We start from the raw sequence: 110,169 nt of genomic DNA on the forward strand, positions 1-110,169 counted from the left end.
GTTCATCGAGCGTATCGGCAGCTACAACCCGCTGCTCGCCAAGGGTGACGAGAAGCGCATCATTCTGGACGTCGAGCGCGCGAAGCATTGGATCGCCGTTGGCGCGCAGCCGACCGATCGCGTCGCCCGCTTCCTGGACGCCGCCGGAATCAAGGAGCGCGCCGCCCGCAACAACCCGAATAAGGCTGAGCCGGGTCAGAAGGCCAAGGATCGCGCCGAAGATCGCGCGACGAAGCTGGCCGAGGCGGAGGAGGCTGCAAAGGCCGCTGCCGCAGCTGAGGCGGAAGCTGCCGCTGCTCCGGCCGTTGAAGAAGCCGAGCCTGTAGCTGAGGAAGCTGCGCCTGAGGCCGCTGCCGAAGCGCCCGCCGAAGAAGCCGCGGCTGAAGAAGCGCCGGCTGACGAGAAGGCCGAGGGCTAAGCCTTGCGCGACGCTCCTGTCACGCTTGCCGCTATTATCGGCGCGCATGGCGTGGCGGGGGATGTCCGGCTCAAACTGTTCGGCGACGGCCCGGAAAGTCTGAAGCTCTACAAGAGTTTTGACATTCCGGGCGGTACGTTGACGCTGAAATCGATCCGTCCCGGTCCGAACGGCGCTGTGGCGCGTTTTGCCGAGGTCAAGGATCGCACGGCTGCCGAGGGGCTGCGCGGCGCGACGCTTACTGTCCCCCGCAGCGCCCTGCCGCCCCTGGCCGAGGGCGAATATTATCATGTCGACCTGATCGGTTTGCTCTGCGTTTCCAGCGAAGGCGAAGCGCTTGGCTCCATCGTCGCGGTCGAGAATTTCGGCGCGGGCGACATCATCGAGATCGAACGATCCGACAAGAAGCGGTTCATGGTTCCTATCAAGGCCGTGCAGCTTGGCGAGGGCCAAGCCGTCATTGACTCGCTATTTGTGGTTTAGTATATACATTGCGTATATACGGAGACGCGTATGAGCGAGGAATATAGGGCCAAGATTTTCAAGTCAGGCAACAGCCTGGCGTTGCGTTTGCCAAAGGCGCTCGGTCTTAACGAGGGGACCGAGATGATGGTGCGCGAGGATCATGGCAAATTCATCTTCGAGCCAGTCGACGCGCCCAGGCGCAAGATCGACGTCAGCAAATTCGCGGGGAAGGCTCCCTGGCTTAAGCCGCTGACGCGCGAGGAGCGCGAGCTGGACGATGACTCTCCGCGCATCTGGGATGATCCGGATTGGCGAGGATGGGCGGATAAGGCCTAAGTGCGCTATCTGCTCGACGCCAATGCTGTCATCTTTGCGTTGACGGGTCATCCGCGCGTGCTAGCGCGTTTCGCGGATTGCGATGAGGGCGATCTTGCCCTGTCGGCAATCGCTTTCGCGGAGGTTTCCTTGGGCATCGCGCGTGGCAAGCCACCTTCTCCGGATGTCATGGCCGGTTTTCTGGAGGAGGTGGCCGTCGTCCCATTCGATGAACAAGCTGCGCGCCGCTATGCTATGCTTCCCTTCCGGCGAGGCAATTTCGACCGGCTGATCGCCGCTCACGCCCTGTCGCTCGACCTGACCCTGGTCACGAACAACGAAGCCGATTTCGCCGATATCCCCGGCCTCCGAATAGAAAACTGGACCCGATGATGAGCCTTTCCGGCGTTATCCCTTGGCTCTATATGGCGGCCTTCATCATCATTGGCTGGCGGCTTTACGTCATCAGATGGCATGGCGGACTCAAGATCGTGTCCGGCGTCGCCATGGTCCTCGCGCCACCATTGCTGTTGGTGCTTCCAGCGCTACGCAACCCGGCTGGCAATTTCGCCGATCTGCTGATGGCCACGGGCATAGGCATGCTCGTCATGGGCGCGCTGTGCTTGCTGGGCGGAGCCGTTGCGGCGCATCTGCGTAACCGATCACGCCGAGCATGACCTTCGCCGCGCAAGTCCTGACGCTTTATCCGGAGATGTTTCCGGGGCCTCTGGGCGTATCGCTCGCCGGGCGCGCCTTGGCCGAGGGGAAATGGTCCTGCAACCCGATCCAGATCCGCGATTTCGCCACGGACAAGCATAAATCCGTCGATGACACGCCGGCGGGGGGCGGTGCGGGCATGGTGATGCGGGCGGACATCCTCGCCGCCGCCGTGGATCATGCGATGGCGGCCCAGCCGGGCGCACCGGTGTTCGCCATGACGCCAAGAGGGCGGCCGCTCACCCAGGCCCTTGTCCGCGACATTGTTGCTGGGCCGGGCGTCACGATCCTGTGCGGCCGCTTTGAAGGCATGGACGAGCGCCTGTTCGATGCGCGGCCTGTCGTTTCGGTGTCGATCGGCGACTATATTCTGTCGGGCGGAGAGACCGCGGCGATCGTACTGCTGGACGCTTGCATAAGGCTGCTTCCCGGTGTAATGGGCGCGCCTTCAAGTGGGGATGTGGAGAGCTTCGAAAGCGGCCTTCTCGAATATCCGCACTATACCCGGCCCAATCTTTGGGAAGGGCGCACGATCCCTGAAGTGTTGCGATCGGGGGATCATGCGAAAATCGCGGCATGGCGGCAACGTCAGGCGGAAGACGATACTCGGCTAAGGCGGCCGGACCTTTGGGAGCGTCACGGGGACGTTCGGGGACAGTCGCCCTCTGGTGCGCAACGGCAGAAGAAGGAAAAGAGGGAATGAACCTCATCCAGCAGATCGAGGCCGAGAACATCGCGGCTCTCGCCAAGGAAATCCCGGATTTTCGTCCCGGTGACACGCTTCGCGTCGGCGTGAAGGTCGTCGAAGGCGAGCGCAGCCGTGTCCAGAATTATGAGGGCGTATGCATCGCGCGCTCCAACAAGGGCATGGGCAGCAACTTCACCGTGCGCAAGATCAGCTTCGGCGAGGGCGTGGAGCGCGTGTTCCCCCTCTATTCGCCGAACATCGACAGCATCACTGTCGTCCGCAAGGGCGTCGTGCGTCGCGCCAAGCTCTATTATCTGCGCGGCCGCACCGGCAAGCGCGCACGTATCGCCGAGCGCCGCGACACCCGCAGCGAGGACTAAGTTTCAGCCTCAAAGGCTAGAAGCACGAAAAAGGGCGCCGGGAGCTGTTTCCGGCGCCCTTCTCGTTCGCTCTGGAGGGGGTCAGAGCGAAAGGTCGTATCCGCGGGGGGATAGGGCGGGGTGCGCCACGACATTGCTGGCTGCGCTGGCCGATCCGGCAGGCCGCCGCAGATCGTCGGCCGTGCTGAGCAGCCAGTTAAGTGCATGCTGGCCATGATCCCATTCGCCAAGATCAGCGTCCGCTCCGGCCGAGCCAATTTCGCCGCCGTCGATGCAATGGCTGCCCCAGAAGCTCGCCAGGCTCTTTGCGCCGGCATCGGTCATCAGCGGGTCGTTGCGGCTTGCGACGACTACGGACGGGAAGGGCAGCAGCAGTTTGGGCGCGGGACCGAACCCGACCATGCGCAAATCGGAACTGGCCGTATCCACGCTGGGCGGAGCAACCAGCAAAGCGCCGGCGACGGGATCGCCATAGAGCGGGCGCTCCAGCGCCGCCCACCAGGCAACAGCAAGGCATGACAGGCCCCGCGCCACCAGAATGACCGGCCCATCGGCCTGACGGATCGCTGCGCCCAGCGATGTCGCCCAAGCGTTGCGGTTTGGCGGATCGGTGCGGCCGAGATCGGCGGGAACGCAATGATCGCGTTCCGCGCTCCAGCGCGCAAGCCAGTCGCCGGGCTTGCCATGATCGGCATCAGCCAGCGTCAGGATGGTGGGATGGGAAGGTCGGGTGTCGAAACGGCGAGTCGTCATGGCGGCACTCCTTCTTCAAAAGATGGAATGCAATAATATGTCTAGTTTTGAAATAGACAATAGGGCGCGTCGATAAATGTGCGATTCTGCGTCCTGTCGAATGCGCCGGACGGTGAACGGTTTGAACTGGCTGGCCGAAGGGCCGCCGCTACAGGATAGGCGGCGTCTTGCCGGGGTCGTCGGATACGAAATAATCCACATATTTGTGGAAAAACTGGTTTCCGCGTTCATTCCGGCCAAAGGTGACGGAATTACGCGCGCCGGATTCCATGCCTTTCTGCACCTGCAGCCCGACGCCATAATCCTCGACATCCACGACATCGCGCAGCCAGTCCATCATGCCCTCGATCGCTTGGGCATCCTCCGCATCCTTGGGGCCATTGCGGCGAATGAAGATCAGATTGGTCATATTCTTGTCCGGCGTTGGCCCCGGGATCAGTTGGGCGACCTGCGTAATTTCAGGCGCGAAGAAGATGCTGACATTGGGAAATATGGTGCGGACGAAATCATAACCTTCATTCTCATGCTCGCCCCAGGTTTCGCGTGGCAAGGCGCCGAGTGCTTCCTTGATCCGCACCTGCGGATAGCCGACGCGCAAGTGCGGGCCATAGGCGGTGAAGCTCATGATGTTGCTGAAGGTGCGTGGGTGGATCGTCTCGGGATGCGCAGCGGCGAAGTGATAGCCTTCCAGATAGCCGTCATAGGCGATCTTCCAGTTCGCGCCGTAGATGCGCCGCGACCCGCAATAATGCCACTTGTCCAGCTCATAGGCCTCAAGATCATCGAGCATCCCGCCCAGATGCTTCTTGATGTCCATGTCTGCATCGGGGTCCAGGCTCACCCAGATGATGCCGCCGGCCTCCACGCAGGGAAGCGGAGTGAGATTGTAATTCTCCTTACATATCTCGCCGAACTTGCGCGGCTCGGCAACGCCGATCAGCTTGCCGTCATTGGCGAAGGTCCAGGCATGATAGGGGCAGGAGAAGCGCTTGGCGTTGCCATGACCTTCGGGCTTCAGGATCATGCCGCGATGGGAGCAGACATTATACATCGCCGTGACGCTGCCGTCGGTCCGGCGTGTGATCAGGATGGGTTTGCCCATCAGGTCCATCGCCTTGTAGTCGCCCGGATTGGGCATTTCGGCGGTGAGGGCGGCGAGCAGGGGCAACTTCAGGAATATCTCCGACATCTCCCGCGCGAAATAGGCGGCGTCGGTATAGGCGCTGGCCGGGACGTCCATCGTGCCATCGGCGCAATCGGTCGTGCCATTCTCGACGAATTCCAGCATCTTGGCGGCTTCGTCGCCGATCGTGTCGTGATAGCCCATCTCTCGCTCGCTCTCTTTTTTAGAGGCAGACCACTGTCTTGCCTGTCGTCCTGCCGCTCATCAGCCTGATCAGCGCATCCGGCGCGGCGTGCAGGCCCTGGCTGATATTCTCCAGCGGGCGCAATTCTCCCGCCGCTACCCATGCACCAATACGCTGCTGCGCCTCGCCCAGAAACTCCGGATGGTCATAGGTCAGGAAACCGCGCATCGTCGCTCGCTTGACCAGCAACTGCCACAGGTTGCGGATCGGATATTGCTCGTCGGCATTATTGTAATTGGCGATCATGCCGCACACCACGACCCGGCCATGCTGAGCCAGATGGGGCAGCACCGCGTCCAGTATCTCGCCGCCAACATTGTCGAAATAGACATCAATGCCCTCCGGCGCGGCGGCCGCCAGCTTCTCGTCCAGACCGCCCGGAGCCTTGTAGTCGACCACCGCATCGAAGCCGAGGTCGCGGCACAGCGCCGCTTTCTCCTCTGATCCGGTGATCGCGATCGTGCGGCAGCCGGTCAGGCGTGCGATCTGCCCGGCGACATTGCCGACCGCACCCGCCGCCGCGCTGATCGCCACCGTCTCGCCCGGCTTGATCGCGCCGATCGCGAATAATCCGACATAAGCGGTCAGGCCCGACGGCCCCAGCGTCCCCATATGCAGCGACAATTGCGACCGATCGCTGATGTCGCACTTCTCCAGACCCAGCGCGTCCGCGCCGAGCAGGCTATATTCCTCCCATCCGGCAAGCGCCCGCACCACGTCGCCCGGCGCATAGCCCTTTATCCGGCTTTCCACGACCTCGCCCAGCGCCATGCCGCGCACAACCTCGCCCAGCGCTACAGGCGGCAGATAGCTTGGCCTGTCGTCCAGGAAGCCGCGGATTGCCGCATCGATGGCGAACACCCGGTTGCGCACGAGCATCTCCCCTTCGCCAACCGCCGGCATGGGCGCGCGATCCTCCGCGAAATCGGCCTGCGTGGGCAACCCCGATGGCCTTCTCGCCAATATGATCCTGCGGTTGATGCTCTCCATGACGCTTCCGATAGTATATATGCCGCCGGACAGCGCCAACTTGGCCGCCCTTGTCGTCGCGGATGATAGGGATGGAGCCTATCCGCCCGCCCTGTCATTACCGCTAGGTGAGGTTCGCGGGCCATTGGAATGCCTGACGCAATCCATAGGTCATGGCGGCATCATCTTTCCGCTAGGATGGCGAAAAGGCATAGGAGACTCGATAGATGGCCGAGAGCGATCCCAAGATCAAAGCACCCCCGCAGATCACTGGCGAACCGCTGCCGCGCTGCCCCGGCACTTCCTATCGCGACCTGGCGCTCGCGGACACCAATGAGGTGCCGGAGTTTCTCTACCAGGACGTCTATGAAAATCTGGGGTCTGCCCCCATTCCCGCCACGCGCTATACCGATCCCGCTTTCTTCGAGCTTGAGAAGGCGAAGATGTGGCCGAAAGTGTGGCAGTTTGCCGCGCGTGAGGAGGAACTGCCGGAACCGGGCGACTATGTCGTTTATGAGAATGTCGGCAAGTCCTTCATCCTGATGCGGCAGGAGGATGGCTCCATCAAGGCCTTCTACAATGTCTGCCTGCACCGCGGCCGTAAGCTCAAGCTGGAGGATGGCTGGACGGCGGAGCTGCAATGTCCCTTCCACGGCTTCACCTGGAACAATGATGGGTCGCTCAAGAATATTCCGTGCCGCTGGGACTTCTCTCACCTGTCGGATCAGAAAATGCAGTTGCCGGAGGTCTCGGTCGGCCGCTGGGGCGGCTATATCTTCATCCGCGAGGCGAAGGAGGGGCCGACGATCGAGGAATTCCTCGCGCCCATGCCGGAACATTTCAAGCGGTGGAAGCATGAGGAATGCGCCACTGCCCTCTGGGTGGGCAAGGTGATCCCGGCCAACTGGAAGGTGGTGATGGAGGCTTTCATGGAAAGCTGGCACACCGTTGTCACCCATCCGCAATTGCTGCCGTTCACCGGCGACGCCAACTCGACGTATAATATCTATGGCGACCATGTGAACCTGACGGTCACACCCTTCGGCACCATGTCCCCGCATATCGATCCGGAGGGTAAGGAGCAGCAGTGGATCGTCGACGAGTTCGTCAAATATAACGGCCGCTCGTCCGACAATTATGAGGATAAGGAAGCGGCGGCAGGCGGCTTTGCCGTCAAGGTGCCCGATGGCGTCACCGCCCGCGCGGCCCTGGGCGAAAGCCTGCGCGAAACCACAACCCGCATGTTCGGCCATGACGTCAGCTTCGCGTCGGATAGCGAGATGATGGATGCGCTGCTGTATAACGCCTTCCCCAACTGGAGTCCCTGGGCGGGGTTCCAGCCGAATATCGTCTATCGCTGGCGGCCATGGCATGATGTCGACCATTGCCTGATGGAGGTCCGCATCCTCACCCGCGTCCCGCCGGGGCAGGAAGCGCCGAAAGCGCCCGCCATGCATTTCCTGACCGATGACGAGAAATGGACGGCGGCGGCCGAGATCGGCATCCTGGGCGACGTGTTCGAGCAGGATATGGAAAATCTGCCCTTCGTGCAGCAGGGGCTGAAAAGCTCTGCGAATGGCGAGGTGCAACTGGCCAATTATCAGGAAATCCAGATCCGCCAGTTCCAGAATACGCTCATGAAATATATCGAAGCCTGAGCAGTCACATGCGGCAGATGACATTGGCGGACCGCCCCGTGGGGCGGCCCGTCGCGCATAGCGACTTTGCGATGGTCGATGGACCTACGCCAGAGGTAGGGCCGGGCGACATGCTGCTGGCCGTGCGCTGGCTTGGGTTCGAACCGGCGCAGAAGGGCTGGATGGAGAATTTCGGCGGTTATGTCGCGCCAATGGAGATTGGCGACGTCATGCGCGGCATGGGCGTGGCGGAGGTCGTCGAAAGCCGTGACGGCAAATGGCCCGTGGGTACGATGGTCACGGGCATGACGGGCTGGACCGAATATCTGGTCAGCGACGGGACGGGATTCGACGTCTGCCATCCGGGCTTGCCGCCAGAGGCGATGCTGGGCGTGCTCGGCATTCCTGGCCTCACCGCCTGGGTCGGCATGCACAGGATCGGCAAGCCGGTCGCCGGAGATGTTGTGGTTGTTTCAGGCGCGGCGGGCGCGACCGGTTCCGTGGCTGGCCAGCTTGCCAGGATCGCGGGCGCTTATGTGATCGGCATTGCTGGCGGTCCGGAAAAATGCCGCTGGCTTGTCGAGGAGGCGGGCTTCGACGCCGCCGTCGACTATAAGGCGGGCGATGTCTCCAAACAGCTCAAGGCACTCGCGTCCAAAGGCATCGACGTCATCTATGACAATGTCGGCGGGGATATTCTCGACGCCATGCTGGCCCGCATTGCGATTGGTGCGCGGGGGGTGCTCTGCGGCGGCATCAGCCGCTATGAGCAGGGCGGCAAGATCGCCGGACCTGCCAATTATTTCAACCTTGTCCTCCGCCGCGCAAGCATGGAGGGCTTCATCGTCCTAGACCATGAAAGCGAGTGGCCCGCTATCCGCGAACGGTTGGCCGCCCTTGTGCTCGACGGAAAACTGAAATGGCAGGCCGATGTGCTGGAGGGTCTGGAAAACGCTCCCGCCGGTCTCGCCCGCCTGTTCGACGGATCGAACCGGGGGAAGCAGGTGCTGCGGCTTTAGTTCTGTTTGAAGTGTAGCGTGCTCCTGCGAAAGCAGGAGCCCAGTTCCGAGCGTGGGTCTGGGCTCCTGCTTTCGCAGGAGCACGTTGTGTTTGTTGGCCTGGTAGCGCACGCTTTGGCCATTCGGCCGAACTCCCTACTTCCGTTCGCGTCGAGCGTAGTCGAGAAGTCTGCGCACTCACTTCTCGACTACGCCCGAAGCGAACGGGGGCGGTAAAGAAGAACGGAGGATCAAACCAGCTTCAGGATCATCTTCCCCTGATTGCTGCCTTCGAACAATCGGAGGAAGGCGGGATAGGCATTGTCTATTCCCTCATCGATATGCTCGTCGAAGCGCAGCTTGCCCTCGGCCACCAGCTTCGCCATCGCCATGCCGCCCTCGGCGAAACGGTCGAGAAACTCGCTGATCAGGAAGCCCCGGATGGTCGCCATGCGCGCGATGAGTTGCCACAGATTGCGTGTGCCATAAGCTTCGCCATTATATTCGGAGATCAGCCCACACAGCCCGATCCGGGCATAAGGATTGATATGCGTCAGCGTCGCGTCCAGCCCGATCCCGCCGACATTTTCGAACACCAGATCGATGCCGTCGGGGCAGGCTTCGCCGATCGCCTGGGTCAGCGCCTCAACATCCTTGCCGCGATAATCGATCGCCGCGTCGAAGCCATAATCGTCGATCAGCCGCTTGCACTTGGCGGGTCCTCCGGCAATGCCCACGACCCGCGCGCCCGCCAGCTTGCCCAACTGCCCGGCCATTGATCCGACGGCGCCGGCGGCGCCGCTGATCAGGAAGGTTTCGCCCGCCTTGGGCTTCAATATCTCCGTGACGCCAAACCAGGCCGTCAGCCCGACCGCGCCCATGACTGACAGATAATTTGTCACCGACGGCACGATGGTTGCGTCGATCCGGCTGGTGAATCCGCCCTTCTTCGCGACCGAATAATGCTCGATCTTGTTGAGGCCCATCACCCAGTCGCCCGGCGCAAAGCCATCGACATTGCTTGCCTCGACCACGCCGACCGTCGTCGCGCGCACGGCGTCGCCCAGTTCCACCGGCGGCAGATAGCTCGGCACATCATCGAGCCAGCCGCGAATGGCGGGGTCGAGCGAGGCATAATGGTTGCGGATCAATATCTCGTCCGGGCCGATGGCGGGCACCGGCTCGTCGACCAGCGTGAAATCGCTGGCCTGCGGCGTGCCATCCGGCCGGGCGGAGAGGAGGAAGCGGCGGTTGATGGTCATTTTATCGTCCCGATGTCCCTGACGCCCAATCGAGCGTCTGGCTGAAATCCGCGCCGTTGCGGCCGGGCAGGTGGACCAGTGGCATGTCGGCCATGAAGCCGTCGCTCGCCTTGTCCTTGCGCGCCCAGTCGATCAGTTCCCGGCGGCGCTGGATCGCCCATTTGCCGTTCTTGTTGGTATATTCGTCGATGTAGCGCCCGGCCATGAACAGGTCGACATCCTCGCCTTCTTCGGTCAGGCGGTGCCAGGCGAAGAAATAGACTTCACCGCTGCCCGTGCCCGCCTCGGCATCTACCGTCAGGTCCATCTGCCCGATCAGATGCTGGCTACCGCTCATCCCGGCGAGAAAGCCCTGCGCAAAGTCGGTATAGGCCTTGGGGCCGCCGCGCAGCAGCCCGCAATCGACATCGGAATCGTCATGGAACGCCGTCATCTGCAGCGCATGGTCCAGCCGGTCCTGCCCGCGCATATAATTGAATATCGCCTGCTGAATGTCCCGCCGCGCGGCGAGATCGCGTATTTCCGCTTCCAGGTTCACCGGTCAGTCCTTCTTTCTGGCCGTTTCAGTTCCACAGGGCATAAACGGGGTCTTCCGGTCCCCGCCGGCCCAGCAGGTCGAGCGGCGCATACATGCCGTCATTGCTGTGCGTGGTGGCGTCCACCCGGTTCCAGTCGCACACGAAGCTGCGCTCGGAGATCTTCCATATTCCCGCGCGCCGTTCGAACCGGTCCAGATAGCGGCCGCCGGTGAGCATTTCCGACTGGCTGCCATCCTCATTGGTCATGGTGGACACGGCGATCACATAGGTTTCGCCGACGGCGGCGTTCCCGGTCACCTCGATCCACTGGTTGGCGATCGAATGGAATGTCTGGTTGAACACGGCCTTCACGATCCGGCAGATTTCCGTCGCGAACTGTTGGCCGCCGCCATTGAACGCACCACTGATGACGATGCTGTCGTCATGGAAGATGGTTTTGAGCAGATCCTCGTCCGCCCGGTCCACGCCGCGGCAATAGGCCATGGTCAGGTCGGCGATCTTTTGCCGCGAAATGACGGCATCAATGGCCGCTTCGTCCGGGGGCGGGTTGCTCATGCCCTGGTCTCCTTCTTGTATCAGTCTGTTTTTTGCGGCGGCCGACGCCAGCAGCGCGATGCCCGGATCGGCCGCGCCTTGCGCGCCCGCGGGAACATGGTTGGCAAGCGAGCCGAGGGCGGGCGGCGCATAGGCCCCAGGCCAGTTGGCGTTGACGTCCATGACATATTGGCGGTGGGACAGGCGCCAGACCCCGGCGCGCTTCTCATGGCGATCCAGATACCGGCCGCACACCAGCCGCTGCATCATTGCGCCATCGGGGTCGGGAGATTGCGCATAGGCGATGATATAGCTTTCTGATTTCGCCCTTTCCCCGTCCAGCAGGACCCACATCTGGCTGGTCCGGTGCAGCATCACGGGCTGCCCCTTATTGGCCGCTGTCAGCATCGCCGCGAGTTCCTTCGCCGGGCCGGCGAAGAAGCGGTAGTCGACTGTTGCGTCCTCATGATAGCAGTCGGCCAGCAGCGCTTCGTCCGCCCGGTCCACGCCGCGGCTGTGCTGCGCGATCCGTTGCCTGATCGCCTGCAGGTCGGCGACGCCGGAAAGATCGCCTGCGCCGCTCACGCCATCGTTTCTCCATTGTCGATGATGATGTGCGTGCCGGTGATCTGGCGGGATTCCTCCGACGCCAGGAACAGGACCAGGTTGGCCACATCCTCCGGCTGGCCCTGGCCATGCGCATTGGCCTGATCCAGTCCGGCGGTGTCGGCCGGAAGCTGCGCTATCGCCTGCTGCGTCATCGGGGTATCATGCGCGCCCGGCGCGATCGCGTTCACCCGGATCTTGTAGCCCTGCTCCTGGCAATGGACGGCGATGCTGCGCGACATGGCGATGATGCCCGCCTTGGCCGCGGAATAGGCCGGAATGCTGCTGAGGCCCTTCAACGCCGCGACGGACGCCACGTTGATGATCGATCCGCCGCCGCCCTTGGTCATGAAAGGGATCGCCGCCTTGCAGCCAAGGAAGCAGCCGTCGACCATCACCTCCACCTGCAGGCGGAAATCGGCGAGCGAGGCGTCCTCCACCGTGCCGAAACGGACAAGCCCGGCGTTGTTTACCAGCACATCCAGCTTGCCGAAATGCGCGATCGTCTTCGCGATCACGTTCCGCCATTGCGCCTCGTCGCGCACGTCATGCTTCAGGAACAATGCGCCGGGAATGGAGGCGGCGGTTTCTTCGCCCAGCGCCTCCTGTACGTCGGTAATGACCACCTTCGCGCCCTCGGCCGCCAGCAGCCTCGCGTCGGCCGCGCCCAATCCGGATGCGCCGCCCGTGATCAATGCGACCTTTCCGGCTACCCTGTTCATGGCGTCATGCTCTCCAAACGACTATAGTGTCTTGATAAACCGCTAGAGCATCGTGCCGCCGATCCCGACTAGCACTTAGGGGAGGGTGAAGCAGCGGACCCTAGCAGAAAGCCGAGTTGGCCCTGCATGGCAGGGGCATAAAGTCGGCTGGGAGCGCACCCGGCGACAGCCGGGGCAGGACGCAGCGAGCGAGGATGGACCATTGACGAAAGAGCATTTTCTCGGCCGGACGCTTGAGGCTTTCGATCCGCCCGTGCGCGGTGACGCGATCACCGGCGAACGCTATTATTCCAAGAGCTGGGCGCGCGCCGAATGGCGCAACGTCTTTTCGAAGGTCTGGCATATCGGCGGCATGCTGGCCGACCTGGAGGAGCCGGGCGACTGGATCACCCATAATCTGATGCGCGACAGCGTGATGATGATCCGGCAGGAGGATGGCTCGGTCCGCGCCTTCTTCAACGCCTGCATCCATCGCGGCAACCGCCTGCTCTGGTCCGACATGGGCAGCAATGAGCGCATCACCTGCTCCTATCATAGCTGGCAGTTCGGCAAGGATGGCACGCTGCTGTTCGCGCAGGATGCGGAGGATTTCCCCGGGGGGAACCCATGTGGCAAGGCGCATCTGACCGAGATCGCCTGCGCCAAATGGGGACCGTTCGTCTGGTTCAACATGGACAAGGACGCGACGCCGCTCCACGAATGGCTGGCGCCCCTGACCGAGCAGCTTGCCGGATATCAGATGGAGACGATGACGCGCGTGCTCGACGTGCGCTGCGAAATCCCTTGTAACTGGAAGATCATCCGCGACAATTTCAACGAGAGCTATCATCTGCCGACGCTCCATCCGGAGCTGGCGAGCTTCATCGACGACGAATATACCGACACCAGCTTCGAAATGTATCCCAGCGGCCATAACCGCATGGTGCAGAAGGGGTGTCACCCCTCCAAACGGCTCGACTATCCCGATGCGATGCAGCCGCTGATCGAGGATAATCTGCGCGAATGGGGTCTCGACCCCGCCGATTTTGTCGACAAGGCGACGGAGGCCCGCCGCGCGATCCAGCTCGCCAAGCGCAGGCTGGGGCCGGAGCGCGGCTTCCGCCATTTCGATACGATGACGGATAGCCAGCTTACCGACTATTATCACTATACGCTCTGGCCGAACACGACGATCACCATGAGTCCGGACGGCTTCCAGATCCTGCGGTCGGAGCCGCATCCGACTGATCCGGAAAAATGCATTTTCGATCACTGGTATCTTATGCCGCCGGTCGATGGCCGTAACGAGGTGGTGACGCCGGTCGGCGTCGTGCCTTTCGAACATGCGGAGCGCGAAGTCGTGATCTATGGCGAGGCGACGCTGGGTTATGTGGCGGATCAGGACATGTCGGTCGCGGTCGGCCAGCAGCAGGGCCTGCATTCCATGGGCTATAGGGGCGGGATCATCTCCGGCCAGGAAAAGCGCATCCAGCGGTTCCACGAACTGCTGAACGACGCATGCGGCATTCATGGAGCCTTGCCGGCGGACGCTGACTGATGAGCATGTTCGAGGATCGCGTCGCGATCAATGATGTGCTCGCGCGCTATGCCGATGCGGTGAACCAGCGCGATGCCGCCACCTGGGGGGCGACCTGGGACGAGGAGGGCGATTGGTTCCTCTTTGGACCTGATCCGGTCAAGGGGCGCGAGGCGATCGTAGCCGCCTGGAGCGAAGCGATGGCCGGTTTCCCCTTCGTTGTGATGTATGTGTCGCAGGGCGCGGTCGCGATTGAGGGGGATACGGCGTCGGGCCGCTCCTACAGCAGCGAGGTCGCCCGCACCGCCGATGGCAAGAAGCTGCGCGTCTATGGCTGCTACGAGGATCGCTATCGCAAGCGGGATGGCGCGTGGGGCTTTTCCTACCGCCGTTTTTCCATCCTCCACAGCGAAGAATATTAAGACAAGTCAGGAGAAGATGATGGGACGTCTGGACGGCAAGGTCGCGATCATATTGGGCGCGTCCGATCCCCGCAGCATGGGCGCGGCAACCGCCCGGCGGTTCGTGGCGGAGGGGGCTGATCTGGTGCTGGCCGCCCGCCGCAAGGACGCCGTGGCCGATGTCGCTGGTCCACTGGGGGCGACTGCCGTCGCCTGCGACATCACTGACGAGAATGACCTGGCCGCCCTCGCGAAGATGGCGGTCGATACCTATGGCAAGCTGGATATTGCGATCAACTATGCCGGAATCGAGGGCGGAGCGCCCATTATCGAGACGACAGCGGATATGTTCCGGCAACAGGCGGATGTCCACTTCGTCGGGACCGGCCTGTTCATCAAGCAGATGGCGCTGGCCATGAAGGATGGCGGTTCGATCATCACGGCCTCCTCGCTCACCGTTCTGGTGCAGGCGCCGGGGCAGGGGGCCTATGCCGGGTCGAAGGGTGGCGCGGACGTGCTGGTCAAGGTTGCCGCCAATGAGCTGGGCGCAAGGGGCATCCGCGTCAACAGCATCGCGCCGGGCTTTACTAAGAGCGCCATGACCGACGCCTATTTCGCTATGGAGGCGGTGACCCGCGCTTTCCTGAAGGAAATGCCGCTTGGCCGCTTCCCGACCGTGGACGACATTGCCGACTGCGCGCTCTGGCTGGCGAGCGACGAGGCGTTCGTCACCGGCCAGCGGATCGATGTGACCGCGGGGCAGGCGCTGCGCCGCACGCCGCGCATGGACGAGTTCGCCTGATGGCCGGGCGGCTGGAGGGGCGCAAGGCGCTGGTCGTTGGCGCTGCGGGCGCGGGCAATATGGGGCAGGTCATCGCCCGCCGGTTCGCGGCAGAGGGCGCGAGGGTGGCCGTGGCTGGCCGCAATCGCGCTATTCTCGATGCGCTGGCGGATGAGATTGGCGGTGTCGCCATCGAATGCGACTTTTCGAAGCGGGCCAGCATCTTCGCGATGGTGGATGCCGCCAGGGCGTCGCTGGATGGCCTGGACATTGCCGTCAATGCGACGGGATGGGGCCTGCTCAAGCCTTTCCTCGAAACGACCGAGGAGGAGATCGACAAGATCTATGCCCTTCAGTTGCGCGGCCCGTTCCAGTTTCTTCAGGCGCTGATCCCGGCGATGGAGGAAAAGGGCGGATCGATCATCCAGATCAGCTCCGCCACCGCGACGATCCTGTTCCACGATCATGACGCCTATATGGCCACCAAGGCGGGCACGGATCATTTGGTGCGCAGCGTCGCCAATCAGTTCGGCGAAAAGGGCATCCGCGTGAACAGCATCTCGCCCGGCGTCACCGAAACGCCGATGACCGCGGACGCGGCGGCCGTGCCCGGCGTCATGGCGGCGTTCGTGAAGGGATACCCCCTCGGCCGCTACGGCACCTCGGAAGATATAGCGGCGGGTTGCGTCTGGCTGGCGAGCGACGAATGTTTCATGACCGGCCAGAACCTTCAGGTGAATGGCGGCCTCACTCTGCGCGCCAACCCGTCAAAGGCCGATATAGAGGCGTCGGTAGTCGCCGCCATGGCGGCCGCCTGACATGGCGCGCGCCAATCCCCTGTCGATGTGCGCCGGCATCATGCCGGAGGCGACGCCGGTCCAGCTCGTCGAGTCCGCTGCTTATGGGGGCTTCGATTATAGCGGCATGTGGTTCGAACCGGACCAGTGGACTGCCGCCACCACCCGCGAGGTAAAGGCGGCCATCGCCGCGACCGGCGTGCCATTGCTCGATATCGAGGTTGTCTGGATACAGCCGGGACCGCCCAATCCCGACCATCTACGCCTGATCGATATCGGCATGGAGCTGGGCGCGCTCAATGTGCTCTGCGTCAGCAGCGACCCGGACATGGGGGCAACGCGCGACAAGCTCGCCCTGCTCATGGAGCATGGCGCGGCTGGCGGCATTCGCGTCAATCTGGAGTTCGGCCTGTTCAGCGAGATCAGGACGATTGGCGAGGCCTGCCGGATGCTGCGAGAGATCAATTCGCCCTCTGCGGGCCTGTTGATCGATGCCCTCCACTGGACCCGCCATGGCGGCACGCTGGAAGAGATCGCCGCCGTTCCGCGCAAATGGCTGAGCTATATCCAGCTTTGCGACGCGCCCGCTGTTGGCGCTGACCCCGCTGATCCCGATGCGATATTGGTTGAGGCGCTCGATGGCCGCATGCCGATGGGTCATGGCGGCCTTGATCTGCATGGGATCATGAGCCTGATGCCGGAGGGCATTCCCGTGGCTGTCGAGGAACGATCCCTCCGTCTCCGGGAGGATTTCCCCGACCTGAAAGCCCGCGCTGCCGAACTGGCGCGAACATCCCGCGCCTGGCTGGAAGTGCACGGGGCTCAGATTTCGGCATAAGCCCAGAAGATCGACCGCGCATGGTCGATGAAATTGCGCTCGTCGGCCAGTGCTTCCTCGGCGACCTCCGGTCGGCTGAGCTGCGCAACGAGCGCCGGAACATCGGGAAAATATACTTCCACGATGCCGTCCAGCGTAGATGGCTGGACGCTTGCGGCTTCGGCAATTTGTGCGGAGAGACCAGGATCGGCATGAAGCTGGTGATAGCTATGGGGCGGGATCAGCCTCCGTCCAATCGCCGCGTGCCGGTGCAGCCAGTAATCGTGGAAGGCAGGCAAGCTCAACCGTTCCAGTCGCCGCAATCCGAAAAACAAGCGGATGGCGTCGCGGCCGGGTAGCACTGCATGGCGCCGCACCACGACCAGCGATGTCTCGGCGGAGAGTGGCCGCATCCGCTTGGCCAGATTCGCCATTGTCCTCGCCAGATCAGAGTCATGCTCCGCACATGACGAAACGATGCAATCAGGAAGGTCCGGCGCAGCGAAGGCGGCATGAGCCAGCGAAGGCAGCGCCTCGTCGGGCAGGCGACGGGCCACCGCAACATCGTCGGATTTTCCGGCACGCGCCATTTCGGCGAACAGGTTGGCGGCGAGGCCCGGCTTGGCCTTGAGCAGAAGCTGGGCCTCGATCATCCTGGGTCACCCCACCAGCAGCTTGGGTTCCTCGATCAACCCTTTCAGCGTCCGCATGAATTCCGCGCCGACCGCGCCGTCGATCGCTCGGTGATCGCAGGACAGGGACAGCTCCACGATCGTCGCGAAGGCCAGCGCATTGCCGATCTCGATAGGCTGCCGCACGCCCGCACCCACGGCGAGGATGGCGCCCTGCGGCGGGTTGATGATCGCGTCGAACTGATCGATGCCGAACATGCCGAGGTTGCTGATCGAGAAGCTGCCGCCCTGAAACTCCTCAGGCTGCAGCTTGCCCGTTCGCGCCTTCTCCACCAGCGCCTTCACCTCGCGGGATATGGCGGCGACTGACAGCGTATCCGCGCCCTTCACAATCGGCGTGATCAGCCCCTTGTCGGTCGCGACCGCCACCGAGATGTCGGCGCTGCCGAAGCGATGTATCTCATTGCCATGCACCTGCACATTGACGTCGGGATGCCTTGCCAGCGCCAGGCCGCAGGCCCGCACGATATAATCGTTGATGCTGGGCGCTTCGCCGGTTGCCGCCTTCGCCTGCGCCCGCAGGCCAAGGATTGCGTCGATCCGTACCTTCGACCGCAGGTAGAAATGCGGGATGGTCGACTTGCTGTGACTTAGCGCGCGCGCAATGGCCTTGCGCATCGACGACATCTTGACGATCTCGGCCGTACCGGGAGCGGGCCGGGCGAAAGCCATTGGCGCAGCGGCGGATGCAGGAGCAGGCGTTGCCGCCTGCGCAACCGGCTCCGGCTTGACCTTGGCCAGCACGTCCGCCTTGCAGATGCGCCCCTTCGGCCCCGTTCCCGTCAGCGAGGAAAGGGCAACGCCATGCTGCACCGCCAGCCGCTTGGCGAGCGGACTGGCGAACACTTCGCCCAATGTCTCGCCAACCGGTGCAATGTCGACGGGCGATCCGCCAATGCTCACCGGCGGCAGGCTGGCCTGTAACACGTCCTGGAACGTGATGCGCCCGCCTTCGCCGGACCCCGTGATGCCGGAAATATCGACGCCCTTTTCCTCGGCCAACGCACGCGCGGCCGGGCTGATGTTCGCGTCGGCGGCAATGCTGACTTTCTTCACCGGCTCGGGCGCAGGTTCGGCCTTTGGCGCGGCCGGGGGCGGAGGCGTCGATCCCCCTGCCTTGGACGCAACAGCCGTATCGGCGGGCTTGAACCCACTGACAAAGGCCGAAACCTCGTCAGCCGAGGGCGTCTCGTCCGCGCCCGCCAGCACGGCGATCAGCTCGCCGACCTGATAGGTGCCGCCGGTCTCTGCGACCAGCTTCGGGAACATACCGTCGGCTTCCGCCTCGACCTCATTGGTGATCTTGTCGGTCTCGATCAGGGCGATGATATCGCCCTTCTTGAAGGGGACGCCTTCCTTGACCATCCATTCGGCGACGACGCCCTCGGTCATCTCTATGCCCCATTTGGGCATGGCGAATGCGCGCAGATTAGCCATTTCGCTTAACCCCGCCTGTAGGACATGGCCTTGACCGCAGCCGCCACGATCTTGTCGGGGGAGGGGACATAGGCGGATTCAAGTTCGCGGGCGAACGGCACCGGGCTGTGCGGCCCCGTGACCATCTCGATCGGCGCTTTCAAGGATGCAAACGCCTTGTTGGCGACCAGCGCCGACAGGTCGGTGGCAAAGCTGCAGCGGGGCGGCGCTTCGTCCACGATCAGCAGGCGGCCGGTGCGCTCCACGCTGTCCATGATCGCTTCCTCGTCCAGCGGGCTGGTCGTGCGCAGGTCGAGCAGATCACAGCCGATGCCGTCCTGCGCCAGTTGCGCCGCCGCCTTCTCGGCAAAGCCGACCATCATGCCGGTGGCCAGGATGGTGACATCATCGCCCTGCGTGACCTGACGCGCATGGCCGAACGGGATCAGATATTCGCCGTCCGGCACTTCGCCCTTCAGGCCATATAATGCCTTGTGCTCCAGAAAGATGACGGGGTCGTCGTCCCGGATCGCCTGGGTCAGCAGGCCCTTGGTGTCGGCCGCGGTGGTGGGCATCACCACCTTCAGGCCCGGCATCGCCGTGACCATCGCATGGATCGACTGGCTGTGCTGGGGGGCTGCGTTATATCCCGCGCCATAGGGCATGCGGATCACGATGGGGCATTTGGACTTGCCACCGAACATATAGCGAAACTTGGCCACCTGGTTCCAGATCTGGTCCATGCACACGCCGATGAAGTCGGCGAACATGATTTCGGCAATCGCCCGCTTGCCCGTCAGCGACGCGCCTGCGGCCGCGCCGATGATCGCGCTTTCGGAAATCGGCGTGTCGATCACCCGGTCCGATCCATATTTGGCCCACAGGCCGCCGGACGTGCCCCAGATGCCGCCGATAGCCTCCGGCCCACCGGCTGAACCCATGCCCCCGACAATATCTTCGCCCAGCATGATGACGCTGTCGTCGCGCGCCATTTCCTCGTCGATCGTGTCGCGAATGACGTCGCGGATCATTTTCTTTGCCATGATTTTATCGATCCCTGCGATCAGTAGCTGATGTAGACGTCTTCAAGGACGTGTGCGGCTGTGGGGCGGGGCGCGGCCTTGGATTCCGCCACGGCGCGTTCGATCAATGCCTCGACCTCCGTGTCGATGGCGTCGATATCCTTGCCTTCAAGAAGCTTTGCCTCGGTGACTTTGGTCCGGAACACTTTCAGGCAGTCGCGCTCCTCGCGCAGCCGGTCCAGTTCGCCCTTGCCGCGATAGCGCTGCGGATCGCCTTCGAAATGGCCGTAGAAACGCTCCGTATCCAGTTCGATCGACGCCGGGCCGTTGCCCGCCTTGCAGTAATCAATCAGCTCCCGCATCGCGTCATAGACGGAGAAGAAGTCGATGCCGTTGGCCTTGATCGCCTTCATGCCGAAGGCGGCCGAACGCACCGTCATGCTTTCCGCGCCGACGGCGTAGGACTCACCGGTATGTTCGGAATAATGGTTGTTTTCGAACACGAAGATGACCGGCAGCTTCAGGACGACCGCCATGTTCATGGCCTCGAACGTCGTGCCCTGGTTGCACGCGCCGTCGCCGGAAAAGGCGATGGAGACATTGCCGGTGCTCTTGGCGGTGATGCCCGCGCCCACAGCGATCGGCGCGCCCGCGCCGACGATCCCGTTCGCGCCCAGCATGCCCTTGTTAATGTCGGCAATGTGCATGGAGCCGCCCTTGCCCTTGCACAGGCCATCGCTGGAGCCGTAAATCTCCTTCATCATACCCACCACGTCGCATCCCTTGGCAATGCAGTGGCCATGGCCGCGATGGGTGGAAATGATGTAGTCGGCGGGGCCGAGATGCTCGCAAACGCCCACGGCGCAGGCTTCCTGGCCAGCATAGAGGTGCGTGAATCCCGCGATCTCGCCAAGGGCGATGTCGTCATGCAGACGCTCCTCGAATGCCCGGATCGTTTTCATCTGGCGATAGGCCTGTATCAGCGCTTCGCGGCTATGCTGCATGTCGTCCGTCTCCGTTCAAAATTCGTCTCGCGCGGGGGTCAGAGGCCCAGCACCGTTTTCGCAATGATAGTCTTCTGGACCTCGTTCGTCCCGCCGAAGATGGTCCATGCCCGACTGTTCAGGTAACGGGGGGCTGCGACCTGCGCCGCCTTGTTGTGCAGCGGTTCGGGCGCGCCATTGCCATAGAGCGGCCGCTGTTCCTCCAGCGCCAGACCGGCATAGCCGTAAAGCCGCACGGCCAGATGATCGACCTCCTGACGCAGTATGGATGCGACCATCTTGCAGAGCGAAGTTTGCGGCCCCGGCGGCAGGCCCTTGGCCATTTCTGCGAGGATGCGCAGCTCCGTCATCTCCAGCGCCTGCGCCTCCAGTTCGACCTTGGCCAGCGCCGCCATGAACGCCTGATCCCCGGCCATCGATCCACCCAGGCCATCCGGCTCATCCTTCGCCGCCGCGCGGATCTTATTCAGATCGGACAGCAATTTGGGCGCATGGCATGCCCCGCCGCGCTCATTTTCCAGCAGGAATTTCGCGATGGTCCACCCGCCGCCTTCCTCGCCGACCAGATTGTCCAGGGGCGCGGTCACATCGTCCAGATAGACCTCGTTCACTTCATGGTCGCCGGCCAGACCGATGATCGGACGGACTTCGACACCTGGCTGGTTCATGTCGACAAGAATGAAGCTGATGCCTTTCTGCGGCTTCACCTTGGGGTCGGTGCGCAGCAGGCAGAAGATGTGCGTCGCATGATGCGCATGCGTCGTCCACAGCTTGCGGCCATTGATCAGCCAATGATCGTCCTTGCGTTCCGCCCGGCTTTTCAGGCTGGCGAGGTCGGAGCCGGAGCCGGGTTCGGAAAAGCCCTGGCACCAGTAATCCGTACCATCCAATATGCGGGGCAGGATCGTCGCCTTCTGTTCGGGCGTGCCGAACTTGCAGATGACCGGGCCAAGCAGCTTGAGGCTCAGCACGGGCAGGCTCGGCGCATCGGCCAGCGCGCATTCCTTCTCGAAGATATAGCGCTGCACCGTGGTCCAGCCGGTGCCGCCGCAATCGACCGGCCAGTTATAGGCCAGCCAGCCCTTCGCATGCAGGATCGCCTGCCATTCGCGGCCGATATCCGGTTCGACGAATACCGATGGCGTCGCTCGCATGCCCGCGCGCAGATGTTCGGGAAGATTGGCGTCCAGAAAAGCGCGCACTTCCTGGCGGAAAGCTTCGTCTTCGGGAGAAAAATGCAGATGCATGAGCGGTGCTTTAGCGTTGGAGGATAGTGACGCCGGAAATGCCGGGCGCGCCATAGACATGGGAGTAGGCGGTCTTGGGATCGCCGGGGACCTGCCGTCCGCCGCCAAGCCCGCGAAGCTGGATGACATTCTCATAGACCTGGCGCAGTCCGGATGCGCCGATCGGCTCACCGCAGGCGAGGCAGCCGCCATCGGTATTGACCGGCAGCTTGCCGCCGATCCGCGTCCAGCCCTCGGCCAGCCATTTTTCCTGCTCGCCATCGGCGCAGAAACCGTTCTCGGCCATATGCATGATCTCGGCGCCGGATTCGGTATCCTGCAATTGCGCAACGTCGATATCGCTGGGGCCAAGCCCGGCCATCTCGAATGCCGCCTTGGACGCAAGCAATGTCGGTGCGCCACCGCGCGCGATGTCGATGCAGGGGGCGAATACCTCGAAAGATCCCGGCGGCCGGGTGCGAACTGCGGCCGCCTTTATGCGCACCGCCGTCCGGCCCAGTTCGCGCGCCTTCTTCTCATTAGCCAGTATCAGGGCGACGCCGCCTTCTCCGGGGGAGCAGAACATATATTTGGTCAGCGGATCGTTGATCATCTGGCTGTTCAGGATCGTGTCGATGTCGACCGGCGCCCGCCGCCAGGCATGATCGGCATGGACGGCGTTCTGGAACGCCTTTTCGGCGACCCGGCCCAACGTCGTGCTGCTGATGCCGTGCGCAGCCATGTAGCGCTGCAGCTTCATCGCGAAAAACTGCGTCGTCACCATCATGCCGACCTCGCCATACCAGTCGGGCAGGCTGTATTCGGCGGGCATGGCGTTGAACGCGCCGCGCGGATGCTTGTCGAAGCCTAGGGCGACGCCAACATCATATTGTCCCGACGCAATGCCCTGCCATGTGCCGATCATCGCCGATCCGCCAGTGGCGCAGCCATTCTTGACGTTAATGATGGGAAGCCCCGTCAGGCCCAGCTCATTGACGATGGCGTCCGCATTGCCCGAAGCGTCCGACCCGCCAAAGCCGAACTGCATGTCGTTCCAGTCAAGCCCGGCGTCCGACAGCGCCTGGCGCACGGCATAGGCCCCTTGCTGCAGGCCGGAAAGCCCGTCCGTCCGTCCGAACGGATGGATGCCTACCCCGACGATATAGACATCAGTCATGACCGGAGCTTCCTGTTACCGGAGTGAAGGCATAGCTTGTCACGGTGCGGCCCTGCGCATCGGTGGCGTGGGGGACGATGACCGTTTCCACCTCCATGCCGATCTCGATGGCGTCGAATGCGATATTGACCATCGGCCCCTCGACGATCACCGCTCCGGGCAGTTCGACATAGGCGATGGCGAAGGGCTGAAACGCTTCCGGCCCGGTATAGGGCGGTGATTTCGGCCGGAACCGCTGGATCGTCCAGGACCAGACGGTTCCCCTGGGCGGCAGCGGCTCCGGCGTATAGCGCGGGTCGCCGGCGGGGCAGGGAAAGACGAGCCGCCCGGTCTCGCCGTGACGGCCGCCGATCAGGCGCGGCTGCGCGCCCTCGGTGAAAAGACCTTCGGCTATGGCGATCATGTCGGAAATGGAACCTGCTCCTGCGTTTCTCTGTCCCTTGCAGTTATGAAAATGCGCAGCGGCAAATGCTTCTGTAAGAAAGCATAGGTTATCGATACTCGCAGGTTCAGGAACCGGCTGGCCCTGGGGAGGGCGGGATTGCAAGGCGCGGCATGGAAGCCCGCCAAAAAAGAACGCGCACGGGTTGCCCCATGCGCGATCCTTATCTTTCTAGTCTGACGAAACGGATCACTCGATCATGGCCCCGTCATGATGTTCGCCATGGCCGCCGGTCATGACCGCCGCCACGCTGCCCAGATAGCCAAGCTGCGTCGCCTTGAACACGGTCTGGCTGCGGTTCACCGCCTCCAGCTTGGTAGCGGCGTTGTGGATGTGGAACCGCACCGTGGCGCAGCTCCGGCCAAGGATCATCGCGATCTCGACATCGGTCTTGCCGACCGCCGCCCAGCGCAGGCATTCGACCTCGCGCTTGGAAAGGCGGCAATTTTTGGGAATCCAGGGACGATGGCTCGTCACCCGCGAATATCCGCCGATGAAACGCCGGCTGTGATATTCCAACTGGTCGGCATAAAGCTCGAACTCGCGGGACAGGTCCTTACGGCCATTGTCGAGCGGGGAAAAGCTGACCACGCCAATCTGGCCGAAGGGCAGGTGGATCGGTACTACAATAACCGACTGCGCATTCACCAGCTCGTCGAAATGCGACAGGTCGATCTGGTCGAGCAGCGGATTGGGCGCGCGGGTGTAGATGCCTGCGGCATTCACCCAGAAGGGATCGCTTTCATAGCGGCATGCGAAGGGCAGGGGAGAGCTTAGCGCCAGGAGTGGCTTCTTCCACCATTGCTCCTTGGATGTCGGCCATCCGAATATGCTATGCGCCAGCACATTGCCGTCCGCGTCGCACATCGGCATCTTGGATGCGATATTGGCGCAGGCCGCGACCTGGAAGTTCCCTATGTCGCGCGCTATGTCGCGCAGGGCCTCCGCGGCGGGCCGTATATCGGCCGGCGTCGCAATAGCGGTGGGGACATGCCTGCTAGAAGGGATATCGGCGCCGGCTGTGGCCTGTGTCGCACTTCCGTCCATGCAGGCGGTGAGTGTATCGCCTGAACTCTCCATGTGGATTAAGATACGCCTGACCGGTTAACGTATCAAGTCATCCAAAACCTCGGACTAGTGCTAGGTTTTTCGGCTGACCGATGCGCAAACTATCGGAAAAAGCAGGACGCCGATGTCCGCGAGCATGCTTATCCCTTCACAGGAACGATGCGGCAGCGCCCATTGGCGACCGCCGCAATGCTGTGAGGGGAACAGGAAGTTGAATTTCGATCTCAGCGAAGAGCAGGGGCTGCTGCGCGATCTGATCGAGAAGTTCGCCGGCGATCGTTATGATCCGGTCCGCCGCCTGGCCTATGTCCGCGAACCTTCGGGCTTCGATCCGGCAGGATGGGCCACCCTCGCCGACATGGGCGTTCTCGCCTTTCCCTTTGGCGAGGAGCTGGGCGGATTTGGCGGCGGCGGCGTCGAACTGATCACCATCATGGAGGCGATGGGCCGGGCGGTCGCGGTCGAGCCGCTGTTGCCGGTCGTCATCCTTGGCGGCGGACTGCTGGAACGGGCGGGCACAGAGGAACAGAAAGCCGAATGGCTCCCGCGCCTGATCTCTGGCGAGATTTCGGCGGCATTCGCGCATGGCGAGCACAGCGCGCGTTTCAATCAGGACCGGGTGACCGTGCGCGCCATGACGAATGGCGGCGGCGGGATGATCCTGGACGGCGCGAAGCATGCCGTTCTGGGCGGCGCTTTCGCCCAGATATTGCTGGTCTCCGCAGTCGATGCATCGGGTGACGTAGGACTCTATATGGTGCGCGGCGATGCGGAGGGTCTGCGCCGCCGGGACTATCGCCTTTCCGATGGGTCCGTCGCCAGCGACATCAGCTTCGTACATGTGAGGGCCGAGCCGATGGCCGGGGACATGGCGGCTATTGCGGCGACTCTGGGCGACGGACGCTTGGCCGTTTGCGCCGAACTTGTCGGCCTGATGGGGATGATGTTCGACGCCACCCTGGACTATGTGAAGACGCGCCAGCAATTCGGGCAACCGATCGGCCATTTCCAGGCGATCCAGCACCGCATGGCCGACAATTACGCCCGGCTGGAGCTTGCCCGGTCGCAGCTTTACCGCGCCGCCGCGCTCGATGCATCCGATCCCGCCCGCGAAGCGGCCATAGCTGGGGCCAAATCCTACATCAGCGCCAACGCCCTGTCGCTGGGCGAGGATGCGGTGCAACTGCATGGCGGCATCGGCACGACCGAGGAATTGATGGTCGGGCAGGCGTTCAAGCGTGTGCTGATGCTGACATCCCTGTTCGGCGACAGCGATTGGGAACAGCGCCGCTATCTCGCGCTGACCGGCCGGGCATAACGCCCGGTCCGGCCATCGCCGCTCAATCCGCCAGCTTCACCATCACCTTGCCGACATTGCCGCCGGAAAACAGCTTGCCATAGGCGGTCAGCGTATTTTCCAGCCCCTGGGTCGTGTCGAACGCCATGCCGACCTTTCCAGCCTCCAGCCAGGGCCGGGTCAGCCGGTTGATCTCTCCGCCCCGGAAATAGAAATCGGGTGAGAAGAAGCCAGCAATGGTCAACCGCTTCATCAGGATCAGGTCGAAATTGCGCGGTCCTTCGCGCTCCGCCTTGTCATAGGTGGAAATGAGGCCGCAGACCGCCACCCGCCCGTTCATCGCCATGTTCGGCAGCACAGCGTCCAGGATCGGCCCGCCCACGCAATCGAAATAGCAGTCGATCCCGCCCGGCGCGATCTCCGCCAGCGCGCGCCCCACATCCTGCGCCTTATAATCAATCGCCGCGTCCAGCCCCCATGTACCGGTCAGCAGCGCGCCTTTGTCCGGCCCGCCCGCAATGCCGATGACCCGGCATCCCATCGCCTTGGCGAACTGCGCCGCCAGCAGGCCGGTCGCGCCGGCGGCGGCGGATACCAGCACGGTTTCGCCCGGCCGCACCTTCCCATATTCGGTCAGGCCGACATAGGCGGTCCATCCGTTCGGGCCGAGCACGGCGAAATGCTGCCGCATGTCGGCTATGTCCTCGACCACCCAAATGTCGCCCATGTCGGGATAGAGCACGGAATAGTCCGCCCATTGGCCATAGGCGCGCACGATGTCGCCTTCCTTGAACCCCGCATGGCGCGACTGAACGACCCGGCTGAGGACGAAGCCGATGATCTTGCTGCCCAGCGGCGTGGGGTCCATGTAACTGTCCGTGCGCGGGGTCAGCCACATCCGCGTACCCGCATCGAGGGAAAGCCACAGATTCTCGACGAGAAGCTGGTTCTCGCCGATTTCCGGCATCGCCTCCTCCTGCAAAGTGATGCCGGAAGCGAAATCGGTCCCCTGCGGATAGGCAGTAAGCTGCCAGAAACGGTTTATGCCCAAAGGTTCATCCTCTTGTGGTCGTCATGGGTTGTCTTGATTCCACCATGGTTGGTCCGGCGCGCCAAGACAGCTATGAGAAGCATCAATTGTGGACAGCGGCGCTGGCGGCCACAGCGATGGCAAGAATAGTAGGCGGATTGCGTAGCAGGCTATGAGCGAGACATATCACAGGGTTATCGAAGCTTCGGCTGTCGAGGAGAAGGCGATGCTGCCCTTCATCGTCAATCGCTGGCCGGTATTTCTGTGCCGCGAGGAAGGGACGATCCACGCGATCATCAATCGCTGCACCCATGCCGCCGCCGAACTGGCGCCGGCTGGCCGCGTCCGCCGGGGATCGGTCATGTGCCCGCTGCACGGCGCGCGGTTCAAACTGGACAGCGGCGAATGCCTTGGCGGCGTCAATTACAAGCCGTTGAAAATCTTCCCCTGGCGGGAGACGGAGGACGGCTGGATAGAGGTCGCCGTGCCGGATGAAGCGCCCGGCATGGAGCATCTGCCGGTCAAGGCGCTGGTCTAGGCCATATCTCCCAAGGCTCCCGCTCACACGGGCCGATCCCCTCCGGAAAGGGACGTAACGCATATGGCGGTTGCGTGTGCGGAGCCATGGCGACAATAAAGATGGATGAATGCGGACGAAACATCGGGTCAGGCGCGCGACCGCTATATCCAGACCTTCGGGGACGTTGCGGCCCGTGACTATCTTCCCACCATCGCCGGACGCATCGCGGCCCTCCTTTATGTCAGTAACGGTCCTGTCAGCTTCGGCGCGCTGGAGCGGGAACTGGGCGTAAGCCGCGGCTCAATCAGCACGAATACGCGGCTGTTGGAGGAACTGGGCACGATCGAACGGGTCGAGGTGGAGGGCGCTCGCGGCCATTATTTCCGCGCCGCGCCGAATGCGGGCGCTCGAACGGCGGAATATCATCTTCAGAGAACCGAGACGGCTTTGGATATGATCCGGGCCGCCAGCGCCGAAATGAGGACCGAGGGCCAGGACCTGTCGCCCGAAATCCTGGGGAAAATGCAGGCGATCGAGATTTTCTACGAAAAATGGGTGAAGCATCTCCGGGCATTTCGCGACGAGATGGCGGCCGGCGATCCCATCACACCGCCCAGCGCAGGGGCAGGGACTCGCAGGAGTTGATGAGGCTGGTCGTAAAGACGGGCGGATCGTCTGGATCGAGCGTGAATTCGGGAATGCGGGTCAGCCATTCCTGCAGGAATATCGCAATCTCTCGCTGAGACAGCACACGGCCCGGACAGGCATGAATGCCCGTACCCCAGGCGGTATGGCGCGGCGAGGCGCGGGCGAAATCGACATCGAGCGGACGTTCCGTCGCATGGTCGTCCAACCCGCCAAGCGCCATGGGCAGCAACACCATGTCATCCTTGTGGAATGTGACGCCGCCATAGGCGACATCCTGTTTCACGATCCGGGCGATATTGCTGATCCCGAAACGCCTTGCCAGTTCCTGGACGGCGTTGGGGATCAAGTCCGGCTGATCGCGCAACTGGCGGCGGTGGTCGGGATGGGTGGCGAGGAAATGCGCGATGAATGCCATCATCGACGCCACGGTATCAAGGCCGCCGGTCAGCAGCAGCAGGCACATGCTGAACACATCCTCATCCGAAAGGGGGGCATCCCCAACCCGGCCGTGGATCGTCGCGCTCAGTGGGTCGTCGCCCGGCCGGACCCGTCGCTCGGCGATCCAGTGGCGGATATAGCTGGACAGCGCCTCCCACGCTTCCGCGCTGCCCGGATAATGGGGTTTTGACGCCAGTACGGCGTGACTGCGCAGCATTTCCAGATCATCTTCCGGCAACCGCATCATCGTCAGGAATGCGATGATCGGCATGGTTCCTGCGAAATCCTTCACAAACTCGCAGCCGCCCTGCGGCTTCACCCCTTCGATAAGGTCGATCGCCACCGCCCGCGCCTTCGCCTCGATCTCGGCCAGCGCGCGGGGTATGAAGAACGGCATCATCAGGCGGCGGTATGGCGTATGTTCGGGCGGATCGAGCTGCAGCGGGATCAGGCGCGGAACAACGCCGCGCGGGATGACGAACTCCGCATTGGAAAAATGCGCGCTGTCCGCCTGGATGGCGATCAGGTCCTCCAGGCGGGTGACGACCCAATGGCCGCCATGCCGCGGCGTCCAGAAGATCGCAGGGCGGTCGTCCTGCGCGTTTTCCTTCCAGTAACGGTGAATGTCGCCATCCGGCCGGTCGCATCGCGCCATGTCGAAATCGATCACCAGCCCGTCCGGGACATGATCGGGAATTGCGGTGCTGACGGCGACTTGGTTCAACATCCTGATCCTCTCTCAACCACGAACGGCAATTTTGTTTAGTCATGACTAAACAATATGATCCAGCAAGTCCAGGGAGATTGTCAGGATTGCATGCATTGTCGGATTTTTGACCGGATTTTGCACGACGCTAAATGCACGGAAAGCTATGCATGTCCTACGATGGCCCGCACATGTTACGATGCTTCGGTTAAAGCGATATCGGGGCGCATATGGTGAAAATAGCTGCCATAAACTCTCTTGAAACTGCCATTAAGAGCATGATTTTTTACAATGTGGACGCGAGAGAGGGGCGGCCGGGCAGGGGCTTTTGCGGCAGTCGGCCCGGATACGATGGCAACCCGCAACTTCCGCAACTTAGGAGGATCATTCTGCGCCGGGGGCGTCTTGGGTGTCCACTGGCCTGTTGAATGATTGCATGCTTATATGCCGGTTCGGAGTGGCGTTCATGATCCCGGCTTTCCACGGATTGGGGGTCAGCTCATGCAGAAATCCTTGAGCGCCCGCGCATCATGCAGGGCGTTATGCGGCGTCTTGCTGTTCACAGATGCGCTGAACCCGGCCGCATTGATCAACTCCAGCCGCAGGCCGTTGATCGTGATCATATTCGCGGGACTCATGACCAGAAGATGGCAGAAATAGCCCAGATCATCGGGCCAGTCCGCGACGATCACCGGGTCGGGATCATTGGCCAGATAGGTCTCGATATATTGCGCTGCTTCCACCCTGCTCAACTGATGATCGACGCCCGGAGGCACGAACCGCAGATAGGGGATGACGTTCCGCTCGACCCAGCTATGGATTTTGTCGGGCAGGGGAAGCGAGGTGTAGAATTCCTGGTCGCCATATTCGGGCACGAGAGCCAGGCTGATCAGTTCGCCGCCAAAACCGTTAAACTCTGTATCAAGGAAATATCGCATGCCCGCCGCTATGGAGACGCCCGCCGCGACCGTAAACCCTTCATCGCCCGGTGCCGGGATCGACGCGCCTAAATTGCTTTGGCGATGTCCTTCGAGGCGCTAGCAGCCTTGCGTCCCATTCCTTCAATGAAAGTCCTGCCGTCATGCAACTCCGTGAACTGATTGGATCGGCCCAGGTCCCCGGCGGAGAGGAATTGAGACTCTACCGGCGGGGCAGGGACTTCATGATCGTGCTCGACCGCAACGAGCTGATGAGCAGCCGGATGAGCGGGTCGGAGGAGGCGCTGGCCGACATGACCTTTGACCGGCTGGCGGGGCGCAAGGCGACCCATTGGCTGATCGGCGGATATGGCATGGGCTTCACCCTGCGCGCCGCGCTCGCCAGATTGGACGGCGGAGCGCAAGTCACGGTAGCGGAACTGGTCCCCGAAATCCTCCAATGGGCGCGGGGACCGATGGCGGAACTGGCCGCAGGCTGCCTCGATGATCCCCGCGTCCGCATCGTTCAGGATGATGTGGCGGAGGTCATCGCTGCAGGGCGCGGAGCATATGATGCGATTCTGCTGGATGTCGACAATGGCCCGGATGGCCTGACGCGGCAGGGCAATGACCGGCTTTATTCGGCGCAGGGGCTTTCGGCTGCCATAGCGGCGCTAAAGCCGGGCGGCGTGCTGGCGATCTGGTCGGCCGCGCCGGACAACGCCTTTGCGCGGCGTCTCGCAAATGCGGGTCTGGCCGTCGAGGAAGTCGGCGTCCGCGCGCGCAGCAACGGCAAAGGTCCGCGTCACGTCATCTGGTTCGGCACGAAGCGGCGATAGAGGGATATGGCAAAGAAAAAGGCCGCCCGGTCTCCCGGACGGCCCTAATTCTTTCACGGTCGATGAAGCGCTCAGGCTTCCTCTTCCGAACCTTCTTCCTCGTCGGTGCGCGCAGAGGCGATCTCGCCCGGCTCGGCGTTGGGATCATAATCCTCGGTGAAGCCCGACTCGTCCTTTTCGAACAGGCTGGCCATCACGTCCACGCCGTCCTTCTGCAACTCGGCTTCTTCCGGCGACCGCGCGACGTTCACCTGGATGGTGACGGCGACTTCCGGGTGCAGCGCGACCTTGACGTCGAACAGGCCAAGCGTCTTGATCGGGCGCTCTAGGACGATCATCGCCTTGGTCACGATCTTGATGCCTTCGGCGTCAAGCGCTTCGATGATGTCGCGGACCGAAACGGAACCGTAAAGCGCGCCGGCATTGGACGACTGGCGGATCAGTACGACCTGCTTGCCATCGACGCCCTTGGCTGCTGCTTCGGCGTCGGAACGGCGGGCAGCATTGTCGGCTTCGATCTTCGCCCGGTTGGCCTCAAACACCTTCTTGTTGGCGTTGTTTGACCGGAGGGCCTTCTTGTTGGGGAGCAGGAAGTTGCGGGCGTAACCGTCCTTGACGGTCACGATGTCGCCAATGGCGCCGAGCTTCTCGATCCTTTCGAGCAGAATGATTTCCATGGGGTCTACTCCCTCACTTCACGATGTAGGGCAGCAGGCCGAGATGCCGGGCGCGCTTGATCGCCTGGGCGAGTTCGCGCTGCTTCTTGGTGCTGACGGCGGTGATGCGGCTGGGAACGATCTTGCCACGCTCGGACACGAAGCCCTGGAGCAGACGAACGTCCTTATAGTCGATCTTGGGCGCATCCTTCGCGGCGAAGGGGCAGCTCTTGCGGCGGCGGAAAAAGGGGCGTGCCATTGTCTCTCTACTCCTTATTCGCCGATTTCATCACGGTCGCGGCGGGGGCGATCCCCACGATCTTCGCGCGGGCCGCGCGGGCCGCGGTCGCCACGATCTCCGCGGTCGCCACGCTCGCTGCGTTCCTGCTTGCGCATCATCGCGGACGGGCCGGTTTCCAGCTCGTCGACCTTTACGGTCATATAGCGGATGATGTCTTCGTTGATCTGGGTCTGGCGCTCCAGCTCGGCGACCACGCCTGCGGGCGCGTCGATGTTGAGCATCACATAGTGCGCTTTGCGGTTCTTGGCGATCTTGTACGCCAGGCTGCGCAGGCCCCAGGTCTCGGTCTTGGTGACCTTGCCGTTATTGTCTTCGATGATCTTGGTGGCGGTTTCCGCCAGCGCGTCCACCTGCGCCTGTGCCAGATCCTGGCGCGCAAGGAACACGTGCTCGTACAGAGCCATGCTGCTTTCCTTCATCTTGGCCGATCGCTGACGCCGCCCGATGCGAACGCCCCTCCGGCTATCGTCTCATATTTTCGCGCCCGGCAAAGTCTCCCCGCCGTTTGCGAAGGCGCGCCTATGGCTGATCTTGCCTCCAAATGCAAGCGCCTCCGGGGATAATCCCGGAGGCGCATGGCATTGCCGGCAGACCAATCAGCGCAGGACGTTTCCGATAACCGCGCCGATGATGCCGCTGGTGATCGCCACCAGCACCGCGTCATTCCCCGACCGCACCCAATGATAGCCGCGCGGCGCATTATAGAGGCGATAGGCGCGGGGATTGTTGATCACCGTATAGCGGCTGGCGTAGCGGCGATCGAACCGCTCGCCCTTGCGCCAGCTACGATAGTCGCTGCGGTAATCCTTGCGGACGACGGTCGTGCGGTGAACGCTGACATTGCCGCGCGGCCCTTCGCGGACTGTCTCATGCACAACGCGGCGGGGTTGGGCCGCTTGCGCTTCGGCCAGCGGACTCAGCACGGTGGCGGTGATCATGGCGGCAGTGGCCAGCTTGATCAGAAAGGACTTCATGGCTTTGCTCCTTGTTCAAAGGCGCCTTTCGGTCGGCGTCTGATCATGGAGATAGGCGGCAACTGTCGCGGGACTGTGCCAAAGAGGCTGGGGAATTGTCGAAAAGTGTAACCGTGTTCAGGCCGCGAAATCGGGCGAGCCCGCCTGCATGACCCTCTCCCAAGGGCCAGATACCGCCAGCGTTTTGCCAGGTGCGTAGATGTTGAGGAACAGTATCCGCCCGTCCGGGGAGAAACATGCGCCGGTCGGCTCCGTGCCGCCCCTTATCCTGCCGAGCGTATAAACCCTGCCGCCCTGCGTCACGCCTCGCAACATATTGTCCGCAAACGGCGTCTTGTTGTCCTCGCAGACGATCAGATGGCCCCAGGGCGCGACGGTGATATTGTCGCCATAGTTCAGCACCTGCCGGTCGTCGGACTCGACGAACAGGCTGAGGCGGCCGGGTTCGTCCTTCTCGCGCGTCCGCCCTTCGAATGGGGAGGGTATGTAGCGGAATATCTGGCCCAATCCGGCTGCGCCGCCGGAGGTGCACATGAAATGCACCTGCCCGTCGCCGAAATATATGCCTTCGCCGCGTGCAAAGATCGCCGCGCCATCGGCGTGGCCGCGGTTCTTGAGGTCGTTATGGGGATTATCGACACCGTTCAGGTCAATCCAGCGGGCAAGGCGCATATCGCCGACCGCCATGTCGCGCCGCTTCCAGTTCCGGCTGTCGCCGCCCTCGGACTGTTCGATAAAGCCCAGCGCCTGCAGCCGCCCGCCCTGATGCAGCGCGCCCGGCCGGTCGGGCAGGAAGCGGTAGAAGAGCGAATCCTTTTCGTCCTCCGTCAGATAGAGAATGCCGGTGCGCGGATCGATGACTGCGCCTTCATGGTTGAAGCGGCCGAGCGCGTGGATTGGCGCTGGTTCGACCAGGCCCCTCGCGTTTGCGGGCACCTCGAACGCCAACCCATGGTCCCTGGCGATCCCATCCTCGCCTGCGCGGGTCAGTATCTCCTCGCAGGACAGCCAGCTACCCCAGGGCATGACGCCGCCAGAGCAGTTGCGAATGGTGCCCGCGAGGCTCAGATGCTGCCGCTCGACCCGCCCGCTGCGCAGATTATAGACGATGTTGCTTGTCCCACCGGGCAGGGCGCCGCCGTCCGCATACCGGTCATAAGCGAGGGAAATCACGCCCTTTGCCCCGCGTGCGCGCTGGTCGGGCAATAACTCATGATTGCGCACCAGCACGACCCGGTCGGCATCAAGGGGAAAGCAGCCCATCCCGTCATGGCAGCAGGGCACCGTCAGCCCGTCGTCCATAATATCCCCGGCGCTGGAAATGACGCGATAGGAAAAGCCGTGGGGCAGGTCGATCAGCCCGGCCGGGTCGTCACGCAGCGGTCCGTAGCCCGGCACCTGATTATGATAGCTGGTTGCGGCCGCAACGCTGGCGAAGCGGGACAGGCCGGCAAAGGCGGCCAGACTAGCGCCGCCCATGGCGAATTGTCGGCGGCTGATGGTCATCGGCGCATCGTCATCGGCTGGTTCATGAACCGGCCCAATGATGCAGCTTGGCTACGTCCTCATGACTTTTCCGCTACGCCAATGTTACATCGTCATTCGTGGCGCAGCGCATCGATGGGGTTGAGCGCCGCCGCCCGGCGCGCCGGGAAATAGCCGAACACGACGCCGATCGCCGCCGAAAACAGGAAGGCGATCAAATTGACCCTGACGTCGAAGATGAAGGGCACCTGCATCAGCGGCGCGATGGCGATCGAGGCGATAAGGGCGAGGAACAGACCAATCAACCCGCCAAGGCAGGACAGGACGATCGCCTCGACCAGAAACTGCATCAGCACCTCGCTGGCCACTGCGCCAATGGCGAGGCGAATGCCTATCTCCCGCGTGCGCTCCGTTACCGACACCAGCATGATGTTCATGATTCCGATGCCGCCGACCAGCAGGGAAATCGCCGCCACCGCCGCCACGATCTGCGTCAGGATGGTCGTCGTGCCCGTCAGCGTGTCGGATATCTGCTTGGTGTCGAACACGTTGAAATTATCCTGATCGCCTTCCTTTATCTTCCGGCGCTCCCGCATCAATTGTTCCAGGCTGGCCTGCACCGCCGATGTCTCATAGGCGTCGTCGACCGCCACCAGGATCATGCTGATGTCGCGGTCGCCGGTGAAACGGCGCTGCACGAACTTGATCGGCATGACGACGGTATCGTCCTGATCCTGAAAGCCGCCCTGGCCGCGCGTTGTGAGCACGCCGATAACCTGGCAGGAAACGCCCTTTATCCGGAACTGCTTACCCACCGGGTCGATATTCCGGAACAGGTTCTGCCGTACTGTATTGCCGATGATGCACACAGCTTTGCCCGCTTCTTCCTCCTCCGGCATGAACAGGCGGCCGGAATCGAGCTTCCACTGCTGCGCCTCGAAAAAGGCGGCGGTTGTGCCGTTGACGGTCGTTGACCAGTTGCTGCCTTCGTAGATCGCTGTGGCGCTGGTCTGCGCTTGCGGGGCGACAGCGCGGACGCCGGTCAACTGATTCTCTATGGCGGTCACATCCTGCGGCTTGAAGTTGGGCGGGCGCGGGCCGCCGCCGCCCCGGCCGAACCCCTGGCCCGGCCGGAGCTGGAGGATATTCGCGCCCAGCGAGGAAATCTGCTCGCGCACGGCGGCCGTCGCGCCATTGCCCAGCGTGACCATTGTCACCACGGCGGCCACGCCGATGATGATGCCCAGCGTCGTCAGGAAGGAACGCAGCTTGTGGCGCATGATCGCCCGGAAGGCGAGGGTGATGGTGGTGCCCAGCATCAGTTGCCCTCACCCTTCCTGATGCCCTCGACCAGCCCGTCCTTGAACGTGACGATGGTGCGCGCAAATGCCGCCATCTCCGGCTCATGCGTCACCATCAGCACGGTGATGCCGCTATTCTTGTTGAGGTCGGTCAACAGCTCCATGATCTCGACCGAGCGTTCAGAATCAAGATTGCCTGTGGGTTCGTCGGCCAGAAGCACGTCAGGTTGGGTGACGATGGCGCGCGCGATCGCCACGCGCTGTTGCTGGCCGCCCGACAATTCCGCAGGCGTATGGTCCCACCAGGGCTTAAGGCCGACTTTATCCAGCGCCGCCATACCCTGTTCCTGCCGGGTTTTCCTGTCCTCACCCCGATACAGCAGCGGCAGCTCGACATTTTCCAATGCCGTGGTGCGGGAGAGGAGATTGAACCCCTGAAATACGAAGCCGAGATATTTGCGCCGCAGCAACGCCCGCTGGTCGCGGTCGAGCGTTTCGACATGATGCCCCTTGAACAGGAAGCTTCCGGCGCTGGGTACGTCCAGGCAGCCTAATATGTTCATCGTCGTCGACTTGCCCGATCCCGAAGGCCCCATGACCGCGACAAAATCCCCCCGCGCAATGTCGAGGTCGACGCCCTTCAACGCCTGAAACGCTGTCGGTCCGCTGCCATAGACCTTGGTCACGCCGCGCAGGCTGATGATCGGATCAGTGGGCATTGCTGGCCGCTGCCGGCTCTTGCTGGCGGGCATCGCGCCTGTCGCTGGCCGCCGCAGGGGCCGGTCCATGTTGCCGGTCGTTCTGGCGATCGCCACCTTTGCGCTGACCACCGTTGCCGGATCCGCCGTCATCGCGTTCCTCCGGCTGTTCCTGACCCGCGGCGAGTTGACCGGTGATGACCTTCATGCCTTCTTTCAGGCCGCCGCTGACAATCGCGGTGCGGGCGCCGTCGCTGTCGCCAATGACCACCTGGATCGCCTTCGGCTTTCCATCCTCATCCACGACATAGACCGTCTGGCTGCTGCCGGCGCCGAAAGTGACTGACCGGGTTGCGCGATTGCCGAAACGGCGGGGGCCGGGCACGATCTGGCTGGTGATGCCGCCGCCCTTGCCCGAACCGGCCGAAGGGTTGAACCGCAGGGCCGCATTGGGGACGAGCAGCGCATTTTGAAGCCGTTTCGTGACGATGGAGGCAGTCGCCGTCATGCCCGGCCGCAGAATCTCGTCAGGATTATCCACGGCCAGCACTGCGGTATAGGCGACGACGGTGCCTGTGCTGGTACTGGTTGCTGTTGAGGATGATGATGAGGACGTCGAGGCGCTGTTGGAGCCGACATTGACCCGCGTGATATGCGCCGGGAAATTCTGTCCCGGAAAGGCGTCGACTGTGAAGGTGGCCGACTGGCCGTCCTTCACCTGCCCGACATCGGCCTCATCGACCGAGACCTCCACCTCCATGCGCGTCAGGTCCTCGGCGAGCGTAAACAGTACGGGCGCGTTGAGGGAGGCGGCAACGGTCTGGCCCGGCTCTATGTCGCGGGACAGGACCACGCCATTCACGGGCGAGACGATTTGCGCGATCGACAGGTTGGTCTGGGCGGTGGAAAGCTGGGCGTTGGCGACCTCCACCTGCGCGCGGGCGGATTGCACCGATGCAATCGCCTGCTCATAGGTCGCGCGGGCGCTGTCCAGTTCCGTCTTGGCCGGCACGCGGCCGCCGGAAAGCTTGTAGACCGATTCCTGCCGGTCCAGCGTCGCCTTGGCGAGGGCGGCCTGCGCCTGCGCCTGCGCGACGCCGGCTCTGGCCGCCGCCACCTGAGACCGGTTCTGGGCGATTGAGTCCACCAGGCGCCTTGTGTCCAGTTCCGCCAGCTTCTGTCCTTTGGTCACGCGGTCGTTCACATCGACAAAGACCTGCGTGATCTTGCCCGATTGTTCCGATCCCACATCGACCTGATTGACCGGCTTCAGGTTTCCGGTGGCGGATACGGTGACGGTCAGGTCGCCCGTGCGGACGGTGCGTGTTGAGTAATTCGGCTCGTCGCTGCCGGAGAAGCAGCGGCCAAGCAGCAGGATCAGGATCAACAGGGCAAGACCGATTGCGCCACGGATGACCCATTTGCGCCAGGGCTTTGCTGGCTGAACGCCAAGGAAGTCGTCCAGATTGTCGCTGTTGCCGGTCGTCGTCTCGTCGGTCATTGCGGCCGTCCATCCATAGTCTGCCATCCGCCGCCAAGCGCGCTGTAAAGCTGCGAGACGGCCAGAACCTGATCTGATTGTGCGCCAGCCAGGCTGTTGCGCGCGGAAAGGAGCGTCTGCTCTGCGGTGAGCAGCGTCTGGAAATCGGTAAGCCCCGCCTGATATTGGCTGCGGGCCAGAATGGCGCTGTTGTTCGACGCTTCATAGGCGATGGCGAACTGCTCCGCGCGCTGCCGCGCAGCGCTGAGCGCCGCCATGCCATTTTCCACATCTTCCAGCGAAGTCAGCACCGTGCTCTTATAGGCGGCGAAGGCGGCGTCGGTGGCCGCCCTTTGTGAACGCACCTGCGCGCGCAGGCGGCCGCCGTCGAAGATCGTTTGCGCGATCCGGCCGAATACGCCGCCCGTCACGATATCGGTCAGGTCGCGGAAAGCCGTGGCGCTGGTGCCGATATTCCCGCTGATGCTGAGCGAGGGGTAGAGCGCCGCCCGCGCCACGCCGATCCGCGCGGTGGCGGCGGCCAGAATGCGTTCGGCGGCCCGTACGTCCGGCCGCTGGCGCAACGTATCGGCAGGGATGCCTATGGCGATATCATTCTGCGCGGCGGGGATGGGCTTCGCCTGCTCCAGCGCGCGCGTCGCTTCGCCGGGCGCTTCACCGGTCAGCACGGCAATGCGATTTAGGGCTGCCCTCACGCTGTTTTCAATCTGAGGGACAGTGGCGGTCGTCTGCGCCAGTTGCGCGCGGGCCTGTTCCTGATCCAGCGAGGAGACAAGGCCAGCCTGCAGCCGCCAGCGGGCGATGTCATAATTATCCTGCTGATTGGCGAGGGTTTCCTTTGCGATGCGCAACTGCTCCTGGCCCAGTCGCGCTTGCACATAGTTGGACACCAGCTCGGAAATAATGGCTGTTCTCGTACTGGCGAGGTCAAAGCCGCTGGCTGCATAGTCGGCACGCGCCGCTTCGGAGGAGCGTCGGATGCTGCCGAACAGATCGACTTCCCAGCTTGCGTCGGCGCCCGCCGAATAGGCGCTGCTCCACCGGTTGGCGGAAGAACCGATCACATTGCCATTGCTGTCGAGTTGGAAGCCGCTTGTGCCGCTGCGGTAATTCTTGCCCGCGCTGCCAGAGGCGTTGATCTGTGGGAAGAAGGCGGCATTGGCCTGCACCAGCGCCTCGCGCGCTTGCCGGAGTCTGGCCTGCGCCTGTGCAATGTCCAGATTATTGGCGACGGCCTTCTGTATGAGGCCATCGAGCGTAGGATCGTTCAGCCGGGTCCACCATTGCGCCAGATCGGTATCGCTCGGCGCGGGCGTGGCTCCCTTCGCGTCGCCATAATAAGTAGCAGGCACCCCAAGCGAAGCCGTTTGCGGTGCGCGATAGTCCGGCCCCGCCGCGCAGGCGGAAAGGACGGTGGCCGCTCCCAATATCAATGTAGCGGGATAACGCACTGTGGATCGAGGCTCCTGTCTTGATCAGGACTTGCATCAACATGCGCAGGGGGAACTTGCGCGCGGCTGAATGCCTGTCTAGGTCCTGCCGAAATTGGGGCGGAGGCTCAACGGCTTTTCTGTCTCAAAGTGTATCAACCATGTAATGCGCTGGAAATCGCGCTTTTCGAGAGGGTTTCGCCATGAGGGCATTCCTGTTTCCCGGTCAGGGGAGCCAATCGGTCGGTATGGGCAAGGCGCTGGCCGAAGCCAGCCCGGCTGCAAAAGAGCTGTTTCAGGAAGTCGATGACGCGCTGTCGCAGAATCTGTTCCGCATCATGGTCGAGGGACCGGACGCCGATCTGACCCTGACCGAAAATGCCCAGCCTGCGATCATGGCCAATGCGTTGGCCACGCTGAAGGTGATGGAGAAAGAAGGCGGGCTGCGGCTTTCCGAGAAGGCGGATTTTGTCGCTGGCCACTCGCTTGGCGAATATACCGCGCTGTGCGCCGCCGGTGCGATCGACCTGTCGACTACGGCGCGTCTGTTGAAGCTGCGCGGCAGGGCGATGCAGGCCGCCGTGCCGGTGGGCGAGGGGGCCATGGCCGCACTGCTCGGCGCAGATATCGATAAGGCGCAGGCTCTGGCCGATGCAGCGGCGGAGGGCGAGGTGTGCGCTGTCGCCAACGACAATGATCCGACCCAGGTCGTGATCTCCGGCCATCGCGGCGCCGTTGAGCGCGCGGTAGCGATGGTGAAGGATCATAGCATCAAGCGCGGCGTGCTGCTGCCGGTGTCTGCGCCGTTCCATTGCCCGTTGATGCAGCCTGCGGCCGACGCGATGGCTGACGCGCTTGGTAAGGCGGATATCCGTGCGCCGCTGGTCCCGGTCTATGCCAATGTGCTGGCCGCGCCGATCGCCGCGCCGGATGACATCCGGCAACGCCTTGTGGAGCAGGTTACCGGCCGCGTGCGCTGGCGCGAGTCCGTCGCCGCGATGTTCGCCGCGGGCGTCACCGATTTCGTGGAAGTGGGTGGCAAGGTGCTTGGACCGATGGTCAAGCGCATCGCCCCGGACGCAACAGTGACCAGCATTGTCACGATGGACGATATCGAAGCGGCGCTCGGCGCGCTCTGAAAGGAAAAGACATGACCATGTTCGATCTCAGCGGGATGACTGCACTGGTGACCGGCGCTTCGGGCGGTATCGGCTCGGCTATTGCGAAGGCGCTGGCGGGGCAGGGCGCGCGCCTTGCCTTTTCCGGCAGCAATGAAGCGAAGCTCAGGGATTTTGCCGCCCAATTTTCCGGTGATCACGTTATCCTGCCATGCAACCTTTCGGACGCGGCGGCCGTCGACCCGCTTGTTCCGCAAGCCGTCGAGGCGCTTGGCGGGAAGCTCGATATCCTGGTCAATAATGCCGGGATCACGCGCGATAACCTCATCATGCGCATGAAGGACGAGGAATGGGCCGATGTCATTTCGGTCAATCTGGAGGCCGCCTTCCGCCTTGCCCGTGCCGCCGCCAAGCCAATGATGAAGGCGCGTTTCGGCCGCATCATCTCGATCACATCGGTTGTGGGCGTGACCGGCAATCCCGGACAGGCGAACTACGCCGCGTCGAAGGCCGGAATTATCGGCATGTCGAAGGCGCTGGGGCAGGAATTGGCCAGCCGCAACATCACCGTCAATTGCGTTGCGCCGGGCTTCATCCGGTCCGCGATGACCGATGCGCTGAACGACGCGCAGAAGGGCGCGATCACTGGCCGGATTCCCGCCGGAACGCTGGGTGAGGGAGAGGATATCGGCGCCGCCGTCGTCTATCTCGCCAGCAAGGAAGCCGGATATGTCACCGGTCAGACCTTGCATGTGAATGGCGGAATGGCCATGATCTGACCCAGTTTGTGGGGGAATTGATGCAGGTTTTCGCGGCAGGCCGATCGCTGCGCCGCAATATGCCTTGCCTCTTGCCTCCCTCGCAGCTTCGCACTAGGGCAAGTGCCTGAACGGATATTCATACCCGCATCTACCCAAGCAGAAGGACCACCCATGAGTGAGACCGCGGATCGCGTAAAGAAAATTGTCGTGGAGCATCTGGGCGTCGAGGCCGAAAAGGTCACGGAAGATGCCAGCTTCATCGACGATCTGGGCGCTGACAGCCTCGACATTGTTGAGCTGGTTATGGCGTTCGAAGAAGAATTCGGCGTTGAGATTCCTGATGACGCCGCCGAGAAGATCGGCACGGTCAAGGACGCCATCGATTACATCGACTCCAAGCAGTAAGGAGCCGATCCGCTCGCCGGCCCGGCCGGTGGGAATGGACCAGGAATAAGGGAAACGGCTCTCCGGCCCCGGTACGTCCGGCGGAAGGAGAGCCGCTTCCATTTGAAGATTATCGGAAAAGTTGGACGGAGCTGGGAATATGCGTCGTGTGGTCGTGACGGGCCTGGGCATGGTTACGCCGCTGGGCGCGGACGTGGAAACTGCCTGGAAAAACATCATCGCCAGCAAATCGGGTGCTGCAACCATCACCCGTTTCGACGCGACCGACTATGCTTGCACCTATGCGTGTGAGGTAAAGCCCGCCGACCACGAATATGGTTTCGATCCCAACAAGCGCGTGGATCATAAGGTCCAGCGGCAGGTCGATCCCTTCATCATTTACGGCATCGACGCCGCCGGACAGGCGCTGGAAGACGCCGGGCTTACCGATATGAGCGAAGCCGAACGCTATCGCGCGGGCTGTTCGATCGGTTCGGGCATTGGCGGCCTTCCCGGCATCGAGAGCGAATCGCTGGTGCTGGAGCATAAGGGGCCGCGCCGCGTATCGCCGCATTTCGTCCATGGCCGCCTGATCAACCTCATCTCTGGCCAGGTTTCGATCAAATATGGCCTTATGGGTCCCAATCATGCTGTCGTCACAGCCTGCTCGACTGGTGCGCACAGCATAGGCGACGCCGCGCGGATGATTGCGATGGATGACGCCGATGTGATGCTTGCGGGCGGCGCGGAAAGCGCGATCTGCCCCATTGGCATCGCTGGCTTCGCGCAGGCGCGCGCGCTTTCCACCGCGTTCAAGGATGCGCCGGAAAAGGGCAGCCGCCCCTATGACATCGACCGTGATGGCTTCGTCATGGGCGAGGGCGCAGGCGTCGTATGCCTTGAGGAATATGAGCACGCAAAGGCGCGCGGTGCGAAAATCTATGCCGAGGTGATCGGCTATGGCCTGTCTGGCGACGCCTATCATGTGACCGCCCCGCATCCCGAAGGCTCCGGCGCGTTCCGCTCGATGGAAATGGCGATGCGCAAATCCGGGCTTTCGCTGTCGGACATCGACTATATCAACGCGCACGGCACATCGACGCCGCTGGGTGATGAACTGGAGCTGGGCGCTGTGCGCCGCCTGTTCGGCGATGCGATCGGCGGGCTTTCCATGTCGTCGACCAAATCGGCCATCGGCCACCTTCTGGGCGGTGCGGGCGCCGTGGAGAGCATCTTCTGCATTCTCGCCCTGCGCGACCAGATCGTGCCGCCGACCCTCAATCTCGACAATCCGTCGGAAAATTGCGCCGGGGTGGACCTGGTCCCTCATGTCGCGAAACAGCGGAGCGTGAAGGCCGTTCTGAACAACAGCTTCGGCTTTGGCGGCACGAACGCCAGCCTCGTCATGAAAGCGGTCTGAGGCTGACGCTATGCGGCGCGCCGGTTGCCTGATCCTCATCATCGGACTGGCGATCGCGGCGTTTTTTGCTTTCCGCTTCGTTCATGGCTGGACGGGCGAGGGGCCAACAACCGCTGACCGCACCTTCGTCGTTGCGGAGGGCGCAACGCTGACCAGCGCAGCAGTCGCGCTGAAGGAGGCGGGCGTCATCCGTTCGGCCGATGCCTTTCTGGCGCGCGCCAAGCTTTTCGGATCGTCCGATCCCATCAAGGCCGGTGAATACCTGATCCCCAAGGGGGCAAGCAACGCCGACATTCTCGCCATATTACAGGGCGGCAAAGCCGTCGCCCGGATGGTGACGATACCGGAGGGCATGCCGTCGATCCTGGTTCATGAGCGGCTGATGGCGCAGAAGGAACTCACCGGATCGATCCCCGTACCGGCAGAGGGCAGCATCCTGCCCGACAGCTATGCTTTCGATAAAGGCGAGACTCGCGCCGCAGTCGTCAAGCGCATGCAGGCCGCCATGACCAAGGCGTTGGCGGAGCTTTGGGCGCAGCGCAGCCCTACGACCGTCGTCAAGACGCCGGAACAGGCCATCATCCTCGCCAGCATCGTGGAAAAGGAAACGGGCGTTCCCACCGAACGGCCGACGGTCGCGGGCGTCTATTCCAACCGCTTGCGCACCGGCATGATGCTGCAGGCGGACCCGACGATCATCTACCCGATCACCAAGGGCAAGCCGCTTGGGCGGCGCATCCGCAAATCAGAAATCGCGGCGGTCAATGATTACAACACCTACGCCATGACCGGTCTGCCCAAGGGGCCGATCGCCAATCCAGGGCGGCTGTCCATATTGGCGGTCCTGCAGCCTGCGCAGACTCGTGCGCTCTATTTCGTTGCCGACGGGAAAGGCGGCCACATCTTCGCCGACACGCTGCAGCAGCATAATGAGAATGTGCGCAAATGGTTTGAGATCAGGCGTCAGCGCGGCGAGCTTTAACCGCTATTTGATGATGCCCTTGTTGGCCAGCGACCGGGCGTAGAGCAACTGGACAACGCCCATGATGAAAATGAAAAGAGGAAAAGCGGCCGCCATGACGCCTTTCACCGCCAGCAGGTCCGTGCCCAGAAAGCTATAGCCAAACTGGATGACGACTGCAGCGAGCGAGATCGCGTACAGAGGCACGGCAAGCCTCCGTTTCATCAGCAGCAGGATCGTGGCTATTGTCGTCCCCCACACGGCGACGGCATAAGCCGACCAGGCCCATTGCGGCATTTGGGCGAATGTGCGGGCCATATAAGGGTCGGTCTTGGCCAGTTCCGACAGGTTCATGGTGACCTGCATCAGATAGGCCGCGCAGCCCATCAGATTCCACAGCAGGAATATGATGCCGATGACGATGAAGGATCCCGCTACTTTCACGATCGACCTCTCCGGTACGTTGCCACCTTTCCCAATTAGGGCATATCCTACTCCAACATCCGCATCCCCGCCATAGGGCGCGATGAAAGCTGTTGGCGCTGCGTGATGGCCACCAAAAAGGAGCCTGTATGATCGGACGTCCGATACCTGACGTAACATTGAAGACCCGCGTGCGCGACGAAAGCGTCGGCGGCCCCAATCCCTTTCGCTGGCAGGATGTGCAGACCGGCGACCTTTTCCGGGGCAAGCGCAATGTCGTGTTCTCGCTGCCTGGCGCGTTCACGCCGACTTGCTCAACCGAGCAATGCCCGGCATTTGAGCGCTTTCACGAGGATTTCAAAGCCGCAGGCGTGGATGAGGTCTATTGCATCTCGGTCAACGACGCTTTCGTCATGTATCAGTGGGGCAAGCATCTCGGTATATCCAAGGTAAAGCTGTTGCCGGATGGATCGGGCGATTTCACGCGCCGCATGGGCATGTTGATCAAGAAGAATCATCTTGGCTTTGGCGACCGTAGCTGGCGCTATGCAATGGTTGTTGATGACGGCAGGATCGTCGCCTGGTTCGAGGAGCCGGGCATCAATGATGTCGGGTCGGACGAGGACCCCTATGAGGAAACGCGGCCGGAACCCGCCCTGGACTGGGTGACGGCGCATCCCAGGGCATGATCGGGAACGCCGCGCCTATCATCCTGACGGCAACGATGGGGGCGGCGGACTTTGCCTGGGCGGACACGCTGCGCCGCGCCCATTTTCCTGCCGGGCGCAACAAGGTGCCCGCGCATATCACCCTTTTCCACCACCTGCCGCCTGGCCTGCAAAGGGAATTGATGGATCGTATGGCCGTGATTTGCAGGGGGAAAGCGCCGGCAGCGCAGCTCGCGGGATTGCTCAACCTGGGGAATGGCGTGGCTTTCCGGGTCGAGAGCGCGGGTCTGGACGCCATACGCGCCGAACTGGCCGACATGTTTCAGGGTTTGCTGACACCGCAAGATCAGGCGAAGCCGCGCTTCCACATCACGGTGCAGAATAAGGTCAGCAGCGACCGCGCCAGACTAGCGTTCAATGAACTGAACGCCAGCTTCCGGCCGCGACCGCTTGTGATTTCCGGACTGGCGGCATGGCGCTATATGGGCGGCCCCTGGGAGCCGATCCGCGCTATGCCGTTCAGGGGTTAGGCCAGGTCCACTTCCTTGAGCGGCCGTGATGCGTCCGCCAGTTGCGCCTGATCCAGCACGGCGCCGGAAATCACATGGGCGCGGCCCTGAACATAGTCCTTGACCATATTGACGCAGTCGAGCGCGATCAGCTTCCCGGCCTTCATATACAGGACGGAGAAACTGCGCGTGGCCGGGTCGCCGCGCAAAATCGTCTGATCGAAGCCGGTCGACAGGCCAACGGTCTGCAGCTTCAGATCATATTGGTTGGACCAGAACCAGGGCACCGCATCATATTCGGTTTCCTGGCCCGTGATATGCTGGACCGCGACCTTTGCCTGATCATTGGCGTTCTGAACGGATTCAAGGCGAATCTGCGCGCCCCGCGCATAGCCATTGGCGTGCGCTGCGCAGTCGCCGACCGCATAAATGTCCGGCAAGCTGGTGCGGCAATAGGCGTCGACATCAACGCCATTGCCGCCAGTTGCGCCTGCGGCGATCAGCGGGGCGGTCTCCGGAATGATGCCGATGCCGACAATGACCAGATCGGCGGGAATGCGCTCTCCGTCCGCTAGGATGACGGCGCTGACATGGCCATCGGTCGCCTCGATCTTCTCGACCATCGCGCCCAGGCGCAAATCGACGCCATGCGCCCGGTGGTCCGCCTCATAGAAGCGGGACAATTCTTCCCCGGCGACGCGCGCCAGCACCCGGTCGAGCGCCTCCAGCAGCACCACCTTCTTGTCGAACTTGCGCAGGACGGCCGCCGCCTCAAGGCCGATATAGCCGCCGCCGATCACCACAACCTGATTGATCTCATCGAGCCGCGCCATGATGGCGTCCACGTCATCGCGCCGGCGCACGCCGTGGATGCCCTTGGCGTCGGCCCCGGGGCAGGACAGCATGCGCGGCGTGCCGCCCGTGCACCAGATCATCTTGCCATAGCTTACTTCGCTATCGTCGGTCAGCGTGACGAACTTGCCGACGGGATCAACGGCCTTCACCCGCTTGCCGAGCAGCATTTCAATATTGCGCTCGGTCCAGAAGGCGACGGGACGGATCAATATGCGCTCGAACGTCTTTTCGCCCGAAAGATATTCCTTGGAGAGGGGAGGCCGCTCATACGGGACTTCGCGCTCGTCGCCGAGCATGGCGACGCTGCCTTCGAAGCCCATCTGGCGTAACTGGATTGCCGCCTGTGCGCCCGCATGACCCGCGCCGACGATCAGGACGTCATAATAGCTCATTGCCCGTACACCCTCCATATATTCCCGCTTTTTCGCGCCTTGGCCTGCTTTGCCCGACATGGCAAGAGGCGGTCGGCTGATCTGGGTTCAAACCACTGGTTGACCAGTCCAAAAAGCCTTCGTATAGGGCGCGCCTCACCGAGATTGCTTCTCTGCGGAAGTCCCCGGTGGCCTCTTGGGGCGGAGTAGCTCAGCTGGTTAGAGCAGCGGAATCATAATCCGCGTGTCGGGGGTTCAAGTCCCTCCTCCGCTACCAAAATTTCCTTTGTATAATCAGTATCTTGAGCTGATCGTAGGCCTCGAAATCGGTGGCCTTTCAAGTGCAAACTTGCATCAGGATTTTCCACGATTTTCCGCCGTTTTCTCCGGTGTTCCCGCGGCTCCATGCAACACTGATGCAACATGGAATAATGGATGCCGGCTCTGCTGTCAGGCTACTAAGTCGACATCATCTACGTGTTTCGAATCTAGCGCACGGGCCTTTCGCGCAAAATCGGCCCCTGCAGCGAGGCGTAGACGCTTCTCGCCAGGATCGATGCAGTTTTCTGCCTTCTCGATTTCTTCCAAGGCACGCTTCTCAAAATAAGCGCGGTCAATGCGATCGAACACTCAGCTCTCCAGCATTCGCGTTAGGTGCCGGGCTACCCGTGCGGCGCATATATTGATCGCGATCGCGATAGTTCAAGGGCCATTGCATCAACTTGCGAAGCGACCCTACAATACGCCAGAGTGTTGGCTACCAAATAGCACTTGGCAAAAAAGAGAGGTTGCTAATCTAATTGTAATCCGGAGGATTTTCCTTGCCCCATAGTCCATCTACGATGTCCGACGCGGAATTGATTATGGCGTATGACCGAGACACTATGACCAGCTGGGAACGAGCCGTAGTGGCGGAGATGGAAGCGCGCGGCATCGAATTCTAACTTCACTACAGTGCCGAGCTCTTTTCGCTTAACGAAGCTCCGGCAGTCGATCACCTTGACCCTCGAGAGCGTCTGACCACCGGAATGATCGGAAAACGGTCGTTTCACCGCTTCTTCCACCACTTCTGATCATCAGGCATGTCTGCGTAGATAGGCTGACGCGAACGCCAATCATCCTCGTAATCGTCTACAACCGTGCTTCCGGCGCCTTCGCCGATAACGATCTCGATCCTCTGTGCCGGCAAGTCGATCGTGATTCGGGCGGTTTGAAAACCAACAGCCTTCACCGCCTTAAGTACACGCTCAACATCAGATTGAAGGATTCGCGTGCCTTTCATAACTCTATCTCCGGCGCTGGGCTGGGCCTGGTCTCGATGGTGCCATTGGCAAAGTCCAGGATGACGCGACCGGACTGCGCGTCGGACCACTTCACCGTCCTCAAAGCTGCTCTGATTTTCGCCGTGGTGATGCGAGCTGACTGGGTCACGCTGTGGGCGGGAACATTGGTTCGCGACGACGTTTTGCTCGTGCGATATTGGGCCGGAACGTCGTCGCTGACGAGCTCATGTCCTCGGAGGGGGCACCGACCTTAACTCTCGTCGCCTCATATTTTTCAACGTCGACAGCCAAAATCCGAATAAGGTTCCCGACACGGAAGTGACCCAACTCGCCGGAATTGATGACTTTTCGAACCATGCTGGGGCTGCACTCCCAACGTTCGGCGACAGTTTCGACCGTCAGGGGGCGTGGCCCAAGATTGTAGGGCGACCAATCGCGCTCAGCCACCTGGCCGACTTTGCCTTTACTCTCGTCATTCATCGTTGCCCCTCCATCAGTTATCCCCGTTCAATTCGAGATGAAGTCCGCCTCCTCGACCGTCAGTATGCGGGTTCCATCAGACGGATCGGTACCGCCACCGCCGGCGACCTTGTACACATAATATCGTGTCGGGATCGCGCGATCGATGAAGCCCTCGATGCCGCCGGTCTCCAGAATGCGCTGATCAGTAAAAATATCAGCGGCCTAGCCGAGTGCCATCTTGGGCACACAAGATATGATGGGTTCGCCGTCGAAGGTTTCGACCAGGATGGCCTCACCGGTCCATTCCATGGCTTCCCAGTCGGTTATGAGAGAATCGTCTGTCATCCAGTACGGTACCGAGTTGCCGGGGAGAGGAAAAGTTGGAGCGATAAGCGCACGCATCGATCAGCTCAATGTTCCGTAAAGATTATCGCCGTGGCCATGAAATTGTATCGTAACGAAACATTAACCACTTCCTTTAGCGACCAACCACCTTGAATCCCAAACCGGGGCGCTCAATCGCGGTTAATCGGGTTGCAGAGAAAGGTGATTCGTGAGGATACTGGCGCTGTCACTCAGGTGCTGAACAACCAGTATCGCGGTGGCCACGGCAACATCTGAATGTATCCAAACAGGATGATGGGCGGATAGATTGACGCCTCCGGCCAGGATGGGATCCCCCTTCCACAAGGAGAACCTACGTACGTCGTCTATCCGCTGCTGTGATCCTAGCGGTCTGACCAACCGCTTCAACAACAAGTTAAGGTCACCAAAAAAGGTTAATACCCATTTTGGGACAATGCCCAGAGTTGGGACCGGTGCTTCACACATCTGAAAACAGCGACCCATTTGCATTATGGGTCGGTCGGTGGCTTTACGATTTTAGGCGCGCCGCGTATTTATCTGCCCGGTTAAAAGCTCCCTCGATCCGGCGTTGCGTTGCTTCAATAGCTTGCTTTAGCGGTGCGTCCGAAGACTGCTTTGGAAAGCGAGAGTCCTCAATCGAGTTGCGAACGGTTTCCAGCGATGCACTCAGCTTCGTCATTCACCGTCTCCCTTGCCATGCCGGCCCATACGATCGAAGAACCGGGAATTCAACTCGGGTGGAAAGTAATGTTTCCGCTTCACCCACACAAAACCCTCTGCTTGAGAAATGACCGCGACATCGATCGGACCGCCCACGGTTTCCATTCCACGAGTTACCCGACGCTTGATCGATGTAAGATTGACGAGCGCTTCTGCCATCCTTGCCATCTCAGGCTTCGGCATGAATTCTACCATGTCCTCAATCTCAGTTCGAGACTGCTGGCGTATCGCTTCAAAGCTATCCTGCTTCAGCCCGTCGAGAAATGCCGCTTCTGCCTCTTCCGCTACGCTAGCGAGCGCGGCCTTTTCTTCGGCAGCCATTTCCAGGTGGGCTAGAATACTTTCGCTGATTCTCGGCACCGCACCCCGGCAGAAATTGGACACGTCTCGCTGAATGCTTTCATCCAGACCGTACAGAAAACGCTCGACCATTTCACGCTGTGCGAAAGGGATCACGCGTGCACGATCGCCATCTCGATCGATATCGACAAGATTGGCTCTCGCAAACTTTAAACACCCACAAGGGGCGCCGAGGAGTTCAAATGATACGAGAGTAGGGAAAAGATCATCTCGACCGTATCCCGCGATTACCAAGCCAGTCGAGGGTTGAAACGGTGTATTCCTCTCTAGTGCCAGCCTGCAAATAATCCCGGCATCTTCCATATGAATTGCGTCCAAGTCCGGCAAAATCGACTTGGCGAACTCCAGAACCCAAACCGCAAGGACATCATCTACAGCCGGCACCGCATTTCCGATGAACTCTGCCGCGGGCTGGGACTCCAAATAGCTGCGCATCACCGCCAGTTGCTCACGCAGCGTGTCCGATCTGGCGCGCGCATAGCCGTCCTCGCCGGCGTATTCCTGGCTGATGCCACCCTCATCACCGAAATATCGATTGAGGTATCGATCATCAAATCGACTTTTTACGACATTGAGGATCGGCCGAAGAATATTGCCAAAATCCTGTTTTTGAACCTCTGCAGATGCGGTTTCTGCGAAGGAATTTAGATAAACAAGGAGCGCCTCGGCCGCGTCCGTGACGCGTCCAAAGCTATCGTTCTTGGCCCGGAATTTTTTAATGAGAACCGCCAACGGAATTTGCACGAAGTGCATTCCGCCATTCACCATAGCGCCAATCGCATCCAAGCTGCACAACTCGAACAGCTTGTCGGCAGAATCGTAGATCTTCTCCTGGTTACTGCCGGCTGAGATTGTGACTGCGCTGTCGGCAGCTAATGCGACAGCCGTCTTATTAAGAATCGCGATTTCCGCAGTCATGAGCCCCCCCCGGATTGCAGTGGTCTCGCAAATCGATATCTGCGCCGCAACGATCGAATCCACCAAAATGGCAGGATAACTGGCGATGGACTCGAAGTTCTAACAAACCGACTGAGCCAAAACAGAATTATCGGTTAAAAAAGGGATCCCCCACCGCTTCAATTCGTAGGGAAGCCCCGTAAGGACCGTAAAAATTTAAGCTAAAAATAATAGTGATTTAAGCGAAGCATTTCGACGGACCGCTTGCATCGCAGCCTTCCGCGAGTGACCGGTGCACACAGCCTATGGGGATGGCGTCGTCCGCGTGCGGAGGCCCGGCGAAGCCAATCCAATTGATGCTGTAGCTTACGCGGAGCCAAGGGAAGCTCGGCAGGATCTGCGGAAGAAGGCGAGAGCACTTATCGCCGCCGATATCAGCGAAAAATAGGCCGGTCGCTACCAAGGGGGGGACGCGACCGGCCCGGCGTGTGCCCTAAGCGTCTTCTCAACGGCGTCAGGCTACTACATCTCCGACACGAGAATCTGAGATCGATCCGTTTTCGATCTTTTTCTCTGGCCCCGCCGTCAGCTTGCCGTTTCTTCCTGAAAACAGGTAATGCATAGGCGCGAAATCAAAGGGGGTCACTTGAGTATCAAGCGCCAGGTTGCTCGCGGCAGCGTATGGATCTCAGCTGCCCGCCTGCTGAGCAATGTGCTGACCGCACTGAGTACCATCGTGCTTGCGGCATACCTTGCCCCGAGCGATTTCGGAATCGTCGCCATTGCGACATCGGTACTTGCCGTGTTTGGTGCCTTTACCGAGCTTTCCCTCGCCAATTCGCTGATCGCGATCAAAGATCCGGACGAGGACCACTACTATACCGCATGGAGCTTAGGCGCCGCGCGCGGCCTGGCTCTCTCTATCGTCCTCGCTGCAGCATCGCCATTTGTCGCCAAGGCATACGGCGATCCTCGCTTAGAAATGGTCATGCTGGTGGTCGCACTGACGCCGCTGATCACGGGGCTCCGCAGCCCCCTTATCTCAAAGCTGCAGAAAGAGCTTCGCTTCCACCAGTCTTTCTACCTGGATGTGGCGACCAGCCTCTCCACCGTCGTAGCATCGATCGCACTCGCAGCGATCTTCCAGTCCTACTGGGCGATAATTATCGGAACGTTGGTCGGGCAGGTCGTAGGCGTCGCCATTTCCTATGCTGTGAAGCCGTTTATGCCTCGCATCAGATGGCGCAAAGCTAATGAAATGTGGCGGTTTTCTTTGTGGCTGTCCCTCGGTCAAATCATTTCGACCATCAATTATCGCGTCGACCAGCTCCTCGTCGGTGCCTATCTCGGCAACGTTTCGCTGGGTCTATACACCGTGGGAGGTAGGCTGGCCCAAATCCCCGGTCGCGAGGTTGTTCGACCTCTTACGCTTCCCCTATTCCCTGCTTTTTCGATGGCGGTCGACTCGCCAGATCGACTGAAGTCGATGTACCGACGCGCGCAAAACCTAGTCACGGCGGTGGCGCTCCCCATTACCGCGGGCCTTTCCGTTCTTGCGGGTCCGACAGTCCACGTCCTGATGGGCGACCGCTGGACCCAAGCAGTGCCGGTCATCCAAATCATGGCGGCCGTCACAGCCTTCGAAACGCTAGGCACGCTCGTCACGCCGTTGGCGATGGCGAAGCACCAAACGCAAGTTCTGATGGTCCGCGAGATCCAAAAATTCGCGGTTCGACTGCCGCTCCTGCTCGTTGGCATTCTTCTGGGCGGCTTCCCCGGCTTAATCGCCGCGCGTGCAGTCGCGGCATTGTTGGGCACCACCGTCGACATGTGGATGGTCCGGACTTTGATCAACTTGCCGCTTTGGACGCAGCTCGCTGACAACTGGCGCAGTCTGACCGCCACGGGTGTGATGGTCGGAGTGGTTTGGACGGGCCAACATTCAATCGCGATGCCGACTGAGCGCTTCGAAGCGGCAGGATGGCTGGCAGTTCTCACGGCACTTGGCGGGGCGACCTATCTTACCGCCAGCCTGGTCCTCTGGCGTATGTCGGGCCGGCCGAATGGTCCTGAAAGCGAAATGCTTTCCGGCCTCAGGGATATACGAAATTTAGCTCGAAGTTAGTTGATCCTGTGGGGGGAAAAATGGCTTTAAAGACGCACTTGAAGAAATCGCTGTATCGTCTCCGACGCGTCAAATGGATGTTGGATGCAACGCATCGTCGTCGACTCGTCAGCGTCTCAACGAAACATATTTCCGGGCGACGGCAGATCCCGGCGACGAAAGACGATGTGATCGTTGCATGCCTCGTGCGCGACGGCAGCCCATACATCGAAGAGTTTCTGAGCCATTATCGGTCGCTCGGCGTCAAGCACATGGTGTTTTTGGACAACGGCTCGACCGACGGCACGAGAGAGAAGCTGGCGCGGCATCCCGACGTTACGGTGCTCCAGACCAACGTCTCCTACAAGAAGCTGAAGATGGAGATGAAGCAGCACCTTGTGCACCGCTTCGGCAAATCCAGTTGGGTGCTGTGCGTCGATATCGATGAGTTCTTCGATTATCCTGGCCGAGACGGCAGGACAATTGCTCCACTGGTCTCGTATCTGAACGCTCGCGACTTTTCCGCGGTTGTTGCCCAGATGCTGGACGTGTTTCCTGACAACCTGTACGAGCAGCAGGCGAGCTGGCGCGATACCCATGTCTATTACGACAATCGCCATCTGGAACGACAGCCGTACTCCCACGAATTCCTCAACGAGAACAAAATGCCTTGGCCGGCAATTGAGGCCTACTACGGTGGGATGCGGAAATCGAAGTTCGATGTCAGCGTGCACCTAACCAAGCACCCGTTGGTGTTCCCTTCGAAGGGTGTGGACTTCTACCACCATCACCGGGTGCGCGGGGCCTATGTGTCGGACATCACGACCGTTTTGCTTCACTATAAATATGTCGGTGACTTCCGGGGCTCGATCGACACAGCTGTTTCGAGGGGCACCCATTGGGGCGGCTCAGCGGAATACAAAGCCTATGCCAGTGCCTTCAATGACAATCCGGCACTTTCGCTCTTCGATGGCGAAAGCCGTCGAATTGAGACCATAGAACAGCTCGTCGACGAAAAGTTCTTGGTTGTCTCAGACGATTTTAAGAATTTCACTGCTGCGTAGCGACGATGGCCTGTGGATCATTTCCACACGGCCTTTACTAACCGCCTTCGGGCGGTTTTTATTTTGCGGAAAGTCGAAGTTCTAACAATCGGCGGGAAGTAAAATGCTAATTCGTTTTGAAAATGGGGTCCCCCACCGCTTAACACTTCGTCGCATCCGGGTAAGGACCCGTGAATTTCCCTAGCATTTCCGTGTGTTTCATGAGTTTATCGAACGTCATCGATTGCTCCAGGCCGCTATCATGCTCGTCGCCTCGTCTTCACCTCCTCGCTTTCATCCCGCTCTGATGAAGCAGCCCCGCGAACTCGCCCACCTGTTCACCGCGTGGTCCGGAAACGTGCCCGCAGACGGTATCATGGCGGAGGAGAAGCGTGACGGCATTCGTGCCCTCTACATCGATGGTCGACTGCTGACCCGAGAAGGCAATGAGATCCACGGCGTCACACACATCATTCCAGTGCTTCGGTTGATGGAGGAGAGGGCAGGGCACGCGCTATTCATCGATGCCGAGTTTCAGGTCGGTGATAGCCTTCGAGATACCATCGGTCATTTCAAGCGTGGGCCAGCTGCGCCCGATGCAGGCACGCTGTGGGCCTTCGACTGCATCCCTCTGGACCAATGGCGCTCTGACAGCTGCGAGGATCCCCTATACCGGCGCAAGGCTACCCTGCAGCGCCTGTCGGCGGCTGCGATAGAGGAGATGCAGTCTGACGCCTGGACATGGCCCCAGCGCTCCTATGGACGGCGTACGGGGGGCGATAGTGTGGTTGTCATACCGGATGTGTGGCTAGGCGATGTCGCAGCGGTGTTAAGTGAAGCACACCGGGTCTGGGCTCGCGGTGGTGAAGGGCTCGTTCTGAAGGAGTGGGACAGTGCATATCGGCGCCGGCGGACCAGCGACTGGCAGAAGGTAAAAAGGATGATCTCAGATGACTGAGCTAGAGATGGAGCAAGGCGGCACAATGGTGGCCACAATTTGGCTTCCATCACCTTGGCCGGTGCCTGCGTCGCGCCGGATCGTTGGCATGGCAGGGCAAGACTGCGTATTTATAATCACAGCGCAAAGTGATGGCTCATTAAATGTAGCCACGGTCGATTTGACCACTGAAGCCTTGTTTGTTGAAGCTTGGACTCCGGAGATCAAAATTACTGGCGTCGGCCTCGGAGTGATCGTGCTGACCGCGATTTTTAATAAGATGGCTAGATCGCTGCTGCTAAGGATCAATGGGAGTCCAGTAACATCTGATGATGATTGTATCTTGCTGAACGCACGGTCCTACCCTGGTGAGCCGTTAGGGCCACTTACTGAGGATGTCGATGGTTTGAAACGTGCGCTACGTAAGCGTCAGGATCGACTGCGAAATTACAAAAGAGAAGGCCTCGATCTTCGACACAAAGCGAGGCGTTGGTCGGACTTAGAGACTGAATGCCGGTTATTGCATGAGGAAACAGCCAGACTACGCGATGGCAATCTCGACTATGTCCGCCCGGTTAGTTTGAACTTACGAAAAATTATCGGTGACGGCCAAGGCAACCATCTTCTCCAAGATTGCGCGTCATTTCTCTCTCTCCCGATTGGAGTGTGGCGGAGACCAATCATTTTAACCGGCGAAAGCGCTATCCCTATTGTGACGGCTATCTCAGCAATCCACGGCGCTGCGGAGCCCGTTCTCAATCTCACAGAGAAGACAGATTTAGACATCTGGTTGGACGATGAATGTGACATCCTATTTGGGAAGAAGTGGACTAATCTCGAGCTGATACGGGAAATCAGCGACCGGGTGGGCGCCCACTCAGATATGTTTAATCGCGCTGTTGCTGAAGAGCTTGAAAGCCACTTTGCTTTCGATCGCACATTATTGGCGACTTATTTGATAAGCCTTGCAGATTTGGTTTTGGCGCTGATGGCGCGCGTTCAGTCAGCACGTGGTCGAGGCGACGCTGGATGATCACCGCTTTAAACCGGTGCACTGATGACGACCAGTTTAATCTTGGAACGTGGCTAAAATGCTGGAAGAATGTCTAGCGAGAGTCGAAACGCGCGGAGTAATAATGGTCTCCGGGTTCGCTCATTTCCCTCTCCATTTATCGATGGTTTTACGGGACGCAATGCCGATCGACATTGATGCTGTTAAATAGCAAGACCGGCCTCGATTCGAACGATCGCGGCGTCAATCGCAGCAATGTCGTTCTGGATCCTGACGAGCCTATATTCGCTAAGGTGCGATCCCCTTCGCTTCGCATGGAACGTATCGATCGCGTCGATGACCGGCGACGTCTCGCCTTTGAGCTGGCGAAGGATTGCGGCGCGAGAACGGCGCAACGATGCGATATGAGATTTGGCTTCGAGTGGGTCGGCTGGTTGGGGTCGCATAATGATCCTCAAGAAATGACAAGCGGGCGCCGTTGTCGTGGTGTGATCACGCCGGCGCCCCAGGGTCATACCCGTTTTCACGGGCTATACCTTATCAAACGAACTGGCTGACCATAGCAGCAGCGCGGGCGTAAAGCTTATAGACATTCGCCACGTCTTCGCTGACCAGCGCGGCGCCCCAGCAGCGCAGGAACCCTTTGTTTTGATTGGCGCCGCCCCATTGCGTACCAGTGCTGAGGGCGACGCTGGCGATACTGCTGGTGTTGATGGCAGTCCCCGCCCGATACAGCTGCATGACGCTGCTGCTGTTGCGCAGCAGTCGCCACCATGCCCGACCCATTGACGCGCCAGAGTTCGGGAGGTTGTAGCTTCGCGCCGCCGCCGCCGTGACCCGATAGGTGCCCGACGATCCGGAAGTGCGCGGTACAAGGTTCGTCACGCCAGCGACGCTGAATTGGGTATTCCCGGTATTCACGTCCTCCATGATCTCCGCCATGACGGTGACACTGTCGCGCAGCATCCCTTCGCCGCCGGATGCCGGCGCGTAAGTTGGCCAGTTCACGCGGTTCGTCGACACGCTGCCTGCGCTCTTGAAGGAGCCAGTCGCAGCTTCCCAGGTGATGCTGCCTTCGATAACGCCATGATGGCGGTTGAGGGCATCGCGGACGGCGACTTCCTGGTTCCAGCCATAGCCCAGAACAAAGACATCCTGCTTTGTCCGCAGATTGAGCTCGTCCAAGCTATTCTGGAACATGTCGACGAACCGGCGCCATTGCGTGCTAGGGGCGGCCGATCCGAAGCTGGTCATGAACGCGGTGGTCGCGGCGTTCTCATTCGAGCCGTCATGGATTGCTACGACGACCGTTTTTTCTTTGAAGGTCGGACCCATGTAGCATTGCCATGTTTTCGGGTCGTCGATGTCCCCAGGCTCCCCGGTCAGCGGGTTGATGCCGAAAATCCCATAGACGCCGCGCACCGTGAACTCGTGGATCGGTTGCGTCGAATAGGAGAGGGCAGATGCGACGCGAATTTCCTTCGTCGTCTGGTCGATTGTGAAAGCCGGGCTGCCACTGACGATACGAGCGAACCCACTCCCTTCCGCAAAAACGATAGTGCCGATCGCAGTGCCGACCGCTGTACCCTGCGGAACGACCAGGCCATTGAAGCCGGGCTTCGGCACGATAGTAAACTCGCTGGTCGGAAGCTGCGGGTCCCAATAGATCGTAGCGCCGCCGGTGTTTACGCCGCCCTCGCGCTTGATCCAGACCATATCATCTGGAATTTCCCACTTGTCCCAGCCGTTCACCTCCAAGCGGATGCCGCCCTGCGTCGAAGCCTTGTAATCCAGGAATGTGCGGCAGAGGCTTGCGGCGCAACGCATGCGACTGTCGTTAAAGATGACACGCTGGTTCGTGACATTGAGGCCCACAAAGAACATTGCATCATTGGAGCCATTAACGCCTGTGGGGCGGCGCGGCTCTTCAATGGTCAGGCGGTTATAGGTATTGGGGTTGTTGAAGCCGGTATTGCCCCAATCCTTTAGAGCGCGCTTGCACCATTTGATGTGAACATCGTTGAAAGTGCTCTCAAGAGCCTTGTGATCCAAGCCCGCATCGGCGCAGTTCTCGAAATACCCTGTGTTGATGACAAGCCTGCGCGGTCCCTGGCTATTATCGGCCTTGCCGCTGTCGGCGTCGATGCCGTCGCCGTTATTGTATACCGCATTGTTTACCTGCACGCTGTTTTTGCAGGTGACATTGTTGAGTGTAATATCCGACCACTCATCCAGTCCATCGGCGCGCTGACTTTTGAAAACCAGCATCGCTTGCCAATCCTTGCCCCAACGGCTGTCGCCGTCGAGCACCATGTTGCTCATGGTGACATGATTCACGCCATACTGCAGTTGAGCAAAGCCGCGTTCAGCCCGCAGCAGTTCGATGTTATCGCACTCGAAATGGCTGATGCGGGCAGCGCCTTCATCGCGGTCGGTCGTGTCGCCGACGCTATCGGCGGGCTTGCTCTTGGTATTCTCGATGGTGCGATAGACATTATAGCTACGGTGGTTGAAAACGCCCCAATGCTCGATCGGGCAAGTCACCAGCCACACGCCATTGCCATAATGATCGTGATCGATGTCGTAGAACCAAATGTAACCCGAGCCTGGGGACAAGTTTTCAAACCGGAGCCAATTCGGACCAGTCCCGCCCGTCGATCCATTCGCGGCGTTCGGCCGGTTGCCTTTGAACTTGGCGCGCCGGGGCGTTAGGCCATCAGCCTTCATTCCGCGAAGGGAGATGCCTTTTGCGGGGTTGGTGGGCAGCTGATCTATGACACCAGCAGCATTGCCCTGCTGTTGATAATCGCCTGAGTCCGCGTCGACGAGGATCGTAACGGGCACATCATCCTGGATGCCGCGCTTTATAAAAGTCGGGATCGCGGTGCGGTTGGCCGCATTGGCATAGGAACTGCCATCCTGGGCACCGCGAGCGGTCGGCGCAATCCAGAACGTCAGCTCGTCGCCGACGACCACCCCGTCATCCAGCACATTGATGGAGAAGGTCCATTCGTCCTTGTTGCGCTCGGGGCTGAGTACCTGGAAATTGATCGTCGCAGGGGAGCCGCCCAGGTCGTTGTAATTCAGGTAAAGCTGATTGCCGACGAACAGGCCATCGCGGGCCACGGTCCCATATTGGCTGTTGACCTTGACGCGCATCGTGAACGGACGATCGGCAACGAACTGCCGCGAGAAGGCGCTATTCTCCACCATGACGGCGGATCGCTGCTCAGTAGGAACAACCGCTTTGGCGGTGTTCGCGAGATTGACATCCCAATGGATCACAGCGTTGGTATCGGTCAGCCCGGTGATGACCGATCCGTCGCCGGAATAGGCTTCCCGGTCCGCCTGGGTATTGATCCACTGCCCGTTATATTTGAGGCCATTATGAGCGACGCGCAGAACGAAGCTGTTGCCTTCGACGCCGATGAGAACGGCGCCAGCGCAGCCGGGTAGCGCCGGGTCGTGGATGGCCTCGCATCCGCTCATCCATAGCATGTCCGCCCGGCCGATGCCGCCGTCATATATGCCCCAATGGATCGGGATCGTACCGCTGGCATGCGGAGGATTGCGCTTTGTCGTCGGGTTGATCGACTTGCAATTTTCGAATGTTTGCCAAGGATCTTCGCCCAAAATGCTAACGATCCAGCAGCGCCAGTTGCGCTTGTTGTCTTCGCAGATGACGTTGCGATAATGGGTCTTGCGGCCTTTGTTATCGATGCCCGCATCAGTCATGCCGCTGATACGGACGTTCTCGACCAAGCCGTTGTAGATATTCTCGTTGCCAGTGATGCCGTCGCCGTTCTGGTAATAGATGCCGGGGATCGGCCGGGGGTCCATGCTGCAATTCTTGAGGTGCATGAAGTTCGGCGAATTAGGATCGGTCTCAGTCCCGCGAATAGTCCAGTTCGTGATGGTGCCGGTAAGGTCGAAAATCTCCTGCCATGCCACGGTGCCCGTGCTGTCGCCGATCTGGCGGCCGGCGTTCACCGGGAAGTCTTCGATCAGCAGATCAGTGACGGTGCCGTTGCAGCGCACGGCGGCACGCGAGCAGCCGATGCCCGTGCAATTGCGCACTGTCATTCCAGCGACGGTGCTCCCAGACGCCTGCTCAATGAAGCGCTGGACGTCGAGGAATTTGCAATCCTCCCATACCAGCTTCGCCATGTTGGTGCTGTTTTTGACGACCCAGCCAAAGTTGAAATGGCTAAGATCGAACCCCCGAAAAGTGAGGTTGCGGCTACCTTGGACCGTAATGAAAGTGTTTCCCGGACTGCCGCCCAAGTCATATTCTTCATCCAGATAGGTCAGCTGTTCAGGGTCGTCCGGAAGCTCCCAAAGTGTCCCGTTGCGCATGCGCCGCATGCCGAACGGCTTGACGCCCAGCGGCTTATAGGTCCCCTCGCTGTCGGTCGACTGCACCAGCGTCTGATTTGTGCCAGTGCTGCCCGTGCCCGCCACAGTGGCCAGATTGGCGGCGGTGATCGTATATTCGCCTTCGACGATATTAACGACGCCGTTCTGTCCCGAATTGGCGACCTGGGATGCGATTTGGGCCAGTGGCGCCGCATTTTCAAAGCTGGTGCCGTCCTTCGTCCCGCTACCGAGCATTGTAACCCAGCGCGGCGACGCAACTGCGCCTTGCACAACTGTGAAGGTGCGATCGATGCCCGACCCCACGATCACGCCGGACGCATTCAGCAGGTTGATATGCAGATCGATGGTATAGGCGACATTGAAGTTTACCGACCCGGTCAGCCGGACCTCATTGACGTTCGCGACGCTGAACAGTCCCAGGCCGCCGCTTACGCTAATGGAATATCCGAGCTCGAGCCCGGTGACCGTGCCGACCGTTTGAGACGCATAGGTCGCGGACTGGAGAATATCGCCCTCATATCCCGACGCCGGGACATAAGCGAGAGAAGGGGTAGACACTGCCAGAATGTCGGCCGGCAGCGAGGCGTCGGTCGTTTCGCCGCCGGGGCCGGCCGCGGTCACCTCCAGCACAAGCGCACCGACGTTCATCGGGACCACCGTCGTCCCCGTTCCGACCGACGTGCCGTTCAGCAGCCAGCGACGGCCCGTTACCGTCCCGTGACTGACGGTACCGTCGTTAGCTGTGAATTCAGTGACACCGGCGGTACCGGAGACCGGCGAAATGCTGGGCGGCTCGCCGAATATCGGTGCGGGATCGGGTTCCGCCACCAATGGCGTGATACCGAGCATGTCTTGGATTGCGGAGATGGCCTCGGGATTTTGGTCCTGAAGAGCGGCGGCGATCTCGGCAGCATTAAGGACGGGCATGGTAAGAATCTCCAGGCGAGCCGCCGGCACACGCCGCGGCTGGTGTGGCCAACTGGCCATTTGCGATCGGGAGATCCTGCCGGGTCACGCTGGTCAGGATCGTGCGGTTCGATGTTGAAAGGGGCCACCAGCTCCGCTGCCCTGGTGCCCCCCAGCGCCGCGATAGGGGGGTCGCGCGCTGAGATCAGCGGCGGGAAAGGATTCCGCCGCTGATTTCCGATTTATCTATTGAGCCTGAAGTGCGCGGCCAGACTATAATCCGTCGGCGCGCTGGGCGCCGCGATTTCGGGCGGGATCGGATACTTGATGATCTGCAGTGCCGGCACGTCGTTAAGGGCGACGATCTCCTTTGGCGTTTCAAGCGGCGATCTGGACAAAAATCCCGCCTCGATGCCGGTTCCGACGATGTCAGAGAGTGCGCGCCGCAATGCATCAGCCTCGTGCGACGTTGCACAATTCGCAAGAGCCGCGATTTGTACATAGCATTGCGCCAATAGGCTGAAGGCTTCGGACGCGTCGACGCGCAACTCGTCGACCAATGGACCAAAAGCTTCGCCAATCTCTCCAATTATTGGTGCCGCGACATTGTACAGCTCGCGACCAGCCTGTTCAGCATTGAGTTTCAACCCCTTGAGTATCAGCAGATAGCGCTCCCTCTCCTCCTCCAAATCTGAGATCGATTTCGGTGGCGCGGTGCCGTCCATCATCGCCTTGGCAACTGCGGCTGCGTTATCCCCAGCGCGCTCAAGGTCGATGATTTCTTGCCGGATCTCGACAAGACGCGCGTTGGTGGAAGCGATCGCATCCTGGATCGCGGCCTGCGACGAACGGAATTCTTCGCGTTTCGCGATCGTCGCGGCGGGATCGATCGTGATCAAGCTCTGGTAGACAACCGATAGCGCCGATTGATCGAGAGTTGAATGGTTCTGGTCACGGCCCAGAAGCCGGTCGAAAGCGTTCATGCTACGAGCCCACGGTTTGAATTTGCTTGGCGGGCTCGATCCCACACGCTGGCGGCCTTAGGGCGCCTGGTGGAGATTTGCGCCGAGATAACCGCAGGTCGGACGCCCGCGGCCTGATTTGCCGCTCTGGCTTTCGTCCAGATCGCTTCGGCGCGTGCCGCTTTTGGGTCCTTGGGCTTGTTGATCGCCGGTCGAGGGTCGCCACTGGCTAGCGCGGCATTGGAGGCGCGTGCGCGGCTCCAAATCGCCGCCGACCGGGCTTGGCGCTCCTCCGCAGCAAGCTCTGCTTTGGCCTGGGCCACCAATTCGGCGACATGGGCCTTACGTGCCAAATCTTCCGCGGCGGGCTGAGTTGGGGGAACCGCTGCCTTAGCAGGTGGCGCCGCTGGGACCGGCTTGTCGGTACCACTGGCCGATTCTTCACGGTCGGGAGAAATTGATTTGCTGCTGATCCGAAGCGCGTCGGGGCTGCGCGCGTTAATCGCATCCCGCCGGTCGTTCAGCTTTGCAAAGCGCGGGCCAGTTGCTGGCGACGCGCCGATTATGGTGATGTCAGTCATGAGAAAACCTTTGCTTGTGAATGAATTCCTTGAAACGGCGGCGACTGGTGTTGCGGGTTTCGTTCGAGATCTTCGCGAAGTGCTTTGCTGCCGCTGCCGATCGGAGCTTCCTTGCGATGCCGGCGTCCTGCGCCGCTGTAAGCGCGACGAACGGGGCAGGTCGGATCTCAACGATGGGCACAATCACCGCATCACCGCCATCGCATCCAGCGTCTGGTCTATCAGCGCGGGAAGGGGCGCGGTCTCGGCCAAAGGGACCGGAACGGACTCTGTCGGCGTGACGGACGTGTCGGATGGCGGTTCGATGCCCGCGGCGCGAAGTGCGGCGGCGAGGGTGAGGCGGTCGGAATAGTCGATCATGGTCAAGTCCTTCGATTAATGGTCGTCACGGCTTCGGGGGCCGGGGGTGGTCACGTTCCGTCAGCCCAGCCGGGAACGGTATCGGGGCTGTCGGGATGATCGGGATCGAACAGAGGGGAGAGGGCCTCCAAGGGGGCCTCTCCCTCTTTCGTAGAAAGAGGGTGTGTGTTTCCCGCAGTTTCCCGCACATTTCCCGCAAGGATTTCTGCGGTTTTTGAAACTGTTTCCCGCATTTCCCGCAGGGTATTTCCCGCAGCATTTCCCGCACCCGATTTTTGGCTGATTTCCGCCGGATTCTTCGTGTCGGAGGCCAAATCGGTCGATGGGTTTCCCGCAGGTTTCCCGCACGTTTCCCGCAGCCCAAAAACGGGCTTTCGATCAGCGCCTCGCCACAGTTCGGAGCGCTCGATTTTGCCCAAACGGAACAGCCGATCCATTGCTTGCTCCAGACGCCGGCGACCTATGTTTTTGCTTTCCGGCATCTCAGAAAAAACGAGAGGCGCAAAGTTCCGGCCGCTCAGTTCAGATACTGCTCGTTGCTGGCGTTTCCGCTCTGTCAGGCATGCCAGGAATAGCTCATTGTCGATCGACGCCTGTGCGATCGCGACTAGGTCATCACGTTTGTTTTCCGGCAGATCTTCATCGCGAACGAAGGCGCCTTCCAACCATCGGAATGTAATGGCCTCCCCTCTGGCGGCGTAATTTGATTTTGACCGGGAGAGGCTTCGCAGATTCGGATCGATTGGCCCTTCCAAGCTGTCGGGGAATGACAGAAATAGGCGATTGCGGACCTGGTTTTCCCATGCCGTTGATCCGCTGAATTCGGCTCCGGCCTTGTTAGGATGGCCGATCAAGATCATAGGACCGTCCATCGCCATCGAGAGGCTGTCCATGAGGCCCAGGAACTTCGCTACAGCATGTCGCGAGTTCTCGTCGCCATTCAGACCATGACTGGCATTGTCGAACGCCATGGCGCCAATTGCGTGGGCGTCGATCGTTTCGAGGAGCTGCCGGTAAAGCGGTTCAATCCGCAACCGGCGATCGGTATCGATGGTCGCGAGGGCGGTGTCAGGGCTGCCTTTTAGGCTGAGAAGGAACAGCCGTCCCGCTAAGTCCTGCATCGAGCACCCAAGGCGATCGTTGATTGCTTCCTGCCTCCGATGAAGCTCGTCCAGGTCATCCTCAGCAGTGACGTAAAGAGATATCGCTGATCGAACGGCCAACCCCATGAACGGCGAGCCCCGTGCGATGCATGTAAGCAGCTGCTGGGTCATGAGCGATTTGCCGACCGACCCTGGACCGGTCAGATATGTGGTCGAGAGGAGGGGTATCCAGTCCTTCGCGGTCCATTCACGATCGGGGGCGGACAACCCCTGCCACTGACTGGCGTCGACTACAGGAAGGGACGGGGCGGCACTTTCCACTCGGGCGGCCATGCTTTGGTGATCACGCGGCACTGGAGCGAAGCTTCCGTATCACAATGCCGGGCAACGGCTTGGGCTTGCTAAGTGCTAAACGTACATATCGTGCCGTGACCGCGTCGGTTTCAATCTCTGGCGCAAGGAACAGCTGGCTGACCTCCTGCGCTTCGTAGTCGAGGATGCAGATGCCTCGGCAACCATTCTGGAGCCAGGAGAGCGGGGTGTCCCAGATCTGAAGGGGCGCCATATCGAAAGTAGGCCGGCAAATTTGCTCCGGAGATAGGCACCAGCCTTGACCAACTCGCCAATACCAGCGCGTGGGATTTGTCGGTTTGAAAGCGACAAGGTCGACTATGCCGTTGCCCTCCCAGACCGCAAGGACGACATGAATTTCACCCTCGTCGCTCGGTTCGAACAACTGTCCGGGAAGGATGCTGATGGGACCGACACCAAGCGGGGCGTATGAGCCCAACTGCGCTATCGTCTCGGTAGAGATCCCATAGGCGACAAGCCGATCGACGTGCTCGACCATCCCCATCGCGAAATGCTGGGTTTCTCGTTCGAGATCGATCATCCGATCAGACACTGGACAGTCCTGTGCGATCGAAGATGCGCCATCCGCGCGTCGTGCGGAGGCCTTGGGCCCAGCCGAACGCTTGTTGATAAGACTGGAATTCAGCGTCCAGCGGTTCACCTACGACTGGGGGGCACACACGGACGTCAAAGCCGGCGCCGAAAGGCTCATGAACGATTTCGATGGTGCGCTCGGCGGTCGGACGCATAAATCTACTCCGATTGAATCAAAGCGAGCATGTCGTCGAAAAATTAGCCGTCAAATTCGCCGTGGCGAGGATTTGGCGAACTTGGCGAGGGCGCAGAAATCAGCCATTTTTCGCTTTTTCCCATGCCGGTCGGAACATGTCCGCGCGAGAGTACGGCAAGAATTGCGGCAGCTTCCCGAACTCCTTCCACGCCTTTTCGGAGTTTTTGTCCCGCCCTCTGGCACGATAGGCAGCGCACCAACTGATTGCGGCTGCGAAGTCCTGTTCGGTTGTAGTAATACGACCTACTTGGTTTGCGGCTGCAGGGGACTCGGCAAAGCGGAGTAGCAGCGCAGATGCTTCCTCACGGTCTACCGTGACGCCGTAGGCACGGCTGACGGTCATCGAAGTCCGAGATCCGCCGCCAGTCACTGTTACCGCCGCGAATGATGCAGTGGTCCAGTCAGCTGAATAGGTCGCCCGATTGGTATATGTTCGATCGCTCAGTTCAACGATGCGATCGCCATCATGTGTCCAGTGGTTGCCCCAAAAGCGTTGATCTAGCGGGTGGTTGAGCAAGGATTTGGAGGTGGCTTTTTGCCAGGTGCTTTCGCAGAAGTATGTTGTGGCGATCGCTGTCAGCACGCCGGAGTTTAGCTGCCCCACGATCCAGAGCCGCGCACCGGATCGACCAAGAAAGCGCTCAGCAGCGAGCACCACCTCTGACAGACTGATCCGCTCCGTCATTGGGGCGACCTCGGATCATATTCCCGACCACCGGGCGCAAAGTCGCCGATCCGCTGAGCGCGTTGGACAAGGATCATCAGATCATCGCGCAGGTCCCAGAGCCAGGCGACGTGATCGGCGTTCGCCATGTCGATGCCGAATGCCGGCGCTATGCCGCGTTCGTTGAGCTGGGTCTGCTCATGCAGCCAGTGGGCGGCTTCAGCAATGCGGCCAAGGTGACGGCAAGCCGATACCGTCGTGGCTGGCATGGGCGGGGGGAGAGAGGCGGAGGCTATCATCCCGCGCCGCCTTGGCGATACATCGCCAGTTGGTGTGCCCTAATCGCCTCGACCTCGTTAACGGGTCCGAGGGTCTGATCTACGCCATATCTCGGAGGGGCTACCAAGATTTCGGTGTCAGCCTGAGCTTCGCCAAGGTCGAGCGGATCTCCATCTTCGATGTCGGTGTCCTCAAGGTCTGGGTCCCCATCAAGGGCGTCGAGCAGATCGATCGCCACTGTGATGAACGAGGCGAGGGCCCGGCGGTCAAAGCGGCCCAGGATCTGCACCACGGCCGGCAGGGATTTAGCGTGAAGCTGCGTCGCCATCATGCATCATCTTCCAAACGACGGAAATCTTCGAGGAGGACCTCCATTACGTTACGGGTCATCAGAGTCGTGTTGTTCAGCTCGTACTTTTCGATCAGCTCGACCTTGATCGGGATGCCATCGAGATCAGGCGAGGGGGTCAATACCACTTCGATTGCTGCCATTTCTGCAGGCTCGTCGAACGCCTCCAGTTTTGCCTTCTCTGCCTCATTCATGGCAGCGTCTGCATGTTCCAGCATTAGCCGACGCGCCGGCTGCGTAAGACCGGGCAAACGGTCGATGCGCTGCTTTTCACGCTCCCAAAGATCATTGGCTTTTGCCCATTCGCCAAAATGGTACTCGGCCTCGGCAAGCGCGGACAGTGCACGCCATCGGGAAAGCCGATGGCTCCAGAGCTGCCGATCGGGCAGAAATTCCGATATGGTCATCGCCGGCCCCCTTCTTTGGCCAGGCGAACATCTTCCACGTGCTGAGCAAGCCCGATGAGGGAAGAAATCCCGGTCAACGCGTCGGAGACCAGTCTGGGATTAATCGAGAAATAATCGGCGACTGTTTGTCCGCCGGCGTCGTCGGCGATTTCATAAGACTGGGCCAAGACGGTGAGCAGAGCGAAGGCTTGAGCGAGGAAGGGGTCTGAGTCGCCTGATCCGAATGGGCATGTGCCAGCGATGCGAAGTTCTTCGATCTCGGGCAGCGGTTGGGTGGATGCGGTTTTGACGCGCGGTGTCGATCCCGCTATTGCAGCGTGGTTCATTGGATTACCTTCTCGTGAATATGTCGGCGAGGTCTGGTGGCGACCGCCTCGTCGACAAATCGCCAGCTGGGCGCTGGCTCTCCGTTATCCGTTGGCAATTTGTGGCTGGAACGCAGCGTCCAGCAGCGACTTTCGTGAGTGAATTTTGCCGCCGATTTTGAATGACGGAATCTCGTTCTTGTAGATCAGGTGATAAGTAGCCCGCTCGGTTTTCCCGATGTGATGGGCAATCGCTGGCACGCCCGTTAACAAATCCTCAGAAAGACTCATCTCATTAACCTTTCCGTTGTACAAGAATATCCCTATTCCCATTTCTCATACGATTTGCATCCCGTCAATACAAAGAATATCCCTATTCCTAGTTGAGTGCGGAGTCGCAATGCATCTTTCTTATCGCCACGTCGAAGACCTGATTGCCGAGTTGCACGGGATACCACCGTCGCGGCGAACAGCGTTATTGGGCCGCTTCAAGCATTTCAAACGGCTCGGATTTCCTGCGGGTGTTAACACAGGTAGGGGTAAGCCCGCGGATTACGATGTGAGCGCGGTGCTTCGGCTTCTCATAGCTTTTGAGCTTCTGCAGTTAGGGCAGACGCCGGAGAAAGCTATCGCGCTAATGAAGCTGATCGGCTTCCTTGTACTCGATGCTGCTGGGTATGCCGGTCTCAGGCTCACTACGGGGCCTGATCCCGATCTTGTTGGATCGGAGTCAAAAGGGGGTGAGGATTACTACATCGTTTTTGACCCAGTGGGTTTAAGTTCTCTGGCAAACCCTTACGACGAGGGCGAAATGGCTATGAGCACCATTTTCGGAACGCGCCAAGTTGACCTAGATGATTGGCAGGTGAATGGAGGGCGTAGGTTCGCCATCATAAGCACCACAAGCCTTCTCTCTAAAGTCTCAATTCACCTTAGGGACGTCGAAGGCATACCCTGCGCCGAGTTCGGAAATGAACTTCTTAAGTGGGCGTATACCCTCGAATGGCAACCAAGAGATGACTAGCGTCCGCAAACGCACCTGGACGGCACCCAACGGTGAAGCCAAGACTGCATGGCTTGTCGACTACACAGACAACGCCGGCAAGCGCCGCGCTAAGCAATTCGCCCGCAAGAAAGACGCCGACGCCTGGTCGGTCGGTGCTTCTTGGCAGGTCAGCCAAGGCATCCACACCGCCGATTCCCAATCGGTGACGGTATCTAAGGCGGCGGATCTCTGGATTGCGAAGGCTGAGGCCGACGATCGCGAGCGCTCGACGACAAAGCGCTACCGGGAGATCGCCGACATCCATATCATCCCATTCCTGGGTAAGTCGAAGCTATCGAAACTGACCAAGCCCATCATTGAGCAGTACCGGGACGACTTAGTCGCGACTCGGTCGAAGGCGATGGCAGGGAAGGCTGTCCGAGCACTATCCAGCATCTTATCCGACGCCCAACGCCGTGGCTTGGTCGCCCAGAACGTCGCCAAGGACGTCAAAGTGGTCCGCAGGAGCCGTGAGAAGGGCAGGGTAGTCGTCCCTTCTCGTGAGGAGCTGAAGGCGATCCTGAAGGCTGCTACGGACGATGAAAAGCCGCTCATGATGGTGGCGATGCTTGCTGGTCTGCGATTTTCGGAGTTGGCAGGCCTACGATGGGCGGACATCGACTTTGCGAAGGCCACCATCTCCATCAACCAGCGGGCGGACCAGTGGGGTCAGATCGGGCCTCCCAAGAGCGCTGCCGGGTACCGGACGATCCCGATATCGTCGACCTTGATCACTACCCTGAAGGCGTGGAAGCTACGGGCAAAGCCGTCGGATAAGGATTTGGCATTTCCGAGCGCGACCGGCGGCCCTCAGCGCTACCAGAACGTCCTACGCCGCCTCTATATTCCTCTGCAGGTTCGCGCAGGCGTCAGTTTCCCAAAGCTTGATAAAACGGGCAAGCCGATGCTGGACGATGAGAAGCAGGTCGTCATGACCGGGAAGTACGGTTTCCATGCCCTTCGTCATGCCGCCGCCTCAAGCTGGATTGCTCAGCGAATCGATCTGAAGCGCCTGCAGGTCTGGATAGGGCATGAGAACATCCAGCTCACCATCGATACCTACGGACATCTGATTGTCGACGCTGGCGGCGACGCTGAACTGATAGCTGCAGCGGGAGCGGACCTCGCATGACGGAAGTTGAGAAGGTGGATGACGACAGATTTGGAACGGTCTGGATTCCAAAGTCGTTTGACGAACTAATCGCGCTGACGGTTGACGCCGAAGGCGGGATAAATTCCGTTAGAATGTGGCGTGGGCAGGCTGATCAATCTTGGTTGTTACACAGTGGAATTTATCGGAAACTGATGCGAGTGAAACCCCCGGTCGCGGAGCAGTCGGTTTCTAGTCATGAAAAGCAGCTGCTTCGCGCTGCGACCCATAGGGGTTATCGACGGGTCGAGGGTCGGAATCTCACAGATTTCGAGTTGCTCGCGAGATTGCAACATCACGGTGCCGCCACGCGCCTAGTTGACACAACTCGAAGTATGTTGATCGGTCTCTACTTTGCCTGCTCAGAGCAATTTGACCGTGATGGCATGCTGTTCGGTATCCATACATGGCACCTAGGTGGTGGCGAGGGGGGCGCTTTGACCGAACCATATGACGTTCATGTCAAATCGCTTGCGAAATTTGACTACCCTCAAACGTGGGAACCACCAGCTGTTTCATCTCGCGTCGCCGCCCAGCATTCGCAGTTTGTTTACAGTAAGATCGTTGCTGACCAGACGCACGGTAGCCTTGCACTTGCGGATGCAGTCAAATGGCTACTGGCAATCCGCATTCCGGCATCCGATAAAAAGCGCTACCTCGGAATCCTCCAGGGCGCGTTCGACATTCATCCATTGACGCTATTTCCCGACCTCGATGGTTTTGGTCACGCCTTCGGTTGGTCAAGAGGTCCATACGACAATAGCAGGTGGTGAGTGCAACACCGATGCAACATGAGGCCAGAAAATGGCTAAAAGACGTGCTTTTGCGACGGAATCATAATCCGCGTGTCGGGGGTTCAAGTCCCTCCTCCGCTACCATTTCCATCTCGCTTTAATACTCGCCTGCGGGCGGATGGATGCGGCGCCTTCCTGCGCGGCTGCGCCGGCGTGCATCATGTCTGGCGTCGCCTGCTGCAAAAAAGGCCGCCCCCTTGGGGACGGCCTTTAAAGTGTGTTCGACGCCTGATGCCGGTTCAACCGGTTCAGGCCGCCGCGATTTGTTTAGCCGTTCAGCTTGTCCTTGAGCGCCTTGGCGGGCGTGAAGGCCAGCTTCTTGGACGCCGCGATCGCAATGGTCGCGCCGGTCGAAGGATTGCGGCCTTCACGGGCCGGGCTGTCCTTGACCTTGAACTTGCCAAATCCGGCCAGAGAGATTTCCTCTCCCTTGACCGCCGCGTCGCTGATTGCCGACAGTACGCCATCGACAATCTTCTTGGCGTCGCTCTTTGCGATGCCCTGCGCGCCGGCTACGGCTTCCGCCAGTTCGTTGGTATTCATGTGCGAATCTCCTTTTAGCAGGACGCGCCATGCCAATAGCTGCCGCGCGCGTCGAGAAACATTTCGCGGAATGATCGATTTCGACGTCCATTCCTGTCGCTTTGCCGCTTTTTCCAGCCATTGCGGCGCTTTTTCCGGGGGCATTTCCTATCCGGCTCAGCTCCCCGGCGTGGCCGCGTTTCCGGGCTGGCCGGGGATTGTTGCTGTCACCGGCATATCCGGGTCGTCGCGAAGCTTCAGATATAGCCGCCCGTCTTTCGGCCGTGGAGCCTCGATGCTGCCGCCCGTAAAGCCCTCCGCGACCTGGGTCGCATGCGTGAACTGGGCATCGTCGGACAGGCTGGCGATCAGGAACAGGCCGGACCCTGAAAGCGCGCACCCGCCATCTGCGCCCTGACAAACGAGAGACTTCAGGCTGGGAAGCCGAATCAGTTTACCCAGCGGTTGCCAGTCTCCGGCGCTGTCATCCCGGACCAGGCGGAAGCGGAGAAGGCCAAAGGCGGATGGCCCCAAATCCTTTGCAGGATCGAGCCGGGCGTGGGCGATCTGCGTATTTTCCAGCCGCAGCCCTTTTCCTCCGTCCAGCATCACTGATGCTGACCCATCGGCCGTGGCGACTTCGATCCTGTCTTTCGCCGTGAATTTGGTGGTCGCGTTCGCCTTGATGGAGAAGCTGAGCGCGGCATCGCCCGGAATGCCGTCCGTCCCCGCCAGACTTATGGAAATGGCGTCGTTTGCGCCGCCGGACTGTATGCTCTTGGAAAGCAGCGTGACGCCCGGCCGCTGGGGGGCGTTGGATTGCAATACAATGGTTGAGGGCGCGGAGACGCCGAACTGCTTGATAAGCAAGGTGGCGGTGCCCGCATCGGCCAGCGGCGGCACCTCCACCGCGATGCTGCTGGCGTCCGTGGCTTTCCAGACGATTGCCTGCTCCTTGCCAGACGATTGGCGGATCGCCACCCGTTCGACGCAGGCGCTGCCCGCCCCTTCAACTCGGAGAGTGGCGGCGCGTCCCGCGGTAAGGGCGGGATTGCCGGAAGCCGCCCGCCAGCTTTGTCCGCCGGGATTTTGAAGGCGAAAGCTTGGCCCCTCGAAAGGCCGGAAGCCCCAAAGGCCGTGCAGAACGCCATCCACCGTTTGATCGAAATCGAGCGGATTGAGCGCCCCGCTGTCGATGGTGAAGCCGCCTTTGTCCGCGCGCGCCGTGACCGGGATATCGACGGTTTTTCCGTCCTTCGTCTTGACCCGGAAGGCCATGCTGCGCGCATACTGGGTCGAGTAGATCAGCGGCGCGCCCTCCACGGGCAGCACCATGTCCGGCCGGGTCAGGCATGCGATCCTTTCCCCCATCGCCGCGCGCAAGGGGGGAACATGCGGGGCCTCGATAGCGGGAAGGGCCGTTACAAGCACCGATTGCGGCTTGCGGAAGGATGGCGCGGCGTTAAGGAGGAGCGCCATGCCGTCATTGCGGCTTAGCGCCAGCGCCGGGATATATTGATAGTCGGCGGTGCGGAACGCGCCTAATATCTTCGCCAGATCGCGCACCGCGCCGATATAGGGGCTGTAATAGCCCATGCCGCCCTGGGGCGTTGCCGCCAATTGCAACGCCAGATCGGTCGGCGCGCCGGTCAGCGCTTCAGTGAGGGAGGTGCTGTGCATGTCGCTAAGCACCAGAGCCTCTCTGTCCTGCGTCAGGCAGGCGGCTTGAAGGTTCGCCGGCTTTTCCAGGCATTCCGCGTTGAACTTGATGGCCAGGCTGCGGGCGAGAAGGGGCGAAACGGTTTCGAGTTGCGCCGGGCGCTCCGAATCCTGCAGCCGGATGCCGTTCAGGAAGGCGTCGAGGCGGGAGCGGTCAAGCGATGCCTGATTTAGATCCTGCGATGCCCGCACGAACTCCCCCGGCCGGCCGCGCACGGCATTGACCAGCGCGTCAAAATCGCCACCGGTCTCCGGCGCCAGAAAGAGCACGATCTGCCGTGCGCCCTCCGGCACGGTGATCTTCAGCATATTGTCTTTGGCTTTGCGCTTCCATGTCTCCGCGCCAAAGACCCAATCCTTTGGCGGCGGATTGGTCGCCCCGCGCAGGAACGCCGCGACCAGCAGATAATGCGCAGACTGATCCTTGGTGAAATCGGCCTTGATCGTCAGTTGGTCGCCCGCCGAAAGGTCAGGCACCTGAGAGATGGGGAGGGTCGCGCCAGCGCGCGTGACCGACACCTGCAGCGATGGTCCCACCAGGTCGAACGGCGCGGTGTCCGCAGACGCTTTTCCGGCAAGAAGGCCGATCGTCAGGCAGGCAAAAAGAGGGCGAAGTTTCATGGCGCGGATCGTCAACAGGCTGGAGGGGGGAGGTCAACCCTTGCTGCGATGCATTGAACCCTACGTGAACCGTACCGTTCCCTCCGGTCAGGGATTTCTGCTCAAGGGGATCACCACCGGCGCGCCATCCGCCTGTCCCAGCCATGCCCGGACGCCATATACAGTGGCCAGATTGCCTGCGTTCAACACATCCGACGGATCGCCGTCCGCGGCGATTTCGCCCTTGTTGAGGAGGAGGATGCGGTCACAGAACCGCGCGGCAAGCGTGAGGTCGTGCAGGACGGCGATCACCAGGGTCCCGCTTGCCGCCTGGGCGCGGAGCAACTCCATAACCTCCAACTGATGGCCGGGGTCCAGGGAGGCGAGCGGTTCGTCGGCGATAAGGACCGGCGCTTCCACCGCCAGGGCCCGCGCAAGCAGCACGCGGGCGCGCTCACCGCCTGACAATTCGGTCGCGGTCCGGTGACGGAGCGCTTCCACGTCGGTCAGCGCGATTGCCTTGTCGATGGCGGCCTGATCCGCACTGGAAATATCGGAGAAGGGGGCGAGGTGGGGAAGGCGGCCAAGGGCGACCAGCCGCTCCACGTCCAGCGGCCAATGCAATGTCTGCCCCTGCGGCAGATAGGCGATGGTGCGGGCAATTTTCGCACGGGGCAGGGCGCTGGTCTCCACAGCGTCGATCAGGACCCGGCCCTGTTCCGGCTTCACCAGCCCCAGAATGGCCCGCGCCAACGTGGATTTTCCGGCTCCGTTGGGACCAATGATGCCGATCAGCATGCCGCCATCAAGCGACGCGTCGATGCCGCGCAGCGCCGGATGCTTGCCCAGCGAAATCCGGAGGCCTTCTATAGTGATCGTTACCATAGCCGCCGTTCCCGCATCAGATGGATCAGGAATACCGGCACCCCCAGAAAGGCGGTCACAACGCCCAGTTTCAATTCATTATTGGTGGGGATCAAGCGCACGAGCACATCGGCGAAAGTCAGCAGCGCCGCGCCGCCCAGCGCAGAGGGCAGGAGCACTGCGCTGGGTGACCGGTCGGTCAGCGGACGGACGATGTGGGGAACGATCAGGCCGACAAAGCCTATCGAACCGGATACGGCGACTGCGCCGCCCACGCCGCATGCGACGCCCAGCATCAACCGCAACCGCATCTGGCCAAGGTCGACGCCAAGCGCCTGTGCGCCGTCCTCCCCTAGCGTCAGCGCATCCAGCGCCCGCCCGTTCCACAGCAGCAGCGCCACGCCGGCGGCGATACAGGGCAGGGCTATGAGCACATGGTTGAAAGACCGGTCCTCCAGCGATCCCAGCAGCCAGGTTGCGATTTCCATGGCTGCGAAGGGATTGGGCGACAGATTGAGCGTAAGGCTGATGCCCGCGCCGGCCAGCGTCGCGATGGCGATGCCGGCAAGAATGAGCGTGAGCGGACTTTCCGAAGCGCCGGAAAGCAGGAACAGCGCGCCCAGGGCGGCGAATGCGCCTATCACCGCCATCACCGGCAATATGGCCGGATGCAGCGCGGCGAAACCAAAATAGAGGGCGATCACTGCGCCCAAGGCGGCGGCGTTGGATACGCCCACCACCGACGGTTCGGCCAGTGGATTGCGCAGATATCCTTGCAGGGCGGCCCCGGCCACACCCAGCATCGCTCCAACGGAAAGTCCCAACAAGGCGCGAGGCATGCGCAGATCGAACAGGATGATCCGCGCCACGGGGTCCCCGTCGCCGGTCAGTGCAGCGGCCATGCGCGAGAAGGAAAGCGGCGCGGTCCCGATCCCGATGGACAGCAGCACCGCCGCCGCGCAGCATGCCAGCAACAACCCCAGCAGCAGCGCGCGCGGCATGCCGCGAGGTCTCCGCATGGCGCGTTCATTCTTCGATGCCTTGTGCGGCGGGCCGGTTCCGGTCATGGCGTCACCGCAACAGCGTGGAGAATGAATGAGAGATGGGTGCCATCCTGCGCCTTTGCCTTCTGTCTGTGCTTTTCGCCAGCCTTTCCGGCGCGGCGAATGCAGAATCGCGTCCGCGCCGCATTCTTTCGCTCAACATGTGCGCGGATCAGCTCTTGATCGCTCTGGCCGATCCCTCGCAAATCCTTGCCCTCACCCAGTTCGCGCGGGACAGGGGCATGTCGGCTGAGGCGGAGCGCGCCGACCATTTCGCGATCTCGCGCGGCACATCCGAAGACGTACTGGCGCTGGAACCGGACCTCATCATTTCAGGCCCGTTCCATGCCATCGGACCGCAGGTGAAGAAGCGGAACTACCGCATCATCAATCTCAATCCGGCGGAGAATTATCCGGCAATCGTGACCCAAATCCGACAGGTTGCGGCGGCGGTCGGACATCCCGAACGGGGTGAGGTCATGATAGGCCGCATGGATGCCGAGCTTAAGGGGCTAAGGCGGATAAAGGGGGCGCCCATCGCCGCATATTATCAGCGGCGCGGCTATCTCACAGGAACCGGCACTCTGGTCGATGACCTGATGCAGCGTGTGGGTCTGCGCAATCTGGCGACGGTCATGGACAGGCCGGTTCTCTCCCGCATGTCGGTGGAAGAAATGGTGGTGGCGCGTCCCGACTATCTGATCGTCGAGACCGACAGTGACCGGGTCGCGGATCAGGGCATGGAAATGCTGAATCACCCAGCCTTGGCCGGGATACCGCGTCTGCGTTTGCCCCAGGCATGGACGGTTTGCGGCGGCCCGGCCTATGTTCGCGCAGCAAAAAGCCTGTCGGAACAGTTACGGGCGCACAGGTGAGGCCGGGGAGGGGGGGCGCAGAACCGTTGTCAGCGGAAAGCCAGGAACAGCGCGATGGGGACAGCCACGAGCCGGGCCAGAAACTGTTTCCGTGACAGGTAGCTGGAATTGGCGGGGATGGTGCTTGCTTCTATCGTGATCCACGCCAAAGCGCGCGCATGATATTCCTGCCAGTTCTCGCCTAGCATGGGGGGGATGCCATCGACCGTGAAGGCCGGCGTGGGAGCATATGTATCGATCAGGTAGAAGTCGTTTTCCACCTTTTCCGGCGGGGAAATTCCCTTCAGGGACGCCTCGCGCCGAGAGCGATTTTCAGCCACCTCTCTGTCCTCTCCATCGCTGCCGGGGGTCAGCGAGTCGAGCTATTGTCCCATTTTGAGACAGCGATTTCCATCCTGTCCGCGACTTATCTACAGAAAAGCGACTTGTGTCTGAAATCTCTTGACAATCATCGGTCGATTCTGGGCCGAAACGCTTCCTTGAGGGCCGCTTTCCCCAAAATTTTATGTTTTTGGCTGAAATGGGCGAATTATCGGGCGTCGTGAAACAGGAAGCCTGGCCGAACCAATGATGATTGCCGGCGCGGCCCTGCACGGGTTCATCTCCGGCTCTGGAGTCGCCTGAACCGGGCAAAATCGATTGCGGCGGTCATCTGCGCTTTTTCCGCTTGCAATCCGCGCAACCACTTGCAGTAATGTTGCGGCGCACAACGCCAACGCCCCGATCCAAGAGGGAGACGCCATTGACCTTCTACGAAATGCTCGATCAGGCCGGTTCGGTCCGCCCCTGCTATGCGGAGGTGCAGAACTGGGTCGAACGGACGGGCATTTCTGGGCTGAACCGGCGGCTGGAGGAAGCGGAGGCTATCTTCCGGCGGATCGGCATCACCTTTGCGGTCTATGGCGAAGGCGGCGACCCGGAACGGCTGATCCCCTTCGATCTGCTTCCCCGCATATTCACGGCGCAGGAATGGCGGGTGCTGGACAAGGGCATCCGGCAGCGGGCGCGGGCGCTCAACGCTTTCCTGCATGACGTGTATCACCGCGGAGAGATTGTCCGGGCCGGGATCATGCCCGCTGACATCATCTACCAGAACAGCGCCTACAGGCCGGAAATGGTCGGCTTCTCGCCGCCTGGCAAGGTTTACAGCCATATTGTGGGCATAGACATTGTGCGCACCGGCCCTGACAGTTTTGAGGTGCTGGAGGATAATTGCCGCACGCCATCGGGCGTGTCCTACATGCTGGAAAACCGCGAGATCATGACGCGGATGTTCCCGGAGCTTTTTGGCCAGGGCGTGGTTGCGCCGGTGGATGATTATCCTGCCGAATTGCTCAAGAGCCTGAAGGAAGTCGCGCCGCCGGCCTGCAAGGGCGATCCGGTTGTGGTCGTGCTGACGCCGGGCGCGCTCAACAGCGCCTATTATGAGCATAGCTTCCTCGCCGATCTCATGGGTGTCGAACTGGTCGAGCCAGCGGACCTTTTCGTGGACGAGGGCAGGGTCTGGATGAAGACGACCTCCGGCCCCACGGCCGTGGATGTCATCTACCGCCGGATCGACGATGAATATATCGATCCCCTGACTTTCCGGCCCGACAGCCTTCTGGGCGTTCCGGGTATCTTCAACGTATATCGCAATGGTGGCGTGACGCTCTGTTCGGCCCCCGGATCGGGCATTGCCGACGACAAGGCGGTCTATGTCTATGTGCCGGAGATGATCCGCTTCTATCTCGGTGAGCAGCCCATCCTGTCGAACATCAAGACGTGGCAGTGCGCAAAGCCGGACGAATGCGCCTATGTGCTGGAAAATCTTGCCGATCTTGTCGCCAAGGAGGTGCATGGTTCCGGCGGATACGGCATGTTGATCGGGCCGAAAGCGACCGCCGAGGAGGTGGCCGCCTATGCGGAGCGGATAAGGGCCAATCCGGCGGAGTTTATCGCGCAGCCAACGCTCGACCTCTCGACCGTTCCGACGCTTGGCCCCTCCAGCATTGTGGAGCGGCATGCGGACTTCCGGCCCTATTGCCTGGTCGGCAAGCAGTTGCGGCTGGTGCCGGGCGGCCTGACCCGCGTCGCGCTGACGGAAGGGTCGCTGGTCGTGAACTCCAGCCAGGGCGGCGGTGTCAAGGACACCTGGGTCATGCAGGATTGATGCGATGCTGAGCCGTACCGCCGAAAATCTCTACTGGATGGCCCGCTACATGGAGCGCGCCGAATCCACCGCCCGCCTGCTCACCATGGGGCAACGCATGGCGATCCTGCCTGGCGCGCATCATCGGGACGAGTGGCGATCCGTCGTTCGCGCTACGGGCGCGGAGGCCAATTTCCCGGAGGACAGCCACGTCAAGGAAACCGACGTGGTCGCCTATCTGATGCTGGACCTCGACAATCCCTCATCGATCCGTTCCTGTCTCGCCAAGGCGCGCGCGAATGGCAAGTCGGCGCGCACCATGCTGACCCAGGATATGTGGGAGGCGTTGAATGAAGGGTGGCGCAAGCTGGACAGCTATGACGTTGCGGAGGCGCGGCAGCAGCTTCCCGGCCTGATCGACTGGGTAAAGACCCGCTCCATGACCTTCCGGGGCGCGGCCGAGAGCGGTCAGTTGCGTAATGAGGGACATGATTTCCTGCGCGCGGGCGGCGCGCTGGAGCGGGCGCAGATGACCCTGCGCCTGCTTGACGTCAAATATTATGTCCTCCTGCCGGAGACCGAGGTGGTGGGCGGGACGCGCGACCATTATCAATGGACGTCCGTGCTGCATGCCCTGTCGGGAAGCCGGGCCTATCACCATGTCTATGGCGGCGCCTACACGCCGTGGCAGATCACCGATTTTCTGATGCTCAATCGCCTTTTCCCGCGTAGCGTCGCCTTCTGCTACGACCAGCTCGCCTATCGCCTCAACCGGCTGTCCGGCTGGCATGACGCCCGCGCGACCTGCGACGATACGGTGCAGGAGATGGTGAGCAGTCTGGAAAGTCTGGACAGCGGCGAAATATTCCGCCGTGGCCTGCACGAAACCGTGCAAAACGGCCTGACCATGACCAACCGGCTGGGTCTGGAAATCGCGCAGGCCTATCATTTCGGATAAGCCATGAAGCTCATCGTCCGTCACCAAACCTCTTACAGCTATGGCGCAGGGTCCAGCCGCGTGGCCATGCTCCTGAAGCTTATGCCGCGCCGGCACCATGGGCAGAGGGTGCTGGAATGGCAGGTGACGGTGAATGACGATCCCGTTTTTGGCTTCGCGCCAAATGGCTATGGCGATCTTGAGGCGCTGTGGATACGGCACCGCCATATGACCGGGGTCAATGTCGTCGCGACCGGTATGGTCGAAACCGGTGACACGAACGGCATCATTTCCGGCCTCGACGAACATTTCAATCCGCGCATTTATCTTCGGGAAACGGCGCTGACGGAGCCTAGCGCGGCGATACGGGAACTGGCCGGTTCGGTGCGGGATGGCGACCCGCTGGATCGCCTTCATGCCCTGTCCGCCGCCGTCCGCGACGCCGTCGCCTATCGGCCTGGCATCACCAAGCCGGAGACGACGGCCGGGGAAGCGTTGATGATCGGCGGCGGCGTATGCCAGGACCATGCCCAGATCTTCATTTCCGCCGCCCGGTCGCTGGGCGTGCCCGCCCGCTATGTCGCCGGCTATCTCGCGACTCAGGACGGGGAGGCGCTGCACGAAACCCATGCATGGGCGGAGGCTATGGTGCCTGGGCTTGGCTGGGTGGGCTTTGATACCTCAAATCGCGTGTGCGTGACGGACAGCTATGTTCGCCTTGCTTCCGGACTTGACGCGGATGACGCAGCGCCGGTCCGCGGATCGGCAATGGCCGCGGGTACGATCGGCATTGACGCGGACGTCCGCATCGCGCAGGCCAGCGATGACGAGCGTGAGCAGCAACTGCAGAAACAGCAGCAACAACAATGGACTCAGCCTGCGCGCGCCAGGGAATAAGTGCCGGGATTTGAGCATATGACTATGGGAGCCGGGGGGCGATGACCTATTGCGTGGCCGTGCGGGTCGATCAGGGACTCGTGTTGTTGTCCGATACTCGCACCAATGCGGGCATGGACAATATCGCCCGCTTTCGGAAGATGTTCACTTATGAAGTGCCGGGCGATCGCGCCATTGCGCTCATGTGTTCAGGCAATCTGTCGATCACGCAGGAGGTGAAGACCTGCCTCTCCCGCCAGATCAAGATATCGCATGACACGCCGGATACGGAGACGATCCTCAACTGCAAGACTATGCACAGGGTCGCCCAGATTGTGGGCGAGGCCATGCAGGAAATGCAGCACCGCTATCGCGACACCATAGAGATGCAGGGGGCGGGGGCCGATGCCTCTATCCTGATCGCTGGCCAGCGGAAGGGCGGAAAACCGCGCCTTTATCTCGTCTATTCCGCCGGTAACTTCATCGAGGCGACGGCCGACACGCCCTTCTTCCAGATTGGCGAGCATAAATATGGCAAGCCTATCCTCGATCGCATCATCAAGCCGGAAACGACGATCGATGACGCCGTGAAGGCGGTGTGCGTGTCGATGGATTCGACGCTGCGCTCCAACCTGTCGGTCGGCATGCCTCTGGATCTCGCCGTTATCGATACGGACGCCTTCAAATTCCGCGTCCGTCGCCGGATCGAACCCGATGACGAGGAATTTGCGATGATCTCGCAGGGCTGGTCGGCGGCGCTGCGCCGGGGGTTCGAGGCGCTTCCCAACGTGCTCGACTGAAAACCGCGCCGCATTCGCGCTATCGAAGACACAAGCAAAACTGCAGCGCCCACCGCCTTGCGCCGATGATGCGACCCATTATCTCCGTCTGCCAACGAATCGAATTTCCCCCGGAAGGATGCCATGACCGCCACCCACTCCACCCGCATGCTGATCCTGGGATCGGGACCGGCGGGCCTCAGCGCCGCCATCTATGCCGCGCGCGCCGGCATGGCGCCGATCGTCGTTCAGGGCATGCAGCCGGGCGGGCAATTGACCATCACCACGGACGTGGAAAATTATCCTGGCTTCCGTGATGTCATCCAGGGACCTTGGCTGATGGAGCAGATGCAGGCGCAGGCCGAGCATGTCGGCGCGCAGATGATGTACGACCAGATTGTCAGTGTCGATCTGTCCCAGCGGCCTTTCCGCCTGACGGGGGACGGCGGCACCGTCTATTCGGGCGACGTGCTGGTGATTGCAACGGGCGCGCAGGCCAAGTGGCTGGGCGTCGAGGGCGAAGAAGCGCTGGGCGGTAAGGGCGTCAGCGCCTGCGCAACCTGCGACGGGTTCTTCTATCGCGGCAAGAAGGTGGTGGTTATCGGCGGCGGCAATACCGCGGTGGAGGAGGCGCTCTATCTCACCAACCACAGCCATGACGTGACCCTGATCCATCGCGGCGATTCGCTGCGCGCTGAAAAGATCCTGCAGGAACGGCTGTTCGCCAATCCGAAGATCAGCGTTGTCTGGAACAAGCGGGTGGAGCGTTTTGTCGGCGGCGGCGACCCCGCCGGTCTTGTCGGGGTCGACCTGATCGATACCGTGTCGGGCGACAAATCCCATATCGCCACGGATGGCGCCTTCGTCGCTATCGGCCATAAGCCTTCGACGGAACTGTTCGAGGGGCTTTTGCCGATGGATGAGGGTTATCTGGTCGTGGAGAAAGGCACCACGCGCACTGCCGTTCCCGGCGTGTTCGCGGCAGGCGACGTCACCGACAAAATCTACCGTCAGGCTGTGACGGCCGCAGGCATGGGCTGCATGTCGGCGCTGGATGCGGAGAAATTTCTGGCGGAGGCGGATTACGAGGCGTTGGCGGCGGAATAAGGCTGCTGGAAAGCTTGCGGCGAAGGGCGTGCCAGATCGAAGGTGATCAAACCCCGTTCACCCTGAGCGAAATCGAAGGGTTCTGCCGGACGCAGTGAGGCGCTTTGTTTCGCTCAGCTTGAACGGAGATCTGGAAGGCGATAATTCTAAGCTCTTGCCGCCCGAAGTTCACACAAGAACTTTGCTCTCCGCAAAATCCACCAGCGTACCGAACGTCTCGAAGGTTTCCCCGTCAATATCGTCATCCTCGATCAGGATGCCGAGGCGGTCCTCCATTTCCGTAAGCAGGCCAGCGACCGCCATCGAATCCAGTTCCGGCAGCGCTCCGAACAGGGGCGTGTCGCGGTCGAATGCGTCGACCCGGTCCTGTTCTATCGCAAGTACGTCGCGCAGAACCGCACGCACGGTATCTTCCACGGTCATGTCGCCAGTCTGCGCCTGTTCCGGTTTCGTCCGCATGGTGCCAGCCTCTATCGCCTGCGCGCCTAGCCTACAAGCTTCGAAATGGCTGTTTTTGCAGCGGGAAGCCATGCGGATGAGAAACGGGGATTGAAGCAGTCGATGCGGTAGAGGGAGCGCTGCCGCTCCATCCACTCCGTCTTATAGGGGTTATCCCCCGTGCCATAATCGATGATCGCGGCCTTATCCTCGTCAATGGCGGATCGAAACATGTGGTGGCTCAGCAGGGTGCCGGGCGACATCTCGTCCGCGCCCTGATCATGGGCAAGCTTGTGGATCAGGGCGACGCCATTCTCTATCGTCCAGAACTGCACTGCGATGGGGAAGCCGTCCTCGCGGGCGAAGCCCAGCCGCAATGTCCCCGCCTTGCCCTCCTGCTCCGCAATCAGGCGCAGGAAATCCAGGTTCGGTTCCGATTGCTTCCAGCTCCGCTGGTAGACCGTGATATAATCGTCCCACAGCCGGTTGGTGAGCTTGTGATGGATTTCGAACGTAAGACTGGTTGATCGCAATTTCCGCCGCACCGTGCTGCGCAGCTTCCCCGGACGTCCCGCCCAATAGGTCTCAAAATCCCGATTATCCACGGTCAGATAGTGATTGACGCCCATCGGGCGCTCCACCGCTATCCATCCGGCCTTGCGAAACGCCTTGAGGAACAGCGCGTTCGCGCCATCGTCCGCCGTTACGGGATAGACGTCCAGTTGCGCGGCATCGGGCAGGAGATCGCGCGCGATGCCTTCCATCAGGCGCAGTTTCTGTTCCGGTGACGGATTTCCCGCAAATACTGGCTCAAAGGCGAAGCTGTACCAGTTCGCAATGGCGACCCGCTTGTTCTTTCCGCTTTCCGCCAGAAACAGCCAGGCCCGGGCCTTGCCGTCCACAGCGGTCAGGATGTGCGGCGCGCTGTCCGGCATGCACAGGCGGTGCAGCGGTTCCAGCCATGCGATGCGGTTGAACAGATGCGGCTGGGCTTTGCGGCTGAGCGCCGGGATCTTCGCGGCGCGCAACGCGGTGAGCGCCGAGCGGGTTGCCGTCGACGGAAAGGGGATTGGACTTCGATATTCCCCTTGACCCCGCAAAGGACTATCTCCCGCAAAAGATGTTCTGAACTAGGGGGAATTTCTGGACATGGGGTTAATCGACCCTCCAATTCTGCCAATCGACCATGTGCTCCGCAATGGCGATCCGTCGCGGCCCGCGCTTGATGGACGCGCTGGCGCGCTGGACTATGCCGAGTTGGAGGAAAGCCTGGGGCGTCTCGCTGCATGGTTGAAGGGGTTTGGATTTGAGGCGGGGGACCGTGTGGCGAGCTGGGTCGCCAAGGGCGTGGTCGCCGCGCTGATGCCGCTGGCTGCGCCGCGCGCGGGCCTTGTCCATGTTCCCGTTAATCCCTTGCTCAAACGGGCGCAGGTCGCCCATATCCTGGCGGACAGCGGAGCGCGGCTGTTGATCGGAACCGGCGCGCGCCTCGCCACGCTGGAACCGGGCGACATGCCGGCCGGTTGCGAAGCGCATAGCGAGGATGATACGGCCTGCGCGCTTACGGGCGGCAAGGTCCTCCCGCCGTCTGATGCCGATCCTGATGCGCTGGCGGCCATTCTCTACACGTCCGGTTCCACGGGACGTCCCAAGGGCGTGATGCTCAGCCACGCCAATCTGTGGCTGGGTGCCGTCTCGGTCGCGGATTATCTGAAACTGACGCCCAATGACCGGACCTTGTGCGTTCTGCCGTTCAGCTTCGACTATGGTCAGAACCAGTTGCTATCCACCTGGTATGCCGGGGGGTGCGCCGTACCGCTGGATTATCTCACACCGCGTGATGTCATCCGGTCGGTGGAGCGCAGGGAAATCACGACGCTGGCGGGCGTGCCTCCGCTCTGGGTGCAGCTTGTCGAGCTGGAATGGCCAGCGGAGGTCGCGGCCCGGCTCCGGCGTCTCACCAATAGCGGTGGCGCGTTGACTCGTCCGCTGGTGGCGCGCCTTCGGGCCTTGTTTCCCAATGCCGATCTCTATCCCATGTATGGCCTGACCGAAGCATTCCGGTCCACCTATCTGCCGCCCGCGCTGGTCGACACGCATCCTGACAGTATGGGATCGGCCATTCCCCACGCGGAAATCCTGGTCGTCCGGCCGGACGGCAGCCTGACGGACGATGGCGAGCCGGGGGAACTTGTCCATTGCGGCCCCTTGGTGGCGCAGGGCTACTGGCAAGACCCTGACCGCACGGCGCAACGCTTCAGACCCTCGCCTTCAGCATCGCATTATGGCGGCATGGCGGTGTGGTCCGGCGACACGGTCCGGCGTGAGGCGCACGGCTTGCTCTATTTCGTCGGCCGGGACGATGCGATGATCAAGTCCGCCGGCAATCGGATCAGCCCGACCGAAATAGAGGAGGCGGCGGTCGCCGTGGACGGCGTGGCGGAAGCGATTGCGCTGGGCGTTCCCGATACCCGGCTGGGGCAGGCGGTGAAGCTGCTGCTGCGTCCAGCCGGAAAGAAGGATGGCAACGCACTGGAGGAACGGGTACGCGCCACGCTCAAGGCTGAACTACCCAATTTCATGCAGCCCGCGGAGATAGTCGTGCGGAAGGATTTTCCCCATAACGCCAATGGCAAGATCGACAGGGCTGCCCTGATGGCGGAGGCCGTCGCATGAAGCCGATGGGACCTGTTCCGCCCTGGTTCGCTGCAGAGGAAGGCATGCTGCTCATCGGCGGCTGCGGCGCGGCCTCGCTGGTGGATGAAGCGGGGGACACGCCGCTTTTCGTCTACGACATCGATATTGTGGCGGCCCAGGTGCGCCGGTTGCGTGACGCCATGCCGCCCGCCCTGTCGATCCATTATGCGATCAAGGCCAATGCCTTCGCGCCGCTTCTGGAGCGCATGGTCCCACTCGTCGACGGGTTCGACATCGCCTCGGGCGGAGAACTGGGCTACGCATTGAATGCCGGCATGGCGCCTGACCGGATCAGCTTTGCCGGGCCGGGGAAGCGCGACGATGAACTGACCGCCGCCATTTCGGCTGGCATTACCCTCAATCTGGAATCGGAAGGGGAGGCGGACCGGGCGCTCGCCATTGCCGCGCGCCTTGGGAAAACGCCGCGTCTTGCGGTGCGCGTAAATCCCGATTTCGACTTGCGCGGATCGGGCATGCGCATGGGCGGCGGGGCCAAACCCTTCGGCGTCGATGCGGATCGGGCGGCGGCATTGGCGAAGCATGTGATCGATGCCGGGGCGGACTGGCGCGGCTGGCACATCTTTGCCGGGTCGCAGGCGCTTGATCCTATGGCGCTTATCGAAACGCAGGCCGCGACGATCGGTCTTGCGGCCCGGCTTTCGGACGAAGTGGGCGCATCGCCGCCGCTGGTCAATCTGGGCGGCGGGTTCGGCATCGCCTATTTCCCCGGAGATGAGCGGCTGGACATCCGCCCGATCGGCGTCGCGCTGGATGACGCGCTGGAGAAGCGGGCTGACATCCTCAAATCCTCCGAGTTTGCGCTGGAGCTTGGCCGCTGGCTGGTCGGCGAAGCGGGGGTCTATCTGACCCGCGTCATCGACGTGAAGCAGAGTCAGGGGGAGACTTTCGTGGTCGTGGACGGCGGTCTCCACCATCAACTGGCGGCCAGCGGGAATTTCGGCACTGTGGTTCGCCGCAACTATCCAATCGCCGTCGCCAACCGTTTCGGCCGCGAACCTTCCGCCGAGCCTGTCAGCGTCGTCGGTTGCCTTTGCACGCCTCTCGACCGGCTCGGGGACAAGGTTGCCTTGCCGCCGGTAAAAGTAGGCGATCTGGTGGCAATTTTCCTTGCCGGAGCCTATGGCGCGAGCGCCAGTCCCGCGGCTTTCCTGGGCCATCCGCCGCCGCGTGAACTGCTCGTCGGCTGATCCGCAGTGCCGCAATAGGCTAATCCTAACGGTATTTTCACCCTTTCTCGCCAAAGAGGGCGCGGGATGTTGTGCGTCCCGTGCCCGTCGCTGCGTGCGCCGGGCCGGTTTGCACGGCCGGGCAATTGAGGGTGATACAGATGGCGTTCGCGCGGATTTCCAAGGTTTTTCTCGGAGCTGCACTGCCAGCGATGGTCCTGTCGGGCTGTGCGGGCGGCAAGGGGCCGGAACTTCCCCCGGCATCCTTCGTGTCCAACCAGGCGGGGCCGAGCGAGGAATATGTCATCGGCCCGCTCGACCAGCTTACCATTTTCGTGTGGCGCAACCCGGAACTGGGCGCGAAGGTTCAGGTCCGTCCTGACGGCCGCATCACCACGCCGCTGATCGCCGACCTGCCCGCCGTGGGCAAGACGCCCGCTGTCCTCGCTGAGGATATCAAGGCGTCGCTCAGCAAATATATCGAAAATCCGCTGGTCTCGGTGATCGTTGACAATTTCTCCGGTACCTTCAGCCAGCAGGTCCGCATCGTGGGTGCGACGGAGAAGCCGGCGTCCATTCCCTACCGTGCCAATATGACACTGCTTGACGCGATGATTGCGGTGGGTGGGCTGTCCGAATATGCGGCCGGGAATCGCGCCCGTCTGGTCCGTTACGACAAGGCTGGCGGCAAGCAGAAGGAATATGCGGTTCGCATCAACGACCTCATCAAACGGGGCGATACCAAGGCGAACGTCCTGCTGGCCCCCGGCGACGTGATCATCATCCCGGAAAGCATGTTCTAAAAAAGATATCAGGGAAAACCCGCGCTTATGTCCGGTCTCTACGACGAACTACAGATCGCCCTCCACGGCATATGGAACCGCCGCTGGCTTGCGCTGGCGACGGCCTGGGGCATCTGCATGCTTGGCTGGCTTGTGGTCGCGCTGATCCCGAACAGCTATGAGTCCAAGGCAAAGGTCTATGTCGAGGCGCGTTCTATCCTTCCCAACCAGATGGGCGTTTCCCCCATCGAGCAGCAGCAGGATGTGGACCGTGTCCGCCAGACGCTGACCAGCGCCGCCAATCTGGAGAAGGTCGTGCGCTCGACCGACCTCGCCCAGACCGTGACCACGGATCGCGAGATCGCCGGCAAGGTCTCCATGCTGCGCCAGAAGATCAAGATCGTCGCTGATCAGGACAATCTGTTCGACATCACTGTCGCCATGTCCGACAGCAGCCTGTCGGACGGCGGCAATGCCCGCGTCGCGAGCCAGGTTGCGCAGAAGCTGGTCGAGCTGTTCCAGCAGGCCGACATCCTCAACGACCGTGACGAGACCAAGCAGAGCCTTGGTTTCCTCAATTCGCAGGTCGAGCAGCGCGGCCGCCAGCTTCAGGAAGCCGAACAGCGCCGCGTCGCGTTTGAGCAGAAATATATCGGCCTGCTGCCGGGCGTCGGATCGATCAACGATCGCATGAATGCCGCGCGGACCGAGATGAACCAGATCGACCCGCAACTCGTCGCCGCGCAGAGTGCGCTCGCGTCAGTGAATGGACAGCTTGCCGCCACGCCTGCGATGATCGCGGGTGGCGGGACGGGGACGGGTGGCCTCAGCGCGCTTGCATCCGCTCAGGCAGACCTTTCGGCTGCGCGTGCGCGCGGTTGGACGGAAAATCATCCTGACGTCGTGGCGCTGCAGCGGCAGATCGCTGCGCTGCGGGGGCAGGGTGGCGCTTCCGTGTCCGCTGGCGGCACCCCGAACCCGGCCTATATGTCGCTGAAGTCGATGCAGGCGGAGAAGGCGGCGACCGCCGCCGCGCTGTCGGCGCGCAAGGCGCAGCTTCAGTCGGACCTCAACACCATGATCGCCAAGCAGGTCGACGAGCCGGGCGTCGCCGCCGAGCAGGAGCGGCTGGATCGCGATTATCAGGCGATCAAAGCGCAATATGACAAGCTGGTCGCCGACCGTGAGGATGTGCGCCTGCGCGGCGATGTCCAGTCGGAGACCGACGCCGTCAAGTTCCGCGTCATCGATCCGCCCAGCATGTCGTCCGTACCCGCATCGCCCAACCGGCCGCTGCTTCTGGTCGGCGTCCTGATCGCCGGGATTTTCGGCGGCGCGGGCGTTGCTTTCGCTATCGGTCAGTTGCGCACGACCTATCCGACCGTTGCGCGGCTGGAGAAGGCGGCGGGCATTCCGGTCATCGGCGCCATCACCGAAACGCTGACCTCGGCGCAGAGCGAAACCCGGCGTCAGCATCTGCGCTGGTTCGCGGGGGCCAGCGGCGCGCTGGCAGGATGCTGCGTGCTGCTGATCGCGGTCGAATTCGTCCAGCGCGGCATGGCCTGAGGGGAGCCATAGAGATGAATAAGCCCACAGGACCTTTCCCTGACAAGGCGTCGCTGCTTGAGCGGGCGCAGGGAATCTACGATTTCGATGATGCATTGCGCGGCCGCGTTGCGCCGCCGATCGACGCTGGTTCGCTGCCTCCGCCGCCGCCTCTGGCTGAGGCAGGTGCGCCGCTGGCGCGCCCCTGGACGGGACCAGTCGAAACGGTGGATCGTCTGGCTCTGGCTGAGGCCGGCTATGTCCTGCCCGATGGCCCGGTGACCGGGATTGGCGAGGAATTCCGCATCGTGAAGCGGCAGATCCTCTCCAGCGTGGCGGCGGGGGACAACCGCGTCCTCATCTGCTCGGCGCTGCCGGGCGACGGTAAGACCTTCTGCGCCGTCAATCTCGCGCTGTCTCTGGCGGCGGAAAAGGACATGGAAGTCCTTCTGGTCGACGCCGATTTCGCCAATCCCAGCGTATTGACGACGCTTGGCTTGCAGGGCGGGGCGGGCTTCATGGATGCGCTGGCCGATCCCACGATTGCGATCGAGGATTGCGTGATCCGCACCGATATTCCCGGCCTCGCCGTGCTGCCCGCCGGGCGGCAGACGAATAATGACACGGAGTATCTGGCGTCATCCCGCATGGAACTGGTTCTCGACCGGCTGGCTGCCGGGCGGCCGAACCAGATCATCCTGTTCGATTCCCCGCCCTTGCTCGCTGCCTCGCCTGCCTCGGTGATTGCGGCTCATGTCGGCCTGGCGCTGCTGATCGTGCGCGCGGACAAGACCTCGGAAAGCGCTCTGCGCGACGCGGCCGGGCTGCTGAAGGCGTGCCCGCAGGTTCAGTTGCTTCTCAACAGCGTCAAATTCTCCGCCAGCGGCCGCCGCTTCGGTGCCTATTACGGCAAGGGCGAGTGACAATGGGCCGCTCAACTTTCCTGAAAGCCACGACGGCGATTGTGCTGGCGGGCGCGGTCATGCCCGCGTCCGCGCGCGAGAAGCGGCTTGAAATCGAACCGTATCTGGAGGTCAATCAGACTGTCCTGACCGACATCAAGGGCGGCGACGGCGATGTGCTGGCCTATAGCAGCGCGGCGGTCGGCGTGGACGCCCGCGTCACCACCCGCGATGCAGAGGGGCAGGCCAATATCCGCTACGAACATCAGTTCGGCTGGGGCGGCAATGTCGGCGATCAGGATATTATCAGCGGCATCGCGCGCGCCCGGATCGATCCTATCCAGGATATTTTGCATTTTGAGGCAGGCGGCATCGCCACCCGCACGCGCAGCGACTTTGTCGGCGCGGGCAACGGCGCGCTTGCGGGCGCGGACGCCATCGCGAAGATTTACTCCGGCTATGTCGGTCCCACGCTCACCACGACTGCGGGCGATCTGACGATCAATGCCGCCTATCGCCTGGGATATACAAAGGTTGAGGACGATAGCGGCCTTGCCTTGCCGGGCGGACAGCGGCTGCGCTCCTATGACAGCAGCCTGTACCAGAGCGCCAGTGCGTCGGTGGGCATGCAGCCCGGCCCGCTGCCGGTTGGCTGGACGGTCAGCGTCGGCTATGACCGGGAGGACGCCGATCCGCTCGACCAGTTGTTTGAGGATAAATGGGCGCGGCTCGACCTGACCCTGCCGGTTTCGCCGACCACGGCGATTGTCGGCGGCGTGGGATATGAGGATCTGGAGATTGGCCAGCGCGACGTGCTGCGCGACGCCAATGACGATCCCGTCATTTCGCCGTCCGGCCGCCTGGTCACGGACAAATCCTCGCCGCGCCAGCTATCCTATGACTTTGACGGGCTGATCTGGGATGTCGGCGTGCTCTGGCGGCCCAGCCGCCGCACCTCGCTGGAGGCGCGGATCGGCGAGCGTTACGGCTCCTGGCGCTTCACCGGCAATTTCACCTGGCAGCCGGATCGCGACAGTTCGGTCAGCATTTCCGTGTTCGACGGCATCGACAGTTTTGGCCGCATGATGAACGGCTCGCTTGTCGGCCTGGGCACCAGCTTCAATGTTCAGCGCAATCCGTTTACCGGCGATCTCAGCACCTGCGTATTCGGCGTGCAGGGCGGCGGTCAGTGCTTCAACGATGCGCTTTCGGCCATCAGCGCGGCGAACTTCCGCCATCGCGGCGTCAACGCGCAATATTCGGCCGAGCGCGGCGCGTGGAACTGGGGCGTCGCCGCCGGTTATGCCCGCCGCAAGTTCATCGCCCCGGCAGGCGGCGTGTTTGACGAGGTCAATGGCGCGACGGATGAGAATTATTACGTCAATCTCATCGCGGGCCGAAAGATCGATCAGCGGTCGGGCGTGAACGGCACCATCTACGCCAACTATTATGACTCTGGCGTGGATGGCGTTCTCGATGTTCTGAATGTCGGCGCCTATGCCAGCTATTATCGCGACTTCACCCGCCGCCTGACCGGCACGGCCTCGGTCGGCGTCGACGGGGTGGACCCCAAGGGCATCGAGAGCATCATCAGCGCGCTCGCCCAGATCAGCCTGCGTTACCAGTTCTAAGCGTTCGAAAGAGGTACGAGATGTACGATCAGTTCTACGGATTGAAGGGGCGGCCGTTCCAGCTCACGCCCGATCCGCATTTCTATTTCGAGAGCGCGACGCATCGCAAGGCCTTGTCCTACCTCGGTTATGGTCTGGCGCAGGGCGAGGGCTTCATCGTCATCACTGGCGACATCGGCGCGGGCAAGACCACGCTGGTCGGCCATGTCATGGCGTCGATTGATCCGGCGCGTCTCACCGCCGTCAAGATCGTGTCCACCCAGGTGGAGGGCGACGATATGCTCCGCCTCGCCGCCCAGGCTTTCGGCGTGCAGGCAGATGGCGTGGCGAAGGCCGAAATCCTGAACCGGATCGAAGGTTTCCTGCATAGCCAGGCCCGTGCCGGCCGCCGTACCTTGCTGATCGTCGACGAGGCGCAGAATCTGCCGGTCTCCGCAATCGAGGAATTGCGGATGCTGAGCAATTTCCAGCTTGGCGGGCAGGCGCTGCTGCAGATTTTCCTGCTCGGCCAGCCCGAATTCCGCGACCTGATGGCGTCGCCGGGCCTTGAACAGTTGCGCCAGCGCGTCATCGCCACCCATCATCTCGATCCGATGCTTGCGGATGAAGTGCAGCCCTATATCGAACATCGTCTGGGGCTGGTCGGCTGGCAGGGCAATCCGCGCTTCACGCCGGAAGCTTGCGCCGCCATCCATGCCGCGACCGGCGGCATTCCGCGCCGGGTGAATGCCGTGGTGAGCCGCGTGCTCCTGCTCGGCGCGATCGACCGCCTCGATCTTATCGATACACCGGTAGTTGACGCTGTGGTCGCCGACATGAGCCATGAGGGCGAAGTGGCGGAGGCGGCGCCGCAGGCCGCACCCGTTTCTGCACCCGTGGCTACGCCGGTCCGCGCCGTGCCCGATAGTCCGCCCGCCGAAGCGGTTGCCGCGCCAGCGCCCTCGTCGGCCGACCTGCTCGATCTGCATCGCATCAAGGCGGAACTGGACGAGTTGCGCGCGGCGCTTGCGGACCGGAGCGGCGCCGGAGACCTAAGCGCCCTGTTCGAGCGGCTGAATGCCGTGGAGAAGCGGCTTGCCGTTTCGGAGCAGCGGGCCGCAGATCAGGACGCAGCCTTGCGCCAGGTTCTGACGCTGCTGGTCGAATGGGTTGAGCGCGAGGATGACGTTGCGCTTCACGCGCACGACCGGGCAGCCTAACAGGGGCAGCCCGGCGGGGCGGAGGACAGCGATGCGCAATGCCCTTTCTGTCGATGTGGAGGACTGGTTCCAGGTCGGCGCGTTCGAAAATACGATCGCGCGCGACGACTGGGCCGGACTGCCACATCGCGTGGAGCGCAATACCGACGCTGTTCTGGAATTGCTGGATGACGCGGGGGTAAAGGCGACTTTCTTCACGCTGGGCTGGGTGGCGGAACGCTATCCCGCGCTGATCCGCCGCATCGCGGAAAATGGGCATGAGGTGGCGAGCCACGGTTATGACCATCAACGGGTGTTCACCTTCACGCCATTCCGCTTCAGGGCTGATCTGAGAAAAGCCCGCGACCTGCTTGAGAATGCGGCGGGATGCCGGGTAACGGGCTATCGCGCGCCGAGCTTTTCCATCGACACGCGTACCCCCTGGGCGCACCCGATTCTGGCGGAGGAGGGCTATGTCTATTCCAGCTCCGTCGCGCCGGTAAAGCATGACCATTATGGCTGGCCGGACTCGCCCCGTTTCGCCTGGCATCCGGTCGAGGGTAGCTCGCTGGTCGAACTGCCCGTGACCACAGCCCGTTTCATGGGACGCACGCTGGCGGCGGGCGGCGGCGGGTTTTTCCGCCTCTTTCCCTATGCCTTTTCCCGCTGGGCCGTAAGGCAGGTCAATGGCGATTATGCTCGCCCGGCGATCATCTATTTCCACCCCTGGGAAATCGACCCGGATCAGCCCCGCGTCGAGGAGGCGCCCCTGCGTTCGAAAGTCCGCCATTACACCAATCTGCGTCTCATGGCGCCGAAACTCCGCAGGCTGGCGCGCGACTTCGCCTGGGGACGCATCGACGAACTTGTGGAGGCTGAGGCCGCCCGTCTGACGTCCACCCCGCTGGTGGAGCAGGCGGCATGAACGCCAGTTTTGATCCGGCGGCGGTGAGCGTCGAGGAAATCCGGCTGACGGATCGCGCGGCGGTGGCGGAGGTTGAGGCTTGGCTGAAAACCCGGCCGGAGTCCACGCCCTTTCACCGGCCCGCATGGATCGCGGCGGTGGCGCGCGCCAATGGTCAGCGCGCCATCCTGCTGGTCGCGCGCGATGTCGTCGGCGGGATCGCCGGCGTCCTGCCGCTTGTCCTGATCCGCTCCGCTCTGTTCGGCCGGGCGCTGGTTTCCAGCGGATTCGCCGTGGATGGCGGCATATTGGCGCTCAATCCGCGCGCCGAGGCGGCTCTGGCCGATACGTGCTGGCGGCTGGCGGAGGCGCATGGCTGTTCGACGGCGGAATTGCGCGGCGGGCCAGCGCCTGAAGGGTGGACGGTGAAGGCCGACGCCTATCTGGGTTTCTCCAAGCCGCTGGAGGCGGATGACGAGGCGCAGCTTCTGTCCATACCGCGCAAGCATCGCGCAGAGGTGCGCCGGGGTATCGCGAACGATCTGACGTTCGAGATGGGTTCTGACCGCCGCCTGCGGGACATCCACTACCGTCTCTATTGCGAGAGTGTGCATCGCCTGGGGACGCCCGTCTTTCCCCGCGCGCTGTTCGATGAGGTGCTGGACGCCTTTGGGCCGGATGCCGACATCGCGCTGGTCAGCAAGGACGGGACGCCGCTATCCTCGGTGCTCAGCCTCTATCATGGCGATGCGGTCATGCCCTATTGGCAGGGTGCGGCGCTGGCGGCGCGGGCCGAGCGGTCGAACGAATATCTCTATTTCCGCCTGATGACCTCGGCGCGGGAGCGGGGATGCAGGATTTTCGACTTCGGCCGGTCGAAAGTCGGCACCGGACCCGCCGCATGGAAAAAGACATGGGGTTTTGAAGGCGTGCCGCTCAGCTATGCGCTACGTGCGGCCGACGGGCAGGCCCTTCGGGACGTTAATCCGCTCTCTCCGCAATATCGGCGGAAGGTGGAGATGTGGAAGAAACTGCCCCTCCCCGTCGCCAATCTGGTCGGCCCCTGGCTGGCGCGGGGGCTGGGATGAAAGACGGCGGGATCGGCGAGATCCTGTTCCTCTGTCATCGCGTTCCCTTCCCCCCTGATCGCGGCGACAAGATCCGCTCGCACAATCTGCTGCGCCGGCTGTGCGATATCGCGCCGGTCCATGTCGGCTGTTTTGCCGACGACGCGCGGGACATGGGGTTCGCCACCGAACTTGGCGACATGGCGGAAAGCCACAAGGTCATCCCGCGCAATAACAGCCGGATGCTCGCGGGACTGAAGGGCTTGGCCAATGGCCAGCCGATGCTGGTCGCCCTGTTCGATCATCCCGCCATGCATGACTGGGCGCGCATGATCCTCGCCACGCGCCCCATATCGGCTGTGGTCGCCTATTCGGCGCAGATGGCGCATTTCGTGCCGGTCCTCACCGCGGGCCAGCGCTTCGTCATGGATTTCGTCGATCTCGATTCGGCAAAATATACCGCCTATGGAGAAGGACAGGGCGGCCCGCTTGGCTGGATCAACCGGCGCGAGGGCAGGGTATTGCTCGATTTCGAGAAGGCGGTCGCCGCGCGGGCTGATGTCAGCACCTTTGTAAGCGAGGCGGAAGCTTCGCTGTTTCGCGCCGTCAGCGGTCTGGGCGTGGACAAGGTGCGGCCGCTCGAAAATGGCGTGGCGCTCGACTATTTTTCGCCTGATGCGCAGTTTGAGCATCTGTCTGCCGATGAGCGCGGGGCGGAGCCGTTGCTCGTTTTTACCGGCCAGATGGATTACCGCCCGAATATCGAGGCGGTGGACAGCTTCGCCAAGATCAGCATGCCGGTCATCCGGGAGGCTTATCCCGACGCCCGTTTCGCGATTGTCGGCCGCAGCCCGACGCCAGCGGTCGAGGCGCTGGGGGTGCTTCCCGGCGTGGTCGTGACCGGCGGCGTTCCGGACGTCAGGGGCTGGCTTGCCGCCGCCGATGTCGTGGTTGCGCCCCTGCGCATTGCGCGCGGCATCCAGAACAAGGTGCTGGAGGCGATGGCTATGGCGCGCCCGGTCGTCGCTTCGGCGCAGGCGTCGGAGGGGATAGATGTGCAGTGGGACCGGCATCTGCTGGTCGCGTCGAATGCGGGGCAGGAGGCGTCGCTCGTCCTCAAGCTGCTTTCCGATCCCGCCAAGGCGGCGGAACTGGGCCGGGCGGCGCGCGCCCGTATGGTCGAACGCTATGACTGGAGCGCCACGCTTTCGGGCCTGCCCGCATTGATCCGCGGATGAACCGCGCATTCCCCATGCCTCGCACGTCGTCCATCGGAGAGCGGCTTGATGGCTGGCGCGGACATATTTTTGCGCTTGGCTCCGTCTCCCTCGCCATCATCCTTCTGTTCGTCCGCGACGTAACGGACATGGCGGCGATCTGGTGGGGGGCGTCCACCTATGGCCATTGCCTTTTCATCCCGTTCCTGATCGCCTGGCTGGTGCAGCAGCGGCTTGGCGGCCTGCGCAGGCTTAACCCGGTCGCCTGGTGGCCGGGCCTGCTATGGCTTGGGGCGGGGGCATTGTGCTGGCTGGCTGGCGACGCCGCCAGCGTTGCGCTGTTCCGGCATCTTGGCGTGGTGATCATGCTGCAGGGGGCCGCCATCGCCATTCTGGGCGCGAATGTCTCGCGGGCGCTCGCCTTCCCAATCTTCTATGGCTTCTTTCTGATTCCCTTTGGGGAGGAAGTGGTCCCCACGCTGCAGTTGCTGACAGCAAAGCTGGCGGCGGGGCTGTTGGGGATCGCTGGCGTGCCCGCGCATCTCGACGGCATCTTCATCTCGACTCCGACCGGCTATTTTGAAGTGGCGGAGGCTTGTTCCGGCGCAAAATTCCTGATCGCCATGACCGCCTATGCAGTGCTGGTCTGCAATGTCTGCTTCCGCTCTTGGGGACGCCGGATCGCCTTCATGATGGGCGCGCAGCTCTTGTCGATCCTTGCCAATGGCGTCCGCGCCTTCGCCACCATTTACGTCGCGCATCTGACCACGGTGGACGCGGCGGTGGGGTTTGATCATGTCGTCTATGGCTGGGTATTCTTCGCCCTGATAATGACAGTCACCATGGCGATCGCCTGGCCTTTCTTCGACCGGAAGCCCGGTGATGCGGTATTTGATCCCGCAATGCTGCAATCGCGCTTTCCAGGCGCGGGACAGCTTGCTTATGTCGCGCCCGCCGCGCTTGCCCTCGCTGCATTCGCGCCCCTCTGGTCCTACGCCACGGCTGCGCGCGCCGAACCCGTGCCGTCAAATCTCGCATTGCCGCAAGTGCCGGGCTGGCAGAGGTCGGATGCGCCACAGGCTTTCCCATGGATGCCGCGCTTCGACGGAGCGGACCATCTGGCGCTTGGCCGCTACCACGATTCGCATGGCGTCACCGTCGATCTCGCCATCGCTGTGTTCGACCGGCAGGAAGAGAAGCGCGAGCTTGTCGGCTTCGGCCAAGGCGCCATCGATCCGCAGGGGCAATGGGTCTGGTCCTCGCCCGCGCGTGCGCCGGCCGATGCGCGCGGCGAACAGATCACCGCGCCGGGGCCGGTCGTCCGCCATGTCGTCAGCTTCTATGCGCTGAACGGCGTGGTCACGGGCAGCGCGGGCAAGGTGAAGCTGGAGACGCTGAAGGCGCGGCTGCTGGGCGGCGACCAGCGCGCCGTCGCGATCCTGGTGTCGGCGGAGCAGGCGGACGGCGCGCCCGCAGACGCCGCGATAGCCGCATTCCTGCGCGATCTGGGGTCCATAAAGGAACTGGCTGACGCAAGCGCAGGCATCCGCTAAGGCCCCTTCTTATGTGCGGCATTGCGGGCATCTTCCACCTTGAAACGGCGAAACCGGTCGACCCTGCGCGCGTCCGGCTGATGACTGACGCCATCGCGCATCGCGGGCCGGACGGGGCGGGCGTTTGGACCGCGCCCGGCGTGGGCCTCGGCCATCGCCGCCTGTCGATCATTGACCTTGGCGGCGGCGCGCAGCCGATGCTGACGGAGGATGAAAGCCTGGCCGTCACCTTCAATGGCGAGATCTACAATTTCGCCGCCGTGCGCAAGGAGCTGGAGGCGAAGGGGCATCGCTTCCGCACCAACAGCGATACCGAAGTCATCCTGCACGGCTATCGCCAGTGGGGCGAGGAGTGTGTGAAGCGCTTCGACGGCATGTTCGCTTTCGCGCTGTTCGACCGGCATGCGCAGTCGCTCTGGCTGGTGCGCGACCGGCTGGGCGTAAAGCCGCTTTATTATGCCCAGGTGTCGGACGGCAGCCTGCTGTTCGCGTCGGAACTGAAGGGCCTGCTCGTCCATCCGCTGCTGCGCCGGGAGCCGGACGTCCGCGCTGTCGAGGATTATATGGCCTATGGCTATGTCCCCGATGACGTCTGCTTTGTCGCCGGCGCCAGGAAATTGGGCGCGGGGGAGACGCTCCGTCTGGTGCGCGGCAAGGGCCTGCCGGCACCGCAACGCTATTGGGACATAAGCTTCGCCGACCGGACGAACGCCCGCGAACCGGCGCTGGAGGAAGAACTCGTCTCCCTGATGCGCGCCGCCGTGCATTCGCGCATGGTCGCGGACGTGCCGCTGGGCGCATTCCTGTCGGGCGGCGTGGACAGCAGCAGCGTCGTTGCCCTGATGGCGGAGGCCAGCCCGCGCGCGGTCAAGACCTGCACGATCGGCTTCGACGTCGCCTCGCTTGACGAGACAGCCTATGCTGATCGCATCGCCCGGCGCTTTGCCACCGATCATCGCACGCGCATTGTCTCGCCGGACGATTTCGGCCTGATCGATCGCCTGGCCCACCATTTTGACGAGCCCTTTGCCGATGCCTCCGCGCTGCCAACCTTCCGGGTGTGCGAACTGGCGCGCGAGGAGGTGACGGTCGCTCTGTCCGGCGACGGCGCTGACGAGGCATTTGCCGGCTATCGCCGCCATCTGTTCCAGCATCAGGGAGAGCGAGTCCGCTCCCTGATTCCCGCCTCCCTGCGTGAGCCTGTGTTCGGAAGGCTGGGCCGCTGGTATCCAAAGGCCGACTGGGCGCCGCGGTTCCTGCGGGCGAAATCGACCTTCATCGAACTGGGGCAGGATGGGGCGGAGGCTTATGCGGCGTCTGTCGGCGTCACCCCCCACGCCATGCGCCAGCGTCTCTACAGCGACTCCATGAAGGCCGCCCTTGCTGGTCATCGCGCCGAGGACCGCTATGTGCGGGCGATGCGCGACGCGCCGGCGCAAGAGCCGCTCGACCGCGCGCAATATGCTGACATGAAGATATGGCTGCCCGGCGATATCCTGACCAAGACCGACCGGATGAGCATGGCGGTGGGGCTGGAGGCGCGTGAGCCGTTGCTGGACCACCGATTGATGGAATTTGCGGGGCGCTTGCCGGTCAACATGCGAATCCACGGCAACAGCGGCAAATATCTGATGAAGAAGGCGATGGAGGCCTATCTGCCGCAGGATATTCTCTATCGCCCCAAAATGGGCTTCGTCACACCGATCAGCGACTGGTTCCGGGGCGCGCTGGCGAAGGAGGCGGCTGGCATCGCCGGAGGGTCGGCGCTGGCGCGGACGGGTTGGTTCGACCTGAAAGCCGTTGCAACGGCTGCGGCGGATCACAAATCCGGCATGTCGGATCATGGCCGACTGCTGTGGCAATTATTGATGCTGGACAGAGCGTTAGGCCGCGTTTTCAATCTCGGCTGAGGATATGGTGTTACGCAATCGCAACGACGATTGCGTTTGTTGCAATCGTATTACTGATCTTCGCAATTGCGGTAGAAAGGGACATCCCGCAAAGAGAATGTGCCTTTCAGGCATCCTCTCCTAAAACTTTTCGGGCTGATCTTCGGATCGGCCCTTTTTTTTGGGCTGAGATTATACTAAAGGCCGGTTGCTGCTGCCGCGCCGAACTATAAAAAGTATTTGGAGCGGAGCCGCCGGTAAGACCGGCATGGCGAGGCTGCGGCATGGGGGATCGAGCCGCGTCACGCGCTCTCCCCCATCCCCTTTTTTCAAGTCCATCGGCATTTGGCTCCGAGCGGCCAGAAAGCGCAACGTGCTCCTGCGAAAGCAGGAGCCCAGTTTCGCCGTCTGATCTCGTCTCCTGCTTTCGCAGGAGCGCGCCCGTCATTTCAGTCGCACCGATGCCTAATTGTCGTAACGCGCGCTCATGAAATAAAGGCCGTCCGGCGGCGCGTTCAGCCCCAGTTCCGCGCGATCCTTCGCCGCCAGCGCGCGCGACAGGTCCATGCCGGTCCACTTCCCGGTTCCGACCAGAGCGAGACACCCGACCATCGACCGCACCTGATGATGGAGGAATGAGCGGGCGGCGGCGGCCACGATCACGCTTTCGCCCTCTCGCCGGACATCCAGCCGGTCGAGCGTCTTGACCGGGCTGGCCGACTGGCAATGCGCCGACCGGAATGTCGTGAAGTCGTGCAAACCCACCAGACTCTGCGCTGCGTCATGCATCGCCGCGACGTCCAGCGCCTGCGTTACCCGCCACGCGAGGCCGGATTCGAAGGTCAGCGGCGCACGGCGATTGACGATGCGATATTCATAGGCGCGCCCGATGCAGGAAAAGCGGGCATGCCAATCGTCAGCGACGGCTTCACAGCCCAATATGGCCACCGGGTGCGGGCGAATGGTGGCGTTGATGGCTTCCATCAGGCGAAAGGGCGTGATCGGTTTTTCGATGTCGGCATGGGCGCGCATCGCCCGCCCGTGGACGCCCGCATCGGTGCGCCCGGCGGCATGGATTATGGCGTTCTCGCCTGTTACGGCATGGATCGCATCCTCTATCGCCTGTTGCACCGACGGGCCATGTGCCTGCCGCTGCCAGCCCATGAAGGGGCGGCCGTCAAATTCCACCGTGAAGGCGAATCGCGTCACTCAGTCATCCACCCGCGTTCCCGCCGGCATGTCGAACCCGCGCAGCAACTCGCCTGCGCTCATCGCTGCCTTGCCAGCGCGCTGGATAAGCGTGGGGCGAATGCTGTGACGCCCGCAGCCCAGCAACAGGCTGTTGTCCAGCAATTCCCCCGCTGCGCCATTCGCATCCTCGCAATGCGCGGCGAGGATACGGAACCGCTCGCCGCCATATTCGAAAAAGGTGCCGGGCGCCGGGTTGAACGCCCGGACCTGCCGCTCGACCTGATGCGCATCCTGGGAGAAGTCGATGCGGGTTTCAGCCTTGTCGATCTTCGCTGCATAGGTGACGCCCTCCTGCGGTTGGACCACGGGGGGATGCTCATCGAGGGCGTCGAGCACGTCCAGCATCAGTTCGGCCCCCGCCACTGCGAGTTCAGCCGTCAGCGCGCCCGCCGTCTTGCCCTCGACCGGGGTGACATGCTTGGCGCGCATCGGCCCGGTGTCGAGGCCCGCCTCCATGTCCATGATGGTGACGCCGGTCACATTGTCTCCGGCCAGTATCGCCCGCTGGATCGGCGCAGCGCCCCGCCAGCGCGGTAGCAGGGAAGCGTGGATATTAAGGCAGCCATGGCGCGGCGCGTCCAGAATCGCGCGGGGCAGGATCAGGCCATAGGCGGCGACCACGGCGACATCGGCGTTCAGCGCGGCAAAGGCGGCCTGGACTTCCGCATCCTTCAGGCTGACCGGCGTGCGGACCTCTATGCCCATCTCCTCCGCCCTTGCATGAACGGGGGAGGGGCGCAGCGCCTTTCCACGGCCCGCGGGACGCGGCGGCTGGCTATAGACAGCCACGACCTCATGCCCCGCCGCCGCCAGTTGTTCCAGCGCCGGCACCGCAAAATCCGGGGTTCCCATATACACTATCCGCATGCCGCCCTCTCAAGACCTTGCGGGGGCGGAGCGCAAGACCTTATGTGCAGGATATGGCGTCCCCCGAAATCGATGCGCTGACACAGGCGCTCTCCCGGCTTCCCGGTCTTGGTCCCCGGTCCGCGCGGCGGGCGGTGCTTCACCTGCTGAAGAAGCGGGAGGCGGCGATGGCTCCGCTGCTGCGCGCGCTGGAGGCGGTGAATGACCGGCTCTCGACCTGCCATATCTGCGGCAATGTCGATACGGTTGACCCCTGCGGCGTCTGCACCGATCCGCGCCGGGACAGCCGGGCGCTGTGCGTGGTGGAGGATGTGTCGGACCTGTGGGCGCTGGACAAGTCCCGGCTGTTCCCCGGCCGCTTCCATGTGCTGGGCGGGCGCTTGTCCGCGCTGGATGGCGTGCGGCCGGAGGATCTGGCCATCGATTCGCTGATCGGCCGGGTGTCGGCCGGCGGCATTGATGAGGTGGTGCTGGCGATGAACGCCACGCTGGAGGGGCAGACGACTGCGCATTACATCGCCGAACGGCTGGAGGGCTATCCCGTCCGCCTGACCCAGCTCGCCCATGGCCTGCCCGTGGGCGGGGAGCTGGATTATCTGGATGAAGGCACGCTGGCGCAGGCGCTCCGCGCCCGGCGGCCTCTCGGCTGAACGATGTGCTCCGTCGATCAGTGTGACCGGAACAAAGCGCGACCGGATGACTTGATATTCCGCCGCCTTTCCCATATTTTCCCGTAATATATGGCTATTCTTCCTATCATCGAGACACCGGACCCTCGACTCCGCACCATCTCGACGCCCGTTGAGGCGATCGACGATGATCTTCAGCGCCTGATTGACGACATGTTCGACACCATGTACGACGCGCCGGGCATCGGCCTTGCCGCCATTCAGGTGGGCGTGCCCAAGCGCCTGCTGGTCATCGACCTGCAGGAGCCGGAGGAGGAGGGAGGCGATCCCGTCAAACATCCGATGGTGTTCATCAACCCCCAGATATTGGAAGGGTCGCAGGATCTGTCCGTCTATAATGAGGGCTGCCTGTCCGTCCCGGAACAGTTTGCGGAGGTTGAGCGCCCGGCAAGCATCCGGGCAAGCTGGATGGACCGCGACGGACGCATCCGCGAGGAACGGATCGACGGGCTTCTCGCCACCTGCCTTCAGCATGAGATGGATCATCTGGAGGGTGTGCTCTTTATCGATCATCTGTCCCGCCTGAAGCGCGAGATGCTGCTCAAGAAGCTGACCAAGGCGCGCAAGGCGGCCTGATCTTTCAGGCTGGTCAATATCAGTATCAGCCGTTCGCCCTGAGCTTGTCGACGGGCTGTCCTTCACTTGAAAAGAAGTGCAGCCCCCTTCGGCGAAGCTCAGGGCGAACGGGTGTGCGCTATCCAGATGGGATTGATGTTCAGCTCTGACCTTGCCAGCGAAGCGCTGCGCCGGTAAGTTCTCATTTCGTTCCTGTTTTGAGAGCTTGCCCGGATGGACCCTGTAACCCTAGCGTTGATCGTCCTTGCCGTATTCGTCGCGCTGGGAATCGGGTGGTTCCTGGGCGGCAGAGGGTCGGCCGCGCTCATCGCCGAGAAGGCGGACCTTGCTGACCGGCTCGAAAAGACGACCGAACAGCGTAATGCGGCGTTTAAAGACATAGCTGTAGAGCAGGAACGCGCTGGGCAGGCCGCTGCCCTGCGCGACCGGCTCGATACCGTGCAGGCGGAGCGGGAGGCGGCCCTGCGCGAACTGGCGGCGCTCCATTCCGACCAGCGCGCGCGCACCGAAGCGTTCGAGGCGCAGATAAAGGCGCTGACCGAGGCGAAGGAGCAGCTTTCCGCGCAGTTCAGCGAGATTGGCGGCAAATTGCTGGGCGAGGCGCAGCGCCAGTTTCTGGAGCGCGCCGATCAGCGGTTCGGCCAGGCCCATGAAAAGAGTGAGGCGCAGTTGAAGGCGCTGCTGCAGCCCGTCAACGAAACCATCAAGCTGTACGACCAGAAGGTCAGCCAGATCGAGCAGCAGCGCACCGAAGCCTATGGCAATCTCACCGGCCTGATCGAATCGATGCGGGTGGGGCAGGAGGCGGTGCGCAGTGAGGCGCAGCGGCTGGTCAATTCGCTGCGCGCCGCGCCCAAGGCGCGGGGCCGGTGGGGCGAACAGCAGCTTCGCAATGTGCTCGAAAGCTGCGGCCTGTCCGAACATGCCGATTTCCAGACTGAGGTCAGCGTGGAGGGCGAGGATGGCCGTCTGCGTCCGGACGCGATCATCCGCGTGCCCGGCGGCCGGGCGCTGGTGATTGATGCGAAAGTCTCGCTCAATTCCTATCAGGACGCTTATGGCGCGGACAGCGAGGAGGAGCGCCGCCGCCACATGGCCGCTCATGCCGCGGCGATGAAGGCGCATGTCGATACGCTGGGCCGCAAATCCTATGCCGACCAGTTCGACGAAGCGCCCGACTATGTGATCATGTTCGTGCCGGGCGAACATTTCCTGTCGGCGGCACTGGAGCAGGAGCCTTCGCTTTGGGACTTCGCTTTTTCCCGCCGGGTGCTGCTGGCGACGCCGACCAACCTCATCGCCATCGCCCGCACCGTCGCTGCGGTGTGGCGGCAGGAGAAGATGGCCGACGAGGCGAAGCGCATCGGCGCGCTGGGCAAGGAGCTTTATGAGCGCATGGCCGTGGCCGCCGGGGCGCTGCGCAAGCTCGGCAACCGCCTCAACGGCGCGGTGGCGGATTACAACGCCTTCTCCGCCAGCTTCGAAACGCGGGTGCTGGTCACGGGACGCAAGTTTCGCGACCTGAATGTCGAAACCGGCGGCAAGGAGATCGAGATGATCGAGCCGGTCGACGCGCTGGCCCGCATGCCGGGATCACCAGAGGGGCTGCGGGCGCTCCCGGATCTGGCCGAACCGGGGGCGGAAGCCGCGGAGTAAGGGGCTTCTCGGATCCGCTGGCTGTGGTGGATTGGATGTGATTTTTCCGCTTGGAATCGGAAGGCGATAGCATCCGTCACGCCTGAGCAGGCAGGCATTCCGCTTGGATGTGCGATCCGATGGATAGAGCGGGACCCCTGCCTTCGCACGGGTGACGGTTATCCTCCGGGCGGCGGGATCTACCGCTCGACCCCCTTCGCCTTCCCCCATGCCCGCGCCGCCGTATAGCCCAGATACCCGGTGCCAAACAGCGCGTAGAGGGGCTCCGGTATGCCAGCGAGATAAGCGTTCATGCCGCGCGCGATCGCCTCGGCCATGTCCGGCCGCGCGCCCGCGATCAGGCCCATGGGTATCGCCCAGAGCAGAAGGGCATACATGACATAGAGGAATGCGGGCCGGGCGCGGCTTGTCCACGGATCGGCCGATTGCGCCTCCGCCATGATGGCGGACAATTGCGTGCGGATGGCCTCCATCTCCTGGCTGCCCTCCAGTTTCAACAACTCCAGCTTTGCGCGGTCACGCGCTTCGGGATCGGGAATGATCTTGTCGATCAGCTTGGCGACGGGACTGATAATGCCTTCGAGAAGGGACATGCGCATTCCTTTCCGGAAATAGGGAGAGAGTTAACCGATGCGGTTGGCAAGCCATCCGTAGAGAAAGGCTTCATTGGCCGGGCGGCGTTCGGCCAGGTCGATATAGCGTTCACCCTGCAACGCCTCCATCGCCTTTAAAAGCACTGTCTCCCCGCGCGGACCGCGCAGTTTCAGGAAAGCAGTCAGCGCCGCCAGCGTCCGCGCGCCCACCTTCTGGTCGATGGAGAGATCGGCATAATCCCGGCCGTTGCGGTTAAGCGCATTGAGCGTGCGCTGGAGAAATCCCGCCGCCACGCCCGGTCCCATATTGACGCCCGTATCGAAAAGCTCGGCGGCGACAAAGGGCGCGATTTCCGCGACAAAGGCGAAGGCCGGGCGGTCCCAATACAGCGCGCGATAAATGCGGACGGCGGTAGAGCGAGGGAGGTCGCGCATGTCGCCGCCATAGCTCTCGGCGCGGGCGACGGCCTGCGTAATGCCAAACTTCGTGGGACCGCCGCGGTCGGCCGGATGGTCGCAATAACCGCCCTCGCGGGCGATCACTTCGTCGATCAGATTGTCGATATTCATACATGCCTCCCAGCATCGGAAGGTCAATGAATTATCCCATATGGTTATATGTAGGACAGGGTTTTCATCGACCGGAGACTAAGCAGAGAACTGTGAAGTTGCGCAAGTCGCGAAGGATGCACCTTCAAACGGCTTGAGGAGGCGGGGAAACCGAGACCATCGTTCATCGTGCAAATGGTACGGTTCATTCGACTACTTCGTCTTCGTGCTGCTCTAGCCAGCTTGGGATAAAGGCACCATCGAGCAGACCGACATCATCAAACTTGTCGAGAACCTGCGCCGGTGGGAAGATGATGGCACATGGGACCGGGCATATGCTCGCTGACGGTGAGCCAGCATGGCTGGTAGCGTGGCGGGAAGCGCAGCCTTGCCATCCACCGAGGTGCATTGCTAGCTCGTTAGCATGTCACGAACACATATAGTCCGCATAATAGCAGTAGCTTTGGCGATATTCGTTATTCAGATTATCATTCTTAAAGCAACGGATCGGAAAATCCGGCTGTCATCGGTACTTACGCGAGTTTACATCTATGAGGGCGATTTAGTGTCGATCACTCCTCCGAAAAATGCCGACGAGGCATCAAGGACTGTGACAGCAGATTGGCTAGTTTGCCGATATTGGAATGGGATAGTCGTCAAAACATTCCTAAGCCCAGCAATGGAGCCCTGCCCGATAATTACACCTTAGTCCCCGATGACTAGATTTACCTGCCTCGCGCCTGCGCCTTCGGGCGTTGGGTGCTACTATGATCAGGGCAGCAGCTTGTGGCGAATGATGATGCTACTCACCGCTTGCCAGCTATCTGAGCCGGTATAGCGCAATGCCCGAATCAGATCAGGACGCTCACGCTCTAACTTCAGGTATGTACCGAGCCCACCTGTTGAAGCTGGGGGCGGGGACTTTGCAAAGTCGTCCTTGATGTAATCGACAATCTCAATCTCTGCTTCAGCTTTGTTCATGTCACGGCTCCTCATCGCAATTATTAGGGGAGGAGCGATGCCAAGCAAGGCGTAGTGTGGGCAGCTTATGGTCTGCTTATGGGCTGCGCGCGCAAGGGTGCGAGCAGCTTTCGCTGCCTACATAACCCATTGCAAATGTCAGTGATTTTTTGGTCGGGGCGAGAGGATTCGAACCTCCGACCCCCACACCCCCAGTGTGATGCGCTACCAGGCTGCGCTACGCCCCGACCGGAGGGCGGCATTTAGGCGGATGTCTTGTCACATGCAAGGGCCTTGGCAGCATCAATCGGCTGCCCGGACGCCAGGCATGAAAAAGCCATGCGGGGCGATCGCCCGGCATGGCCCGGAATCCTGCAAAAGCGGAAATCCCGCGAGAGGATGGCTGACGAAGGCGTCAGCCGATCATGTCGGCGACGATCTTGCGCAATTCGCTTCCCGACAGGGTGGGCGAGTGGCGGCGCGCCGCGGGGCGCAAGGCGCGGCCGGGCAGCGGCTTCAGATGGCCGATGGTGGAAATGGCTTGGCTGTTCATATCAATCTGGTCCTTCGGGGCGGCGTTTCGGTCCGCCGGCAAAAATCGGAAAATTATACAGGGTTCGCATGGGCGGCGGCTTGGGGCGGGCGGCGCATATGCCGTCTTCCGGTCCCCGGTTCGGGGCCGCCTCCATCCGCGCAATCCGCGAACGCCCTCTCTATGTAGGAATACATGGTTAATTTTCAATGAATTCACTCATGCGCCATAAGGCTGGCCGGGTGTGTGGGACGGTATGACCGCAATCCCCTTATCCCCGCGATCCGCCCAATGCTGTTGCCACCCGGCCCTGCTTTGTGTTAGCCGCGCGCCCTTGACGGCAAAGGGTGCAGACGCGCCCATAACGCCCATGGCATCGAAAGTTTCTCCATGTTCTCAACCCCTGCCTTTGCCCAGACCGCGGGCGCATCCGCTTCTTCCGGCGCCTTCATTGCGCAGGTCGCGCCGCTGGTCCTCATTTTCGCGGTATTCTACTTCCTGCTCATCCGTCCGCAGCAGAAGCGGATGAAGGATCAGAAGGCGAAGATCGACGCAGTGAAAAAGGGCGATCAGGTCATTACCGGCGGCGGCCTGGTCGGCAAGGTGGTGCGCGTCGACGAATTTTATGTCGATGTGGAACTGGCCGCTGGAATGAAGGTGAAGGCGGTCAAGTCGACGCTGACCGACGTGCTTGACCCGATGTCGGCCAAGCCCGCCAACGACTGAACGCCAGAGACGAAAGACCCGCCATGCTCGTCTTCCCGCGCTGGAAAGTGGCGCTGATCATATTGACTCTGGCTCTGGGCGTATTGTTCGCCGTGCCGAGCTTCCTGCCCGACCGCATCGTGTCGAAGCTGCCTGCGGCCATGCAGACGCGGGTCAATCTGGGCCTCGACCTCTCCGGCGGCAGCCATTTGCTGCTGGAGGCCAATCCGGACGATGTGGCCAAGCAGCGCGTCGAGAATATGGAGGAGCAGGTCCGCACCGCGCTGCGCCGTGATCAGCCGAGGATCGCCATCGGCGATATCTCGCGCAAGGACGGCAAGCTCAGCTTCATGGTGCGCGACAACAGCCAGGTCGACGCCGCCGTGGAGCGTCTGCGTCCGCTGACCCAGGGCGCGGGGATGACCGGCCAGCGCGACTTCAATGTCGAGGTTGTGGACGGCAACACCATCGTCATCACGCCGACCCAGGCGGGGATCGACAAGGCGATCAATGATTCGATGGATGTCGCGACGGACGTGATCCGCAAGCGCATCGACGAAATGGGCACGCGCGAACCGACGATCATCCGTCAGGGTTCGAACCGCATCGTCGTCCAGGTGCCGGGGCTTCAGGACCCCAAGGCGCTGAAGGACTTGCTTGGCCAGACCGCGAAGCTGGAATTCAAGCTGGTCGACTATGCCGCCAACCCTGCGGAGGTGGCGCAGGGCCGCGCGCCGGTGGGCAGCGAAGTGCTGCCCTATCCCGACAATCGCGGCGGTCCGCCGGTCATCGCGGTCAAACGGCAGGTCATGGTCAGCGGCGAGGACCTGATCGACGCGCAGCAGACCTATGAGCAGCAAAGCAACACGCCGGTCGTCTCCATCACCTTCAACAGCGCCGGCGGCCGCAAGTTCGGCCGGGTGACGTCGGAAAATGTCAATCGCCCCTTCGCCATCATCCTTGATGGGAAGGTGCTGTCCGCGCCCAACATCAACGAGCCGATCCTGGGCGGTTCCGCGCAGATTTCCGGCAATTTCTCTGTGGAGAGCGCCAATCAGCTCGCCATCGCCTTGCGTTCGGGCAAGCTGCCCGTCGCGCTGACGGTGGTTGAGGAACGCACGGTCGGGCCGCAGCTTGGCGCGGACTCGATCCGGGCGGGCATCCTCGCCTCCGCCATTGCGGCCGGGGCGGTCATCATCTTCATGTTCCTCAGCTACGGCCGGTTCGGCGTCTATGCGAACCTGGCGGTGGTCATAAACATCTTCGTCATCCTGGGCGTCATGGGCCTGCTGAACGCGACCCTGACCTTGCCGGGCATCGCCGGTTTCGTGCTGACCATCGGTACGGCGGTGGACGCCAACGTCCTGATCTATGAGCGTATCCGCGAGGAGCGGCGGCGGGGCAGGGGCGTCGTTCAGGCGGTCGAGTTCGGTTATAAGGAAGCCAGCCGCACCATCTTTGAGGCGAATGTCACCCACGCCATCGCCGGCGGCATCATGCTCGCGCTTGGTTCCGGCCCGGTGAAGGGCTTCGCGATCGTGCTGCTGATCGGCATCGCGACCTCGGTGTTCACGGCCGTCACCTTCACCCGCATGCTCGCCGCCCACTGGCTGCGCAAGGAACGCCCGGCTGACATCAAGATGGGCATCATGCGCATCGTGCCGGACGATACCAATATCGGCTTCGTCGCGATCCGCCACTGGGCGTTCGGCCTCACGGCGCTGCTGACGGTGCTGGCGGTCGGCGCGGTGGGCGTAAAGCATCTCAATCTGGGCGTCGATTTCGTCGGCGGCCTGATGATCGAGGCGAAGTTCGCCGAAGCGCCGCATCTGGACAAGGTGCGCTCCAGCATCGAGCGGCTGAATGTCGGCGAAAGCTCGCTGCAGCAGTTCGGTGATCCCAAGACAGTGTCGATCCGTCTGCCGGTGCCGGATCAGGGCGGTGCGGGCGCATCCAACCTGGTGGTGGAGAAGGTGCGCAAGGCGATGACGGCGGAATATCCGGGCGTCGTCTTTTCGCGCTATGACACGGTGTCGGGCAAGGTTTCGGGCGAGCTGATCCAGAACGGCATCCTGGCCGTGATGCTGGCGGTGATCGGCATCGCGATCTTCTCCTGGTTCCGGTACGAATGGCAGTTCGGCGTCTCTACCTTCGTTGCGATCATGCACGACGTGCTGATGACGCTTGGCTTCTTCGCGGTCACGCAACTGGAGTTCGACCTGAATATCGTCGCGGCGGTGCTGACGATCGTCGGCTATTCGATCAACGACAAGATGGTGATCGACGACCGCATCCGCGAGAATATGCGCAAATATCGCAAGATGGACATGAAGGGCCTGATCGACCTGTCCGTCAACGAAACGCTGCCGCGTACGGTGATGACCTCGGTCACGGTGATGCTGGCGCTGGCCGCGCTGCTGATCTTTGGCGGCCATGTGCTGCGCGGCTTCACGGCGGCGATGATGCTGGGCATCGTGGTCGGCACCTATTCCTCGGTCTATGTGTCCTCCTCGCTGCTCATCACGCTTGGCCTGAAGCCCCAGTTGACCGACAAGAAATCGGCCAAGGGGATCGCCGGGCAGGGTGAGCGGGTCACTGCGCGGGCCGCGGATGACGGCGCGCAGCCGTAAATGGTATGGAACTGAACCGCGACGAAGCGCCTGCGGGACCGATCGTCACCGGTTTTTCGGGGCGGGGTTTCCGGATACGCGACACCGTGTTTCCGGGCGGCCTGCTGCTGACGCCGGAAAGCGCTCTGCCGTGGGAGGATTGCCCGGCGGTGGAGGCGTTGACGCCGGTCG

118 protein-coding genes and 2 tRNA genes (2 of these 120 running past the window's edge) are annotated in these 110,169 nt (G+C 61.8%); 57 read left to right on the forward strand and 63 right to left on the reverse strand.

Annotation, left to right across the window (positions count from 1 at the left end):
* The 7 genes in view from rpsP to rplS are tightly spaced (at most 30 nt apart) and all read left to right on the forward strand, a layout consistent with a single transcriptional unit that may run on beyond the window.
* Positions 1–418, forward strand: partial view of a 30S ribosomal protein S16 gene (gene rpsP / locus BHQ40_RS00265; protein WP_070150963.1) — the 3' portion only. Its footprint begins 95 nt before the window's first position; only the last 418 of its 513 coding nucleotides appear in the window; its start codon lies off the left edge, out of view; its stop codon occupies positions 416–418.
* Positions 419–421: 3 nt separating this feature from the next.
* The gene (gene rimM, locus BHQ40_RS00270; protein WP_070150964.1) at positions 422–901 is read left to right on the forward strand and encodes a ribosome maturation factor RimM; all 480 of its coding nucleotides are present in this window, start codon (positions 422–424) and stop codon (positions 899–901) included.
* Between the two features lie 30 nt (positions 902–931).
* Positions 932–1,219 carry an AbrB/MazE/SpoVT family DNA-binding domain-containing protein gene (locus BHQ40_RS00275; RefSeq protein WP_070150966.1) on the forward strand — a complete coding sequence of 96 codons (288 nt, stop codon included), beginning with the start codon at positions 932–934 and terminating at the stop codon, positions 1,217–1,219.
* The gene (locus tag BHQ40_RS00280; RefSeq protein WP_070150968.1) at positions 1,220–1,591 is read left to right on the forward strand and encodes a type II toxin-antitoxin system VapC family toxin; all 372 of its coding nucleotides are present in this window, start codon (positions 1,220–1,222) and stop codon (positions 1,589–1,591) included.
* The gene (locus BHQ40_RS00285; RefSeq protein WP_070150969.1) at positions 1,588–1,875 is read left to right on the forward strand and encodes a hypothetical protein; all 288 of its coding nucleotides are present in this window, start codon (positions 1,588–1,590) and stop codon (positions 1,873–1,875) included. Before BHQ40_RS00280 ends, BHQ40_RS00285 begins: the two co-directional genes overlap by 4 nt.
* The gene (gene trmD, locus BHQ40_RS00290; RefSeq protein ID WP_070150971.1) at positions 1,872–2,618 is read left to right on the forward strand and encodes a tRNA (guanosine(37)-N1)-methyltransferase TrmD; all 747 of its coding nucleotides are present in this window, start codon (positions 1,872–1,874) and stop codon (positions 2,616–2,618) included. The genes BHQ40_RS00285 and trmD overlap by 4 nt, the downstream gene beginning before the upstream one ends.
* Positions 2,615–2,983, forward strand: coding sequence for a 50S ribosomal protein L19 (gene rplS / locus BHQ40_RS00295; protein WP_070150973.1), 369 nt, complete (start codon positions 2,615–2,617; stop codon positions 2,981–2,983). Before trmD ends, rplS begins: the two co-directional genes overlap by 4 nt.
* An 81-nt stretch (positions 2,984–3,064) precedes the next feature.
* Here rplS and BHQ40_RS00300 read toward each other — a convergent pair whose 3' ends face one another.
* From BHQ40_RS00300 to BHQ40_RS00310, 3 genes are all read right to left on the reverse strand, one after another.
* Positions 3,065–3,736 carry an RBBP9/YdeN family alpha/beta hydrolase gene (locus BHQ40_RS00300; RefSeq protein WP_070150975.1) on the reverse strand — a complete coding sequence of 224 codons (672 nt, stop codon included), beginning with the start codon at positions 3,734–3,736 and terminating at the stop codon, positions 3,065–3,067.
* Positions 3,737–3,884: 148 nt separating this feature from the next.
* Entirely contained in the window at positions 3,885–5,063 is a 1,179-nt protein-coding gene (locus tag BHQ40_RS00305; protein ID WP_070150977.1) for an aromatic ring-hydroxylating oxygenase subunit alpha, read from the reverse strand.
* A gap of 19 nt (positions 5,064–5,082) precedes the next feature.
* On the reverse strand, positions 5,083–6,093 hold the full coding sequence (locus BHQ40_RS00310; protein WP_070151389.1) for an NADP-dependent oxidoreductase: 1,011 nt from the start codon (positions 6,091–6,093) through the stop codon (positions 5,083–5,085).
* Positions 6,094–6,299: 206 nt separating this feature from the next.
* On the opposite strand from BHQ40_RS00310, the gene BHQ40_RS00315 reads away from it, so the two are divergent.
* Together BHQ40_RS00315 and BHQ40_RS00320 are read left to right on the forward strand one after the other, a co-directional pair.
* Positions 6,300–7,730 (forward strand): aromatic ring-hydroxylating oxygenase subunit alpha, encoded by a 1,431-nt coding sequence (locus BHQ40_RS00315; protein ID WP_070150979.1) that lies wholly within the window; start codon positions 6,300–6,302, stop codon positions 7,728–7,730.
* Between the two features lie 8 nt (positions 7,731–7,738).
* The gene (locus BHQ40_RS00320; RefSeq protein ID WP_070150981.1) at positions 7,739–8,728 is read left to right on the forward strand and encodes an NADP-dependent oxidoreductase; all 990 of its coding nucleotides are present in this window, start codon (positions 7,739–7,741) and stop codon (positions 8,726–8,728) included.
* A 230-nt stretch (positions 8,729–8,958) separates the two neighbouring features.
* Here the strand turns inward: BHQ40_RS00320 and BHQ40_RS00325 are convergent, their stop codons facing one another.
* Genes BHQ40_RS00325 through BHQ40_RS00340 form a run of 4 tightly spaced genes read right to left on the reverse strand, consistent with a single transcriptional unit; the run spans position 8,959 to position 12,370 of the window.
* Positions 8,959–9,969: an NADP-dependent oxidoreductase gene (locus tag BHQ40_RS00325; protein WP_070150983.1), complete on the reverse strand. Its 1,011-nt coding sequence runs from the start codon at positions 9,967–9,969 to the stop codon at positions 8,959–8,961.
* A 1-nt stretch (position 9,970) separates the two neighbouring features.
* Positions 9,971–10,507, reverse strand: a complete 537-nt coding sequence (locus tag BHQ40_RS00330; RefSeq protein WP_070150985.1) for a nuclear transport factor 2 family protein — start codon at positions 10,505–10,507, stop codon at positions 9,971–9,973.
* A gap of 25 nt (positions 10,508–10,532) precedes the next feature.
* On the reverse strand, positions 10,533–11,627 hold the full coding sequence (locus BHQ40_RS00335; RefSeq protein WP_070150988.1) for a nuclear transport factor 2 family protein: 1,095 nt from the start codon (positions 11,625–11,627) through the stop codon (positions 10,533–10,535).
* The gene (locus BHQ40_RS00340) at positions 11,624–12,370 is read right to left on the reverse strand and encodes an SDR family oxidoreductase (RefSeq protein WP_070150990.1); all 747 of its coding nucleotides are present in this window, start codon (positions 12,368–12,370) and stop codon (positions 11,624–11,626) included. The genes BHQ40_RS00335 and BHQ40_RS00340 overlap by 4 nt, the downstream gene beginning before the upstream one ends.
* Positions 12,371–12,572: 202 nt before the next feature.
* Here BHQ40_RS00340 and BHQ40_RS00345 point away from each other — a divergent pair, with 202 nt between their 5' ends.
* The 5 genes from BHQ40_RS00345 to BHQ40_RS00365 are packed head-to-tail and all read left to right on the forward strand — an operon-like array spanning position 12,573 to position 16,703.
* Positions 12,573–13,907: an aromatic ring-hydroxylating oxygenase subunit alpha gene (locus tag BHQ40_RS00345; protein ID WP_070150992.1), complete on the forward strand. Its 1,335-nt coding sequence runs from the start codon at positions 12,573–12,575 to the stop codon at positions 13,905–13,907.
* Positions 13,907–14,308: a nuclear transport factor 2 family protein gene (locus BHQ40_RS00350; protein WP_070150994.1), complete on the forward strand. Its 402-nt coding sequence runs from the start codon at positions 13,907–13,909 to the stop codon at positions 14,306–14,308. The genes BHQ40_RS00345 and BHQ40_RS00350 overlap by 1 nt, the downstream gene beginning before the upstream one ends.
* 16 nt (positions 14,309–14,324) lie before the next feature.
* Complete coding sequence (locus BHQ40_RS00355; RefSeq protein ID WP_083276592.1) at positions 14,325–15,089, forward strand: SDR family NAD(P)-dependent oxidoreductase; 765 nt, start codon at positions 14,325–14,327, stop codon at positions 15,087–15,089.
* A complete protein-coding gene (locus tag BHQ40_RS00360) occupies positions 15,089–15,886 on the forward strand; it encodes an SDR family NAD(P)-dependent oxidoreductase (RefSeq protein ID WP_070150998.1) in 798 nt (265 codons plus the stop codon). The genes BHQ40_RS00355 and BHQ40_RS00360 overlap by 1 nt, the downstream gene beginning before the upstream one ends.
* A gap of 1 nt (position 15,887) precedes the next feature.
* Positions 15,888–16,703 (forward strand): sugar phosphate isomerase/epimerase family protein, encoded by an 816-nt coding sequence (locus BHQ40_RS00365; protein WP_070151000.1) that lies wholly within the window; start codon positions 15,888–15,890, stop codon positions 16,701–16,703.
* Here the strand turns inward: BHQ40_RS00365 and BHQ40_RS00370 are convergent.
* The 8 genes from BHQ40_RS00370 to BHQ40_RS00405 form a co-directional block, all read right to left on the reverse strand.
* Entirely contained in the window at positions 16,688–17,335 is a 648-nt protein-coding gene (locus BHQ40_RS00370) for an EthD domain-containing protein (protein ID WP_070151002.1), read from the reverse strand. The two genes, BHQ40_RS00365 and BHQ40_RS00370, sit on opposite strands and share 16 nt — an antisense overlap.
* A gap of 6 nt (positions 17,336–17,341) precedes the next feature.
* On the reverse strand, positions 17,342–18,811 hold the full coding sequence (locus BHQ40_RS00375) for a dihydrolipoamide acetyltransferase family protein (RefSeq protein WP_070151004.1): 1,470 nt from the start codon (positions 18,809–18,811) through the stop codon (positions 17,342–17,344).
* Positions 18,812–18,816: 5 nt separating this feature from the next.
* Positions 18,817–19,833, reverse strand: a complete 1,017-nt coding sequence (locus BHQ40_RS00380; protein ID WP_070151006.1) for an alpha-ketoacid dehydrogenase subunit beta — start codon at positions 19,831–19,833, stop codon at positions 18,817–18,819.
* Between the two features lie 20 nt (positions 19,834–19,853).
* Positions 19,854–20,816, reverse strand: a complete 963-nt coding sequence (locus BHQ40_RS00385) for a thiamine pyrophosphate-dependent dehydrogenase E1 component subunit alpha (protein ID WP_070151008.1) — start codon at positions 20,814–20,816, stop codon at positions 19,854–19,856.
* A gap of 38 nt (positions 20,817–20,854) precedes the next feature.
* A complete protein-coding gene (locus tag BHQ40_RS00390; RefSeq protein ID WP_070151010.1) occupies positions 20,855–22,063 on the reverse strand; it encodes an acyl-CoA dehydrogenase family protein in 1,209 nt (402 codons plus the stop codon).
* A 10-nt stretch (positions 22,064–22,073) separates the two neighbouring features.
* Positions 22,074–23,219, reverse strand: a complete 1,146-nt coding sequence (locus tag BHQ40_RS00395; protein ID WP_070151012.1) for a thiolase family protein — start codon at positions 23,217–23,219, stop codon at positions 22,074–22,076.
* Positions 23,212–23,622 carry a Zn-ribbon domain-containing OB-fold protein gene (locus tag BHQ40_RS00400; RefSeq protein ID WP_070151015.1) on the reverse strand — a complete coding sequence of 137 codons (411 nt, stop codon included), beginning with the start codon at positions 23,620–23,622 and terminating at the stop codon, positions 23,212–23,214. The genes BHQ40_RS00395 and BHQ40_RS00400 overlap by 8 nt, the downstream gene beginning before the upstream one ends.
* A gap of 228 nt (positions 23,623–23,850) precedes the next feature.
* Positions 23,851–24,741, reverse strand: coding sequence for a helix-turn-helix transcriptional regulator (locus BHQ40_RS00405; RefSeq protein ID WP_253183208.1), 891 nt, complete (start codon positions 24,739–24,741; stop codon positions 23,851–23,853).
* A 199-nt stretch (positions 24,742–24,940) separates the two neighbouring features.
* On the opposite strand from BHQ40_RS00405, the gene BHQ40_RS00410 reads away from it, so the two are divergent.
* Positions 24,941–26,047 carry an acyl-CoA dehydrogenase family protein gene (locus tag BHQ40_RS00410; protein WP_070151019.1) on the forward strand — a complete coding sequence of 369 codons (1,107 nt, stop codon included), beginning with the start codon at positions 24,941–24,943 and terminating at the stop codon, positions 26,045–26,047.
* Between the two features lie 22 nt (positions 26,048–26,069).
* Here BHQ40_RS00410 and BHQ40_RS00415 read toward each other — a convergent pair whose 3' ends face one another.
* Positions 26,070–27,077 (reverse strand): NADP-dependent oxidoreductase, encoded by a 1,008-nt coding sequence (locus BHQ40_RS00415; protein WP_070151021.1) that lies wholly within the window; start codon positions 27,075–27,077, stop codon positions 26,070–26,072.
* Between the two features lie 151 nt (positions 27,078–27,228).
* Between BHQ40_RS00415 and BHQ40_RS00420 the strand changes: the two genes are divergently transcribed.
* Positions 27,229–27,594: a Rieske (2Fe-2S) protein gene (locus tag BHQ40_RS00420; RefSeq protein ID WP_070151023.1), complete on the forward strand. Its 366-nt coding sequence runs from the start codon at positions 27,229–27,231 to the stop codon at positions 27,592–27,594.
* 105 nt (positions 27,595–27,699) lie between these two features.
* The gene (locus BHQ40_RS00425) at positions 27,700–28,221 is read left to right on the forward strand and encodes a GbsR/MarR family transcriptional regulator (protein WP_070151025.1); all 522 of its coding nucleotides are present in this window, start codon (positions 27,700–27,702) and stop codon (positions 28,219–28,221) included.
* Here the strand turns inward: BHQ40_RS00425 and BHQ40_RS00430 are convergent.
* Complete coding sequence (locus tag BHQ40_RS00430; protein ID WP_070151027.1) at positions 28,181–29,389, reverse strand: cytochrome P450; 1,209 nt, start codon at positions 29,387–29,389, stop codon at positions 28,181–28,183. The two genes, BHQ40_RS00425 and BHQ40_RS00430, sit on opposite strands and share 41 nt — an antisense overlap.
* Positions 29,390–29,862: 473 nt before the next feature.
* Positions 29,863–30,306 carry a 3'-5' exonuclease family protein gene (locus BHQ40_RS00435; RefSeq protein WP_070151029.1) on the reverse strand — a complete coding sequence of 148 codons (444 nt, stop codon included), beginning with the start codon at positions 30,304–30,306 and terminating at the stop codon, positions 29,863–29,865.
* A 143-nt stretch (positions 30,307–30,449) separates the two neighbouring features.
* On the opposite strand from BHQ40_RS00435, the gene BHQ40_RS00440 reads away from it, so the two are divergent.
* Positions 30,450–31,124 carry a spermidine synthase gene (locus tag BHQ40_RS00440; protein ID WP_070151031.1) on the forward strand — a complete coding sequence of 225 codons (675 nt, stop codon included), beginning with the start codon at positions 30,450–30,452 and terminating at the stop codon, positions 31,122–31,124.
* A 71-nt stretch (positions 31,125–31,195) separates the two neighbouring features.
* Here BHQ40_RS00440 and rplI read toward each other — a convergent pair whose 3' ends face one another.
* From rplI to BHQ40_RS00485, 9 genes are all read right to left on the reverse strand, one after another.
* Complete coding sequence (gene rplI / locus BHQ40_RS00445; RefSeq protein WP_070151033.1) at positions 31,196–31,801, reverse strand: 50S ribosomal protein L9; 606 nt, start codon at positions 31,799–31,801, stop codon at positions 31,196–31,198.
* Positions 31,802–31,814: 13 nt separating this feature from the next.
* Positions 31,815–32,039, reverse strand: a complete 225-nt coding sequence (rpsR, locus tag BHQ40_RS00450) for a 30S ribosomal protein S18 (RefSeq protein WP_070151035.1) — start codon at positions 32,037–32,039, stop codon at positions 31,815–31,817.
* Positions 32,040–32,053: 14 nt separating this feature from the next.
* Complete coding sequence (gene rpsF, locus BHQ40_RS00455) at positions 32,054–32,485, reverse strand: 30S ribosomal protein S6 (RefSeq protein WP_070151037.1); 432 nt, start codon at positions 32,483–32,485, stop codon at positions 32,054–32,056.
* A 192-nt stretch (positions 32,486–32,677) separates the two neighbouring features.
* A complete protein-coding gene (locus BHQ40_RS00460; protein WP_070151039.1) occupies positions 32,678–33,055 on the reverse strand; it encodes an RcnB family protein in 378 nt (125 codons plus the stop codon).
* 117 nt (positions 33,056–33,172) lie between these two features.
* Entirely contained in the window at positions 33,173–34,561 is a 1,389-nt protein-coding gene (locus BHQ40_RS00465; RefSeq protein ID WP_070151041.1) for an alkaline phosphatase PhoX, read from the reverse strand.
* A 92-nt stretch (positions 34,562–34,653) separates the two neighbouring features.
* Positions 34,654–35,859, reverse strand: coding sequence for an ABC transporter permease (locus BHQ40_RS00470; protein WP_070151042.1), 1,206 nt, complete (start codon positions 35,857–35,859; stop codon positions 34,654–34,656).
* Positions 35,859–36,560: an ABC transporter ATP-binding protein gene (locus tag BHQ40_RS00475; RefSeq protein WP_070151391.1), complete on the reverse strand. Its 702-nt coding sequence runs from the start codon at positions 36,558–36,560 to the stop codon at positions 35,859–35,861. The genes BHQ40_RS00470 and BHQ40_RS00475 overlap by 1 nt, the downstream gene beginning before the upstream one ends.
* Positions 36,550–38,040: an efflux RND transporter periplasmic adaptor subunit gene (locus tag BHQ40_RS00480; protein ID WP_083276594.1), complete on the reverse strand. Its 1,491-nt coding sequence runs from the start codon at positions 38,038–38,040 to the stop codon at positions 36,550–36,552. Before BHQ40_RS00480 ends, BHQ40_RS00475 begins: the two co-directional genes overlap by 11 nt.
* On the reverse strand, positions 38,037–39,491 hold the full coding sequence (locus BHQ40_RS00485) for an efflux transporter outer membrane subunit (RefSeq protein ID WP_070151044.1): 1,455 nt from the start codon (positions 39,489–39,491) through the stop codon (positions 38,037–38,039). Before BHQ40_RS00485 ends, BHQ40_RS00480 begins: the two co-directional genes overlap by 4 nt.
* A gap of 182 nt (positions 39,492–39,673) precedes the next feature.
* Between BHQ40_RS00485 and fabD the strand changes: the two genes are divergently transcribed.
* The 5 genes from fabD to mltG all read left to right on the forward strand — a co-directional run bounded on the left by fabD (position 39,674) and on the right by mltG (position 44,135).
* Complete coding sequence (fabD, locus tag BHQ40_RS00490) at positions 39,674–40,609, forward strand: ACP S-malonyltransferase (protein ID WP_070151047.1); 936 nt, start codon at positions 39,674–39,676, stop codon at positions 40,607–40,609.
* Positions 40,610–40,626: 17 nt separating this feature from the next.
* A complete protein-coding gene (gene fabG, locus BHQ40_RS00495) occupies positions 40,627–41,367 on the forward strand; it encodes a 3-oxoacyl-[acyl-carrier-protein] reductase (RefSeq protein WP_070151393.1) in 741 nt (246 codons plus the stop codon).
* Between the two features lie 153 nt (positions 41,368–41,520).
* Positions 41,521–41,754, forward strand: coding sequence for an acyl carrier protein (locus BHQ40_RS00500; RefSeq protein WP_006950224.1), 234 nt, complete (start codon positions 41,521–41,523; stop codon positions 41,752–41,754).
* 139 nt (positions 41,755–41,893) lie between these two features.
* Positions 41,894–43,153: a beta-ketoacyl-ACP synthase II gene (gene fabF / locus BHQ40_RS00505; protein ID WP_070151048.1), complete on the forward strand. Its 1,260-nt coding sequence runs from the start codon at positions 41,894–41,896 to the stop codon at positions 43,151–43,153.
* Positions 43,154–43,163: 10 nt separating this feature from the next.
* Positions 43,164–44,135 carry an endolytic transglycosylase MltG gene (gene mltG / locus BHQ40_RS00510; RefSeq protein WP_070151050.1) on the forward strand — a complete coding sequence of 324 codons (972 nt, stop codon included), beginning with the start codon at positions 43,164–43,166 and terminating at the stop codon, positions 44,133–44,135.
* A 3-nt stretch (positions 44,136–44,138) separates the two neighbouring features.
* Here mltG and BHQ40_RS00515 read toward each other — a convergent pair whose 3' ends face one another.
* The gene (locus BHQ40_RS00515) at positions 44,139–44,558 is read right to left on the reverse strand and encodes a sugar transporter (RefSeq protein WP_070151052.1); all 420 of its coding nucleotides are present in this window, start codon (positions 44,556–44,558) and stop codon (positions 44,139–44,141) included.
* 128 nt (positions 44,559–44,686) lie between these two features.
* On the opposite strand from BHQ40_RS00515, the gene BHQ40_RS00520 reads away from it, so the two are divergent.
* Positions 44,687–45,226, forward strand: coding sequence for a peroxiredoxin (locus BHQ40_RS00520; protein WP_070151055.1), 540 nt, complete (start codon positions 44,687–44,689; stop codon positions 45,224–45,226).
* Positions 45,223–45,735 (forward strand): 2'-5' RNA ligase family protein, encoded by a 513-nt coding sequence (locus BHQ40_RS00525; protein WP_083276595.1) that lies wholly within the window; start codon positions 45,223–45,225, stop codon positions 45,733–45,735. Before BHQ40_RS00520 ends, BHQ40_RS00525 begins: the two co-directional genes overlap by 4 nt.
* Here the strand turns inward: BHQ40_RS00525 and BHQ40_RS00530 are convergent.
* Positions 45,732–46,961, reverse strand: coding sequence for an NAD(P)/FAD-dependent oxidoreductase (locus BHQ40_RS00530; RefSeq protein WP_070151057.1), 1,230 nt, complete (start codon positions 46,959–46,961; stop codon positions 45,732–45,734). The two genes, BHQ40_RS00525 and BHQ40_RS00530, sit on opposite strands and share 4 nt — an antisense overlap.
* Positions 46,962–47,140: 179 nt before the next feature.
* Here BHQ40_RS00530 and BHQ40_RS00535 point away from each other — a divergent pair.
* Positions 47,141–47,217 (forward strand) — tRNA-Met (locus tag BHQ40_RS00535).
* A gap of 173 nt (positions 47,218–47,390) precedes the next feature.
* On the opposite strand, the gene BHQ40_RS00540 is transcribed toward BHQ40_RS00535, so the two are convergent.
* The 6 genes from BHQ40_RS00540 to BHQ40_RS00555 all read right to left on the reverse strand — a co-directional run bounded on the left by BHQ40_RS00540 (position 47,391) and on the right by BHQ40_RS00555 (position 51,049).
* Positions 47,391–47,570: a hypothetical protein gene (locus tag BHQ40_RS00540; protein WP_070151059.1), complete on the reverse strand. Its 180-nt coding sequence runs from the start codon at positions 47,568–47,570 to the stop codon at positions 47,391–47,393.
* Between the two features lie 418 nt (positions 47,571–47,988).
* Positions 47,989–48,222 (reverse strand): hypothetical protein, encoded by a 234-nt coding sequence (locus tag BHQ40_RS00545; RefSeq protein WP_070151061.1) that lies wholly within the window; start codon positions 48,220–48,222, stop codon positions 47,989–47,991.
* A gap of 145 nt (positions 48,223–48,367) precedes the next feature.
* On the reverse strand, positions 48,368–48,703 hold the full coding sequence (locus BHQ40_RS00550) for a helix-turn-helix domain-containing protein (RefSeq protein ID WP_070151063.1): 336 nt from the start codon (positions 48,701–48,703) through the stop codon (positions 48,368–48,370).
* Between the two features lie 204 nt (positions 48,704–48,907).
* A complete protein-coding gene (locus BHQ40_RS25980; RefSeq protein WP_171905716.1) occupies positions 48,908–49,087 on the reverse strand; it encodes a hypothetical protein in 180 nt (59 codons plus the stop codon).
* Positions 49,088–49,559: 472 nt separating this feature from the next.
* A complete protein-coding gene (locus BHQ40_RS25985; protein ID WP_171905717.1) occupies positions 49,560–49,730 on the reverse strand; it encodes a hypothetical protein in 171 nt (56 codons plus the stop codon).
* The gene (locus BHQ40_RS00555; protein ID WP_139139121.1) at positions 49,727–51,049 is read right to left on the reverse strand and encodes a hypothetical protein; all 1,323 of its coding nucleotides are present in this window, start codon (positions 51,047–51,049) and stop codon (positions 49,727–49,729) included. Before BHQ40_RS00555 ends, BHQ40_RS25985 begins: the two co-directional genes overlap by 4 nt.
* A 625-nt stretch (positions 51,050–51,674) precedes the next feature.
* On the opposite strand from BHQ40_RS00555, the gene BHQ40_RS00560 reads away from it, so the two are divergent.
* The 4 genes from BHQ40_RS00560 (at position 51,675) to BHQ40_RS00575 (ending at position 56,145) form a co-directional block, all read left to right on the forward strand.
* Positions 51,675–53,153, forward strand: coding sequence for a lipopolysaccharide biosynthesis protein (locus BHQ40_RS00560; protein WP_171905718.1), 1,479 nt, complete (start codon positions 51,675–51,677; stop codon positions 53,151–53,153).
* Between the two features lie 20 nt (positions 53,154–53,173).
* Positions 53,174–54,196, forward strand: a complete 1,023-nt coding sequence (locus tag BHQ40_RS00565) for a glycosyltransferase family 2 protein (protein ID WP_070151068.1) — start codon at positions 53,174–53,176, stop codon at positions 54,194–54,196.
* A gap of 241 nt (positions 54,197–54,437) precedes the next feature.
* A complete protein-coding gene (locus BHQ40_RS00570; RefSeq protein ID WP_139139122.1) occupies positions 54,438–55,133 on the forward strand; it encodes an ATP-dependent DNA ligase in 696 nt (231 codons plus the stop codon).
* Positions 55,126–56,145, forward strand: a complete 1,020-nt coding sequence (locus BHQ40_RS00575; RefSeq protein ID WP_070151073.1) for a glutathione S-transferase family protein — start codon at positions 55,126–55,128, stop codon at positions 56,143–56,145. The genes BHQ40_RS00570 and BHQ40_RS00575 overlap by 8 nt, the downstream gene beginning before the upstream one ends.
* Before the next feature lie 182 nt (positions 56,146–56,327).
* On the opposite strand, the gene BHQ40_RS00580 is transcribed toward BHQ40_RS00575, so the two are convergent.
* From BHQ40_RS00580 to BHQ40_RS00645, 14 genes are all read right to left on the reverse strand, one after another.
* Positions 56,328–56,651 carry a hypothetical protein gene (locus BHQ40_RS00580; RefSeq protein WP_171905719.1) on the reverse strand — a complete coding sequence of 108 codons (324 nt, stop codon included), beginning with the start codon at positions 56,649–56,651 and terminating at the stop codon, positions 56,328–56,330.
* A 13-nt stretch (positions 56,652–56,664) separates the two neighbouring features.
* Entirely contained in the window at positions 56,665–61,428 is a 4,764-nt protein-coding gene (locus BHQ40_RS00585; RefSeq protein ID WP_070151077.1) for a cadherin repeat domain-containing protein, read from the reverse strand.
* A gap of 221 nt (positions 61,429–61,649) precedes the next feature.
* Positions 61,650–62,390, reverse strand: a complete 741-nt coding sequence (locus BHQ40_RS00590; RefSeq protein ID WP_070151079.1) for a hypothetical protein — start codon at positions 62,388–62,390, stop codon at positions 61,650–61,652.
* Positions 62,387–62,950: a hypothetical protein gene (locus tag BHQ40_RS00595; protein WP_070151082.1), complete on the reverse strand. Its 564-nt coding sequence runs from the start codon at positions 62,948–62,950 to the stop codon at positions 62,387–62,389. Before BHQ40_RS00595 ends, BHQ40_RS00590 begins: the two co-directional genes overlap by 4 nt.
* Positions 62,943–63,137 carry a hypothetical protein gene (locus BHQ40_RS25990; protein ID WP_070151084.1) on the reverse strand — a complete coding sequence of 65 codons (195 nt, stop codon included), beginning with the start codon at positions 63,135–63,137 and terminating at the stop codon, positions 62,943–62,945. The genes BHQ40_RS00595 and BHQ40_RS25990 overlap by 8 nt, the downstream gene beginning before the upstream one ends.
* On the reverse strand, positions 63,134–63,310 hold the full coding sequence (locus BHQ40_RS25995) for a hypothetical protein (RefSeq protein ID WP_171905720.1): 177 nt from the start codon (positions 63,308–63,310) through the stop codon (positions 63,134–63,136). The genes BHQ40_RS25990 and BHQ40_RS25995 overlap by 4 nt, the downstream gene beginning before the upstream one ends.
* Positions 63,311–63,360: 50 nt before the next feature.
* The gene (locus BHQ40_RS00605; RefSeq protein ID WP_070151086.1) at positions 63,361–64,746 is read right to left on the reverse strand and encodes an AAA family ATPase; all 1,386 of its coding nucleotides are present in this window, start codon (positions 64,744–64,746) and stop codon (positions 63,361–63,363) included.
* A gap of 10 nt (positions 64,747–64,756) precedes the next feature.
* The gene (locus tag BHQ40_RS00610) at positions 64,757–65,305 is read right to left on the reverse strand and encodes a hypothetical protein (RefSeq protein WP_139139123.1); all 549 of its coding nucleotides are present in this window, start codon (positions 65,303–65,305) and stop codon (positions 64,757–64,759) included.
* A gap of 307 nt (positions 65,306–65,612) precedes the next feature.
* A complete protein-coding gene (locus BHQ40_RS00620; protein WP_070151091.1) occupies positions 65,613–66,239 on the reverse strand; it encodes a hypothetical protein in 627 nt (208 codons plus the stop codon).
* On the reverse strand, positions 66,236–66,517 hold the full coding sequence (locus BHQ40_RS00625) for a hypothetical protein (protein ID WP_139139124.1): 282 nt from the start codon (positions 66,515–66,517) through the stop codon (positions 66,236–66,238). Before BHQ40_RS00625 ends, BHQ40_RS00620 begins: the two co-directional genes overlap by 4 nt.
* Entirely contained in the window at positions 66,514–66,828 is a 315-nt protein-coding gene (locus tag BHQ40_RS00630) for a hypothetical protein (protein WP_070151095.1), read from the reverse strand. The genes BHQ40_RS00625 and BHQ40_RS00630 overlap by 4 nt, the downstream gene beginning before the upstream one ends.
* Entirely contained in the window at positions 66,825–67,253 is a 429-nt protein-coding gene (locus BHQ40_RS00635) for a hypothetical protein (RefSeq protein ID WP_070151098.1), read from the reverse strand. The genes BHQ40_RS00630 and BHQ40_RS00635 overlap by 4 nt, the downstream gene beginning before the upstream one ends.
* Positions 67,250–67,579 carry a hypothetical protein gene (locus BHQ40_RS00640; RefSeq protein ID WP_070151099.1) on the reverse strand — a complete coding sequence of 110 codons (330 nt, stop codon included), beginning with the start codon at positions 67,577–67,579 and terminating at the stop codon, positions 67,250–67,252. Before BHQ40_RS00640 ends, BHQ40_RS00635 begins: the two co-directional genes overlap by 4 nt.
* A gap of 84 nt (positions 67,580–67,663) precedes the next feature.
* Positions 67,664–67,849, reverse strand: a complete 186-nt coding sequence (locus BHQ40_RS00645) for a helix-turn-helix domain-containing protein (protein ID WP_070151397.1) — start codon at positions 67,847–67,849, stop codon at positions 67,664–67,666.
* 109 nt (positions 67,850–67,958) lie between these two features.
* On the opposite strand from BHQ40_RS00645, the gene BHQ40_RS00650 reads away from it, so the two are divergent.
* The 3 genes from BHQ40_RS00650 to BHQ40_RS00660 are packed head-to-tail and all read left to right on the forward strand — an operon-like array spanning position 67,959 to position 70,526.
* Positions 67,959–68,582 carry a hypothetical protein gene (locus BHQ40_RS00650; RefSeq protein WP_070151101.1) on the forward strand — a complete coding sequence of 208 codons (624 nt, stop codon included), beginning with the start codon at positions 67,959–67,961 and terminating at the stop codon, positions 68,580–68,582.
* Positions 68,575–69,735, forward strand: coding sequence for a tyrosine-type recombinase/integrase (locus BHQ40_RS00655; RefSeq protein WP_070151104.1), 1,161 nt, complete (start codon positions 68,575–68,577; stop codon positions 69,733–69,735). The genes BHQ40_RS00650 and BHQ40_RS00655 overlap by 8 nt, the downstream gene beginning before the upstream one ends.
* Positions 69,732–70,526, forward strand: coding sequence for an FRG domain-containing protein (locus tag BHQ40_RS00660; RefSeq protein ID WP_070151106.1), 795 nt, complete (start codon positions 69,732–69,734; stop codon positions 70,524–70,526). Before BHQ40_RS00655 ends, BHQ40_RS00660 begins: the two co-directional genes overlap by 4 nt.
* A 288-nt stretch (positions 70,527–70,814) precedes the next feature.
* Here the strand turns inward: BHQ40_RS00660 and BHQ40_RS00665 are convergent, their stop codons facing one another.
* The 4 genes from BHQ40_RS00665 to BHQ40_RS00680 form a co-directional block, all read right to left on the reverse strand.
* Positions 70,815–71,090, reverse strand: a complete 276-nt coding sequence (locus tag BHQ40_RS00665; protein WP_070151108.1) for an HU family DNA-binding protein — start codon at positions 71,088–71,090, stop codon at positions 70,815–70,817.
* Between the two features lie 156 nt (positions 71,091–71,246).
* Positions 71,247–73,409: a hypothetical protein gene (locus tag BHQ40_RS00670; RefSeq protein WP_070151399.1), complete on the reverse strand. Its 2,163-nt coding sequence runs from the start codon at positions 73,407–73,409 to the stop codon at positions 71,247–71,249.
* 87 nt (positions 73,410–73,496) lie between these two features.
* On the reverse strand, positions 73,497–74,273 hold the full coding sequence (locus BHQ40_RS00675) for an ABC transporter ATP-binding protein (RefSeq protein WP_070151110.1): 777 nt from the start codon (positions 74,271–74,273) through the stop codon (positions 73,497–73,499).
* Positions 74,267–75,271 (reverse strand): FecCD family ABC transporter permease, encoded by a 1,005-nt coding sequence (locus BHQ40_RS00680; protein ID WP_070151401.1) that lies wholly within the window; start codon positions 75,269–75,271, stop codon positions 74,267–74,269. Before BHQ40_RS00680 ends, BHQ40_RS00675 begins: the two co-directional genes overlap by 7 nt.
* Positions 75,272–75,354: 83 nt before the next feature.
* Here BHQ40_RS00680 and BHQ40_RS00685 point away from each other — a divergent pair, with 83 nt between their 5' ends.
* The gene (locus tag BHQ40_RS00685) at positions 75,355–76,170 is read left to right on the forward strand and encodes an ABC transporter substrate-binding protein (RefSeq protein ID WP_070151112.1); all 816 of its coding nucleotides are present in this window, start codon (positions 75,355–75,357) and stop codon (positions 76,168–76,170) included.
* Positions 76,171–76,199: 29 nt separating this feature from the next.
* On the opposite strand, the gene BHQ40_RS00690 is transcribed toward BHQ40_RS00685, so the two are convergent.
* Positions 76,200–76,490: a hypothetical protein gene (locus BHQ40_RS00690; protein WP_070151114.1), complete on the reverse strand. Its 291-nt coding sequence runs from the start codon at positions 76,488–76,490 to the stop codon at positions 76,200–76,202.
* A 437-nt stretch (positions 76,491–76,927) separates the two neighbouring features.
* Here BHQ40_RS00690 and BHQ40_RS00695 point away from each other — a divergent pair, with 437 nt between their 5' ends.
* From BHQ40_RS00695 to trxB, 5 genes are all read left to right on the forward strand, one after another.
* Complete coding sequence (locus tag BHQ40_RS00695) at positions 76,928–78,322, forward strand: circularly permuted type 2 ATP-grasp protein (RefSeq protein WP_425516683.1); 1,395 nt, start codon at positions 76,928–76,930, stop codon at positions 78,320–78,322.
* Positions 78,323–78,326: 4 nt separating this feature from the next.
* Entirely contained in the window at positions 78,327–79,259 is a 933-nt protein-coding gene (locus BHQ40_RS00700; RefSeq protein ID WP_070151118.1) for an alpha-E domain-containing protein, read from the forward strand.
* Between the two features lie 3 nt (positions 79,260–79,262).
* Entirely contained in the window at positions 79,263–80,135 is an 873-nt protein-coding gene (locus tag BHQ40_RS00705) for a transglutaminase family protein (protein ID WP_070151120.1), read from the forward strand.
* Between the two features lie 41 nt (positions 80,136–80,176).
* On the forward strand, positions 80,177–80,914 hold the full coding sequence (locus BHQ40_RS00710; protein ID WP_070151122.1) for a proteasome-type protease: 738 nt from the start codon (positions 80,177–80,179) through the stop codon (positions 80,912–80,914).
* A 123-nt stretch (positions 80,915–81,037) separates the two neighbouring features.
* A complete protein-coding gene (trxB, locus tag BHQ40_RS00715; RefSeq protein ID WP_070151124.1) occupies positions 81,038–82,000 on the forward strand; it encodes a thioredoxin-disulfide reductase in 963 nt (320 codons plus the stop codon).
* A 168-nt stretch (positions 82,001–82,168) separates the two neighbouring features.
* On the opposite strand, the gene BHQ40_RS00720 is transcribed toward trxB, so the two are convergent.
* The gene (locus BHQ40_RS00720; protein ID WP_070151126.1) at positions 82,169–82,459 is read right to left on the reverse strand and encodes an acyl carrier protein; all 291 of its coding nucleotides are present in this window, start codon (positions 82,457–82,459) and stop codon (positions 82,169–82,171) included.
* Between the two features lie 26 nt (positions 82,460–82,485).
* The gene (locus BHQ40_RS00725; RefSeq protein ID WP_070151128.1) at positions 82,486–83,466 is read right to left on the reverse strand and encodes a GNAT family N-acetyltransferase; all 981 of its coding nucleotides are present in this window, start codon (positions 83,464–83,466) and stop codon (positions 82,486–82,488) included.
* 121 nt (positions 83,467–83,587) lie between these two features.
* Here BHQ40_RS00725 and BHQ40_RS00730 point away from each other — a divergent pair, with 121 nt between their 5' ends.
* The 12 genes from BHQ40_RS00730 (at position 83,588) to BHQ40_RS00785 (ending at position 99,011) form a co-directional block, all read left to right on the forward strand.
* Positions 83,588–85,114 (forward strand): acyl-CoA ligase (AMP-forming), exosortase A system-associated, encoded by a 1,527-nt coding sequence (locus tag BHQ40_RS00730; protein WP_070151130.1) that lies wholly within the window; start codon positions 83,588–83,590, stop codon positions 85,112–85,114.
* Positions 85,111–86,343: a pyridoxal-dependent decarboxylase, exosortase A system-associated gene (locus tag BHQ40_RS00735; protein WP_070151132.1), complete on the forward strand. Its 1,233-nt coding sequence runs from the start codon at positions 85,111–85,113 to the stop codon at positions 86,341–86,343. The genes BHQ40_RS00730 and BHQ40_RS00735 overlap by 4 nt, the downstream gene beginning before the upstream one ends.
* A gap of 140 nt (positions 86,344–86,483) precedes the next feature.
* Positions 86,484–87,125: an XrtA/PEP-CTERM system exopolysaccharide export protein gene (locus BHQ40_RS00740; RefSeq protein ID WP_070151134.1), complete on the forward strand. Its 642-nt coding sequence runs from the start codon at positions 86,484–86,486 to the stop codon at positions 87,123–87,125.
* 27 nt (positions 87,126–87,152) lie between these two features.
* A complete protein-coding gene (locus BHQ40_RS00745) occupies positions 87,153–88,670 on the forward strand; it encodes an XrtA system polysaccharide chain length determinant (RefSeq protein ID WP_070151136.1) in 1,518 nt (505 codons plus the stop codon).
* A 14-nt stretch (positions 88,671–88,684) separates the two neighbouring features.
* Complete coding sequence (locus BHQ40_RS00750) at positions 88,685–89,572, forward strand: AAA family ATPase (protein WP_070151138.1); 888 nt, start codon at positions 88,685–88,687, stop codon at positions 89,570–89,572.
* Positions 89,573–89,574: 2 nt separating this feature from the next.
* The gene (locus BHQ40_RS00755; RefSeq protein ID WP_070151140.1) at positions 89,575–91,182 is read left to right on the forward strand and encodes a hypothetical protein; all 1,608 of its coding nucleotides are present in this window, start codon (positions 89,575–89,577) and stop codon (positions 91,180–91,182) included.
* A gap of 20 nt (positions 91,183–91,202) precedes the next feature.
* Complete coding sequence (locus tag BHQ40_RS00760; RefSeq protein WP_070151142.1) at positions 91,203–92,381, forward strand: XrtA/PEP-CTERM system-associated ATPase; 1,179 nt, start codon at positions 91,203–91,205, stop codon at positions 92,379–92,381.
* Between the two features lie 31 nt (positions 92,382–92,412).
* A complete protein-coding gene (locus BHQ40_RS00765) occupies positions 92,413–93,285 on the forward strand; it encodes an XrtA system polysaccharide deacetylase (RefSeq protein WP_070151144.1) in 873 nt (290 codons plus the stop codon).
* Positions 93,282–94,352 (forward strand): FemAB family XrtA/PEP-CTERM system-associated protein, encoded by a 1,071-nt coding sequence (locus BHQ40_RS00770; protein WP_070151146.1) that lies wholly within the window; start codon positions 93,282–93,284, stop codon positions 94,350–94,352. The genes BHQ40_RS00765 and BHQ40_RS00770 overlap by 4 nt, the downstream gene beginning before the upstream one ends.
* Positions 94,349–95,569, forward strand: a complete 1,221-nt coding sequence (locus tag BHQ40_RS00775) for a TIGR03087 family PEP-CTERM/XrtA system glycosyltransferase (RefSeq protein WP_070151148.1) — start codon at positions 94,349–94,351, stop codon at positions 95,567–95,569. The genes BHQ40_RS00770 and BHQ40_RS00775 overlap by 4 nt, the downstream gene beginning before the upstream one ends.
* The gene (gene xrtA / locus BHQ40_RS00780) at positions 95,566–97,101 is read left to right on the forward strand and encodes an exosortase A (RefSeq protein ID WP_070151150.1); all 1,536 of its coding nucleotides are present in this window, start codon (positions 95,566–95,568) and stop codon (positions 97,099–97,101) included. The genes BHQ40_RS00775 and xrtA overlap by 4 nt, the downstream gene beginning before the upstream one ends.
* Before the next feature lie 11 nt (positions 97,102–97,112).
* Positions 97,113–99,011, forward strand: coding sequence for an XrtA/PEP-CTERM system amidotransferase (locus tag BHQ40_RS00785; protein ID WP_070151152.1), 1,899 nt, complete (start codon positions 97,113–97,115; stop codon positions 99,009–99,011).
* A 444-nt stretch (positions 99,012–99,455) separates the two neighbouring features.
* On the opposite strand, the gene truA is transcribed toward BHQ40_RS00785, so the two are convergent.
* Together truA and fmt are read right to left on the reverse strand one after the other, a co-directional pair.
* Positions 99,456–100,199: a tRNA pseudouridine(38-40) synthase TruA gene (gene truA / locus BHQ40_RS00790; protein ID WP_070151153.1), complete on the reverse strand. Its 744-nt coding sequence runs from the start codon at positions 100,197–100,199 to the stop codon at positions 99,456–99,458.
* A complete protein-coding gene (gene fmt, locus BHQ40_RS00795) occupies positions 100,200–101,108 on the reverse strand; it encodes a methionyl-tRNA formyltransferase (protein WP_070151154.1) in 909 nt (302 codons plus the stop codon).
* A gap of 53 nt (positions 101,109–101,161) precedes the next feature.
* Between fmt and recR the strand changes: the two genes are divergently transcribed.
* From recR to BHQ40_RS00810, 3 genes are all read left to right on the forward strand, one after another.
* Complete coding sequence (gene recR / locus BHQ40_RS00800) at positions 101,162–101,758, forward strand: recombination mediator RecR (RefSeq protein WP_070151155.1); 597 nt, start codon at positions 101,162–101,164, stop codon at positions 101,756–101,758.
* Positions 101,759–101,848: 90 nt separating this feature from the next.
* Positions 101,849–102,373 (forward strand): peptide deformylase, encoded by a 525-nt coding sequence (def, locus tag BHQ40_RS00805; RefSeq protein WP_070151156.1) that lies wholly within the window; start codon positions 101,849–101,851, stop codon positions 102,371–102,373.
* 213 nt (positions 102,374–102,586) lie between these two features.
* Complete coding sequence (locus BHQ40_RS00810) at positions 102,587–104,029, forward strand: DNA recombination protein RmuC (RefSeq protein ID WP_070151157.1); 1,443 nt, start codon at positions 102,587–102,589, stop codon at positions 104,027–104,029.
* A gap of 179 nt (positions 104,030–104,208) precedes the next feature.
* Here BHQ40_RS00810 and BHQ40_RS00815 read toward each other — a convergent pair whose 3' ends face one another.
* The 5 genes from BHQ40_RS00815 to BHQ40_RS26000 all read right to left on the reverse strand — a co-directional run bounded on the left by BHQ40_RS00815 (position 104,209) and on the right by BHQ40_RS26000 (position 106,684).
* Complete coding sequence (locus BHQ40_RS00815) at positions 104,209–104,622, reverse strand: holin family protein (RefSeq protein ID WP_070151402.1); 414 nt, start codon at positions 104,620–104,622, stop codon at positions 104,209–104,211.
* 30 nt (positions 104,623–104,652) lie between these two features.
* Positions 104,653–105,192: a glycoside hydrolase family 108 protein gene (locus tag BHQ40_RS00820; protein ID WP_070151160.1), complete on the reverse strand. Its 540-nt coding sequence runs from the start codon at positions 105,190–105,192 to the stop codon at positions 104,653–104,655.
* A gap of 750 nt (positions 105,193–105,942) precedes the next feature.
* Complete coding sequence (locus BHQ40_RS00825; protein ID WP_070151162.1) at positions 105,943–106,152, reverse strand: hypothetical protein; 210 nt, start codon at positions 106,150–106,152, stop codon at positions 105,943–105,945.
* Between the two features lie 150 nt (positions 106,153–106,302).
* Positions 106,303–106,379: transfer RNA gene (locus BHQ40_RS00830), tRNA-Pro, on the reverse strand.
* A gap of 167 nt (positions 106,380–106,546) precedes the next feature.
* Complete coding sequence (locus BHQ40_RS26000) at positions 106,547–106,684, reverse strand: hypothetical protein (RefSeq protein WP_171905721.1); 138 nt, start codon at positions 106,682–106,684, stop codon at positions 106,547–106,549.
* Between the two features lie 369 nt (positions 106,685–107,053).
* Between BHQ40_RS26000 and yajC the strand changes: the two genes are divergently transcribed.
* From yajC to BHQ40_RS00850, 3 genes are all read left to right on the forward strand, one after another.
* Positions 107,054–107,389, forward strand: coding sequence for a preprotein translocase subunit YajC (gene yajC, locus BHQ40_RS00840; protein ID WP_070151166.1), 336 nt, complete (start codon positions 107,054–107,056; stop codon positions 107,387–107,389).
* 23 nt (positions 107,390–107,412) lie between these two features.
* Entirely contained in the window at positions 107,413–109,998 is a 2,586-nt protein-coding gene (gene secD, locus BHQ40_RS00845) for a protein translocase subunit SecD (RefSeq protein ID WP_070151168.1), read from the forward strand.
* A gap of 74 nt (positions 109,999–110,072) precedes the next feature.
* Positions 110,073–110,169, forward strand: the start of a protein-coding gene (locus tag BHQ40_RS00850; protein WP_070151404.1) for an Mth938-like domain-containing protein. Its footprint extends 212 nt past the window's final position; the window shows 97 of its 309 coding nt (coding positions 1–97); it begins with the start codon at positions 110,073–110,075; its stop codon lies beyond the right edge, outside the window.

The sequence above is a fragment of the Sphingobium phenoxybenzoativorans genome, assembly GCF_001757355.1.
Classification (GTDB): domain Bacteria; phylum Pseudomonadota; class Alphaproteobacteria; order Sphingomonadales; family Sphingomonadaceae; genus Sphingobium; species Sphingobium phenoxybenzoativorans.

What these genes read in the sequence shown, in the direction of transcription:
- BHQ40_RS00275 (WP_070150966.1), top strand. Translation starts at nt 932, where the DNA reads ATGAGCGAGGAATATAGGGCCAAGATTTTCAAGTCAGGCAACAGCCTG.
- BHQ40_RS00285 (WP_070150969.1), top strand. Translation starts at nt 1,588, where the DNA reads ATGATGAGCCTTTCCGGCGTTATCCCTTGGCTCTATATGGCGGCCTTC.
- trmD (WP_070150971.1), top strand. Translation starts at nt 1,872, where the DNA reads ATGACCTTCGCCGCGCAAGTCCTGACGCTTTATCCGGAGATGTTTCCG.
- rplS (WP_070150973.1), top strand. Translation starts at nt 2,615, where the DNA reads ATGAACCTCATCCAGCAGATCGAGGCCGAGAACATCGCGGCTCTCGCC.
- BHQ40_RS00300 (WP_070150975.1), bottom strand. Translation starts at nt 3,736, where the DNA reads ATGACGACTCGCCGTTTCGACACCCGACCTTCCCATCCCACCATCCTG.
- BHQ40_RS00305 (WP_070150977.1), bottom strand. Translation starts at nt 5,063, where the DNA reads ATGGGCTATCACGACACGATCGGCGACGAAGCCGCCAAGATGCTGGAA.
- BHQ40_RS00310 (WP_070151389.1), bottom strand. Translation starts at nt 6,093, where the DNA reads ATGGAGAGCATCAACCGCAGGATCATATTGGCGAGAAGGCCATCGGGG.
- BHQ40_RS00315 (WP_070150979.1), top strand. Translation starts at nt 6,300, where the DNA reads ATGGCCGAGAGCGATCCCAAGATCAAAGCACCCCCGCAGATCACTGGC.
- BHQ40_RS00320 (WP_070150981.1), top strand. Translation starts at nt 7,739, where the DNA reads ATGCGGCAGATGACATTGGCGGACCGCCCCGTGGGGCGGCCCGTCGCG.
- BHQ40_RS00325 (WP_070150983.1), bottom strand. Translation starts at nt 9,969, where the DNA reads ATGACCATCAACCGCCGCTTCCTCCTCTCCGCCCGGCCGGATGGCACG.
- BHQ40_RS00340 (WP_070150990.1), bottom strand. Translation starts at nt 12,370, where the DNA reads ATGAACAGGGTAGCCGGAAAGGTCGCATTGATCACGGGCGGCGCATCC.
- BHQ40_RS00350 (WP_070150994.1), top strand. Translation starts at nt 13,907, where the DNA reads ATGAGCATGTTCGAGGATCGCGTCGCGATCAATGATGTGCTCGCGCGC.
- BHQ40_RS00355 (WP_083276592.1), top strand. Translation starts at nt 14,325, where the DNA reads ATGATGGGACGTCTGGACGGCAAGGTCGCGATCATATTGGGCGCGTCC.
- BHQ40_RS00360 (WP_070150998.1), top strand. Translation starts at nt 15,089, where the DNA reads ATGGCCGGGCGGCTGGAGGGGCGCAAGGCGCTGGTCGTTGGCGCTGCG.
- BHQ40_RS00365 (WP_070151000.1), top strand. Translation starts at nt 15,888, where the DNA reads ATGGCGCGCGCCAATCCCCTGTCGATGTGCGCCGGCATCATGCCGGAG.
- BHQ40_RS00370 (WP_070151002.1), bottom strand. Translation starts at nt 17,335, where the DNA reads ATGATCGAGGCCCAGCTTCTGCTCAAGGCCAAGCCGGGCCTCGCCGCC.
- BHQ40_RS00375 (WP_070151004.1), bottom strand. Translation starts at nt 18,811, where the DNA reads ATGGCTAATCTGCGCGCATTCGCCATGCCCAAATGGGGCATAGAGATG.
- BHQ40_RS00380 (WP_070151006.1), bottom strand. Translation starts at nt 19,833, where the DNA reads ATGGCAAAGAAAATGATCCGCGACGTCATTCGCGACACGATCGACGAG.
- BHQ40_RS00385 (WP_070151008.1), bottom strand. Translation starts at nt 20,816, where the DNA reads ATGCAGCATAGCCGCGAAGCGCTGATACAGGCCTATCGCCAGATGAAA.
- BHQ40_RS00390 (WP_070151010.1), bottom strand. Translation starts at nt 22,063, where the DNA reads ATGCATCTGCATTTTTCTCCCGAAGACGAAGCTTTCCGCCAGGAAGTG.
- BHQ40_RS00395 (WP_070151012.1), bottom strand. Translation starts at nt 23,219, where the DNA reads ATGACTGATGTCTATATCGTCGGGGTAGGCATCCATCCGTTCGGACGG.
- BHQ40_RS00400 (WP_070151015.1), bottom strand. Translation starts at nt 23,622, where the DNA reads ATGATCGCCATAGCCGAAGGTCTTTTCACCGAGGGCGCGCAGCCGCGC.
- BHQ40_RS00405 (WP_253183208.1), bottom strand. Translation starts at nt 24,741, where the DNA reads ATGGAGAGTTCAGGCGATACACTCACCGCCTGCATGGACGGAAGTGCG.
- BHQ40_RS00420 (WP_070151023.1), top strand. Translation starts at nt 27,229, where the DNA reads ATGAGCGAGACATATCACAGGGTTATCGAAGCTTCGGCTGTCGAGGAG.
- BHQ40_RS00425 (WP_070151025.1), top strand. Translation starts at nt 27,700, where the DNA reads ATGAATGCGGACGAAACATCGGGTCAGGCGCGCGACCGCTATATCCAG.
- BHQ40_RS00430 (WP_070151027.1), bottom strand. Translation starts at nt 29,389, where the DNA reads ATGTTGAACCAAGTCGCCGTCAGCACCGCAATTCCCGATCATGTCCCG.
- BHQ40_RS00435 (WP_070151029.1), bottom strand. Translation starts at nt 30,306, where the DNA reads ATGCGATATTTCCTTGATACAGAGTTTAACGGTTTTGGCGGCGAACTG.
- BHQ40_RS00440 (WP_070151031.1), top strand. Translation starts at nt 30,450, where the DNA reads ATGCAACTCCGTGAACTGATTGGATCGGCCCAGGTCCCCGGCGGAGAG.
- rplI (WP_070151033.1), bottom strand. Translation starts at nt 31,801, where the DNA reads ATGGAAATCATTCTGCTCGAAAGGATCGAGAAGCTCGGCGCCATTGGC.
- rpsR (WP_070151035.1), bottom strand. Translation starts at nt 32,039, where the DNA reads ATGGCACGCCCCTTTTTCCGCCGCCGCAAGAGCTGCCCCTTCGCCGCG.
- rpsF (WP_070151037.1), bottom strand. Translation starts at nt 32,485, where the DNA reads ATGGCTCTGTACGAGCACGTGTTCCTTGCGCGCCAGGATCTGGCACAG.
- BHQ40_RS00460 (WP_070151039.1), bottom strand. Translation starts at nt 33,055, where the DNA reads ATGAAGTCCTTTCTGATCAAGCTGGCCACTGCCGCCATGATCACCGCC.
- BHQ40_RS00465 (WP_070151041.1), bottom strand. Translation starts at nt 34,561, where the DNA reads ATGACCATCAGCCGCCGACAATTCGCCATGGGCGGCGCTAGTCTGGCC.
- BHQ40_RS00470 (WP_070151042.1), bottom strand. Translation starts at nt 35,859, where the DNA reads ATGCTGGGCACCACCATCACCCTCGCCTTCCGGGCGATCATGCGCCAC.
- BHQ40_RS00475 (WP_070151391.1), bottom strand. Translation starts at nt 36,560, where the DNA reads ATGCCCACTGATCCGATCATCAGCCTGCGCGGCGTGACCAAGGTCTAT.
- BHQ40_RS00480 (WP_083276594.1), bottom strand. Translation starts at nt 38,040, where the DNA reads ATGACCGACGAGACGACGACCGGCAACAGCGACAATCTGGACGACTTC.
- fabD (WP_070151047.1), top strand. Translation starts at nt 39,674, where the DNA reads ATGAGGGCATTCCTGTTTCCCGGTCAGGGGAGCCAATCGGTCGGTATG.
- fabG (WP_070151393.1), top strand. Translation starts at nt 40,627, where the DNA reads ATGTTCGATCTCAGCGGGATGACTGCACTGGTGACCGGCGCTTCGGGC.
- BHQ40_RS00500 (WP_006950224.1), top strand. Translation starts at nt 41,521, where the DNA reads ATGAGTGAGACCGCGGATCGCGTAAAGAAAATTGTCGTGGAGCATCTG.
- fabF (WP_070151048.1), top strand. Translation starts at nt 41,894, where the DNA reads ATGCGTCGTGTGGTCGTGACGGGCCTGGGCATGGTTACGCCGCTGGGC.
- mltG (WP_070151050.1), top strand. Translation starts at nt 43,164, where the DNA reads ATGCGGCGCGCCGGTTGCCTGATCCTCATCATCGGACTGGCGATCGCG.
- BHQ40_RS00520 (WP_070151055.1), top strand. Translation starts at nt 44,687, where the DNA reads ATGATCGGACGTCCGATACCTGACGTAACATTGAAGACCCGCGTGCGC.
- BHQ40_RS00525 (WP_083276595.1), top strand. Translation starts at nt 45,223, where the DNA reads ATGATCGGGAACGCCGCGCCTATCATCCTGACGGCAACGATGGGGGCG.
- BHQ40_RS00530 (WP_070151057.1), bottom strand. Translation starts at nt 46,961, where the DNA reads ATGAGCTATTATGACGTCCTGATCGTCGGCGCGGGTCATGCGGGCGCA.
- BHQ40_RS00545 (WP_070151061.1), bottom strand. Translation starts at nt 48,222, where the DNA reads ATGAAAGGCACGCGAATCCTTCAATCTGATGTTGAGCGTGTACTTAAG.
- BHQ40_RS00550 (WP_070151063.1), bottom strand. Translation starts at nt 48,703, where the DNA reads ATGAATGACGAGAGTAAAGGCAAAGTCGGCCAGGTGGCTGAGCGCGAT.
- BHQ40_RS25980 (WP_171905716.1), bottom strand. Translation starts at nt 49,087, where the DNA reads ATGCGTGCGCTTATCGCTCCAACTTTTCCTCTCCCCGGCAACTCGGTA.
- BHQ40_RS25985 (WP_171905717.1), bottom strand. Translation starts at nt 49,730, where the DNA reads ATGACGAAGCTGAGTGCATCGCTGGAAACCGTTCGCAACTCGATTGAG.
- BHQ40_RS00555 (WP_139139121.1), bottom strand. Translation starts at nt 51,049, where the DNA reads ATGACTGCGGAAATCGCGATTCTTAATAAGACGGCTGTCGCATTAGCT.
- BHQ40_RS00565 (WP_070151068.1), top strand. Translation starts at nt 53,174, where the DNA reads ATGGCTTTAAAGACGCACTTGAAGAAATCGCTGTATCGTCTCCGACGC.
- BHQ40_RS00570 (WP_139139122.1), top strand. Translation starts at nt 54,438, where the DNA reads ATGCTCGTCGCCTCGTCTTCACCTCCTCGCTTTCATCCCGCTCTGATG.
- BHQ40_RS00575 (WP_070151073.1), top strand. Translation starts at nt 55,126, where the DNA reads ATGACTGAGCTAGAGATGGAGCAAGGCGGCACAATGGTGGCCACAATT.
- BHQ40_RS00585 (WP_070151077.1), bottom strand. Translation starts at nt 61,428, where the DNA reads ATGCCCGTCCTTAATGCTGCCGAGATCGCCGCCGCTCTTCAGGACCAA.
- BHQ40_RS00590 (WP_070151079.1), bottom strand. Translation starts at nt 62,390, where the DNA reads ATGAACGCTTTCGACCGGCTTCTGGGCCGTGACCAGAACCATTCAACT.
- BHQ40_RS00595 (WP_070151082.1), bottom strand. Translation starts at nt 62,950, where the DNA reads ATGACTGACATCACCATAATCGGCGCGTCGCCAGCAACTGGCCCGCGC.
- BHQ40_RS25995 (WP_171905720.1), bottom strand. Translation starts at nt 63,310, where the DNA reads ATGATCGACTATTCCGACCGCCTCACCCTCGCCGCCGCACTTCGCGCC.
- BHQ40_RS00605 (WP_070151086.1), bottom strand. Translation starts at nt 64,746, where the DNA reads ATGGCCGCCCGAGTGGAAAGTGCCGCCCCGTCCCTTCCTGTAGTCGAC.
- BHQ40_RS00610 (WP_139139123.1), bottom strand. Translation starts at nt 65,305, where the DNA reads ATGATCGATCTCGAACGAGAAACCCAGCATTTCGCGATGGGGATGGTC.
- BHQ40_RS00620 (WP_070151091.1), bottom strand. Translation starts at nt 66,239, where the DNA reads ATGACGGAGCGGATCAGTCTGTCAGAGGTGGTGCTCGCTGCTGAGCGC.
- BHQ40_RS00625 (WP_139139124.1), bottom strand. Translation starts at nt 66,517, where the DNA reads ATGATAGCCTCCGCCTCTCTCCCCCCGCCCATGCCAGCCACGACGGTA.
- BHQ40_RS00630 (WP_070151095.1), bottom strand. Translation starts at nt 66,828, where the DNA reads ATGATGGCGACGCAGCTTCACGCTAAATCCCTGCCGGCCGTGGTGCAG.
- BHQ40_RS00635 (WP_070151098.1), bottom strand. Translation starts at nt 67,253, where the DNA reads ATGACCATATCGGAATTTCTGCCCGATCGGCAGCTCTGGAGCCATCGG.
- BHQ40_RS00640 (WP_070151099.1), bottom strand. Translation starts at nt 67,579, where the DNA reads ATGAACCACGCTGCAATAGCGGGATCGACACCGCGCGTCAAAACCGCA.
- BHQ40_RS00645 (WP_070151397.1), bottom strand. Translation starts at nt 67,849, where the DNA reads ATGAGTCTTTCTGAGGATTTGTTAACGGGCGTGCCAGCGATTGCCCAT.
- BHQ40_RS00650 (WP_070151101.1), top strand. Translation starts at nt 67,959, where the DNA reads ATGCATCTTTCTTATCGCCACGTCGAAGACCTGATTGCCGAGTTGCAC.
- BHQ40_RS00655 (WP_070151104.1), top strand. Translation starts at nt 68,575, where the DNA reads ATGACTAGCGTCCGCAAACGCACCTGGACGGCACCCAACGGTGAAGCC.
- BHQ40_RS00660 (WP_070151106.1), top strand. Translation starts at nt 69,732, where the DNA reads ATGACGGAAGTTGAGAAGGTGGATGACGACAGATTTGGAACGGTCTGG.
- BHQ40_RS00665 (WP_070151108.1), bottom strand. Translation starts at nt 71,090, where the DNA reads ATGAATACCAACGAACTGGCGGAAGCCGTAGCCGGCGCGCAGGGCATC.
- BHQ40_RS00670 (WP_070151399.1), bottom strand. Translation starts at nt 73,409, where the DNA reads ATGAAACTTCGCCCTCTTTTTGCCTGCCTGACGATCGGCCTTCTTGCC.
- BHQ40_RS00675 (WP_070151110.1), bottom strand. Translation starts at nt 74,273, where the DNA reads ATGGTAACGATCACTATAGAAGGCCTCCGGATTTCGCTGGGCAAGCAT.
- BHQ40_RS00680 (WP_070151401.1), bottom strand. Translation starts at nt 75,271, where the DNA reads ATGCGGAGACCTCGCGGCATGCCGCGCGCGCTGCTGCTGGGGTTGTTG.
- BHQ40_RS00685 (WP_070151112.1), top strand. Translation starts at nt 75,355, where the DNA reads ATGGGTGCCATCCTGCGCCTTTGCCTTCTGTCTGTGCTTTTCGCCAGC.
- BHQ40_RS00695 (WP_425516683.1), top strand. Translation starts at nt 76,928, where the DNA reads ATGCTCGATCAGGCCGGTTCGGTCCGCCCCTGCTATGCGGAGGTGCAG.
- BHQ40_RS00700 (WP_070151118.1), top strand. Translation starts at nt 78,327, where the DNA reads ATGCTGAGCCGTACCGCCGAAAATCTCTACTGGATGGCCCGCTACATG.
- BHQ40_RS00705 (WP_070151120.1), top strand. Translation starts at nt 79,263, where the DNA reads ATGAAGCTCATCGTCCGTCACCAAACCTCTTACAGCTATGGCGCAGGG.
- BHQ40_RS00710 (WP_070151122.1), top strand. Translation starts at nt 80,177, where the DNA reads ATGACCTATTGCGTGGCCGTGCGGGTCGATCAGGGACTCGTGTTGTTG.
- trxB (WP_070151124.1), top strand. Translation starts at nt 81,038, where the DNA reads ATGACCGCCACCCACTCCACCCGCATGCTGATCCTGGGATCGGGACCG.
- BHQ40_RS00720 (WP_070151126.1), bottom strand. Translation starts at nt 82,459, where the DNA reads ATGCGGACGAAACCGGAACAGGCGCAGACTGGCGACATGACCGTGGAA.
- BHQ40_RS00730 (WP_070151130.1), top strand. Translation starts at nt 83,588, where the DNA reads ATGGGGTTAATCGACCCTCCAATTCTGCCAATCGACCATGTGCTCCGC.
- BHQ40_RS00735 (WP_070151132.1), top strand. Translation starts at nt 85,111, where the DNA reads ATGAAGCCGATGGGACCTGTTCCGCCCTGGTTCGCTGCAGAGGAAGGC.
- BHQ40_RS00740 (WP_070151134.1), top strand. Translation starts at nt 86,484, where the DNA reads ATGGCGTTCGCGCGGATTTCCAAGGTTTTTCTCGGAGCTGCACTGCCA.
- BHQ40_RS00745 (WP_070151136.1), top strand. Translation starts at nt 87,153, where the DNA reads ATGTCCGGTCTCTACGACGAACTACAGATCGCCCTCCACGGCATATGG.
- BHQ40_RS00750 (WP_070151138.1), top strand. Translation starts at nt 88,685, where the DNA reads ATGAATAAGCCCACAGGACCTTTCCCTGACAAGGCGTCGCTGCTTGAG.
- BHQ40_RS00755 (WP_070151140.1), top strand. Translation starts at nt 89,575, where the DNA reads ATGGGCCGCTCAACTTTCCTGAAAGCCACGACGGCGATTGTGCTGGCG.
- BHQ40_RS00760 (WP_070151142.1), top strand. Translation starts at nt 91,203, where the DNA reads ATGTACGATCAGTTCTACGGATTGAAGGGGCGGCCGTTCCAGCTCACG.
- BHQ40_RS00765 (WP_070151144.1), top strand. Translation starts at nt 92,413, where the DNA reads ATGCGCAATGCCCTTTCTGTCGATGTGGAGGACTGGTTCCAGGTCGGC.
- BHQ40_RS00770 (WP_070151146.1), top strand. Translation starts at nt 93,282, where the DNA reads ATGAACGCCAGTTTTGATCCGGCGGCGGTGAGCGTCGAGGAAATCCGG.
- BHQ40_RS00775 (WP_070151148.1), top strand. Translation starts at nt 94,349, where the DNA reads ATGAAAGACGGCGGGATCGGCGAGATCCTGTTCCTCTGTCATCGCGTT.
- xrtA (WP_070151150.1), top strand. Translation starts at nt 95,566, where the DNA reads ATGAACCGCGCATTCCCCATGCCTCGCACGTCGTCCATCGGAGAGCGG.
- BHQ40_RS00785 (WP_070151152.1), top strand. Translation starts at nt 97,113, where the DNA reads ATGTGCGGCATTGCGGGCATCTTCCACCTTGAAACGGCGAAACCGGTC.
- fmt (WP_070151154.1), bottom strand. Translation starts at nt 101,108, where the DNA reads ATGCGGATAGTGTATATGGGAACCCCGGATTTTGCGGTGCCGGCGCTG.
- recR (WP_070151155.1), top strand. Translation starts at nt 101,162, where the DNA reads ATGGCGTCCCCCGAAATCGATGCGCTGACACAGGCGCTCTCCCGGCTT.
- def (WP_070151156.1), top strand. Translation starts at nt 101,849, where the DNA reads ATGGCTATTCTTCCTATCATCGAGACACCGGACCCTCGACTCCGCACC.
- BHQ40_RS00810 (WP_070151157.1), top strand. Translation starts at nt 102,587, where the DNA reads ATGGACCCTGTAACCCTAGCGTTGATCGTCCTTGCCGTATTCGTCGCG.
- BHQ40_RS00815 (WP_070151402.1), bottom strand. Translation starts at nt 104,622, where the DNA reads ATGTCCCTTCTCGAAGGCATTATCAGTCCCGTCGCCAAGCTGATCGAC.
- BHQ40_RS00820 (WP_070151160.1), bottom strand. Translation starts at nt 105,192, where the DNA reads ATGAATATCGACAATCTGATCGACGAAGTGATCGCCCGCGAGGGCGGT.
- BHQ40_RS00825 (WP_070151162.1), bottom strand. Translation starts at nt 106,152, where the DNA reads ATGAACAAAGCTGAAGCAGAGATTGAGATTGTCGATTACATCAAGGAC.
- BHQ40_RS26000 (WP_171905721.1), bottom strand. Translation starts at nt 106,684, where the DNA reads ATGAACAGCCAAGCCATTTCCACCATCGGCCATCTGAAGCCGCTGCCC.
- yajC (WP_070151166.1), top strand. Translation starts at nt 107,054, where the DNA reads ATGTTCTCAACCCCTGCCTTTGCCCAGACCGCGGGCGCATCCGCTTCT.
- secD (WP_070151168.1), top strand. Translation starts at nt 107,413, where the DNA reads ATGCTCGTCTTCCCGCGCTGGAAAGTGGCGCTGATCATATTGACTCTG.